Origin of the sequence: Chryseobacterium sp. CH21 (genome assembly GCF_004119445.1) — a bacterium.
In the GTDB taxonomy this organism is placed as follows: Bacteria; Bacteroidota; Bacteroidia; order Flavobacteriales; family Weeksellaceae; genus Chryseobacterium.
Genome location: NZ_QICI01000050.1, coordinates 57672 through 173014, shown reverse-complemented (window position 1 = coordinate 173014; position 115343 = coordinate 57672). Strand labels below are relative to the sequence as shown.

At 35.0% G+C, this 115343-nt stretch carries 100 protein-coding genes, 2 tRNA genes and 4 pseudogenes (1 of these 106 only partly in view); 47 read left to right on the top strand and 59 right to left on the bottom strand.

The window, feature by feature from the left end; translation table 11 throughout:
* Positions 1 to 401: the 3' portion of a PaaI family thioesterase gene (locus BOQ62_RS10685; protein ID WP_079242705.1), read on the top strand. Its footprint begins 28 nt before the window's first position; only the last 401 of its 429 coding nucleotides appear in the window; its start codon lies beyond the left edge, outside the window; the stop codon is at positions 399 to 401.
* Positions 402 to 558: 157 nt separating this feature from the next.
* A complete protein-coding gene (locus BOQ62_RS10680) occupies positions 559 to 1527 on the top strand; it encodes a chorismate-binding protein (protein WP_129039343.1) in 969 nt (322 codons plus the stop codon).
* Between the two features lie 352 nt (positions 1528 to 1879).
* On the opposite strand, the gene BOQ62_RS10675 is transcribed toward BOQ62_RS10680, so the two are convergent.
* The 12 genes and pseudogenes from BOQ62_RS10675 to BOQ62_RS10625 form a co-directional block, all read right to left on the bottom strand.
* Complete coding sequence (locus BOQ62_RS10675) at positions 1880 to 2080, bottom strand: hypothetical protein (protein WP_129039341.1); 201 nt, start codon at positions 2078 to 2080, stop codon at positions 1880 to 1882.
* 5 nt (positions 2081 to 2085) lie between these two features.
* The gene (locus BOQ62_RS10670; RefSeq protein ID WP_129039339.1) at positions 2086 to 2688 is read right to left on the bottom strand and encodes a MarC family protein; all 603 of its coding nucleotides are present in this window, start codon (positions 2686 to 2688) and stop codon (positions 2086 to 2088) included.
* A 44-nt stretch (positions 2689 to 2732) separates the two neighbouring features.
* A complete protein-coding gene (locus BOQ62_RS23165; RefSeq protein WP_228413944.1) occupies positions 2733 to 3125 on the bottom strand; it encodes a hypothetical protein in 393 nt (130 codons plus the stop codon).
* Positions 3104 to 4471 carry a BatD family protein gene (locus BOQ62_RS10665; protein WP_228413942.1) on the bottom strand — a complete coding sequence of 456 codons (1368 nt, stop codon included), beginning with the start codon at positions 4469 to 4471 and terminating at the stop codon, positions 3104 to 3106. Before BOQ62_RS10665 ends, BOQ62_RS23165 begins: the two co-directional genes overlap by 22 nt.
* Entirely contained in the window at positions 4471 to 5214 is a 744-nt protein-coding gene (locus BOQ62_RS10660; RefSeq protein WP_105703258.1) for a tetratricopeptide repeat protein, read from the bottom strand. The genes BOQ62_RS10665 and BOQ62_RS10660 overlap by 1 nt, the downstream gene beginning before the upstream one ends.
* 98 nt (positions 5215 to 5312) lie before the next feature.
* Positions 5313 to 6319, bottom strand: a pseudogene (locus BOQ62_RS10655) (vWA domain-containing protein).
* A complete protein-coding gene (locus tag BOQ62_RS10650) occupies positions 6319 to 7311 on the bottom strand; it encodes a VWA domain-containing protein (RefSeq protein ID WP_129039337.1) in 993 nt (330 codons plus the stop codon). Before BOQ62_RS10650 ends, BOQ62_RS10655 begins: the two are co-directional and overlap by 1 nt.
* A complete protein-coding gene (locus tag BOQ62_RS10645) occupies positions 7304 to 8200 on the bottom strand; it encodes a BatD family protein (protein ID WP_129039335.1) in 897 nt (298 codons plus the stop codon). The genes BOQ62_RS10650 and BOQ62_RS10645 overlap by 8 nt, the downstream gene beginning before the upstream one ends.
* Before the next feature lie 59 nt (positions 8201 to 8259).
* Positions 8260 to 9123, bottom strand: a complete 864-nt coding sequence (locus BOQ62_RS10640) for a DUF58 domain-containing protein (protein ID WP_129039333.1) — start codon at positions 9121 to 9123, stop codon at positions 8260 to 8262.
* 59 nt (positions 9124 to 9182) lie between these two features.
* A complete protein-coding gene (locus BOQ62_RS10635) occupies positions 9183 to 9641 on the bottom strand; it encodes a GNAT family N-acetyltransferase (protein ID WP_129039331.1) in 459 nt (152 codons plus the stop codon).
* Complete coding sequence (locus tag BOQ62_RS10630) at positions 9641 to 10645, bottom strand: AAA family ATPase (RefSeq protein ID WP_129039329.1); 1005 nt, start codon at positions 10643 to 10645, stop codon at positions 9641 to 9643. The genes BOQ62_RS10635 and BOQ62_RS10630 overlap by 1 nt, the downstream gene beginning before the upstream one ends.
* A gap of 285 nt (positions 10646 to 10930) precedes the next feature.
* Positions 10931 to 12238, bottom strand: a complete 1308-nt coding sequence (locus BOQ62_RS10625) for a hypothetical protein (protein WP_129039327.1) — start codon at positions 12236 to 12238, stop codon at positions 10931 to 10933.
* A gap of 238 nt (positions 12239 to 12476) precedes the next feature.
* Here BOQ62_RS10625 and BOQ62_RS10620 point away from each other — a divergent pair, with 238 nt between their 5' ends.
* The 8 genes from BOQ62_RS10620 to BOQ62_RS10585 all read left to right on the top strand — a co-directional run bounded on the left by BOQ62_RS10620 (position 12477) and on the right by BOQ62_RS10585 (position 21809).
* On the top strand, positions 12477 to 13811 hold the full coding sequence (locus BOQ62_RS10620) for a peptide-N-glycosidase F-related protein (RefSeq protein ID WP_129039325.1): 1335 nt from the start codon (positions 12477 to 12479) through the stop codon (positions 13809 to 13811).
* A gap of 247 nt (positions 13812 to 14058) precedes the next feature.
* Positions 14059 to 14532 carry a DinB family protein gene (locus BOQ62_RS10615; RefSeq protein WP_047387497.1) on the top strand — a complete coding sequence of 158 codons (474 nt, stop codon included), beginning with the start codon at positions 14059 to 14061 and terminating at the stop codon, positions 14530 to 14532.
* 103 nt (positions 14533 to 14635) lie between these two features.
* Positions 14636 to 15394, top strand: a complete 759-nt coding sequence (rlmB, locus tag BOQ62_RS10610) for a 23S rRNA (guanosine(2251)-2'-O)-methyltransferase RlmB (RefSeq protein ID WP_105703252.1) — start codon at positions 14636 to 14638, stop codon at positions 15392 to 15394.
* A 3-nt stretch (positions 15395 to 15397) separates the two neighbouring features.
* The gene (locus tag BOQ62_RS10605; protein ID WP_129039323.1) at positions 15398 to 16519 is read left to right on the top strand and encodes a serine hydrolase domain-containing protein; all 1122 of its coding nucleotides are present in this window, start codon (positions 15398 to 15400) and stop codon (positions 16517 to 16519) included.
* A gap of 14 nt (positions 16520 to 16533) precedes the next feature.
* Positions 16534 to 17583 (top strand): DUF6263 family protein, encoded by a 1050-nt coding sequence (locus BOQ62_RS10600; RefSeq protein WP_129039321.1) that lies wholly within the window; start codon positions 16534 to 16536, stop codon positions 17581 to 17583.
* A 58-nt stretch (positions 17584 to 17641) separates the two neighbouring features.
* Positions 17642 to 17872, top strand: coding sequence for a hypothetical protein (locus BOQ62_RS10595; protein ID WP_129039319.1), 231 nt, complete (start codon positions 17642 to 17644; stop codon positions 17870 to 17872).
* 30 nt (positions 17873 to 17902) lie between these two features.
* Positions 17903 to 20443: a YfhO family protein gene (locus BOQ62_RS10590; protein WP_129039317.1), complete on the top strand. Its 2541-nt coding sequence runs from the start codon at positions 17903 to 17905 to the stop codon at positions 20441 to 20443.
* A 73-nt stretch (positions 20444 to 20516) separates the two neighbouring features.
* Positions 20517 to 21809 carry a glycosyltransferase family 4 protein gene (locus tag BOQ62_RS10585; protein WP_129039315.1) on the top strand — a complete coding sequence of 431 codons (1293 nt, stop codon included), beginning with the start codon at positions 20517 to 20519 and terminating at the stop codon, positions 21807 to 21809.
* Between the two features lie 82 nt (positions 21810 to 21891).
* Here BOQ62_RS10585 and BOQ62_RS10580 read toward each other — a convergent pair whose 3' ends face one another.
* Positions 21892 to 22551, bottom strand: coding sequence for a hypothetical protein (locus tag BOQ62_RS10580; RefSeq protein ID WP_129039313.1), 660 nt, complete (start codon positions 22549 to 22551; stop codon positions 21892 to 21894).
* A gap of 119 nt (positions 22552 to 22670) precedes the next feature.
* On the opposite strand from BOQ62_RS10580, the gene BOQ62_RS10575 reads away from it, so the two are divergent.
* Complete coding sequence (locus BOQ62_RS10575) at positions 22671 to 23636, top strand: YpdA family putative bacillithiol disulfide reductase (protein WP_129039311.1); 966 nt, start codon at positions 22671 to 22673, stop codon at positions 23634 to 23636.
* A gap of 94 nt (positions 23637 to 23730) precedes the next feature.
* Here the strand turns inward: BOQ62_RS10575 and BOQ62_RS10570 are convergent.
* Positions 23731 to 24911, bottom strand: a pseudogene (locus tag BOQ62_RS10570) (MFS transporter).
* A gap of 302 nt (positions 24912 to 25213) precedes the next feature.
* Between BOQ62_RS10570 and BOQ62_RS10565 the strand changes: the two are divergent.
* The 3 genes from BOQ62_RS10565 (at position 25214) to BOQ62_RS10555 (ending at position 29248) form a co-directional block, all read left to right on the top strand.
* Positions 25214 to 26092, top strand: coding sequence for a helix-turn-helix domain-containing protein (locus tag BOQ62_RS10565; RefSeq protein ID WP_129039309.1), 879 nt, complete (start codon positions 25214 to 25216; stop codon positions 26090 to 26092).
* An 89-nt stretch (positions 26093 to 26181) separates the two neighbouring features.
* Positions 26182 to 28110, top strand: coding sequence for an oleate hydratase (locus BOQ62_RS10560; RefSeq protein ID WP_129039307.1), 1929 nt, complete (start codon positions 26182 to 26184; stop codon positions 28108 to 28110).
* A gap of 241 nt (positions 28111 to 28351) precedes the next feature.
* On the top strand, positions 28352 to 29248 hold the full coding sequence (locus tag BOQ62_RS10555; RefSeq protein WP_129039305.1) for a 3-hydroxyacyl-CoA dehydrogenase: 897 nt from the start codon (positions 28352 to 28354) through the stop codon (positions 29246 to 29248).
* 345 nt (positions 29249 to 29593) lie between these two features.
* Here BOQ62_RS10555 and BOQ62_RS10550 read toward each other — a convergent pair whose 3' ends face one another.
* Entirely contained in the window at positions 29594 to 31291 is a 1698-nt protein-coding gene (locus BOQ62_RS10550; protein ID WP_129039303.1) for a glutamine--tRNA ligase/YqeY domain fusion protein, read from the bottom strand.
* A gap of 127 nt (positions 31292 to 31418) precedes the next feature.
* On the opposite strand from BOQ62_RS10550, the gene BOQ62_RS10545 reads away from it, so the two are divergent.
* Together BOQ62_RS10545 and BOQ62_RS22470 are read left to right on the top strand one after the other, a co-directional pair.
* Positions 31419 to 32549, top strand: coding sequence for an alpha/beta hydrolase (locus BOQ62_RS10545; protein WP_129039301.1), 1131 nt, complete (start codon positions 31419 to 31421; stop codon positions 32547 to 32549).
* A 509-nt stretch (positions 32550 to 33058) separates the two neighbouring features.
* On the top strand, positions 33059 to 33226 hold the full coding sequence (locus BOQ62_RS22470; protein WP_164976724.1) for a bacteriocin-like protein: 168 nt from the start codon (positions 33059 to 33061) through the stop codon (positions 33224 to 33226).
* Positions 33227 to 33240: 14 nt separating this feature from the next.
* Here BOQ62_RS22470 and BOQ62_RS10540 read toward each other — a convergent pair whose 3' ends face one another.
* Together BOQ62_RS10540 and fbp are read right to left on the bottom strand one after the other, a co-directional pair.
* Complete coding sequence (locus BOQ62_RS10540; protein ID WP_129039299.1) at positions 33241 to 34245, bottom strand: o-succinylbenzoate synthase; 1005 nt, start codon at positions 34243 to 34245, stop codon at positions 33241 to 33243.
* Positions 34246 to 35262, bottom strand: a complete 1017-nt coding sequence (gene fbp, locus BOQ62_RS10535) for a class 1 fructose-bisphosphatase (RefSeq protein ID WP_034695188.1) — start codon at positions 35260 to 35262, stop codon at positions 34246 to 34248.
* Positions 35263 to 35586: 324 nt separating this feature from the next.
* Here fbp and BOQ62_RS10530 point away from each other — a divergent pair.
* The 4 genes and pseudogenes from BOQ62_RS10530 to BOQ62_RS10515 all read left to right on the top strand — a co-directional run bounded on the left by BOQ62_RS10530 (position 35587) and on the right by BOQ62_RS10515 (position 40241).
* Positions 35587 to 36824 (top strand): annotated as a pseudogene (locus BOQ62_RS10530) (aspartate kinase).
* Between the two features lie 22 nt (positions 36825 to 36846).
* Positions 36847 to 38688, top strand: coding sequence for a lysophospholipid acyltransferase family protein (locus BOQ62_RS10525; RefSeq protein ID WP_121488578.1), 1842 nt, complete (start codon positions 36847 to 36849; stop codon positions 38686 to 38688).
* A 109-nt stretch (positions 38689 to 38797) separates the two neighbouring features.
* Positions 38798 to 38870, top strand: a tRNA-Phe gene (locus tag BOQ62_RS10520).
* A 195-nt stretch (positions 38871 to 39065) separates the two neighbouring features.
* Positions 39066 to 40241 (top strand): tyrosine-type recombinase/integrase, encoded by a 1176-nt coding sequence (locus tag BOQ62_RS10515; RefSeq protein ID WP_129039298.1) that lies wholly within the window; start codon positions 39066 to 39068, stop codon positions 40239 to 40241.
* A gap of 343 nt (positions 40242 to 40584) precedes the next feature.
* Here the strand turns inward: BOQ62_RS10515 and BOQ62_RS10510 are convergent, their stop codons facing one another.
* From BOQ62_RS10510 to BOQ62_RS10500, 3 genes are read right to left on the bottom strand one after another with little or no spacing between them, the layout of a single operon-like run.
* Positions 40585 to 41337: a hypothetical protein gene (locus BOQ62_RS10510; RefSeq protein ID WP_129039296.1), complete on the bottom strand. Its 753-nt coding sequence runs from the start codon at positions 41335 to 41337 to the stop codon at positions 40585 to 40587.
* Between the two features lie 26 nt (positions 41338 to 41363).
* Positions 41364 to 41957, bottom strand: coding sequence for a recombinase family protein (locus tag BOQ62_RS10505; protein ID WP_129039294.1), 594 nt, complete (start codon positions 41955 to 41957; stop codon positions 41364 to 41366).
* 59 nt (positions 41958 to 42016) lie between these two features.
* Entirely contained in the window at positions 42017 to 42559 is a 543-nt protein-coding gene (locus tag BOQ62_RS10500; protein WP_129039292.1) for an antirestriction protein ArdA, read from the bottom strand.
* A 402-nt stretch (positions 42560 to 42961) separates the two neighbouring features.
* Here BOQ62_RS10500 and BOQ62_RS10495 point away from each other — a divergent pair, with 402 nt between their 5' ends.
* The 6 genes from BOQ62_RS10495 to BOQ62_RS10470 all read left to right on the top strand — a co-directional run bounded on the left by BOQ62_RS10495 (position 42962) and on the right by BOQ62_RS10470 (position 46000).
* The gene (locus tag BOQ62_RS10495; RefSeq protein ID WP_129039290.1) at positions 42962 to 43780 is read left to right on the top strand and encodes a hypothetical protein; all 819 of its coding nucleotides are present in this window, start codon (positions 42962 to 42964) and stop codon (positions 43778 to 43780) included.
* Between the two features lie 10 nt (positions 43781 to 43790).
* Positions 43791 to 44405 carry a hypothetical protein gene (locus BOQ62_RS10490; RefSeq protein ID WP_129039288.1) on the top strand — a complete coding sequence of 205 codons (615 nt, stop codon included), beginning with the start codon at positions 43791 to 43793 and terminating at the stop codon, positions 44403 to 44405.
* On the top strand, positions 44396 to 44701 hold the full coding sequence (locus tag BOQ62_RS10485; protein WP_129039286.1) for a hypothetical protein: 306 nt from the start codon (positions 44396 to 44398) through the stop codon (positions 44699 to 44701). The genes BOQ62_RS10490 and BOQ62_RS10485 overlap by 10 nt, the downstream gene beginning before the upstream one ends.
* Before the next feature lie 271 nt (positions 44702 to 44972).
* Complete coding sequence (locus BOQ62_RS10480; RefSeq protein WP_129039284.1) at positions 44973 to 45182, top strand: hypothetical protein; 210 nt, start codon at positions 44973 to 44975, stop codon at positions 45180 to 45182.
* Positions 45183 to 45188: 6 nt separating this feature from the next.
* Positions 45189 to 45647: a hypothetical protein gene (locus tag BOQ62_RS10475; protein WP_129039282.1), complete on the top strand. Its 459-nt coding sequence runs from the start codon at positions 45189 to 45191 to the stop codon at positions 45645 to 45647.
* Between the two features lie 32 nt (positions 45648 to 45679).
* Positions 45680 to 46000 (top strand): hypothetical protein, encoded by a 321-nt coding sequence (locus tag BOQ62_RS10470; protein WP_129039280.1) that lies wholly within the window; start codon positions 45680 to 45682, stop codon positions 45998 to 46000.
* Positions 46001 to 46298: 298 nt separating this feature from the next.
* Here the strand turns inward: BOQ62_RS10470 and BOQ62_RS10465 are convergent, their stop codons facing one another.
* The 7 genes from BOQ62_RS10465 to BOQ62_RS10435 form a co-directional block, all read right to left on the bottom strand.
* A complete protein-coding gene (locus tag BOQ62_RS10465; RefSeq protein ID WP_129039278.1) occupies positions 46299 to 46874 on the bottom strand; it encodes a hypothetical protein in 576 nt (191 codons plus the stop codon).
* Positions 46867 to 50322, bottom strand: coding sequence for an RNA-directed DNA polymerase (locus tag BOQ62_RS10460; protein WP_228413957.1), 3456 nt, complete (start codon positions 50320 to 50322; stop codon positions 46867 to 46869). Before BOQ62_RS10460 ends, BOQ62_RS10465 begins: the two co-directional genes overlap by 8 nt.
* 347 nt (positions 50323 to 50669) lie before the next feature.
* Entirely contained in the window at positions 50670 to 51242 is a 573-nt protein-coding gene (locus BOQ62_RS10455) for a hypothetical protein (RefSeq protein WP_129039274.1), read from the bottom strand.
* 11 nt (positions 51243 to 51253) lie between these two features.
* On the bottom strand, positions 51254 to 51889 hold the full coding sequence (locus BOQ62_RS10450) for a TOTE conflict system archaeo-eukaryotic primase domain-containing protein (protein ID WP_129039272.1): 636 nt from the start codon (positions 51887 to 51889) through the stop codon (positions 51254 to 51256).
* A gap of 338 nt (positions 51890 to 52227) precedes the next feature.
* Positions 52228 to 53454: a hypothetical protein gene (locus tag BOQ62_RS10445; protein WP_129039270.1), complete on the bottom strand. Its 1227-nt coding sequence runs from the start codon at positions 53452 to 53454 to the stop codon at positions 52228 to 52230.
* A 177-nt stretch (positions 53455 to 53631) separates the two neighbouring features.
* Positions 53632 to 53931 (bottom strand): helix-turn-helix transcriptional regulator, encoded by a 300-nt coding sequence (locus BOQ62_RS10440; protein ID WP_129039269.1) that lies wholly within the window; start codon positions 53929 to 53931, stop codon positions 53632 to 53634.
* A gap of 98 nt (positions 53932 to 54029) precedes the next feature.
* Entirely contained in the window at positions 54030 to 55151 is a 1122-nt protein-coding gene (locus BOQ62_RS10435; protein WP_129039267.1) for a hypothetical protein, read from the bottom strand.
* 453 nt (positions 55152 to 55604) lie between these two features.
* Here BOQ62_RS10435 and BOQ62_RS10430 point away from each other — a divergent pair, with 453 nt between their 5' ends.
* From BOQ62_RS10430 to BOQ62_RS10390, 9 genes are all read left to right on the top strand, one after another.
* On the top strand, positions 55605 to 56954 hold the full coding sequence (locus tag BOQ62_RS10430) for a DUF3472 domain-containing protein (protein WP_129039265.1): 1350 nt from the start codon (positions 55605 to 55607) through the stop codon (positions 56952 to 56954).
* 385 nt (positions 56955 to 57339) lie between these two features.
* Positions 57340 to 57801 (top strand): T9SS type A sorting domain-containing protein, encoded by a 462-nt coding sequence (locus BOQ62_RS10425; RefSeq protein ID WP_129039263.1) that lies wholly within the window; start codon positions 57340 to 57342, stop codon positions 57799 to 57801.
* A gap of 19 nt (positions 57802 to 57820) precedes the next feature.
* Positions 57821 to 59149 (top strand): SpvB/TcaC N-terminal domain-containing protein, encoded by a 1329-nt coding sequence (locus BOQ62_RS10420; protein ID WP_129039261.1) that lies wholly within the window; start codon positions 57821 to 57823, stop codon positions 59147 to 59149.
* A 128-nt stretch (positions 59150 to 59277) separates the two neighbouring features.
* Complete coding sequence (locus tag BOQ62_RS10415; RefSeq protein ID WP_129039259.1) at positions 59278 to 60987, top strand: FG-GAP repeat domain-containing protein; 1710 nt, start codon at positions 59278 to 59280, stop codon at positions 60985 to 60987.
* A complete protein-coding gene (locus BOQ62_RS10410; RefSeq protein WP_129039257.1) occupies positions 60951 to 61274 on the top strand; it encodes a hypothetical protein in 324 nt (107 codons plus the stop codon). The genes BOQ62_RS10415 and BOQ62_RS10410 overlap by 37 nt, the downstream gene beginning before the upstream one ends.
* A complete protein-coding gene (locus BOQ62_RS10405; protein ID WP_129039254.1) occupies positions 61274 to 62206 on the top strand; it encodes a hypothetical protein in 933 nt (310 codons plus the stop codon). The genes BOQ62_RS10410 and BOQ62_RS10405 overlap by 1 nt, the downstream gene beginning before the upstream one ends.
* Positions 62207 to 62238: 32 nt before the next feature.
* Positions 62239 to 64368 (top strand): RHS repeat-associated core domain-containing protein, encoded by a 2130-nt coding sequence (locus BOQ62_RS10400; RefSeq protein ID WP_129039252.1) that lies wholly within the window; start codon positions 62239 to 62241, stop codon positions 64366 to 64368.
* A 150-nt stretch (positions 64369 to 64518) separates the two neighbouring features.
* Positions 64519 to 64707 (top strand): hypothetical protein, encoded by a 189-nt coding sequence (locus BOQ62_RS10395; protein ID WP_129039250.1) that lies wholly within the window; start codon positions 64519 to 64521, stop codon positions 64705 to 64707.
* 682 nt (positions 64708 to 65389) lie between these two features.
* Positions 65390 to 65462, top strand: a tRNA-Phe gene (locus tag BOQ62_RS10390).
* Positions 65463 to 65744: 282 nt separating this feature from the next.
* Here the strand turns inward: BOQ62_RS10390 and BOQ62_RS23160 are convergent.
* From BOQ62_RS23160 to BOQ62_RS10365, 7 genes are all read right to left on the bottom strand, one after another.
* Positions 65745 to 65966, bottom strand: a complete 222-nt coding sequence (locus BOQ62_RS23160; RefSeq protein WP_228413955.1) for a LytTR family DNA-binding domain-containing protein — start codon at positions 65964 to 65966, stop codon at positions 65745 to 65747.
* Between the two features lie 23 nt (positions 65967 to 65989).
* Positions 65990 to 66505 carry a LytR/AlgR family response regulator transcription factor gene (locus BOQ62_RS10385; protein WP_228413939.1) on the bottom strand — a complete coding sequence of 172 codons (516 nt, stop codon included), beginning with the start codon at positions 66503 to 66505 and terminating at the stop codon, positions 65990 to 65992.
* A 79-nt stretch (positions 66506 to 66584) separates the two neighbouring features.
* The gene (locus BOQ62_RS23155; protein ID WP_228413936.1) at positions 66585 to 66947 is read right to left on the bottom strand and encodes a RagB/SusD family nutrient uptake outer membrane protein; all 363 of its coding nucleotides are present in this window, start codon (positions 66945 to 66947) and stop codon (positions 66585 to 66587) included.
* Positions 66948 to 66955: 8 nt separating this feature from the next.
* Positions 66956 to 67903, bottom strand: coding sequence for a RagB/SusD family nutrient uptake outer membrane protein (locus tag BOQ62_RS10380; protein ID WP_228413934.1), 948 nt, complete (start codon positions 67901 to 67903; stop codon positions 66956 to 66958).
* Between the two features lie 12 nt (positions 67904 to 67915).
* Complete coding sequence (locus BOQ62_RS10375; RefSeq protein ID WP_129039248.1) at positions 67916 to 71245, bottom strand: SusC/RagA family TonB-linked outer membrane protein; 3330 nt, start codon at positions 71243 to 71245, stop codon at positions 67916 to 67918.
* 6 nt (positions 71246 to 71251) lie between these two features.
* Entirely contained in the window at positions 71252 to 73825 is a 2574-nt protein-coding gene (locus tag BOQ62_RS10370) for a zinc-dependent metalloprotease (RefSeq protein ID WP_228413952.1), read from the bottom strand.
* 131 nt (positions 73826 to 73956) lie between these two features.
* Positions 73957 to 75540, bottom strand: coding sequence for a histidine kinase (locus BOQ62_RS10365; protein ID WP_129039244.1), 1584 nt, complete (start codon positions 75538 to 75540; stop codon positions 73957 to 73959).
* A gap of 307 nt (positions 75541 to 75847) precedes the next feature.
* Here BOQ62_RS10365 and BOQ62_RS23150 point away from each other — a divergent pair, with 307 nt between their 5' ends.
* Genes BOQ62_RS23150 through BOQ62_RS10350 form a run of 4 tightly spaced genes read left to right on the top strand, consistent with a single transcriptional unit; the run spans position 75848 to position 77879 of the window.
* Positions 75848 to 76018 (top strand): thioredoxin domain-containing protein, encoded by a 171-nt coding sequence (locus tag BOQ62_RS23150; RefSeq protein ID WP_228413932.1) that lies wholly within the window; start codon positions 75848 to 75850, stop codon positions 76016 to 76018.
* Complete coding sequence (locus BOQ62_RS10360; protein WP_228413930.1) at positions 76015 to 76992, top strand: thioredoxin fold domain-containing protein; 978 nt, start codon at positions 76015 to 76017, stop codon at positions 76990 to 76992. The genes BOQ62_RS23150 and BOQ62_RS10360 overlap by 4 nt, the downstream gene beginning before the upstream one ends.
* A gap of 43 nt (positions 76993 to 77035) precedes the next feature.
* Complete coding sequence (locus BOQ62_RS10355; protein WP_129039242.1) at positions 77036 to 77668, top strand: DUF3575 domain-containing protein; 633 nt, start codon at positions 77036 to 77038, stop codon at positions 77666 to 77668.
* A gap of 4 nt (positions 77669 to 77672) precedes the next feature.
* Positions 77673 to 77879 (top strand): hypothetical protein, encoded by a 207-nt coding sequence (locus BOQ62_RS10350; protein WP_129039240.1) that lies wholly within the window; start codon positions 77673 to 77675, stop codon positions 77877 to 77879.
* Here BOQ62_RS10350 and BOQ62_RS10345 read toward each other — a convergent pair whose 3' ends face one another.
* On the bottom strand, positions 77880 to 79076 hold the full coding sequence (locus BOQ62_RS10345) for an exo-beta-N-acetylmuramidase NamZ domain-containing protein (RefSeq protein ID WP_129039239.1): 1197 nt from the start codon (positions 79074 to 79076) through the stop codon (positions 77880 to 77882). It abuts the gene before it with no gap.
* A 4-nt stretch (positions 79077 to 79080) separates the two neighbouring features.
* Between BOQ62_RS10345 and BOQ62_RS10340 the strand changes: the two genes are divergently transcribed.
* Positions 79081 to 80310: an ABC transporter permease gene (locus BOQ62_RS10340; RefSeq protein WP_129039237.1), complete on the top strand. Its 1230-nt coding sequence runs from the start codon at positions 79081 to 79083 to the stop codon at positions 80308 to 80310.
* A gap of 167 nt (positions 80311 to 80477) precedes the next feature.
* Entirely contained in the window at positions 80478 to 81470 is a 993-nt protein-coding gene (locus tag BOQ62_RS10335) for a PLP-dependent cysteine synthase family protein (RefSeq protein WP_129039235.1), read from the top strand.
* A gap of 58 nt (positions 81471 to 81528) precedes the next feature.
* Here BOQ62_RS10335 and BOQ62_RS10330 read toward each other — a convergent pair whose 3' ends face one another.
* The 3 genes from BOQ62_RS10330 to BOQ62_RS10320 are packed head-to-tail and all read right to left on the bottom strand — an operon-like array spanning position 81529 to position 83320.
* A complete protein-coding gene (locus BOQ62_RS10330; protein WP_129039233.1) occupies positions 81529 to 82062 on the bottom strand; it encodes a YcxB family protein in 534 nt (177 codons plus the stop codon).
* A gap of 37 nt (positions 82063 to 82099) precedes the next feature.
* A complete protein-coding gene (locus tag BOQ62_RS10325) occupies positions 82100 to 82402 on the bottom strand; it encodes a chaperone modulator CbpM (RefSeq protein ID WP_129039231.1) in 303 nt (100 codons plus the stop codon).
* Between the two features lie 3 nt (positions 82403 to 82405).
* Positions 82406 to 83320: a DnaJ C-terminal domain-containing protein gene (locus tag BOQ62_RS10320; RefSeq protein ID WP_129039229.1), complete on the bottom strand. Its 915-nt coding sequence runs from the start codon at positions 83318 to 83320 to the stop codon at positions 82406 to 82408.
* A 93-nt stretch (positions 83321 to 83413) separates the two neighbouring features.
* Between BOQ62_RS10320 and BOQ62_RS10315 the strand changes: the two genes are divergently transcribed.
* Together BOQ62_RS10315 and BOQ62_RS10310 are read left to right on the top strand one after the other, a co-directional pair.
* Complete coding sequence (locus tag BOQ62_RS10315) at positions 83414 to 84613, top strand: dicarboxylate/amino acid:cation symporter (RefSeq protein ID WP_129039227.1); 1200 nt, start codon at positions 83414 to 83416, stop codon at positions 84611 to 84613.
* Between the two features lie 28 nt (positions 84614 to 84641).
* On the top strand, positions 84642 to 85154 hold the full coding sequence (locus tag BOQ62_RS10310) for a hypothetical protein (protein ID WP_129039225.1): 513 nt from the start codon (positions 84642 to 84644) through the stop codon (positions 85152 to 85154).
* Between the two features lie 9 nt (positions 85155 to 85163).
* Here BOQ62_RS10310 and BOQ62_RS10305 read toward each other — a convergent pair whose 3' ends face one another.
* The 3 genes from BOQ62_RS10305 to BOQ62_RS10295 all read right to left on the bottom strand — a co-directional run bounded on the left by BOQ62_RS10305 (position 85164) and on the right by BOQ62_RS10295 (position 88408).
* Positions 85164 to 85547: a DUF779 domain-containing protein gene (locus BOQ62_RS10305; protein ID WP_129039223.1), complete on the bottom strand. Its 384-nt coding sequence runs from the start codon at positions 85545 to 85547 to the stop codon at positions 85164 to 85166.
* Between the two features lie 90 nt (positions 85548 to 85637).
* Positions 85638 to 86672 carry an alcohol dehydrogenase AdhP gene (gene adhP / locus BOQ62_RS10300; RefSeq protein ID WP_129039221.1) on the bottom strand — a complete coding sequence of 345 codons (1035 nt, stop codon included), beginning with the start codon at positions 86670 to 86672 and terminating at the stop codon, positions 85638 to 85640.
* Positions 86673 to 86878: 206 nt separating this feature from the next.
* Entirely contained in the window at positions 86879 to 88408 is a 1530-nt protein-coding gene (locus BOQ62_RS10295; protein ID WP_129039219.1) for an aldehyde dehydrogenase family protein, read from the bottom strand.
* Between the two features lie 182 nt (positions 88409 to 88590).
* Here BOQ62_RS10295 and BOQ62_RS10290 point away from each other — a divergent pair, with 182 nt between their 5' ends.
* The gene (locus BOQ62_RS10290) at positions 88591 to 89514 is read left to right on the top strand and encodes a helix-turn-helix domain-containing protein (RefSeq protein ID WP_129039218.1); all 924 of its coding nucleotides are present in this window, start codon (positions 88591 to 88593) and stop codon (positions 89512 to 89514) included.
* A gap of 61 nt (positions 89515 to 89575) precedes the next feature.
* Here the strand turns inward: BOQ62_RS10290 and BOQ62_RS10285 are convergent, their stop codons facing one another.
* The 15 genes and pseudogenes from BOQ62_RS10285 to BOQ62_RS10220 all read right to left on the bottom strand — a co-directional run bounded on the left by BOQ62_RS10285 (position 89576) and on the right by BOQ62_RS10220 (position 106145).
* Entirely contained in the window at positions 89576 to 91255 is a 1680-nt protein-coding gene (locus tag BOQ62_RS10285; RefSeq protein WP_129039216.1) for a RagB/SusD family nutrient uptake outer membrane protein, read from the bottom strand.
* 12 nt (positions 91256 to 91267) lie between these two features.
* Positions 91268 to 94120, bottom strand: a complete 2853-nt coding sequence (locus BOQ62_RS10280; protein ID WP_129039214.1) for a SusC/RagA family TonB-linked outer membrane protein — start codon at positions 94118 to 94120, stop codon at positions 91268 to 91270.
* 624 nt (positions 94121 to 94744) lie between these two features.
* Complete coding sequence (locus tag BOQ62_RS10275; RefSeq protein WP_129039212.1) at positions 94745 to 96070, bottom strand: hydroxymethylglutaryl-CoA synthase family protein; 1326 nt, start codon at positions 96068 to 96070, stop codon at positions 94745 to 94747.
* 145 nt (positions 96071 to 96215) lie between these two features.
* Positions 96216 to 98724 (bottom strand): annotated as a pseudogene (locus BOQ62_RS10270) (M1 family metallopeptidase).
* Positions 98725 to 98750: 26 nt separating this feature from the next.
* Positions 98751 to 98969, bottom strand: a complete 219-nt coding sequence (locus tag BOQ62_RS10265) for a hypothetical protein (protein WP_062674294.1) — start codon at positions 98967 to 98969, stop codon at positions 98751 to 98753.
* A gap of 157 nt (positions 98970 to 99126) precedes the next feature.
* The gene (locus tag BOQ62_RS22465) at positions 99127 to 99504 is read right to left on the bottom strand and encodes a hypothetical protein (protein ID WP_164976723.1); all 378 of its coding nucleotides are present in this window, start codon (positions 99502 to 99504) and stop codon (positions 99127 to 99129) included.
* Between the two features lie 257 nt (positions 99505 to 99761).
* The gene (locus BOQ62_RS10255) at positions 99762 to 100310 is read right to left on the bottom strand and encodes a hypothetical protein (RefSeq protein ID WP_129039208.1); all 549 of its coding nucleotides are present in this window, start codon (positions 100308 to 100310) and stop codon (positions 99762 to 99764) included.
* Positions 100243 to 100563, bottom strand: a complete 321-nt coding sequence (locus BOQ62_RS10250; RefSeq protein ID WP_129039206.1) for a hypothetical protein — start codon at positions 100561 to 100563, stop codon at positions 100243 to 100245. The genes BOQ62_RS10255 and BOQ62_RS10250 overlap by 68 nt, the downstream gene beginning before the upstream one ends.
* Before the next feature lie 101 nt (positions 100564 to 100664).
* A complete protein-coding gene (locus BOQ62_RS10245) occupies positions 100665 to 101459 on the bottom strand; it encodes a thymidylate synthase (protein WP_129039204.1) in 795 nt (264 codons plus the stop codon).
* A gap of 135 nt (positions 101460 to 101594) precedes the next feature.
* The gene (locus tag BOQ62_RS10240; protein ID WP_129039202.1) at positions 101595 to 102035 is read right to left on the bottom strand and encodes a hypothetical protein; all 441 of its coding nucleotides are present in this window, start codon (positions 102033 to 102035) and stop codon (positions 101595 to 101597) included.
* 122 nt (positions 102036 to 102157) lie between these two features.
* Positions 102158 to 102676 (bottom strand): alpha-glucosidase C-terminal domain-containing protein, encoded by a 519-nt coding sequence (locus BOQ62_RS23145; protein WP_228413928.1) that lies wholly within the window; start codon positions 102674 to 102676, stop codon positions 102158 to 102160.
* Positions 102677 to 102717: 41 nt separating this feature from the next.
* Complete coding sequence (locus BOQ62_RS23140) at positions 102718 to 103506, bottom strand: alpha-amylase family glycosyl hydrolase (RefSeq protein ID WP_228413926.1); 789 nt, start codon at positions 103504 to 103506, stop codon at positions 102718 to 102720.
* Between the two features lie 151 nt (positions 103507 to 103657).
* Positions 103658 to 104257 carry an IS1096 element passenger TnpR family protein gene (locus tag BOQ62_RS10230; protein WP_129039200.1) on the bottom strand — a complete coding sequence of 200 codons (600 nt, stop codon included), beginning with the start codon at positions 104255 to 104257 and terminating at the stop codon, positions 103658 to 103660.
* Positions 104258 to 104390: 133 nt separating this feature from the next.
* The gene (locus tag BOQ62_RS10225) at positions 104391 to 105422 is read right to left on the bottom strand and encodes a sensor histidine kinase (protein WP_121488615.1); all 1032 of its coding nucleotides are present in this window, start codon (positions 105420 to 105422) and stop codon (positions 104391 to 104393) included.
* Positions 105423 to 105470: 48 nt separating this feature from the next.
* Positions 105471 to 106145 (bottom strand): response regulator, encoded by a 675-nt coding sequence (locus BOQ62_RS10220; protein ID WP_002977493.1) that lies wholly within the window; start codon positions 106143 to 106145, stop codon positions 105471 to 105473.
* Between the two features lie 323 nt (positions 106146 to 106468).
* Between BOQ62_RS10220 and BOQ62_RS10215 the strand changes: the two genes are divergently transcribed.
* The 3 genes from BOQ62_RS10215 to BOQ62_RS10205 are packed head-to-tail and all read left to right on the top strand — an operon-like array spanning position 106469 to position 110709.
* Positions 106469 to 108817, top strand: a complete 2349-nt coding sequence (locus tag BOQ62_RS10215) for a carboxypeptidase regulatory-like domain-containing protein (RefSeq protein ID WP_129039198.1) — start codon at positions 106469 to 106471, stop codon at positions 108815 to 108817.
* Entirely contained in the window at positions 108805 to 109257 is a 453-nt protein-coding gene (locus BOQ62_RS10210) for an outer membrane beta-barrel protein (protein WP_129039196.1), read from the top strand. The genes BOQ62_RS10215 and BOQ62_RS10210 overlap by 13 nt, the downstream gene beginning before the upstream one ends.
* A gap of 42 nt (positions 109258 to 109299) precedes the next feature.
* Complete coding sequence (locus tag BOQ62_RS10205) at positions 109300 to 110709, top strand: hypothetical protein (protein WP_129039194.1); 1410 nt, start codon at positions 109300 to 109302, stop codon at positions 110707 to 110709.
* Between the two features lie 527 nt (positions 110710 to 111236).
* Here BOQ62_RS10205 and BOQ62_RS10200 read toward each other — a convergent pair.
* From BOQ62_RS10200 to BOQ62_RS10190, 3 genes are all read right to left on the bottom strand, one after another.
* Positions 111237 to 112475, bottom strand: coding sequence for an amidohydrolase (locus BOQ62_RS10200; protein WP_129039192.1), 1239 nt, complete (start codon positions 112473 to 112475; stop codon positions 111237 to 111239).
* A gap of 79 nt (positions 112476 to 112554) precedes the next feature.
* Entirely contained in the window at positions 112555 to 113400 is an 846-nt protein-coding gene (locus tag BOQ62_RS10195; protein ID WP_129039190.1) for an AraC family transcriptional regulator, read from the bottom strand.
* A gap of 237 nt (positions 113401 to 113637) precedes the next feature.
* Positions 113638 to 114972 carry an amidohydrolase gene (locus BOQ62_RS10190; RefSeq protein ID WP_129039188.1) on the bottom strand — a complete coding sequence of 445 codons (1335 nt, stop codon included), beginning with the start codon at positions 114970 to 114972 and terminating at the stop codon, positions 113638 to 113640.
* Between the last annotated feature and the right edge of the window lie 371 nt (positions 114973 to 115343).

Sequence of the window (115343 nt, the reverse complement as noted above, 5' to 3'; positions counted from 1 at the left end):
TAGCATTCATCAATAACTGGGGAGATGTAACACTTGCCAAAACCCTTGAAATAAAATTCATAGATATTGATCTCGAAAATGAAACCCTTACTGCTACGATGCCTGTTCTTCCAAGAACTCATCAGCCGTTTGGTATTATGCATGGAGGTGCAAGCTGTGTTTTGGCTGAAACGTTAGGGTCAAGCCTGTCTAATATCTTTATTGATGGTGAAAAGTATTACGGAGTAGGAACCAACATCAATTCTAATCATTTAAGAAGCAAAAAAGACGGAATTGTAACTGCTACAGCTCGTTTTATCAGAAAAGGAAAAACAATGCATGTTTCAGAAATTGAAATCCGTGATGAAAAAGGTATTTTGATCAACCATACTACGATGACCAATAATATCATCAATAGATAAGTTACAACAACATAAAAAATGAAGAGCTTAAAAATAAATTTAAGCTCTTTTTATTTTGACATCTTTAAGACTAATAATACCTTTGCAGAAAGGAAAATCACACCCAAAATTAACTCTTCTATTTCTGGTAGTGATTTTCAAAATCCCTTCACAACTCATGATTTATTTCAAACTTCCTTTCGACGAAAGATTACTGTCTGCAGATCAAAAAAGCATAAAAAATGCAGTCAACTTTTTTTCTTATAATGGCTTAAATCAAATCAGCTTCAGCGGAGATATTTTTGAAATAAATCCGGCTGAATTTGACCAAAATTCGATCACCAGTGAGACACTGAATCTTGATACCACAGATTCTTCTGCTGAAACCAAAGAAGAATATTGTGATACATTACAGAAGGTTATTGAAGTAATCAAAGATAATAATCTGCCGAAGCTTGTTTATTCAAGAAGGAAGATCTTTACAGATTTTAATACAATCGATTATAGAGAGAGTTTTAAGAACCTATGTGAATCTTATCCAAATGCTTTCAGATATCTGTTTAATGATGGTCAGAATGCGTGGATGGGGGCTTTCTCCGAAGTTCTGGGAAAGTTTAATAAATCTACTCACGAGTTTGAAACGATGGCTCTTGCAGGAACTCTTCCTGTATCTGAAGAGTGGTCTGAAAAAGAAATTGAAGAACAGAAGCCTGTTACCACCTATATTCAGGATATTCTTAAAAACTATTCTGAGACCATAGATCAGTCAGAAACCTATGATCATATTTCAGGCAATATAAAACATTTGCGCACAGATTTTAAAACGACTATTCAACCGGAAGATCTGGACAGAATTATTCAGGACTTACACCCTACTCCAGCTGTTTGTGGAATTCCAAAAGATTTCTGCAATGAGAATATCCGTAAATATGAGAAATTTCCGCGTGAATTTTATGCCGGCTATATTAAGGTAGAAACCGAAGAAAGCATTTTATATTTTGTGAATTTACGCTGTGCAAGACTTTATAAAGATTCTGTGCATGTTTTTGTAGGAGGCGGAATAACCGCTCAAAGTAATCCGGAAAAAGAGTGGAGAGAAACGGAGCTGAAGTCTGAAGCGATATTGAAAAACCTGGTTATTTCTTAGATCATGTTGTTTTTACGTGTTAATTGGACCACAGATCTCACGGATTTGCACAGATGTTGGCGTATATTTTCTTTGCTGAGTGGAAACACCATTGCGGGCAATTTTACAGCTATTCATTAAAAACCTTTGCGAGCATTGCGCTATTTATAAGTTTTGGCTAAAAGCCAAAGGAACTCTTATCCTTTGCTTGAACGGGATAAATCCCGCTTCTACTGAATGTGAAAAACCAATATTGTATTTAAGACAGGCTAATTTATAATCCCTGCTACCTAATTCCTTTTATCTGCACCTAAAAAAAACAAAAACCTCCTTCAAAATGAAAGAGGCTTATATCTATAATGGAATATTCAATTTATTTCTTTATACCGATTCTGCTCCAGGTATCCATTACAAAAAGTAAGATAAGACCTATTGCAGCAGCTCCGGCTGAGAATGCAAATCTAATGTTATCTTCATCTCCTAAGATATCCGTCGCCTGCCAGTTGATAGCATAAAGATTGATGGCGATAAATACAATAAATAGTACTAAAAATACTTTATAAAACTTCTTCATGACTCTTAAAAATTAATATAATTCTGCACCAACTGGGCAAAATTTGCGGTGAATAATTTAATTGAAATTGCCAAAAGGATGATACCGAAAACTTTCTGCAGGATCATCAAAGTAGCATCTCCAATTTTCCTTTCCAGCCATTTCGCCGATTTCAGCACCAAATATACGAAAATTGTATTAAGAACTATTCCGAAGATAATATTAATATCATGAAATTCAGCTCTGAGAGATAGTGCAGTTGTTAAGGTTCCCGCTCCTGCAACCAAAGGAAATGCGATGGGTACAATAGATGCAGCCTTTGCTTCTGTTGTTTTATTAATTTCAATTCCTAAAATCATTTCCAGGGCTATGACAAAAATCACAAAAGCTCCGGCAATAGCGAAGGAATTTACGTCTACTCCAATAAGCTTAAGAATTTTATTTCCTACGAACAGAAAAACAATCATAATAAGACCGGCAGTGATTGCAGCTTTTCCCGCTTCAATTTTTCCAAATTTCTGCTGAAGGCTTACTATAATAGGTACTGAGCCGATGATATCAATAACGGCGAAAAGAACCATGAAGCTGGTAACGATCTCTTTAATAGAGAAACCATCAAAAATTTCCATCTCTTTGTAATTAAAAATTTCGCAAAAATATGAAAATAAACTGATTATTTGCTAATTTGTGAATATAAATTAACAATTGTTTTCAAAAGTTCTTCAAGAGCATCAGTAGATTTTACAGGATTGTATTTTTCCATTTGAACCTTCTGTTGCAATTTGCTGTATTCTTCTGCTACTGAATATCCTTTATGTTTTTCAAGAAAAGTCTTAAACTCTGCTGCAGAGCCTTGGAAATACTGGCTTCTTACCTCCTGATCCAATTCTTCCAGTGTCGCAAAGAACTTTTCATACTCTCCGTTATCTTTAAGATTTTCCAGATATCCGAAATAATCATTGATATCCGTTTTCAGTAATTCGCGAATCTCTTTTTCTGTTTCAGCCACTGAACCTAAGGGTTTTGCCGGTACGGTTTCCCTAACTAATGTACGTTTTTTTGCCAATTTTTAAATAATAAATACGCAATAAACAAGCTTACTAGAATGGCAATATTAGTTAAAAGGATACTCCAGTGGAATTTGCTTTTTTCTTTTACTTTAAATGAAGTGGTCTTTAAAACCGGAGTATTTACCGTCTCCAAAAGATTATTGGTATACTCATTTACCTTCTCTACAGTAGAACGGGCTTCCAGAATCTGATCATGAGAAAAAGCATTCAAATTAAGTGTTTTTTGTCCTAAATCTACATATTCTTTGTTTTCAGGATCAAAGAAAGCAAACTGTTCTGTTTTAATGGAAATTGCCCCCGATTTATTGGGAATAATCACATAGTTGGCCAAAATTTCACCTTTCATCCCTGTAGCTCCAGGAGAAACCTTTGTTGTGATTTTCGGAGCAAAAATTTCATAATCAGGAGAGGCTGCAATTTTAGGAAGTTCCATATTGGGTAAGTTACCTTCTCCTGAAACTTTGACTACCACATTCAGAGGTTTTTTTGCTTCCGGTTTTTCTTTGGAAGCATTATATACATTGACATTGAAATTTCCAACGGCATTTTTAAAACACTCCGGAGCACCTTCCGGCAGCTTTCTTACATTAATTTTTACTTTATTGGAAACAATTTTTGTTTTATTAGAATAAGTACTTACAGAAGCTGATACTCCCGGAACTTCCACATATCCTGCTTCATTTGGAAATACCATGAACATCGCCAATACCTGTGAAGGCATATTTCCATATCCGGACGGATCTATTTCAGATTTATCAAAATTGATGGGATGCACATTGATATTGTCCTGCTCAGGAAGGTGAATATTTTTTACTTTTCTAAGATTATCCATACTTCTTGAATATACTCTTAGAACAGCAATCGTAGGCTGATCCTGGTAAACATCACGGTCATCAATCTCCATATTCAGATAAACATCACCGGATGTGTTGGCAGCGAGTGATCTTCGGTCTACAATATCACGGATATTGACATCAAAAGGTTCTGTTTTGTAAATTTTATTATTGACGGTAACCAGAACTGAACCGATCTTTATTTTCCCTTTTTTCTTAGGTTCAAGGGCAATTCTGGATACTTTTTGGGTAATTAAAGTATTGGTAGCAGGATCAATCACAGTGTTGGTAACAGATCCACTTCCTATAATATTAAATTTTGAAAGATCCGGAAGCTGGAAACCAGTCTGCTGAACCAGATCAGTTCCGTTCAGTTCAAGAACAATGGTAAGGTTTACAATATCTTTTCCAGCATACTCAGATTTATCAGCATCCAGCGTAAGATTTACCTGTCCGTAAGTAATTACGGATGCGAGGGTAAGCAATATGTAAATCAATTTGTGCTGCATCACCAATCTTTCTCGTTGCTTTCAGGCATCGAATAAGAATTCTTGTTTAAAATTCTTCTGGCGGTTTCTTTTTCTTTTTCGTTTATTTTATCTAAGATCGCATTTTCAAGATTCTTCGGCATTTTGCCTTCATTATTTTGATTTTGCTTTGGATTATCACCCTGGTCACTTTTGCCTTCATTTTGTGGGCCGTTACCTTGATCCTGCTTCTTGTCTTTGTCGCCTTTCTGATCATCACCTTTGTTCTGATCATTTCCGCCGCCACCTTTTCCTGAGTTATTTTGTTCGTTTTTTTGCTGTTGTTTTTCTTTCTCTTTCAGTTTGGCAATCTCATAATTCTTTCTGGTTACCTCACTGTAGGGATCCTGCTTCAAAGCTTTCTTATAATAATCAGCTGCTTTTTCCGGCTGATTCATCTGCATATAAGCATTTCCTAAATTATGATAAGCGGCCGTTTTATCAGGAAGGGTTTGTGAAAGTTTTTCAGCTTTTTCAAACTCGGCCTTTGCTTCTTCATATTTCTTACTTTTATATAGAGCATTCCCCATATTGTAGTGAGCGGTAAAATCTTTATCATTGGATTTTATCGCTTCCATGTATTTTGAGGAGGCTCCATCATAATCTTTACCGTCAAATTTCTGATTGCCTTCATGAACTAAATTCTTATAGCTTTCCTGCCCAAACAAAATGCCTGAGAACGAAATGGCAACAATAAACGATAAAAATATGATTTTAGTATTCATCACTGCAAAATTATTCCTTTATATGTTAAGAAACAGAGTTTTATTTGTTAAAATCGGTTAAAGTACCTGTAGAATTTCTTCTATAAATAAAAGGAAATCTATACATTAAAATCTTTTTTAGGATTAAAAATATAAATTAAAAAGAAAAACAGAATAGATACTGCCAAAAAATATTGATAATAATGATTGGCATTCTGTGATTTCACCATAGTTTCAGCACCTGCAGATTTTTTATTCACTGCATCTACAATTCTGTCCGGAGCCTCATTGATGTTATTACCGTCAATATAAGTTCCATCTGTAGATTCTGCCATTTTCTTTAAAGCCTCTGTCTGTCTTTTTGAAATAACTGTTCCACCGTTGGTATCGGTCTTATAGCCCATCAGCTGTCCGAATACATATTCCGGAACCGGAGCTCCTTCATCAGTACCAACCCCTACAGAAGTAATGCTTATTCCTTCTTTATTAGCCAATCTGATAGCAGCATTGTCATTTCCTTCGTTATCCTCACCGTCACTTAATAAAATTACTTTTCTGGATCCTTTGCTTACATTTTTAAATTTTTCAGCAGCAGCCTGCATACCTTTCAGAAAATCTGTCCCTTGAATCTGCATTGAATTGGTTTCAATTCCACTAATGTAAGTCTCCGCAGAATTATAATCCGTTGTTAAAGGCATAATAGACATCGCATGTCCGGCAAAGATGACAATACCTACTTTATCATTATTCATTTTCTTCATGGCAGCCAGCATCAGATTCTTAGCTTCCGTAAGACGGCTAGGATCTATATCTTCCGCATTCATAGAATTGGATACATCCAGCATGAAGATCACATTATTTAATTTCTGAGTACTTTTCACTTCTTCAGAACCGTTCAAAAGATCAATAATAGAGAATATCAGAAACAATGTTCCTAACAAATATAATGCAGGAAACAACTTTGTAAATCCCGAACTTTTTTCAAATAAATTATCATGAAACTGGCTGCCTGCAAAAATTTCTCTTTTTTATTTCTCCATTTTAAAAAACGAATCATAAATGAAGCTAACAGCGGCAGAAGCAACAGTAAAAATAAATACCAATAATTTCCTAAAGACCAACTCATCAGCTTAAAATTTTATAAAACACCCATCTCAACAATGCATCCAGCACCAACATTCCTAATGCTATCCAAAGGAATATTTTGAAATATTCTTCATAATTGTACAGCTTTGAAACCTTTACATCAGATTTTTCCAGTTGGTTGATTTCATCGTACACTTCTTCCAGACTGCTGTTTGAAGTAGCTCGGAAATACTTTCCTCCAGTAGTCTGTGCAATTTCTCTCAAGGTATTTTCATCAATGGTAACCTCCGTTTCAGTGAAGATCAATTCTCCAAAGATATCTTGCGAAGTCGGCATCAGAGCATAACCATTGGTCCCGATTCCGATTGAATATACCTTTATATTATTATTTTTCGCCAATTCGGCAGCAAGCTGCGGGGGAATAGCATTCTGAATATTGCTTACTCCATCCGTCATCAGGATAACTACTTTACTTTTGGCTTTGCTTTTAATCAAATGATTCACTGCTACAGAAAGACCTTCTCCGATGGCCGTTCCCGGTTCAAGACCGGCAGAATTCAGGTTTTTAATTTCATCAATAACCACCTGATGATCCGAAGTAACGGGAACTTTCGTAAAAGCTTCTGCAGCATACGCTACTACTCCTATCCTATCATTGGGACGTTTCTGAACAAATTTTACGGCAATATCTTTAAGTGCAGTAATTCTGTCCGGACTTAAATCCTTTGCCAGCATACTTAAAGAAACGTCAATAGATAACATAATATCTACTCCTTTTGTATCATCCCTGTCCTGCGAAACCGTAAAAGTTCTCGGTCTTGCCATGGCAATAATCAAAGCTGAAAGAATGATATACTTTGAAATTTTCAGTAAAAAAAGCACCCCCTGGATTCCTCCGCTGTGATCCATATTTTTTATGGTAGGAACTTTTATACCTTTTCTTTTGCGTCTCCCGGCATCCTTAATTAAAAGTGGGATAAACAGCAGAAAAAGCAATAAGAACCACGGACTGTAAAACTCAAAATTAAACATCCTTTCTTAAGTTTTCGAATTCTAAATCTTTGGATGATCTTTTCACAAAATCTCTGATATTGGCAAAATCTCTTTCCATTGTTTCCTGATCAGGGAATGTTTTGGCAAATTTTACCAAATCCCCCCTAAGGAATACATCTTCTATTATTTTTTCATTGTCCTGCGAGATGGTATTATTCTTTTTCATGACATCAATAAGGTCATCAGTAAGAAGTACATCTGCCGGAAGGCGGTATTGCTTTGTAATAAAGGTTCTGGAAATATCAATCAGTTCTACATAGAACGAACGGAAGTTTCCTCCTTCAATATATTTTTTCTTTTTAAGAGAATCCAGTTCTTTCAAAGTCTGATTGGTAGCCACAACCGGAGTACTCTTCGATTTTCTTCCCCATTTTACAAACATAATAATGGCAATAACCAGTGCAATACCAGCCAACGCTGCAAGGATATAAAACTTGTAAAGCTCCCAATAATCTTTGGGTTCAAGTTTCACTTGCTTATTATTCATAATGTCATTGATCTGATCTGCTTTTTGAGCGGTATTAATGACATCTATTTCGTAGGGAATGGTTTTAAGGATCTTATCCCCCACTTTGAATTCCAGTTCCGGAATGGTAAATTTTCCTTCTTCAAAAACAGCAAATTCAATTTTTCTTTCGTAGGAATTGGCAGTCTGCCCAATGCTGTCTTTGGTTTCTTCAAAATGAAAGGGAAGCAGCTCGTTCTTGGCTGCTGAAGTTACCTGCTGCTCATTAAGGTTATCAATCTTTATGGTAAGATGATTGATCTCTCCTAAAGCAATGGTTTTCTTTTCTACGTTAGAGGATAATATCTGTGAAAAAGCATTCGCACAGATCAGAAAAGATAATATTAAAAGTATTTTTCTCAATGTTACAATAATAAAGGCAAACGCCTCCTGTTTTTTTTAGTTACGGGCTGAACCCGATGTTATTTTTTCTGAAAGTAATTATACAATAATTTTGAATAATCTGAGCCGGTATTGATATTCATAAAACTGGCGGAACTATTGGCAAAATCTTCTTCCAGGGCTCTCAATTTTTGTTTTTGTGCTTCTGCAAAAGTATACCGCCATCTTGCGCTGGAAGTATTGGCCCATATTTCTTTTCCGGTTTCCACGTCATACAGGCGGGCATATCCTACATCAGGAATTTCATTGTCTTTTTCATCATAAATCCTCATTCCCAGCAGCTGATGTTTCTTTGAAGCTACTCTCAACATTTTAGAATCATATTCATCTTCAAAATCCGAAAACAGAAATACCAGAGATTTCCTTTTAAAAATTCCCATCATATATTCCATTGCTTTGTCTATTTTAGATTCTGCCGGAACATAATCTGCAGTCAGAATATTACTGATGATGGAAAGAATATGTTTTCTTCCTTTCTGAGGAGGAATTACTTTATACACTTTATCAGCAAAAAGAATCAGTCCTACTTTATCATTATTTCCGGCTGCTGAAAATCCTAAACTAGCTGCAATTTCGGCTACATATTCTCTTTTCAGCTGAACTTTTGTACCATAATCCATGGAAGCAGAAATATCAACAAGAATCATCATCGTCAGCTCCCTTTCTTCTTCCATTACTTTTACGAACGGCTCACGAAAACGTGCGGTTTTATTCCAGTCGATTCTTCTTATTTCATCTCCAAACTGATACGGACGCACTTCCGAGAAAGTCATCCCCTGCCCTTTAAAAGCACTGTGATATTGCCCCATCAAAGCAGCCTCCGTTTTTTTTCTGGTACGGATTTCAATCTGCTTTACTTTTTTTACAATATCTTTTATCTGCATAGACGAATTCAAAATTCAAGGTTTAAAATTCAAAGTTTAATATTGGGTCGGGTTCAGAGTTAATCTTTAAACTCAATGGAAACATTCGACCACTCGTTATCAAACTTTGTATTGTATTTTTTATAAAAATTAATTGCTGGTTCATTCCAATTTAATACCTGGAAGACCATTCCGCTGTAATCATTGGTTTTACCATATTCCAGCGTAGCATCAAATAATTTCTTTCCTATTTGTTTTCCTCTGAGTTTTTCCGTCACGACAAGATCTTCAAGGTATAACCTTCTTCCCTTCCATGTTGAATATCTGTCATAATACAATGATATTCCAACGATCTCTCCTTCATATTCTGCCACAAAAGCACCCCATACAGGAGAAGTTCCGAAGCCGTCCTTTATAAAATCATCCAGCGTTACTGTTACTTCATGCAGTGCTTTTTCATATTCTGCCAGTTCTCTGATTAAATTCAACATGGGAGTACAGTCCTCACGAACTGCTTTTCTTATTATAACCTCACTCATTACGGTGCCTGGATTTTTGCTAAAATTCTGTTAATAATCTCTTCTGTTGTCACTTCTTCCGCTTCAGCCTCGAAAGTTAGGCCCATTCTGTGTCTTAATACATCTTTTGCAAGTGCTTTTACATCTTCAGGAATTACAAACGCTCTTCCTTTCAGGAATGCATAAGCTCTTGACGCGATAGCAAGGTTAATGGAAGCTCTTGGAGAGGCTCCGAAACTGATGTAGTTTTTAAGTTCAGAAAGACCATAATTTTCTGGATAACGTGTTGCGAAAACCATATCCAGAATATATTTTTCAATTTTCTCGTCCAGATAAATCTGGTTAATCAATTCTTTTGCATCAACAATATCCTGAAGGGCAATCACAGGTTTCACTGTTGGCTGATGGGATGTTGAAACCATTCTCATGACCTGTCTTTCATCTTCAAAAGCCGGATAATCAATAGTACACTTCAGCATGAAACGGTCACTTTGTGCCTCAGGCAGCAAGTAAGTCCCTTCCTGATCAATCGGGTTCTGCGTTGCCAATACCAAAAACGGTTTTGGAAGCTTCATGGTTTCATCACCAATTGTCACCTGTTTTTCCTGCATCACCTCCAAGAGAGCTGACTGTACTTTTGCCGGTGCACGGTTGATCTCATCCGCCAATACAAAGTTGGCAAATACAGGTCCTTTTTTTATGGAAAAATCATTGTCTTTGATATTAAAAATCATGGTTCCCACTACATCCGCAGGAAGTAAATCCGGTGTAAACTGGATCCTTGAAAACTCACCATGAACAGCTTCAGCCAATGTCTTTATCGCAAGAGTTTTGGCCAGCCCCGGTACTCCTTCCAAAAGAACGTGACCATTCCCAAGAAGTCCTACCAAAAGTCGGTCTATCATGTATTCCTGTCCAATAATAACTTTGTTGATTTCCTGTCTCAGAAGAGAAAATAAGTAGTTTTTTTCCTTTACTTTTTCCGTCAATTGGCGGATATCTTCAGCTTGATATATCTCTGACATAGCTTGATTTAAAATAAGTGGTAAATTTCTGATAAATACTTGCATTAATCAACACAATAAATGCTATTTTTGAGTTAAAGTTTGTTAAAAATCCGGGATTAGCGAGATATTTAAAGCTATAAGGCTGAATTTCTTATGTATAAACAAATTCAAAAATTTAAATTATTCTCATCAAATCATCTTTCTGTTTTTTGATATTACTCATAAAAAATGTCACAAAATCTCTTTTGTAACATTTTAAATTTATCATTTTATTTTTTAATCAAAACCTTAATTCTGAATGTTTTAAAGTTTGGTTATTGTAATAGTAAAGATATTTTCAGGTGCATCTGTAGCATCATCATAGGCTCCAACATTTATAAAATAATCTGTTCCTGATACTGATGTAATTGTAAGTGTTTCAGCAGTACCTCCTCCACCGTCGTCTACAGTTCCTGTACATGACAGGTTACTGCAGCTTCCGCTATAGACACCTATCTGCGGATCAAAACTACTACCGGAAGGCATGGTCACCTTAATGGTATACTGAGCGCCATCACCTGTAAGCTTAAACCATGTACCATCATTCATTCCAGTATCTCCATTACTTGTACAAACACTTATATTTCCAGTATTGTTAGTTGTAGATACAGCATCATTCTGAGTATAAGTGTAAGGAAATATTGATGCCGGCAATGCTCCCGTACATGCATCATTTACAGGTATAGGAGGAACTGTTTTAAAAATAAATTCTGAACATCCTGAAGACTGAAGACTTCCTGAAACTGAAGTTACTTTTAAATAATAAGTCGTTCCCGCAACAAGTGCATTGGCAGGCGAAAAACTATTTCCTGATACTGTTTGCTGATTAATAATATCAGTACTTCCGGAACTTGTTCCCAGTGAAATTTTATAGGAAGTAGCACCAGAAACGGGAAGCCAGCTGAAATTGGGAGTTAAAGAAATATTCTGAGCATTATTTACAGGATAAACAACGAAAGGACAGGCTGGGCTGGCACTAGGAGTAAGTCCTGAAATTGTTACAGATGATTTGTAATCCGCTCTTATTCCTCCGGGAGGAGACGCAATATCTACCACTCCGCGGTCTCCTTTATAATACAGCGTTGAATAAGGAACATGAGGATAAACATGAAAAGCTTCATCAAAATTATTAATATCGATATTCGGAGAGTTTTCTTTTGCAGCAACCACCAGATTATCAACATTATTATAACTAAACGGAGTAGTAAAAACAACGTCAACCTTATTATTATTTTTAGTTACAGCTCCTGTGAACACCTGCGTTAGCTGTGCAGCAGGAATCCAGTCTGTACCGGAAGAAAAAGAGGTTTTTGATGTATGCCCAAGATACACCGTCCAGTTTGAAGATTCAATAATTGTTGAGGAGGGATCTATATAAAATGTGAGCCCTGTAATATTACCATCTGCATTGGCATTTAATTCCTGTTTAGGATATATCTGCTGTACATAGGAATAGGAAAAAAAACTGCTTACAGGAGCTACACCAACATTTGAGCTCCCAATGTTGAGATTGATCTGAGCGCTCACTCCTGTAACAATAAAAAACAAAGCTAAAAGTAAAATTCTTTTCATTATTAATAACATTGATCTGGAATACCATGCTAATTTAACAATAAAAACCTTGATTATAACAAATAAAAAAATATTTCATCATTTAATCCGATAAAAACAAGCAAATATTCCAGAAAAACATACCTTAAATTCAAAAACAATAAGCATTTAACAATAAAAATACACAAAGTTCAAAAACAAAAGAAAATAAAATTAATTTTGATACACATTTCATATATTTACACTAAACATCAATAACATGTATAAAAGACTATTCTTTTTCAGTATTTTCATTACCCATCTGGTTTCATCCCAAACGACGATGACAAATTTAATTTCAGATGCCGTCTATTATGATGGCTATGCAGCTACTGTATCTAATCCTGTACCCACTGGTTTGATCAGGCTGAATAATGCCAGATATACAAGAAAACTTACTGATACAGAATTAGATTCTTTCAAAGCTAAAATCGCTATGCGTGTCACAATAGGTGCATTGTGTGATAATTATGACCGTCTTGGTGAAGTTTTTTTAGCTATGGTTCCTAAAAATCAATCTACTTATACCATCAATGATCCTAATGTTAAAAGAATTGAAGTTGGCAGATATATCACTCCTTTCATGAATAAAAACAGAACACCTTCAGAAGTTCCTTATACTTATGACGTGAGTAATTTATACAACATATTTCATGATATTGCCTTACGAAACGCGTATGATCTGTATATGGAATTGGATGTTTTTGGTGTTCCTTATGCTGCTCAAACCCAGGTTTCAGGCTGCTCTGGCAGAATTGATGTTTTTTCAGGAACACTTACTTTTTTTTCAACAGATACAGGTGCTACTCCTACCGACAGCAATAGCCTTGTGCCTATATTAAGTTATAACAGACTCAATAATTACAACAGCACCGATGTCACCGGAGAAACGGTTAGAATTGTTACTTTTAATCTTCCGAACTCTGTTACTAATGCCCGTTTTTTTGTAATTTCTACTCCTCATGGCGCTAATAGCGGTGGTGAAGAATACATCAGAAGACAAAACTATACCTATATAGATGATGTACAGGTTCTCACCTATACACCCGGAGGTATTTCGTGTGAACCCTACCGTGTATACAATACTCAAGGAAACGGAATTTACGGGGCTTCTCCTAAAAGTTTTGCAGACTGGACTTCATGGAACAACTGGTGTCCTGGAAATTCTGTACCTATCAGAGAATTTACATTACCAAGCTTAACTGCGGGTAACCATACTTTGAAACACACAATTCCAACAGCAGTCTTCAATCAACAGCAGGGTGATGTTATGCTATCAGTTTATATGCAGGGAAAAAGCAATGCAACATTGAATGTAAAAGATATTAAAACAGTGGATGTAAATATATATCCCAACCCCACTTCTGACTTTGTGAATTTACAATCTAAAGTAGAAATCAAGTCAATAAGTCTATTCAATATAGAAGGCAGAAAACTTTCTGAAACTTATAATGAGAGCAGAATAGATCTTTCCCAATACAGCACAGGAGTTTATTTTCTAAGCATTGTTTTAAAAGACGGAACCTCCTTTAAACATAAAATCATAAAAAAATAACCGGCTTACAGAGCCTGAAATAAAATAACAAAACCCTCTGTGAAATTTCCTCAGAAGGGTTTTTATATTTATCAAACTATAAAAATAAACGTAAAAACACTCTGATACCAACAAAAATCCGTCAAAAAAACAACCTTAGTTTAATCTTTTTCCGAATAGTTAAAAAATTTTAACTTTAATCCTCTACCCAAAAAAATTGTCATTTCCAGTTTATTAAACTATTTTTGGTGATTAAAAATTTTGCAAAATGAATTATCATTTTCAAGCGCACAGACAGGTAAGAAAGAATCTTTTAGACGTCCTTCAGAATACCTCTCATGAAGATCTGATTCTGATTCCGGACGGTTTCAACAACAATATCTACTGGAATATTGCACATACTGTTGCTACACAGCAGCTTCTGCATTATTACCTGAGTGGAAACCCTTTCCGTATTGATAAATACTGGATTGAAACCTATAAAAAAGGGACTTTACCCAACTTAAATGTTCAGAAATCTGAAGTAGAAGATCTGGAATTTTTACTAACGGAAACTTCGAAGATTTTAATGAAGGATTATGACAGTGATTTCTTCTCAGACTACACTCCATATACTACAAGTTTTGGGATGGATCTGAAAAGTATTCAGGATGCCATTATCTTCAACAATATGCATGAAAGTCTTCACTATGGATATGTGATGGCTCAGAAAAGGGCAATTTTAGGGGAAAAAGGGAGATAGTGAATTTTGCTGTGCAAGTCAATGGTCAAATGTGAATACGCATCGGCCAGATCGACTTACGAAGAAAATTCACATTTTACAACTCACTATTTAAAATAATAAGATGACAGATAAAAAAGACGATTTTATTTTCGGGCTGCGTCCCGTGATTGAAGCCATTGAAGCAGGAAAAACTATTGACAAGATCTTTGTGCAGAATGCACTTCAGGGTCCTATTTATGCTGAATTAAAGGCAATTTTAGCTAAAAATAAAATCCGTCCCAATTATGTTCCGGTTGAAAAATTAAACCGTTTTACAAGAAAAAACCACCAGGGTGTGGTTGCTTTTATCTCGGATGTACCGTTTCATAAGGTGGAGGATATTGTTCCGCAATTATTTGAACAGGGGAAAACTCCTTTTCTTTTGATTCTGGACAGACTTACAGATGTAAGAAACTTCGGAGCAATCTGCAGAACAGCAGAATGTGTAGGAATTGATGCCGTTATCATTCCTGAAAAAGGGGCAGCACCTATCAACTCTGATGCTATAAAAACTTCTGCAGGAGGTATTTATAATATCAAAATATGCAAAGAAAACAATTTGGCACACACTGTAGATTTTCTTCAGCAAAGCGGAATTTCGGTATATGCTGCCAGCGAAAAAGCTCAGAAATTAATCTATGATGTGAACTTCACAGAACCATGTGCTATTGTGATGGGAAATGAAGAAACAGGTATTTCTAAAGAAGTTCTGCATCATGCTGACGAAAAAATAAAACTTCCTATTGAAGGAAAAACTCAATCTCTGAATGTTTCAGTAGCATGTGGAGCGATTTTGTATGAAGCGGTAAGACAGAAAATGACCGTAATACCCAATCCTTAAATCATGAATATAAAAACACTTTTACCATTATTTTTTGCTCCATTCGTTTTGAATGCACAGACAAAAAATACAGCCACAGATAACCGTCTTGTGACAGAACTTGATAAGATGGTTCAGAAAGAAGCACTTGCTTATATGCAAAATCCTGCCCGCGTAGGAATTTCAATAGGTATTATTAGAGATGGTAAAAGTTATTTTTATAATTATGGAACCACAGAAATCGGAAAATCTGAACTTCCGACTTCACAAAGTCTATATGAAATTGCATCTATCACCAAAACATTTACCGGAACCCTTCTGGCACATGCTTCAGTAGATGGTAAAATTAAAATGGATGATGATATCCGGAAATATTTAAAAGAAAATTATCCTAACCTTGAATTTGAAAAGCATCCGATAACGATTGCTAATCTTACCAATCATTCATCAGGATTGCCACAGTTTTTACCGGATCAGTCGGAAACCTTCAAAAAACCGATGGACTCTGTTGCTATGGCACTGGCAGATTTTTATAAAAACTATTCAAAAAAGAAGTTTTATGAAGATCTACATCATGCTAAAATAGATTTTGTACCGGGAACGCAATATAAGTATTCCAATGTAGGAACACAGATTGTGGGAGATATTCTGGAAAATGTATATCATAAAAGCTATGGAGAACTGCTTTCAGAGCACATTACAAAACCTCTGAAAATGACTCACACCATTGTTGGTACGAATTCTACACAGCTATTGACTTGCTATAACGAAAAAGGGAAGGTAATGCCCAGAAATTTCACAACCATTTTTGCTCCGGCAGGGGGAATTCAATCCACTACAGGAGATCTGGTGAAATACATGCAATACCATTTGAATGACAGCGACAAGTATGTAAAAGCTTCACATACTCCTCTTGTGAAGAGTGAAGAGGATAGAATTGGGCTGTACTGGAGAATACATACTTATGAAGACGGAACGCAAACCATTTATCATACTGGAGGTACATTTGGTTTTTCAAGCATCCTTCAGATCTATCCTTCAAAAAATATGGGAGTGGTAGTGTTGTCTAATGAATCGGATGGTGAATCTCAGGGGATATTACAGGATATTGCCGATAATATATTAAGAAATAGTAGTAAAAAATAAAGTTAAAAAATCAAATGAAGAACATTGCAGCGCTTGCGCTTATATCATCAATAGCTCTTGTATCTTGTAAAAAAGAAACAGCAAAAATAACGAAAGTAGATCCTAAAACCGGAAAAACAGTAACGGTAGAAGTTCCTGCTGATTCTGTAGCGAAAGTGGCAGAAAACCCTGCAATAAAAGATTCTGCAGGTGTTATTACACAAACTTTCAAGCTTGAAAAAGGAAAGGCTTACCCTCTTACTACGTATCAGAGAGATGTAAAAACAATGACAGATCCTCAGGGGAAATCTATGACTGCAACCAGCGAGTCTACAGATGAAATGAACTTTGTCGTGAATGACATTAAAGGGAACGTATACGAAATGACCCTTAATCTTGTTGCGAAAAGAAACTCTCAGTCTGCACAAGGAAAAACAGTTGTGGTAGATACAAAATTACCTATTCCTAAAGAAGATGATCTTAAAATGATCTGGAATGTAAACAAAGCGCTTACCGGAAATAAACTAGCCATGAAAATGGATACAAAAGGTAATGTAATTTCCATCACAGGTTTTGATGCTGTTTATACTAAAGTAGCAACGGCTGTAGGTACTCTTATCAAAGATGCCAATCAAAAAGAAAGCGTAGTAGCAAGCCTTAAACAATCGTTCAATGAAAAAGTATTAAAAGATCAGTTCCATAAAAACCTGATGATTATTCCTAAAAAAGGAGTGAAAATTGGTGAGAAATGGTCAACTTCTGAAAATGCTGATCCAAGCGGAAACGTAAAAGTAACATCCAATTATGTAATGAAAAGCTTAGGAAACGGAGCTGCAGAAATTGCAGTAACCGGAGGTATTCCTAAGAAAACCGAAAAGAAAGCTCAGGGACCAATCACCCACAGTCTGAGCAGTGAACTGGTTCAGAACGGAACCATTAAGTTTGACGAAAGCACAGGATGGATTACCAACCAGAATATTACCGTAAAAACGACACAGATAGAAACTATTTCTGATGGAAAACAATCTCAGTCCATGAAAAGCGTTTCTAATTCTTCTGTAATGGTAAACCCATCTGCTAAATAACTGAATTAAATGTATTCAGGGTTTAAACTTTAAGCCCTGAACTTTAAATTTTAAAATTATGAAGTACATTCTTGAGTTAGTACTCACTGCCATTATTATTTTCTTTGTCTGGAACATTCTGAAAAGAATTTTCTTTAAGACGTTTTATAGTTACCGTTTTAATAACCACAATCAAAACAACGGACAGCAGGACATACACAACTCGAATAAGAATAACAAACAGAACCTCAATTGGGATGCAGAAACTGTAGACTTTGAAGAGGTGAAAGAGAGTAAGGACAAAAGGTAAAATTCCAAGAAATAAAAGATAATAACCAGCATGGCAAAAAATAAAAACTTAATTTATATTGCAGCTTCATTAGTAGTATTTATAGTTTTAGCATTTTTATATTCTACTCCTGTATTTACAGGAAAACAGCTTTTCCAGCACGATATTGTGCAGTACAGAGGAGGAGCAAAAGAACTGCTCGACTATAGAGCGAATACAGGAAATGAAACCTATTGGAGCGACTCTATGTTTGGGGGAATGCCGACTTATCAGATGGGAAGCCAGTTCAAAGGTGACATCATCAAAAAAATCGACAGCAATCTGAATTTCCTGCCAAGGCCGGTCAATTATCTTTTTCTGCTTTTCGCAGGATTTTTCCTTTTGGGAATGGTAGTGGTCAGAAACTGGAAGTATGCACTCTTAGGAGCCACTTTCTTCGGGCTTTCGACCTATTTTTACATTATTATTGCGGCCGGACATAATGGTAAAGTAAACACCATTGAATATTTTGCCCCGCTATTAGCTGGAATTTTACTCGTTTATATCAGAAAACAATACATCTGGGGATTCATCGTCACAACCCTCTTTATGGGGTTACAGATTGCAGCCAATCACCCACAGATGACCTATTATCTTTTCCTTGCACTAGGATTCTTATTCTTGTCTGAGCTCATCAGAGCCATTCAGAAAAAGACACCAATGAAGCACTTCCTGATCTCATCAGGAATTATCGCCGCATCATGTATTATTGGAGTTGGAATGAATTCACAAAGAATCATGGCCAATTCTGAATATGTAAAAGAAACCGTACGTGGAAAACAGATTTTAGATAACGACAGTCATATTTCAGGGAAATCCGGAATGGATAAAGAAAGTATGCTGATGTGGAGCTATGGACAGCTTGAAACCTTAAACCTTTTCATCCCAAGATTAATGGGTGGAGGAAGCCAGGAACCGGAAGGGAAAGAGATGATGAACAAAGTTCAGGAACTGGTTCAGGAAAATGTAGGTTCACAGGCAGAAATGGACAGAATCTCCAAAGGTTTCGGCGGAATGACGTATTGGGGAGATCAGCCGGGAACTTCAGGACCTGCTTATCAGGGAGCTATTGTTTGTTTCCTTGCTCTATTAGGATTTTTCTTTGCATCAAAAAAATACCGTTACTGGATTTTAGGAGCCTCCATCCTGACAATTTTACTGGCTTGGGGAAGCAACTTTATGCCTTTATCGGACTTCTTTATTGATTATGTACCGTTCTATAATAAATTCAGAGCACCATCTTCTATTTTAGTGGTTGTAGAGCTATTATTCCCTCTGATTGCTATTCTGGGATTATACAGATTCTTTACAGACGAAAAATTGACTGAGGAATACAAACAGAAAATTCTTCTTTATGTAGGGGGTGGAACTTTAGGATTGTTATTGATTCTTTTAATCTTTGGAAAATCATTATTAGGGTTTTCAACAGAAGGCGAAAAGACTTATTTTCCTCCTTTCCTACTCGATTATCTTGTAGATGAAAGATATAAATTATTCAGAATAGATGCTATAAAAGCATTTATCTATGTAGCCATTACAGCTGCAGCATTATTCTTAACTTTAAAGAAAAAGCTTAATCAGAATATTGCATTGGTAGTAATCGGAGTCGTGAGTTTATTTGATCTTTGGACTGTAAACAAGCGCTATTTAAACGATGAAAACTATGTAGATAAAATCTTTGCAGAAAATCCTTTCCAGACAGAAAGTTCAGATCTTTTGGCTGAAAAAGTTCAGGAAAATCCAAATCTGGAATCTATTTTAGCCAATGTGAACATCAATAAAACATTGGAGACTATCGCTGAAAAAGATAAAACTCACTACAGAATTTACAACCAGACTTTGGGAGTAACAAGTGAAACCAATACCTCTTATTTTAAAGCTTCAATTGGTGGTTATCACGCTGTAAAATTAAGAAGATATGATGATGTTCTGAATGAATACATCAATAGTATCGACAGCGTAAAAACCCCTAATGTATTAAACTTATTAAATGCTAAATATCTGGTTTTCGGAGGTCCTGATCAGCCACAGGTTGTTCCTAACCCAAAAGCCAATGGTAATGCATGGTTTGTAAGTGACCTGAAGTTCGTAGATAGTCCTAATCAGGAAATTAAATCTATCGGAACTATCGACAACAAAAAGACAGCAGTTATTGCTTCATCTGATAAAGCCTATTTTTCAGACAAACCTATTCAGGCAGATTCTACCGCATTTATCAATCTGACGAAATATCAGCCAAACGAACTTGAATTTAAATCTCAGTCGAAAACTCCTCAATTAGCAGTATTCTCTGAAGTGTATTATCCTCACGGATGGAAAGTGCTGGTAGATGAAAAAGAAGTTCCATACATCAAAGCAGATTATTTACTTCGTGCAGTACATGTTCCGGCGGGAAATCACCATATCAGAATGGTTTTCGAACCGGAAGTGATTGAAAAAGGGAAATGGGTTTCTCTTCTTTCATTCGGATTATTTATACTATTATCTGCCTTTGGAATTTTCTGGATGAATAAGAACAAGAAAAAAGAGATTGCAGCTGAACAAAAAGCTTAATGAAGAGATAGAGTAAGATTCTTCACTGCGCTCCGCTTCGTTCAGAATGACAAAGACCATTTAAGCTAAGAAAATGGAACAAAAGAAAATATTGATTATCACCTATTACTGGCCTCCTGCGGGAGGTCCTGGTGTTCAAAGATGGCTCAAGTTTGCAAAATATCTGCCAGACTTCGGCTGGAAACCCATTATTTACACTCCGGAAAATCCAAGTTATCCATTGCTGGATGAAACGCTGATGAAAGATGTTCCGGAAAACATTGAGATGGTAAGAACCAAAATCTGGGAACCTTATCAACTGGCTGAAAAACTGAATAAAAGCAATAAGAAATTTAAGGCCGGACAATTTGATGTAGGAAAAAATCAAAGCTGGAAATCTAAACTTTCAATTTGGGTAAGAGGTAATTTTTTCATTCCTGATGCCAGAGTTTTTTGGGTAAAACCTTCCGTTACATTTCTGGAAAAATACCTGAAAGAAAATAAAATAGATACCATTGTTACTTCCGGTCCACCCCACTCACTTCATCTGATTGGTTTGGGACTTAAAAGTAAAATGCCGGATCTGAAATGGATTGCTGATTTTCGTGATCCATGGACAGAGATTTCCTATTACAAACATCTGAAATTAACCAAAAGCTCAGATAAAAAACACCGTCAGCTTGAAAGTGCTGTATTTAAGAATGCAGACATCACGCTGGCAACAAGTTATACTGATGCTGAAAACTTTAGAAAAGCAGGAGCTAATGCCGTTTGCATTACGAATGGGTTTGATGAAAGTGATTCGGACGAAAAAGCGAAAGGGAAAAAGGCTGAAAATAAATTCACACTTAGTTACATCGGAGTTTTGGAACAGCTCAGAAATCCGGAAAATCTATGGAAAGCTCTTGATGAATTGATTAAGGAAAATATTGAATTTGCAGAAAATTTTAGATTGAAATTCGTAGGAAGAATAGATGATAAAATCCTTCATACAATAGAAAATTCGAGTTTAAAAAATCATATTTTGAATCTTGGATATCTGGCCCATGGCAAAGCAGTGGAAGAAATGCAGCATTCTGATATGCTTCTTATCACCAATTTCCCGAATGAATCATCAAAGGGAATCATCCCCGGAAAAATATTTGAGTATCTGGCTTCAGGAAAACAGATTCTTTCCTTTGGACCTGAACAAGCAGATGTAGCAAAAATTTTGGAAGAAACACAGGCAGGAAAACACTTTAATTATCAGGATACAGAAACTGTAAAAAAGTTTATTCTTGAAAAATTTGAGCTTTGGAAAAACGGCAGTCTTCTCAAAAACACTCAAAATATTGAACAGTTTTCAAGAAAAAACCTTACCCGTCAATTGACTGAAGTTTTGAAATAAAAAAGGAATGGAAGTTAGAGGCCGGGAGCTGGAAGTTATTCCGTCTATCCGCTTCTAACTTCTAACTTCTAACTTCTAACTTCTATATCGTCCACTGGTCATTCAAAACAGCAACCAGGTAATATTTACCCTGAAATTCTTCAAAAACAAAACGAACTGTTTTCCAATCCATATTTCCGTATTTTTCGGTTCCTTTAATATAGTTTTCGGTGAAGTCGTCTTTAGGATAAATTTCCTTTAAATTATTCAGTGAATTACCACCACCTATGAACTTATTCAATGAATATTGTGCGGTGGTAAAATCTTTAGAAAATACCCATTTACTAAGATAATCATTGATCGTCGCTTTATAAGGATCTCCGGAACCATCGTGTGCTCCCCAGGTAAATAATGTTTTGGTAGGCAGATATTTTTCAAAATCTGCTTTAGAAAAATGCTTATCTTCTTTTACATCCACATAAGCATACATTGAAAAACGCACTCCTTTTTCAGGGTGAATCAAAGAGGCAAATGTGGTATAATCTTTATCCTTTAAAGCTTTTAAAACCTCATCATTGGCCTGTTTTAAAACAGCTTCTTTATTAACGTTATTTTGAACGGTTCCAGCACTGTCTACTTTATTTTGTGCAATGGAATCAATTTGATTGGGAACAGGTTTGCCAGCCTCTTTTTTACAGGCTGTAGCAACACTGAGAACTAATACTGTACTCATAGCTAATAGGGGAATAAATCTCTTTTTCATATGATAAGATTTTTGGTGGATAAAAAGAGTACCAAAACTGATGCCAACCGTTATAATGGAGAATTGATAATTGATGATTGATAATTCATAGTTTATAATTTCAGTTGTACCTTTGTTCTATGGAAATTTTGGACATTCTCATTATCAGAGCTGGCCCCATCGGTCTAAATTGTGCTATTGAAGCTCAAAAAAACAATCTCAGTCATTTAATTATAGAAAAAGGAACCATTGTCAACTCACTGTACAATTATCCTTTATACATGCGTTTTTTCTCTACGGCTGAGAAGCTGGAAATAGACGAAATTCCATTTATTTCTGCTGCTCCCAAACCGGGAAGACAGGAAGCTTTGGAATACTATCAGGGAATTGCCAGACAGAAAAAGATCAACATCCACCTCTATGAAAAGGTGTTGAATGTTTCAAAAAATGCTGAAATATTTGAGATCAAAACGACCAAATCAATCTATTTTGCTAAGAATGTAGTAATTGCTACCGGATTTTATGATATTCCTAATCTTATGAATATTCCAGGGGAAAATCTTCCGAAGGTCAAGCATTACTACACCGAACCTTATCCATATGCAAGGCAGAAAATAGTGGTAGTTGGTTCAAGCAACTCTTCGGTAGATGCAGCACTGGAAACTTATAGAAAAGGAGCTGAAGTAACGATGATTGTCCGCCACTCTGAGATTTCCAAAAGTGTAAAATATTGGGTAAAACCGGATATTGAAAACAGAATTGCAGAAGGAAGTATTAAAGTCCATTTTAATGCAGAAATGATCGAAATCAAAGAAAACACAGTCATTTTCAAGGATGAAAAAGGAGAAATTCATGAAATTGACAATGATTTTGTATTGGCCATGACAGGCTATCTTCCGGATTTTGATTTCCTTAAAAATTCAGGAATTGAGCTTAATGGAGACTGTCTAAAACCATTTTATAATCCTGAAACCATGGAAACCAATATTTCCAATCTCTATCTGGCAGGAGTGGTATGTGGAGGAAAAGATACGCATCTTTGGTTCATTGAAAACTCGAGAATTCATGCGAATATGATTATCAATACAGTTCTTTCCAAAGCTTAATAATAAACATTCATCTATATTAAAAAGCTTCGGGCAATTTCTACGAAATTGCCCGAAGCTTTTTTAAATTGATAAGTCAAAAGCATGATATCTCTTATATCACATCTTCTTCCACTTTATTTTTATCTTTAAGCATCCATGGAATGATAAAGTAAAAACCTACAGCGATAGCCACTGCCAATACTCCTGTTCCAATCCACAATATACTGAAGCCTAACTTTTCTGCAATCAACGTCCCTATATAAGGGGTAACGATGAATGCTATAGAAAAAGAAATTCCATTCAATCCCATATAAGCACCTTTATTATTTTCTCCGGAACGTAATGCTGTGATGGTTGACATAAAGGGAAGTGTCCATATTTCTCCTACACAAAGTAAGGTCATAGACAGTACAAGGGTAATGATGCTGTAATCAAAAGCCAGCATTGCATAGGAAACTCCACAGAGGAAAGTTCCGAACAGCATTGTAAAAGCTAAAGTAAAATACTTCTCAGCTACCTGTACCAGTCCCATTTCCAGCAATACAATCAGAAAACCGCTGTATCCCAAGATATATCCAATGTTTTGCTGACTCAAATGTGCGGTATCCTTATAAAATATGGTCAACGTACTGAACAATTGGAAGAAACATATGGCAAAAAACATACAGAACGCACAATAAATCAAAAACTTACCGTCACGATACGGGGAACTTTCTTTTTTAACTACAATGACTTCTTTTACCGTTTTAGCTTTCTCTTTTGCTACTCGTGCACGATCTTTAAAGAACCAGATATACATCAACCCAGCCAGCAAAGCAGCCAATGCATTGCTGAAAAAGAGAAACTCATAAGAAATAGCAGAAAGAATACCTCCCAAGGCCGGCCCGATAGAAAATCCCAGATTGACAGCCATACGATTCAACGAAAAAGCTCTGGTAATATTTTCTGGCTTTGCATATTTAGTGATTGCCACTGAGTTGGCCGGACGGAAAGTTTCACTTACAATACTTTGGGCTAAAATAATTCCCGCCAAACCAGTTTCTGTTGTGAAAAGGGGAATCATACAGAATAAAGGAACACTGAGAAATAAACTCAGACTCTGTACCCTGTACTCTCCTATTTTATCAGTGATCATCCCTCCCAGCCATGATCCAAGAACCGAACCTATTCCAAAAAAACTCAGTACAATTCCGGAATTTCAATACTGAAATGTAAATGATTCGTCATATAAACTCCCAGAAACGGAAGTACCATAGAACCGGCCCTGTTGATGAGCATTACCAACGCCAGCATCCAACTCTCCTGCGAGAGTCCTTTGAAAGAACTCGTATATACGTTAATTAATCTCACAATAATATTTTGGGGAAATTTGAAAGTGCAAAATTAGATAAAAATAACCCAAAAGCCCCTATTTAAACCTGTTTTTTATAAATAACATCAAGAAAACTGACCCATTGGCTCTATTTTGGAAAAAATGGATCTTTTTGCTATTTAAAGTCTAAAGACTTTTATAAAAATCGTAAATTGCAGTAATAACTATGTTTTTAAGCTGAAAAAACTTGAAAACACAATAAAAATTTAACCAATACGTAAGAATGGTAACCTACGAAAATTTACATGATACATTATCTTTTTACAGTATTGACTGCCGGCAATCCTACTACATTTCTTCCGGAAAACCCATTTTCGAATTTCCTAAAGCTCCCTTTAGAATGGATTACTATGCCCTGTGCATTTGTACCTCAGGAGAAATAAATATTGAGATAGACCGACAGAAATACAAGGTAAATGCTCACAGTTTTTTGATGGCTGCTCCTTCTACTATTGTAAAGTTTGTAAAAACCAGTCATGATTTTACAATGAAGCTGTTGTTCTTCGACAAGAACTTTCTGATTAAAAATATTTCCAATCCGTTTATCATCGAGAAAATGAATCTTTTTTCCAAAGGTTCATACAGCATTGTAAAAACCTCAGCAAAGAATTCTTTGTTACTGCAAAATCTTCTGGATGATCTTGATAAAAAATCAAAGAAGCAGAGGAAGTTTACAGACGAAATTATCCGCACCATTATTTTTCATATTCTACTGGAAACTGCAGAGATTATGGAACAGCAAAATTCGACAAATCCTGAAAAAGAAGAGGGTAAAAAAGATCTTTATCTGAAATTCAGTAAACTGATCAGAGAAAATATTACCCGGGAGCGAACGGTTCAGTTTTATGCAGATCAGCTTCATGTTTCCAATAAATATCTCATCGAAATTATTAAAAAAGCAAGCGGAAAAACACCTCATGAAGTTATTGATGAAGCCTTATTGAAGGAAGCTTATGTTATGCTTGGAAATCCTGATCTCATCATTTCTGAAATTGCTTTTGAACTTCAGTTTAATTCCGCATCGGCATTTGGCCGATTTTTCAAAAAACATACTACACTTTCTCCTTCAGAGTACAGAATTAAAGAAAATATTCAGTCTTAAGAATTTGGGGATAATAATTCTGAACTTGGGGATATATATCGCTTTGTGAATAAAGGTACCTTTATACTGTTAATTAAAAACAATACAAAATGAGTACGATCAATTCAAAATTCGACAAAGTTTTAAATGCCTCTGACGAGTTCGGGAAAGTAAATCACGAACCGGATTCAAGTAAAGAAGTTCAGATTAACACTCCTGAAAAAACAATGCCTTTCTCCGATCAGATCGGAAACTATCAGCGTAATAAAGGAATTCCTTTACAATCTTACGAAAACAGTAAAATCTATATTGTAGGAAGCGGAATTGCAGGGATGTCTGCCGCTTATTATTTCATCCGTGACGGCCATGTTCCCGGCAAAAACATTATTTTCCTTGACCAATTGAATGTTGAAGGCGGATCTCTGGATGGCGCCGGTAATGCTAAAGACGGTTACATCATCCGTGGAGGAAGGGAAATGGATATGACCTATGAGAATTTATGGGATATGTTCCAGGATATTCCTGCCTTAGAATTGCCTGCCCCATACAGTGTATTGGATGAATACCGACTCGTTAATGATAATGACCCGAATTACTCTAAAGCAAGACTAATACATAATCAGGGACAGATCAAGGATTTCAGTAAATTCGGACTTGAGAAAAAAGATCAGCTGGCGATTGTAAAATTGCTGTTAAAGAAAAAAGAAGAGCTTGACGATTTAACGATTGAAGATTATTTTTCTCAATCTTTCCTCGACAGTAATTTCTGGTTCTTCTGGCGTTCTATGTTTGCCTTCGAGAACTGGCACAGCTTACTGGAACTGAAACTGTATATGCACAGATTCCTCCATGCTATTGATGGAATGAAAGACTTCTCATGTCTTGTTTTCCCAAAATACAACCAGTATGATACCTATGTAACTCCATTGAAAAACTTTCTGGTAGAAAAAGGGGTACAAATCCAGTTTAATACTTTGGTAAAAGATCTTGACATCCATATCAATACCGAAGGAAAAACAGTAGAAGGAATCATCACGGAACAGAACGGAGAAGAAGTAAGAATACCAATCGGTAAAGATGACTATGTTATCGTAACTACCGGATCTATGACAGAAAGTACATTCTACGGAGACAATAATACCGTTCCTGAAGTTACGATTGACAACAGCAGTGCCGGACAAAGCGCAGGATGGAAACTTTGGAAAAATCTTGCCGCAAAATCTGAAGTGTTCGGGAAACCGGAAAAATTCTGTAGCCATATTGAAAAATCTTCATGGGAATCTGCTACATTAACTTGTCGTCCTTCCGCTTTCACAGAGAAACTGAAAGAATTGTGTGTGAATGATCCTTACTCAGGAAGAACAGCTACCGGAGGTATTATTACCATTACAGACTCTAATTGGGTGATGAGCTTTACCTGCAACAGACAGCCACACTTCCCTACACAACCGGATGACATCCTTGTAGTATGGGTATACGCCTTATTGATGGATAAAGAAGGTAATTACATTAAAAAACCGATGCCTCAGTGTACCGGAAATGAAATTCTTGCCGAATTATGTTACCATCTAGGAATGACTGATCAACTGGATAACGTTATAGAAAATACAATTGTACGCACAGCTTTCATGCCTTACATCACTTCTATGTTTATGCCAAGAGCAACGGGAGACCGTCCAAGAGTGGTTCCTGAAGGATGTACCAATTTAGGTCTTGTAGGACAGTTTGTAGAAACTAATAATGATGTTGTATTCACCATGGAAAGTTCTGTGAGAACGGCAAGAATAGCGGTTTACAATCTGTTGAATCTTAACAAACAGGTTCCGGATATCAATCCGTTACAGTATGATATCAGACATTTATTAAAAGCGACTCAGGCTCTTAATGATTATAAACCTTTCTTAGGAGAAGGAATCTTAAGAAAAATACTAAAAGGAACTTATTTTGAACATATTCTGGTCAACCGCCCTGAAGAAAAAGAAGAACATGAATCTTTCTTAACCAGATTTCAGGAATGGGTAAAAGGAGTAAAAGATTAAAACAAAAAATAGTTTTAAAGCAGCATATTCTTTATTCTTAACGCAAGGGTTTATAAAAGTTTATCACTATTTTAAGTGAGCAAAGGCAGATAAATCTGCTCCACCAAGCAATACGCTTCATCAAATCAACTTGTTGATTCTCTTCTTTGCTTCCTTTAATAAATCATTATTATTCTAAGCCTTTGCGTCAAAGACAAAGTATCATCTACTTTAAAAACATTTTTAATTAAAAATAAATCTCATGGATTTTAAAAATATAACGATAGCAGGAAGTGGTGTATTAGGATATCAGATCGCCTTCCAGACTGCCTATCACGGTTTCAACGTAACCGTATATGATATTAATGATGAAGTATTGGAAAAAGCCAAAGGTAAATTCACCACTTTAAGTGAAGCTTACCAAAAGGATTTGAATGCAACACAGACACAACTTGATGCCACATTTAAAAATATCAGCTATTCATCAGATCTTGCCGAAGCAGTAAAGGATGCAGATCTTCTGATAGAAGCAGTTCCTGAAGATCCAGCCATTAAAATAGAATTCTACCATAAGCTGGCTCAGGTAGCTCCGGAAAAAACAGTATTTGCAACAAACTCTTCTACCCTTCTACCCAGCCAGTTTGCTGAAGATACAGGAAGACCGGAGAAATTTGTAGCCCTCCATTTTGCTAATGAAATCTGGAAACATAATACCGGAGAGGTAATGCGCCATCCAGGAACTTCGCAGGAAGTATTTGATTCAGTAATCCAATTTGCAAAAGATATTGGAATGGTGGCATTACCCATTAACAAAGAACAGCCGGGATATATTGTCAATTCATTATTAGTTCCATTGCTTGGCGCTGCAGTTAACCTTTGGATTGATGAAGTATCGGATATTGAAACCATTGACAAAACATGGATGGTAGCCACCGGAGCACCAGCAGGACCATTCGGTATTTTGGATGTTGTAGGAATTACAACAGCTTATAATATTAATAAAATGGAAGCTGAAGAAACAGAAAATCCATTGAAGATTAAAGCTGTTCAAAAATTAAAAGAAGAGTATATTGATAAAGGAAAACTGGGAGTCTTGACAGGTGAAGGGTTTTATAAATATCCTAATCCTACATACCGAGATAAAGACTTTTTGAAATAGAATCTTAAACTATTAAATAAAAGCAAGACTTGTATGAAGTCTTGCTTTTTTGTTTTTTATGATTATGGTTTATATGAATCTGTTGGAAAACGCAAGGGCGCAAGATTATTCCTTTCTATATAATATAAGGCGCAAGGATTTTATCTCCGATAAAATTGAACACTGTTGACTTTGAGAACTAAGAATATTAATTGATTAAGTATTACATTTGCCGGAAATCTTCGATTTCCTTGCGCCTTAAAATATTCACAAAGTATAAACTTCTTAGCGCCTTCGCGTATTCCAACAAAAAAAACAGAACTTCAATGAAGTCCTGCTTTATGTATTTTATATATTTCCGAAAAATTATTCAGGTTTAAAAGAATCTTTTAACGTTACTGTACGGTTAAATACCAAAGCATCGTCTGTAGAATCCTGATCTTTTGTAAAATACCCGATTCTTTGGAACTGTAATGGTTCACCAACAGCAACCTCTTTCAGGCTTGGCTCAGCAAACCCTTTTACCGTTGCTACAGACTCAGGATTGATGAAGTTTAAGAAGTCTACATCTTTTTCCGCATCAGGCTGCTCTACTGTAAACAGGTGATTGTAAGTTCTCACTTCTACAGGAAGAGCATGTTTTGCAGATACCCAATGTAAAGTTCCTTTTACTTTTCTTAAACTTTCCTCTGTTCCGCTTCCGGATTTACTCTTATCATCATACGTAGCGTAGATGGTAGTGATCTCTCCATTTTCGTCCTTCTCTACTCTTTCAGCTTTGATGATATAGGCAGATTTTAAACGAACTTCTCCACCTAATTTAAGTCTGAAGAATTTATTGTTAGCTTCTTCTTTAAAGTCTTCACGTTCAATATACAGCTCTCTTGAGAATGGAACTTCTCTTGTTCCTGCATTTTCCTGCTCAGGATTGTTCTCAGTCTCTAACCATTCTTCCTTGTCTTCAGGATAGTTTTCAATCACCAATTTTACAGGATCTACTACTGCCATTACACGCTTAGCTACCTTGTTCAGGTCTTCACGTACACAGAAATCAAGCAATTGGATTTCGATAAGGTTTTCTCTTTTTGCTACCCCTACTTTATCAATAAAGTTTCTGATAGAAGTTGGAGTATATCCTTTTCTTCTCATCCCTGAAATAGTAGGCATTCTTGGATCATCCCATCCGGTTACCACCCCTTCAGCGACCAGTCTCTGAAGCTTTCTTTTGGAAGTAATCATATAGGAAACATTCATCCTAGCAAATTCTCTCTGCTTGTTTTTAACCCTTCCATCTTCGTAAACCTGATCCAAATACCAGTTGTACAAAGGTCTGTGGTTTTCAAACTCTAAAGAACAAAGTGAGTGCGAAATTTGCTCGATATAATCAGATTCCCCATGAGCCCAGTCGTACATCGGATAAATTTTCCAGGCTGTACCTGTTCTGTGGTGAGGTTTATTCAAAATTCTGTACATAACAGGGTCACGCATATTCATATTAGGCGAAACCATATCGATTTTTGCACGAAGAGACATTGAACCACTTTCAAATTCTCCGTTTTTCATCCTTTCGAATAAATCTAATGATTCTTCAACAGGACGGTTTCTGTAAGGAGATTCAATTCCCGGTTCTGCAGGATTCTTTCTTTGTTCCGTAATTACTTCAGATGGCTGCTCATCTACATAAGCTTTTCCTTCTTTAATTAACTGAACTGCCCAATCGTAAAGCTGCTGGAAGTAATCGGATGCGTACAATACTTTATCCCATTTGAAACCTAACCATTCAACATCTTTCATGATAGAATCTACGAATTCCTGCTCTTCTTTTTCAGGGTTCGTATCGTCGAAACGAAGGTTTACAGGAGCATTGTATTTTTCACCAAGACCGAAATTGATGCAGATCGCTTTTGTGTGTCCTACATGCAGATAACCATTCGGTTCAGGTGGAAAACGGAAACGGATCTGATCTCTTTTCAAACCGTTTGCCAGATCCTCTTCAATAATTTGCTCAATAAAATTGAGTGATTTTTTTCTTCTTCCATTAAAGTAGCTTTTATTTTTTAGCAAAAAAAGTTTCACAAAGTTACGGAAAAATAAGCGTTTCTAAAAGTGATAATTTAAAAGCCTTATCCATTGTATTTCAGGAATTTTCACTAATTTAGGAAAGCTAAAACCATTGTAACCTTTTACCATCATGGGCGTTTATATCTTAAGCAACCGGAAAATCATTCGTCATAAAGGTGAAAAAGTAGACTCTTTTTCCAATGACGAATATTCAATTCCTAATTTCAGAATTGCCAAATGTGATTTTGACAATTATCAGGAACCTACTCCACAAGCCAAAAAAAAGAAAGACTATACCAACAGGAATATCTTAAATTATAAGCTGTTCTCTGAACCGGAGAAACAGGGCTATGAAGAAGTTTTAGAAGTTTTGTTGAGTGAAAAAGGGATTAAAAATTCCTCACTTACGGCCAATAATCTTGGCGGAACCCAAAGGATGTTCTACGAACTGTACAAAAATATGTCTTCCACGAAGGACAGAAGTGATGTTCTGATATTCATCCACGGTTATTTGTATGATTTTGATGATGAACTAAAGGCTATTCTTGATCTTAAGAAAATATTTATTGATAATCCAGCATCCCCTGTAGAACATATATTATTCGTAAGCTGGCCAGCCTCAGGAAGTATGATTCCTTTAAGTTATTTTGATGATAAGGCTTCCAGTATTAATTCCGGGGCATCTCTTATGAGAATGTTTTATTTCTATACCCAGTTTTTAAAAGATATTTTTTCTAACCGTGATCTTAAACCGTGTAACCAGAGAATTCATATCATGGCTCATTCTTTGGGAAACAGAGTGCTTCAAAGCATGCTTTACAGTCTTAAAAGAGAGAATATACTGCGTGTTATCGACCAGGTTTTGTTGTTGAATGCGGATGTAAGCTATAAAGTATTTGAAGATTCTGAAGATTCATATAATAAACTGCCATTATTAGCTAACCGAATTTCCATTTATCTGAACAGACAAGATCTCATTCTGGGAGCTTCTCAGTTTACGAAAAACATCCTCACCCCAAGACTTGGTAAAAACGGGCCAAGTGATATTGATCAATTCAAAGATATTGTGTCTATTATCGACTGTACATTTGTAAAAGATGATCTGCTTAACAGCCTTAAATATGAAGTAGGAAATCATTGGGGATATCTTTCCAGCTCACAGGTACAGAATGACATCTTTCAGAATTTAAATGGGATAGACCGAAATCTCATTACCAACAGATCAAAAGATAATGAAAATATTTTCACAATTATTTCTTAACAAATAATTAAAATAATCCTTAAAAAATGAACTATACGTTAAAATTAATTCGCTGATATAGAATGGCATAAAGATTGCCAATTCAAACTATAGGGAATTACAATTTTTTATTATGGAACAGATTAAAAAAAGGTTTTCTTATATCTTAAACTATATAAAGAAAGCGATCTTCGTAAAAGATGTGATTTAACTGAATAAAAACCTTTAAAAACAAAAAAAACTATCCGACCCAACAACTACTTTATCCTTTAGACAAAGCCGATTTATGAATATTATTCCTACAGATCAGATGCAGGAATGTTTTTCATGCTTACATCCTTGAAATAATTCTTATGCCATTACTCAATTAATATACTGATTCCAATAGGCTTTTCTCCGACCTGTTTATTATTATTTGACATAATGTAAAATTTTCATAAATAAGTTAAATAATGCAAAATAACTCACCACATGTTGTATAATTGAAAAAAGTTTTCGACATTTACTTATCAATCAAATAAAATTAATACATGAAAAATCTAAAAAAAATCAACAGAGGAGAATTAAAGACGATCAAAGGAGGAAGACCACCTCTTGGATGTAATAGCTGGAATCCGGTTGCCATGTGCTGCAGATCTTGGGGACCAGACTACTGTGGTCAGACTACATGTCCGGATTCCCCTCCACCATTATGCTAATTAATTTTCAATCATTATTTTTTGAACCATAACAACTCATTCTTGAGTTCTAAATCGGATTCAAAATTATTGACAAATAAAGCTCCAGTGCCTAAACCTTGAGGCATTGGATTTTTTTTGGTAAATGTATACTGAGCAATGGCATTCAATCCGATATTGCTTTCCAGTGCTGACGTAATCCACCAACCGATATTTTGATTTTCAGCCAGAGAAATCCATTCATCCAAACCTGAAAAACCTCCTATTAATGCAGGCTTCAGAATAATATACTGAGGATTTATTGTTTCTAAAAGCTGTTCCTTTTTTTCAGGATCAATAATTCCGATAAGTTCTTCATCCAAAGCAATCGGAGTGGGTGTTTGGGCACATAATTCGGCCATATCATTCCAGTTTCCGGCTTTAATAGGTTGTTCAATAGAGTGAATATTAAGATCTGCTAATTGCTGCAAAACTATAACCGCTTCTTCTTTGCTAAATCCCCCGTTCGCATCCACACGAAGCTCAAGCTGATCTTTGGAAAATTTTTCTCTTAATTTTTGTAGAATAATATGTTCGGATTCCCAATCGACCCCGATTTTTAATTTAATGCAGTGAAATCCTTTTTCCAGCTTCTCCTGAATCTGTTCTTCCATATATCCTGCATCGCCCATCCATATCAGACCGTTAATCGTAATAGCAGATTTTCCTTTGGTAAATTCACTTGGAAAATAAAGACGATCTCCATATTTCAGATTCTGAACAGCCTGTTCATATCCAAACCAGATGGACGGAAATTCTTTCAGTTCTTCTTTCAAAAAAGCAGCATCCTGATTGATATTTTCGCACAGCCATTTTAATTTATTTTCATAATCAGGTCTGTCATCAAAACTGAGTCCTCTGAAAATAGCACATTCCCCTACTCCTTCTTTTCCATTTTCTGAAATAGTGAGGATATAGGTTTCCTTATCAAGCAAAACGCCGCGAGATGTTCCACTCGGGCGTTTGAATTGTAATAAATATTGTAAATAATTTGCTTCCATTTATTTTACGCTGTCGATACGCATAAATTCTTCAGCTTTTTCTACCATTTCAATACTTCCGCAGAAGAATGGAATTCTCTGGTGAAGTTCTGTAGGTTCTATTTCAAGAATTCTTCTGAATCCATCGGTTGCTTTTGCTCCTGCCTGTTCTGCAAGGAATGCCATAGGATTACATTCGTATAAAAGTCTTAATTTACCATTTGGAGCCTGTGAGTAAGAAGGATAAATATAAATTCCTCCTTTCAGCATGTTTCTGTGGAAATCTGCTACCAGAGAACCGATATATCTTGAAGTATATGGACGGTCTCCTTCTTCCATCTGGCAATATTTAAGGTAATTTTTAACTCCCTGAGGGAATTTGATATAATTTCCTTCATTGATGGAATAGATTTTCCCTGTTTTTGGGAAAGTCATATTCGGGTGAGAAAGATAATATGTTCCTAAAGATGGATCTAATGTAAACCCATTTACCCCATTTCCTGTAGTATACACAATCATGGTAGATGAACCATAAATAACATATCCTGCTGCAATCTGATTAATCCCTTTCTGCAAAAAGTCTTCCAGCTGTACCGGAGTTCCTGGTTCAGTAACTCTTCTGTAGATTGAGAAAATAGTTCCTACGGAAACATTTACGTCAATATTGGAAGATCCGTCCAAAGGATCAATCAGTACTACATATTTGCTTAAATGACCATTTTCACCGCATTTAATATCGATAAAATCATCATTTTCCTCAGAAGCAATACCACAAACAACCTCTCTTTGAGACAAAGCCGTAATAAAAATTTCGTTAGCGATTACATCCAGTTTTTGCTGCTCTTCTCCCTGAACGTTTTGGTTTCCGGCAGCACCTGTAATATCTACAATTCCGGCTTTATTTACTTCTCTGTTTACCACTTTCGAAGCCAATCTTATTGCACTTAGAAGACGAGAAAATTCACCTGTAGAATACTGAAAATCGTCCTGTTTATCTATAAGAAATTCTCCTAAAGTCTGTAATGGTTGATTTGACATATTTTTCTTTTTACGTTTTGCCCAAATTTCGGAAAATTTATCGCATTAAGAAAATTTAATTAAAAAAGAGACTACCAACTGTATTTCAACAACATACAAACACAAAACAACATAACATCTTCTCTTCACTAAAAATTATGTCTCCAAATTTGTTACATAAGACTCAAGAAAAATTAAGATTATTTCATTATTTGTTGATTTTAAGGAAATCTTAATTCTATCTCTGCACTAGGCTATTTCATATCTCGTTGTAAATTTATAATTTTGACGTCCGTAAAAAACTCATGTAATTTTTTATCTAACAATTTTATTTTTAACAATTTAATGAAAATTTTCAAGTTTGGTGGAGCATCAGTAAAAGATGCTGAAAGTGTAAAAAACGTGTCTATGGTTCTAAAAAGCCAGGGATTTGCCAAATGCTTGCTGGTCATTTCAGCAATGGGCAAAACGACAAACGAGTTGGAAAAAGTTGTAGAACTTTATTTCAAAAAGGATAACTATCAAACTGAGATTGAAAAGATAAAACGAAAACACATTGAGATTGCGGAAGGCCTTTTCCCTGAAAATCATGCGGTTTTCTCTGAAATCAATCTCTTTTTTGATGACATCGATTCTTTTTTAAGAAGAAATAAATCTCCCAACTACAACTTCGTGTATGATCAGGTAGTAAGCTGTGGGGAAATGATTTCTACTAAAATCGTAAGTGAGTATCTGAATGAAATCCAATTTACCAATCAATGGTTAGATGCCAGAGATTATGTTAAAACAGATAATTCATATAGAGAAGGTACGGTAGACTGGACAAGAACAGAAGAATTTATCTCCAATCTTAATCCTGAGATCTGTTATGTAACCCAGGGATTCATTGGTTCTGACGACAATAATTTTACGGTGACGTTAGGAAGAGAGGGTTCTGACTACTCTGCTGCTATTTTTGCTTACTGCTTAAATGCTGACGCCATGACGATCTGGAAAGATGTACCCGGAGTAATGACCGGAGATCCAAGAAAGTTCAATGATGTAGCTCTTCTTTCTAATATTTCTTATGAAGAAGCGATTGAAATGGCGTATTACGGAGCAAGTGTTATTCACCCGAAGACATTGCAGCCGCTACAGCAAAAAAACATTCCTTTTTATGTAAAATCTTTCGTAGATCCTACCAAAGAAGGAACAAAAGTAGGTGCTTCCGACAAAAACCAACAGGAGGAATCTTATATTTTAAAAGAGAACCAGGATCTTCTGAAAATCTCAACAAGAGACTTCTCTTTCATTGCAGAAGATCATATGAGCTTAATTTTCGGATTTTTATCCAAATATAAGATCAAAGTTTCTCTGATGCAGAATTCTGCAATCTCTCTGGCATTGTGCCTTGAGGATAAGTTTAATCATATTGACGAGCTCAACGAAGAGCTTCAAAAAATTTTTAAAACCGAAGCAATTAAAAATGTATCTTTATTCACAGTAAGAAATGCGAAGATGGATCACATTGATAAATTTTACCATGAAAAAATGTATTATTGGAACAAATTTCCAAGAATACACTTCAAATGGTAACACAATAATATTAATTGCGACTAAACACACATGAGTTTAATTTCGAAAAACGATCTGATCAAAGCTTCCGGCTTAAATAAAATTGGGTTTCTCAAGAACCCGGTAGCATCTGCTGTGATGAGCATTGCTAAAATAAATGAAGTAAACAGACTATACGACAAACTAAAAGACAAGGAAGGCAAAGACTTTTTCGACTCATTTGTGAGAGAAAGAAACCTAAGCTATGTAGCTTTTGAAGAGGATCTGGCAAAGATTCCGAAAACGGGACCGTTTATTCTGGTTTCCAACCACCCACTGGGTGCTATTGACGGAATTCTGATGTGCAAGGTCTTATCAGAGGTTCGTCCGGATTTCAAGGTAATGGGAAATTTCCTTTTGGAAAAAATAAAGCCTATGGAACCGTATGTAATCGCTGTAAATCCTTTTGAAAACAGAAAAGAAGCTTACAGCAGCTCTTCAGGAATGCGTGAAACACTCAAGCATTTGCAAAACGGAGGCTGTGTAGGTATTTTCCCGGCAGGAGAAGTTTCCAACAAAAACAATCCTTACGGAGAAATTTTAGATAAGGAATGGGAAAAAACGGCACTTAAGCTTATCAGAATGGCTAAAGTGCCGGTAGTTCCTATGTATTTTCATGCAAAGAACAGCCGACTTTTTTATCAGGTGGCTAAACTTCATCCGAATTTACAGACTCTGATGCTTCCCGCAGAAATGATGAATGACAGAGAAAAACCTATCAGAATCAGAATCGGGCGTCCTATTACTGTAAAAGCAATGGATGAAATGGAAACGATTGAGGAATTGGGAGAGTTTCTTAAACGTAAGGTCTATATGATGAAATCTTACTATGAAAAGAGAAAATCCCTTGCTCAAAGCATCAACCTTCAGAATTTATCGGTAAAGTTTCCTTTGCTGAAGGAAGAAAATATTGTTCAGAATATCATTGACGAAACTCCTGTGGAAGACATCATAAAAGATGTCGACAAGCTGAGAGGAACTGACAAAATGTTGTTCAGCAACGGAAATTATGAAATCTACTTCACAACTTATGAAGAAATTCCTTCTATTATGAGGGAGATCGGGCGCCAGAGAGAGCTTACTTTCCGTGCGGTAGGTGAAGGAAGTAATCTTCCGTTTGACCTTGATGAATATGACAAACATTACCACCACCTGTTCCTTTGGGATAACGGTGAGAAAAAGCTGGCTGGTGCTTACAGAATGGCATTGGGTAGAGAGGTAATGAAAAAATATGGTATCAAAGGTTTCTATACAAGCTCTTTATTTGAGTTTGAGCAGGACATCCATCCTTTCTTCAAAAAGGTGATAGAAATGGGCCGCGCCTACATCTGTCAGGAATATCAGCAGAAACCGCTTCCACTTTTCCTTTTATGGAGAGGAATTGTACATGTATGCCTAAGAAATCCTGATCATAAGTTCCTTATGGGTGGTGTGAGTATTTCCAACAAATTCTCGGAATTCTCAAAATCACTAATGATCGAATTTATGCGTTCCAATTATTTTGATTCCGCAGTAGCTCAATATATCACTCCAAGAAATGAATATAAGGTAAAGCTTCGTGACAGGGATAAGAACATTTTCTTTGAGGAAATGGAATCTGACCTTAACAAGCTTGACAAAATCATTGATGACCTTGAACCTGAATTGAGACTTCCTGTTCTGATCAAAAAATACATCAAGCAAAATGCTAAAGTAATCGCTTTCAATGTGGATCCCAACTTCAATGATGCGATTGACGGATTGATGTATATCCGAATCAGTGATCTTCCGGAAAATACGATCAAACCTGTATTGGAAGAGATGAGTGAACAGATCAGAAAAGAACAGGAAAATAATCCGGCTGATAATCAGTAGGTTTTTAATTTTATTCAAAAAAAGTACGATGAACACTTGCTTTGTATACTAAAACTTACTACTTTTGCATCACTTTAAAACAACGAAGTAAGTCAAACAAAAATATAATGGTTTCTTAGCTCAGTTGGTAGAGCAATGGATTGAAAATCCATGTGTCCCTGGTTCGATTCCTGGAGAAACCACAGAAGTTAAACACAACTTAACTTACTCAATCAAGAAAATCCCTTTTAAACAATGTTTAGAAGGGATTTTTGTTTTAATGATGTTTAATAGCGTTTCATCAAATTTAGTCCTTTTTTGTCCCTATACTGTCCCTGAGGACAATTTAAAAAGATTTTCAGTTGTATCACAGACTAATTTTGAAACAAAAAAATAGAATGAACATTGCATTTTTCTTAAAAGAGCCTAAAAAGGCAACCGAAACAATGGTATATGTTTCAGCAACCGTAAAAGGTCAGAGACTGAAACGCTCCACAGGGGTAAAAGTAAAACCCTCACAATGGGCGGGGACAAAAGTGAGACAACTTGCTCCCGAATCAGCCACTAAAAATCTGAAAATCGAAAACACTGTCAAAATCTTAAAAGAGATTGAAAGGGAGTATTTATTAAAGGATCAACCTTTATCTAAAGAAATTTTGGAAAAAGAGTTTGAACACAAGATTACACCCGTCAACACAGCAACTGCTAGGAAAAAAGGCATATTAAGCGTTTTTGATGAGTTTATTGATGTTAGAAAACAACACGTATCAGAAAATACCATTAAGACCTATAAAACGTGTAAAAACCATCTTCAAACGTTTTCAGCTGAAATGAAATTTGATATGTCATTTCAAAACATTACGCTTAATTTCTATGATGAGTTATTGGCATATTTCATTGAAAAGAATTACTACAACTCTACTATTGGAAAATATGTAACAATATTTAAAACGTTCATGAATTGGGCAGGAGAAAGACGATTTCATAATAATATGGAATTTAAAAAATTCTTAGTTTTCAAAGATGATTCTGAAAAAATAAAACTTACTCCTGAAATTGTAGAAAGATTGAGAATAACTGATTTTGAAGATGATTACAGTAATATCGTGAGGGATATTTTCATTTTTAGCTCATATACAGGTTTGAGATTTGTTGACATACAAAATATGAGACCAGAGGACGTTACAGAAGACTTTTTACGTTTACATATCAAAAAAGCTAAAGAAATGGTTGATATACCTTTATTAGATGTACCAAAAGAAATAATTAAAGCTCACACGGAACGCTATGGTAGGTTAAAAGTACCCACTAACCAATTTTGCAATAGAGAAATTAAAAAACTTTTTGAAACGATTGGTTTTGATGATAAGATAAGGTTTGTAAAGTATTCAGGTAAAAATGAGATTACAGTAGAAAAAAATGCTCACGATTATTTAACAATGCATTATGGAAGGGTGTTTTTCATTACTAACTCATTGATTAATGGAATGAATGAAGAGTTTATCCGAGAAATTACAGGTCATAAAGATTACAAGTCTTTCAAAAAATATGTTCAGTTTTCCCGTGAATGGTAGCTGATAGTTTACATTCTGCGTGGAAAAAATAAAATCCTATCTTATTGATAAATTCTTAATTTATTCAAAAATAGAATAACAAGAATATTCATATAGATATTTTAAGAGCCTGACTATTACAATTCCGTAAATCAGGCTCTTTTTCATAGATTATCCATATAGCTAAAAATTGTGGAATTTTATTATTTTGAAAAAACTAAATAAAGTACCATTTAACCATATAGAATTTTAAAAGGAATATATTTCAAATCTTGCTTAAAATAGTAGCTTTTCAGTTACTTCCAGACGTGTCGATAGTGGTAATTTTATTTTCGTTGAGTGGTCTACCCTCGTTATTTTTCATTTAATAAGTATCTTCATCCTGAACAGTACAATTTCTTTCTCTCTCTTCCAAAATATAATCTAATGCTAAAGAGTAGTTTTGCATATTGGTATAATTTCTTTTTTTATCTTTAAAACTATCTCTTACTCTAGATATAATTATCAAGAAAATAGGACTCATCAAAATAATAGATAAAATAATGATTTTACTTTGCTCCTGCCCTTTAATTCCAAAAGCAACGAAAATAAATCCTATCAAAGGTACAAGGGTTGTAGCAAGAAAACTTAATAATGGAACATTAATTGAAAACTTAGGCTCAACGCATATCTCTAATTCTTTATTGATGAATAATTTATAAGACTTCAATTCATTATTTGTTATTAACCTATATTTTGAAGCCAATTCTTCAAACCAAAAATACTTAAGTACAATTGAGTTCCAGCTTATCCCAAATAAAATTACACTCAGTCTATTTTGATTCAAATGACCTGCTTTATCACGAATATGTTCATACTGTCTTGTTCTTTCTATAATCAAGAGTATATAAACCGATAATAAACAAGTAATCATTAAGTAAAAAGACCAAGTATCAAATACTTTAAAAAAACTCTTTTCAGTCTTAGAAACAGTAGTTGAAAAGCATAATAAGCTAAAAGATGCAACAATAAATATCCCAATCAAAATACTATTAATAACCTTACTTTGCCCAACTCCTATGGTCTTATAAATATTATCTTCTCCTAAAAAACGACTATAATGTTCATGGAATTTCATCTTTGATTTTTTTGCAAAAATAATAATTACATAGAAATTGCATTTTTCACTTTCTGAACAGTTCCAATACTGACGTTACAAATTTTTGCCGTATCTCTGATCGAATTTCCTTTCTTTAAGTTCTTAATAACCTCTTTATACTTGAATAGGAAATCTTCTATACTTTCAGTAGAACCTTTCTCACGCCCTTTGTAAGTTCCTCGAGCCTTTGCAAGTGCAATGCCCTCCCGTTGACGCTCTAAAATGGCATCACGTTCCATCTCGGCTATGTTAGCCATAACAGAAATAATAAGTTTGAACGCTTGATTCTCTTTTCCTTTAATTAGGCTTTCTATTCCAAGATTATCAACTTTAAGAATAACACCTTTTTCTTTGAAAAATTCTAAAGTTGTAAGAATGTCGTAGAGGTTACGCCCTAACCTGTCAATTGAGCTCACAGAAACATAATGGATTTCATTGTTATTAACTGCTTTTATCAGTTCCTTTCCCTGTTCTCTATCCTTAAAGGGAGTAAAACCGCTAACAATGTCAATAAATATTCTTTCTCCCCGTGCCTGTTTCTCTTCCTGTCTTGCGGTGTTCTGCGCTCCTGTTGAAACTCTTATATATCTTGCTTTCATTTTTAAAATAGTTATAAAGCACCCTGCATTTAAGCAAGGTGCAAAGATTGTTATTGTTGTTAGTTTCGGAAATAATACCCGTTAGAACTCATATAATCATACATTAAATGTCTGGCGGTTGCTTCCCAATCAATGTAAATGTAAGAAGGTAGGTTTTCAGGAATTGAGCCGTCCTGCTCTAAAGTACACTGCGCAAAATCTTCATCCGAACTGTACTCGCCATAATAAGAATCTGAAAGGCTCTCTAATAGGTCACTTACGTCCTCATGATAATAACTCATACACTCTGCATAGGCTTCTATAACCTCTAAATTATAATCTGAATTATTGATTTGTTCGGCTATTTCATAAATGTTTACTGAAAGATGGCATTCGCTGATTAGCTTTTGTTTGATAAAGAACTCTGAACATTCATAATCCTGAAATATATATTCGGGGTCGTCTTCGTCTTGGTGAAGTTCCTGCATAGCCTGTAAAAGATCGTCATAATTTGAATAATCTGAAAGTTCAAGCCATGCACCGTAGATGCTTCCTGAATTGTACTTGCCATAAGTACCGACATAGATTTGGAAGTCCTCCAAACAATTTTGTAACTTTGTCATTGTAGATAAGTTTTAATTAGCGTTAGAATTTTTTACACTTCCCCATTCAATATTAGTAGTATTGATGGGGTTTTTCGTTGGTTTATAGTAGTCGAAAACTGTGCCAAATGTGCAAATTTTAGGGTACTTTTGAATGAAACAGAAGAAATATTTTAAACCTGTACAAAATTCTCTCAAACCTGTTCTAAATCTGGATTGTAGTCTAAAAATGTTCAAAAAAAGGCTGAAGTTTTTATCACCTCTCCAAAACTTTTGCCCGGCTTTCTAAAGGTGGGGGTACTACCAAAAACTTGCCCTATGGTGGGGTGTTTTTGTTTAGATACCTTATACATTGATATATATAAATGATTTTTAAATTCTTTAACTTTAACAATTAAACAAATAACTGCAATAGAAAAACACATGTATAGTGAAAATTTTAAAGCTCTTTTAGCCGAAGCACAGTTTGTTAGTGATATTTTAGGAACAGGGCTAACACACTTAGGAAGAGTTAATTATGCAAAAAGAGGTTACTACTTTACTGCATTAACAACTTTATCAACAGGTATCGAAAGAATCGGAAAAATCTGTTATCTTATTGATTTTTATTTAAATCATGACTTTACATTCCCCGATTCTAGAACATTGAGAAACGATATCGGACATGATATTGAAAAGTTGTATGATTTTTCCAAGGAAATTGTAACAAGGAATAATGTTAAATTTAGCTATCTAGAAAATTTAGATACAGGTATTTACCCGAAAATTTTAAAAATCCTTTCGAAATTTGCTAAGGGAGATAGATATACAAATATTGACTTCTTAACAAATGATAGATACCAAAGTTCACCAATTGCGGATTGGTATAATGAGATCGAAGTTTATATCTTTCAAAATAATGTTTCAGAAAAGAAAAAAGAAAAAATCCAAAGAGATGCGGACCTTGCCAAACTACTTTTAGGGAATTCCAGCAGTACTTTTTATATTGATGAAACTGGAACACCACTCGAAGATATTGGAATAAGCTCATTTAGAACAGGAATGGCAGAAGTAAATACTATTTATAGACAATTATATATGGCTCAAATTATTAGATATTGGGTTGAAATTTTATCAGAATTACAAAATAAAGCACATTCTGAAAAGAATCGGGATATTCCCTTTTTAAGCGAAGTGTTTACTCTTTATTATAATGATGATAATTATTTGAAAACAAGAAGAAATTTTGAAAAAATCCGCTAAAAATAAAAACATGAAATTAGAAATCGAAATTAGTGAGTTTCAATCAACTGTTGGAACTTTTATAAGTCAGGGAGAAAATCTAAAAAACACATATAGGGATCTTAGTTATGATGTATTAAGTGAAAATTTCACTGAGTGGAAATCCGTCGTAATATCTTATTTAGACAATACTTTAAATGAGCCTAATAACATGTTTACTAAAGGGTTTAAACAAGCCAAGCCTATTTCTTATATGATTCAAAATTTGACAAAGGTTGACAGCAATGAAGAGCTTAAAAAGTCAATGTATAATGAAGTATTAGAAAAGATTTCAATATTAAAGTATTTTAATAAACTCATTAAAATTTCAGATGCTGTTACAATTCCTGAATCAACAAAAGTAAAAGAAAGAGTGAATTATACTACAAAGCAAAAACTAGATTTAATTTTAGAGAAACTTTATGATTTAAATGGTAATAGGCACTATCCTATTGAATTGATTTTAGAGCTTAATGGAATTATACTACAATATCAGGGAGAAGGTATGGAATTGGCGAAAGCTTTGAAAAATATGGGATTGATTGATGTTATTTACAGTAGAAATCAATCTGATGGCAAAATTAATTTAATGGTAAAATGTATGTAGAAGAAAAAAGGGAAGCTACAACTGAAAATTATGATAATATAAGTTCAAATCAACAAGAAATAAATGAAAAAATAAATGAAGTTTTGGAGCATCTTAAAAAATTAGGCTATGGTCAAGAAATAATTTTTGAAGAAATTGAAGAACTAAAATCGCTTCATACAAAATTAAGTAAGAAAAATTGGGGACAAGTTTTGAAAGGAAAGCTATTAGACCTTGCGTTATCCAAATTAGTTGAAAATGATACAATAAGTTATGTTTATGAACATCTTACTAATAATCATTTGAGACTTCCTTAAGCTTTCTTTATTATTAGGCACAAAATTTGTAGTTTTGTGCAAATATTTCAACGAAAAAAGAAAAGTGTAACAACGTTTGTCTTTTGTTCTGTGAATCGGCAAAATTTATAAGAACCACAAAATGCAAACAGTTTAACACACTTGTCATACCTATGGCAAGTGGTTATCCTGTTTTTATGTGGTACAGGCTTTGCCGAGCCTTCAGAACTGAAAGCATGTGAGAATCCACTTGCTTTTTTTGTTGCCCAAAATCAAATAAAATTTATAAGATATGAGCAACACAAATGACAGCGGATGTTTACCTGTATTCGCGTTTATTCTTTACGCAGTCGTTATTATTGGTTCGGGGGTTCTCTCTTGGAATTGGGTTGAACCGAAATCTTTTGTCGGAGCAATCGGATTTATGATTCTTTGGGGGATTCTTTCCTACATCGGACATTTTATTCTCATTGGAATTATCGCATTATTATCTGAAAAATAAGTCATTATGAAAAAGATTTATTTATTAGTAGCTTTTTGCGCAGTTGTTAGCTGTAAAAAGCGTGATACATCGGATGATATTTATTTGAACTCCGATTCTATTAGTACTGACACCACTTATCAGGCTTCTATACCTGTTTTTAATGATTCTACAAGCATTATTCAAGACACAGTATCAACTCTGCCTGAAAAACCCAAATACGCAATTATATGGGCTATAATAGCACCCAACAGTGATTCTGTACTTACTAAAGAGAATATGTCTCGCTATCAGAGTATCGGAAGTGATGTTATTGAAATGACGGACGTAAGCGAAGATGCCAGGTACAAAAAAATGGACGAGTTCGAGAAAACACTCTATAAGGACGGTGCTGTTCCCACAGGAATGAATATCAGGAAAAGAAAAATACTTGTATTTGACAGTTACGCTGAAGCCTCAAAACAAAGAGAAGAATTTATCAAATAGACATACATTATTAACAATTCAAAATAATTACAATGAAAAAATTAATTTTTACTTTAATGTTCGCATTACCAACATTTTATTTCGCACAGGAAGAAAAGGCAAAAGAATCACAAACCGCTAAAGAATGTGATTTACCAAAAGATTTTAAAGAGCCAATCAAAAATAACAGATTAAGGAAATTTGTTGCCATTGACAATGGAGTTGATGAAAAAGAGGTAATCATAATCAGAGCGCAAAATGGCTTTGGAAGGGGGATTTATACAGCCTGTGTGAAGGGGCAACCAATCCAATATCAAAAAATAGGGACTGTGTTTATGCGCGAAGGAAAAGATCCTTTTAATAACGCAAAATGATACTACAATTACAAGCGCAAACAACTTGTTTTCCAGCAATTGAATTTAAACCATACAGTATTTGGGATGATGTATCGCTTATTTTGATGCTCACTGCATACCTCATTTTGTATATTTTGGGTGCTTATTTCTTTATGCGAAGTTTGAAACTCACAATTAATATATTGAAAAAGTATTCCAAGAAAGAAAAATGTTAAATACTCCAAAACCTGTTTTAATAGACAGGTTTTGGAGTTAATCAAATTCTCTTTTCAAAAGAAACATATATTTAAAAATAACTAGATATGCTGAATTTTAATTATCCCCAATTACGTATAAAATCTAATAACGGCTTACCCTTTGTTGGTTGCAATGAAAATAATTTTATATGTTTTGCTGGTAAGGAGTTAATTCTTAAAACAACATTATTATCTTTCAAATCTTCAATACTTTTTTCGTAATAAACTTTATCTTGTTCATTTAAAACAAATAATTTATTAATTAAAACCAAGTCTTTTACCAAAACTTCAAATAATTCTTTATGATTATTACTATAATTTATTCCATCATAAATAAATTCATTACCAATAAAATTAGTATATGTTAAGAAGTCAATTTTTTCATTTGTATCAGCTAAATTTACTTTTACTTTTTCTTTGTATAGCTCGGTCATAATTGACGAAACAAAAACAATATGTTCACACTTATTTAAATTATCATTAAACATTGATATTTTATCAATATCATCAAATAAAAAATATCTTTCTTTTTTGGGAGACTTTGAATTAATTTGAGCATTATTATATTCCCTTAATAATTCGTTACTATCATGTGATTTCCTGTAATAATTAAAAGCTTTGATAGTTTGAGTACCAGAAAGAGCAATATCAGTCACAAAAACGATTTTTTATACACTTTTTTTCTAAACATAATTTGTCAAAATTCTTCTCCCAGTCAATTTTGCGATCTAGTAAATTACATTTTTCCAGTAATCTTTTTAACCCGTTTTCATCATTTATAGGATTTTTAATAGAAAGGATAATTGTATCCTCATTTTCATTTTCAGATAGGAGCTCTTCGACCTTTTCTTTTATAAAAGTAATCCTATCATCGGAAATAAATAGATGTTTATCAAGGACCATAAGGATACTTTTATGGAGATCAGGGACCCCAAAACCTTTTTGCTGCATAAATACCTGCAAATCACTCCCTTCTATACTTTGCTCATTTAGATTTGACAGCCAGTTGATAATTCTACTTTCTATATCAGTCGTAATTTTGTAATGTGATTTAAGTTTTTGTAATAAACTTATCCTTGTAGTGAAATTATCGTATGTATGTTTTATAGAATTATAATTTTTATTATTAGGATAAAGGGGTTTCAAAATCTCAATATTGATTGTTTGACTGGAAACATCAACTGTGTTGAAAATTTTATCGTATAAATCTTTTCTCTTTTGTATTCTATTAAAACATTTTAAAAGCTCATTTTCTAAAGTATAAATAAAAATATCTTCATTGTCAATTAAGATAAAGTTTCCCCCATTACTTCTTATCAACCCCTTCAAATCATTTATATCTCTTAAATGAAATTTTTTTGATACATGATTAAAAAAATAAATCTCGTTAAATTCTTTAATCTCACCTTCTATATTTAATTTATAGACAGGTTCATTCGTAAAAATATCACGAGGATTATCTACTGTAATATTTATTTTTTTTAAATCTGCTAAATTTATCTTCTTATTAGTCCCATCAATTTCTATCTCATTTAAATAATCATTAGCAAAAACGTCTTCAAAATTAATATCTTTAATTTGCACTTGGTTCTGAAAGATATTTACTGAAGTAGTAATCGTCAAATAAAAATCCTGCAGATTAGAGTCATTAATTTTAAAGCTATCATCAATTGAGAAAAACAAGTCCATTCTATCATCTTCTTCAAAATGTTTAAAATGAACATCTAAATAACTAATTAAAGTACTAACATCTGTGCCTAATTTTTCACATTGCTTAAAAACAGTTTTTGACCAAGAATATTGATATTCAAAAATTGAAAAATTTTCTAAATTAATATTTTCTCTAAACTCTTCAATAAAATTTAATTTATCTTCTTCTCTTGAAATTATTGAAGAACCTAACTTAGGAAAAAATCTCTTATCAAGTTCGGTTATATTAAAGTTAAATATTGATTCTTCTGATGACAATTTAATATTTTCATTATTATCGATATTTTTAATTAATTCTTTTATTGTCTCCCAATAACTTGACTTTTCAATTTTAATCACATTGCCATTATAATCTATAACTTCATTCTGATCAGAATAATAAGGAACAATAGGTAATGAATTATAACTATTAAAAGGTTTGTAAAAAACAGGAAATTTTGTAGAGTGATCTTTGGAAAAAGACTTGTGGATTTCTATTAAATCACTTATTTTAATTATAAAATCTTTCAAATCTTTAACTTCCAATATTGAAGATAGCCTTTCATTGGGTATAGAATATTCTAATTCTTCCGTATTTCCATTCTCTAATTCTATATTAAGATAACCATACTTTTTAAAGTTAATGCTAGAGTTAATATCTTTAATGAATACTTTTTCAGCGTCTTTAAGAACAATAATTCCATTAAGACCTATATTTTTAAGTCCAATACCGTCAAACTCTGGATATAAACTTGCTCCTGGTTTTTTTATCCATTTTATGAAAAGAGATTCCTCTTTAATATTTACTAATATATCGTCATTAAATCTAGAATAATGGTTTATTTCATCTTTTGAAAACAATAACATGATAACTAAATTTCTATACTGCTTCAAAAATTCATTTTTACAACTAATTTCACTAAGATCAGTCCCTGATTTATCAGATAGAATTAAAGTATACATATTATTAGAAAAATCCTCGTATTTAAAATTTTCTAATTTACTGATCCATAAAAATTGATGATGTTTATTTGATATATCTCCAAACTCTTGAGATTTATTCAATAATAATCTCCAAGACTCGATAATGACTGCATTTTTAGGTGATATTTCAAAAAGAGTTAAAAAGCACAATGCTTGATAATATAACTTTAAAGTGCTTTCATCTTTTAAAAATGATGTTTCTTGTTTTTCCTCCCATAAAGAGAAACGACTAAATGAATATGTTGCAAGTTCATTTAAGAATTCCTTCGTATAAGTATTTTCATTTATAATTCTATTAAGTTCTTTTAAAAAAGAAATTGATTCTGTTTTATCTTGTAATGCTCGGTTTTGTAAGTCCCAATTCTCAATTGACAATTCAAAATCTGGAACTTTGATTGCTGAATACATAATTTTCTCTGAAAAGTTTAGTTTGACTTGGTTATTTGTTTTTAATGCTAATGAAATTACTAATAATTGATCTGCATCTGAAAGATTACTTCTTAAATGCACCTTTTCGATAATATCATTAATATTTTCTTTATTATACTTTATGATATCTTCGTTTAATAAAATTGTATTAAGAAAGTGAGTCAATGACAGTCCCTGTATTTTGTCTACGTCTTGTTTTAAATTCCAAAATTCGTTAGGAAAATTTGAAATAAGATTATTATAAAAAATAAAATACAAAGTACCTCTACCATCATTTGTAAATGGTAATTTTTTTGCTAAACTTTTTTTTAGAAAATCTAATCTTTTATCATCTTTAAAATTACTATAGAAAAATCGAAGATTATCTTTTAGTCCAAACTTAAACTCTTCCGTTAGGTTTTCTAATTTAAATAATGCTTCTTGAACATCACTTTCTGGTAAAACAGATTTATTTTTGTTAGCAAAGTTTATATCATATTTAATATTGTCTTTGAATTTATTGTACTCACCCGATTCAGCATATTTTTTAACATTAATAATTTTTGTCTTTTGAGTATTAAATTCTAAATCATTAATTACTAACCAGTCTTTAATTTTTGAAAAAAGATTATTTGCTCTTTCCTCCGATTCTACAAATATGAATATGTCATCTACAAATCGATTATAATATTCTCGTTTTTGATCCTGAATAAATCTATTTTCAATTAGTCCGTCTAATCCAATTAAATAAAGTTCAGCTAAGTATCTCGCATAAGCTGGCCCTTGAGGCAATCCTTTTAAATCATCTCCTGTTGTAGTCTTCGACAAATCAATTAAGTAATCTAAAATATTTTTATACTTAATTATATCTTGTTCTGATAATTCTGATAATTTTTCTTTAATTGATGTAGGAGCTTCTTCGAAAAGTCTAATCTTTAATCTATTAAGATTAATTTTATCATAAAAGTTTTTTATATCAAGTTTTATTAGGAAATAATCTTCATATTCAGAGTTAAAAAGAATAGTTTCAATTTTCCGTGTATACTTTGCCCAGTTTATAAACCAATTATTAAAAATATTATTTTTATAGAAACTACTTGAAAATTCATATCCATATGAATTACCTGAAATTTCACTGAAAAAAATTGAATTTAAAATAAATGTGAAATAAATTGATACAAAATTATCAAGAGGATCAATATTATAAAGTCTTCTTATTTTTGTTGTCTCATTTCTATCAAAACTAAAACTTTCTCTATTTTCAAAACTAAAATTCCCATTATATATGCATGAAACAAATTCCTTAATATTTTCAAAGTTTATATTTTGTATAATTTTTAATTGATTAAATAAGGGTACTTCATCATTTTTTAAAGAATACTGATATAATGATTTTTTATTTTATCAAAAACATATTCATCAATATTTTGAATATGGTAGTCAGGTAATTTTTCAAACTTAACCCCTTCTATTAATTCGATAGGTGAAACAATAGAACATTCTTTACAAACCGTACATTTTCCTAAACTTTTACAACTAATTGGCTTAAGATACTTTAATGTATCTATTTTTTTTAATGTAATCTCTTCGTTAAAATCTTTAATTTTAGAAAATATTTCTATCAATAGATCTCTTCCAAAATTATCATTATCTTTAGTTTTAAGCTGTCCTAAAAGTCCAACAAGAATACTTCTTTCTTTATTACTTAATCCTTGTTCATAATTATCAAGGATTTCATTTAAGTTATCACATTTTTTTAGAGAATTCATTACAGAATCTAAATCTATTTGATTTGTTAAATGAGAAGTTATTCTTCTATTTTTGATATATGAAATTGAATTCCTATAAGTATCGGCATATTCATTAATATATTGTGAAACTAACTTATAAGAGATTGGTTTAAAATTTGATAATATTTCAAACTGTTTTTTAAGAAAGGCCATATTAGGACTTTTCAGCCATTTATCTTGTTCAAATTCAAAAGATTCATTTTTTTCAAGAAAAAAGATAATTTATTACTGACCTTATTCTGAGATAATGGAAGTTTAACTCCGTAACCTATACCTTTAGATCTTTTGTTTACATATGGAGTTTTAGGAAATAGATCAGCTGTGATATTTTTCTCAAATTTATCTCTTGTATTTTTATAAATATAGTTAATAAGATTATAGCCTTCTTCTTTAGTAATATTTCGTTCAAATACAATCCAAATATGAAATCCTCTTCTTCCAGAAAATTCTACCAAATGTGGAATATTTATGCTATCAAGATAATCTGATAATAAATCTGTGGTTTTTTTTACAGCTCTTAAATTTTCACTATTAACTTCATTTGTATCAATTTCTGATTTAATAATGTCAAGATCAATACATATCCATTTAATAAAAGCATTATCAACAATATGTAATTCTTGATATGTTAGTAAGCTTTTCTGATGTTTCAGCATATCTTCAACCGTTACTGGTGAAATTTTTTGCTTAATTAACTTATAGCTACCATTATCCTGTTGTATCCCATATTTATGAGAATCAACATAAAAAATATTGAATAATTTATCTGAGATTTTTTTATAAAGATCATCAATATTCATACACTAATTATTTCTTTCTCCAAAGATATAAAGTTCCCTAATTTTTATTAATTATTTGTAAGTAAATATTGAGATTCATCCATTTGAAATATTTTTAATAGGATTTAAATTTCCATTTGTGAATTCTTAAAAAGAATTTCATTTGAATCATAGTTAGAAATCTACTTAAAATAAATTGCTCCTCACATCTTTTTGTAATAATAAATAAAAAACATGAATATTCATTCAGTATTTTCACTGTACTTAATATTCTAAAATATCTCAGCAAAAAATTCTTATAAATAGCTTATTTAAATCTAATTATTTATAAAAATTAAACACAATAAAGTAGAAGAATATTATTCTCCTACTTTATTTTTTAAGCTATCAGCCTTTAATCTTTTGGCTGTATTAAGGACGTTACGGTAGTATTTTTCAACTGTTTTTTTATTTTTGTCCGATACCTCTATTAATGATTTTTGAGTGATTTTTGGATGCTTTTCATAATCCCAATTCATTACACAATCTATTAGTTCTTTGACGGTTTTTTCAGACCTATCATTTCCTAAAACCCTACCGTTAATCTTTTGTTTTTCAGATAAAGTTTTTATTTCATCACTATATATAACTCTTCTTTTAGCATTATTTCTCGGTTCGACATTTCCTCTCTGATTATAGATTTTAGTAGCTATTTCGTCTATTTCTTCCCATTCAAGAGGTGGATTACAAGATTTAGAGTTATATTTTTGTAAATAACGTTTAAAGTTAGTAAACCTTGCATCAGGATTAATTGAAATAAGACAATAAGCGTAAGAACTTACTCGCTGATTCCTTAATCCTTCAGGAACAATTTTACGTGGGACAAAACATTTACAATATTCCACTTTTTCTTTTCCAAAATCATAATATCCATCTTTATTAAATTCAAAATCTTTTTCTTCCAATATGTCAGATAAATTATTAAATCTAATATTACCCCCATTGAGAGAGTAACCTAAATTTTTATTTTTATTACTATTAAAATGGGGGAGTTTTTTAACAGCATGTATAATAGTTGTATTGAATTCTGATAAATCAATTTCAACAGCATTTTCATTGTAGTGTGCTTCTGTATCAAAACTGATAATGTTCACACGACTACAATCATTGCATGATTTATCATAAGGGATACCCAATATATCTACTATATGCTCATAGCTTTCCTTGAAATTCTCCTTTACAAGGTTTCTTACTTTTACTAATAACCCAAAACCATTTCCTCCAACACTTTTCCATAATGCTGTGATATAAGTTGTATCATAGTTAAAGTCTTTTTCTCCGTCTATATCAAAATACAAAAATCCCGTTGATTCATCTGCATTTTCAGAATTAACGTAGTTATTCTTAAAAGTGTAATTAAAACAAATTGAGGGTAATATTATTTTTATTGCCTGATATTCTTTACTTTTTTTATCTATTTCTCGTAATTTTAATATTTGGGAGACTTCTACCCTTTTTGCATCTTTAAGATGTTCAACAAACCCAGCTACAGAGTTTATTTGTCCGATAATATTTCGGTTTTTTACGTTTTGTATAATTGAAAACATAAGTTTTTTTAATTTTTAGGCAATGGAAAACCATGCAAAGGAATTTCCACTGCGGATTAATACTTGTTTGATAAAATTTGTTTTTTAAAAGTCTTTAGGAAATAAGACTTTGATATAAGATAAACAGCGCTGTTTAGAAAGTAATTTTACTTGAAAAAGTTATTCAGTTTGTTATTTTTAAGAATTATAAATATAATTCAAAACATCACTTCTTCTGTAAATAGGGCTTTTACCAGATTTACCAATAGGCTTTAATAAACCTTTTTTGTTCCAAAGCCAAATAGTTGTTCTCTTTTTTTTGGTAAGCTCACAGACCTCAGAAATCAAAATATGTTCGTCTTGCTCTGGTTTGTGAGAATCATTTTCTTTACTTTCTAATTTTGAAAGTAATAAGTCTAATTTCTCGTCTGTTTCATTTTCTGACGGAAAGGCACTCACTAATTGAGTGATAATCTCTAAGAATTTTTTTTGTTGCATGATATTGTTGTTTAAAATTATGTTACAAAAATACTTCATACGATTATCCTCAATCAATGCCTGTACTTAAATAGGGACAAAAAAGGGACTCAAAAAAATTAAATTAGATATTTAACCTCTCTTTTGGGAGGCTTACAATCTCTCATTAAAGTTTTTTGAATAGTATCTTTTTTAAACTTTTTGTAATCCTCTTCATCGTAAAACATAAAATTTTTAATTATCCACTCCGATATCTGCTCTTTGCTATCAGCAATTAGATGACCACCGTCATAAAGTTGTTTGAAAAAATAGACAAGCATATTAGAACTCCCCCTAAAAGTAATTTCCTTATCTACATTATTTTTTTCACCAAAGATTAGTTTTCTCAAGGGTTCGATAAATTCTTCATGAATATATGGCGAAAGTGAATCAAAAACATTTTCTGGATGAAGAAATTTTATAGTTTCTTGGCTTTTAACAGCTTTCTTTACAAACGTATCTTTACTACGTAAATAATCAGGATATTCAAATCTCAGATTCAATGCTAATTTTGTAATATTCTCTTTGTAGTTTACAAGTTCTTCTAATTTAGAATAATATTTATCTGCTACCTTTTCAATTTTTCCATTTATATCCCCATTTTCCAAAGATTTAAATTTAGTTATTTTAAGGACGAAATCATTTTTTGCGTAGATATATTTTACGTAATTCTCTACCATATCAAAATGAAACGAAAAATAATTTCTAATTTTTAATGTAGCATTGTCATTATCTAAATCAGGAATTTTTTCACTATAATCATTTAAAAATCCTACTATAATTTGTTTTTTTTCACCTCGACTTTCATTTTTTCTACCATAATACCAATAGTAGATACGAGAAACATAGGCAAAATAATTATAGGACAGCAATTTGCTATAATAGAATAGGTCTTGAAATTCTGTAGGCAATTCAGAATTTCGGAAATACTGATAATCTAATTCTATAAACTGTTCGTAATTGTAGTAAGATTCTTTGAGTTTATCCCAAAATATCAGTTCCATTTTATCGGGATTTTCTGTATACAAGTCCTCAAATGCTGTCTTAATATCAAATGGAAATTGCTGTTTATTATTTGAATAAATAGATTCTAATAATAAAATTTCATCATCATAGCTTTCAGGTTTTGACTTTAAAATTCGTTGAAAGGTGTATCGAAATTCATTGAGAAGATTGTAAAAATTGTTTATCTTTGCTTTCATAGTCTACTAAACAGAGTTAAACAAATATCGGCAAAAAACATTTCATTTATTATTTTTTGTCTCTACTTTGTCCCTCTCGAAAGTAAACAAAGTTTTAAATCATTGAAAATCAGAATAAAGGGATATTCCTGGAGAAACCACTTTAAAACCTCTAATTCATTTTAGAGGTTTTTTTGTTTTTACATATCGTACTTTCTTTTGGAATCTTTCTCTTATTTAACGCAAAGAAATAATTTTCTTATCCTAACATTTAAAGAGGCAAAGAAGAGCGACTCTTTCGCTGAATAACCTCTGTGATGATGCATTCGCTTAAAAAGGATATAAAAGTAATATGCATTTTTAAGTAGTGTATTTGTTTAAAAATAAAAAAATTAATCAAAATTATGGGAATTAATTTTTTATTTAATAGCTAAGACTTAATTTAGTAGAACAAATCACCTTACAAATACTATTATGAGATTAAAATTATTAGCCGATACTTTTCTGGGTATTGCCGCATTACTTGTTTTTCAGTCATGTGCAGAAAACACTATGGCAACAGAAGATACTGTTGCTGCACAGAAAAATACCTCAGTATTAAAGAAAGCATCGTCTTTCAGTGTTCCGGTTGCCGGGAATTCTTTTTTAACAGTAAAACCTTCGGGTGCCAGCGAGGTCATAACCTCCACTAATCTAGGTAACTGGACGAACTCCAATACCATGATCAGCACTTATTTCAGAGTAAGCAATACAGGAACGTTAAACATTGGATTAAAAGCTTCCGTTCCTTCAGGCACAAGTGTTGTAAAAGTAACCGTAGGTGGTACTTCCAAAAATGTTACATTAACCGGATCAGGTTATAAAGATTATACCGTTGGAGATTTTACCGTTTCCACTCCAGGGTATGTAAAAGTAGATCTTCAGGGTATTTCCAAAACCGGGGGATACTTTGCAGATGTTACAGCTGTCACTTTTAGCGGAGCAGCTTCTACAGGAACCAATGTTTACAGTAATGATCCTTCTTACTATTACTGGGCACGCAGAGGGCCTTCCTGCCACCTGAATTATGTAATTCCAACTACTAGCAATGTAAGTTATTATTACAACGAGGTAACAGTACCTGCGGGAGAAGATAAGATTGGCTCTTATTTTATGGCTAATGGCTTCAGTGCGGGCTATTTTGGAATGCAGGTGAACTCTGCTACGGAAAGAAGAATTTTATTCTCTGTATGGAGTCCGTTTGAAACCGATGATCCGAATAATATTCCACCTGATCACAAAATTATTCTGAACAGAGCCGGTACCGGAGTAACGATTGGAGAATTTGGTAACGAAGGTTCTGGCGGGCAAAGTTATTATAAGTATAACTGGGTTGCAGGGCAAACCTATAAATTCTTATTAAAAGGCGAACCGGATGGCACCGGAAAAACAGATTTCACAGCCTGGTTTCTCTCACCGGATGCTACAACATGGAAACTGATAGCCAGCTGGAAAAGACCTCAAACCAGTACTTATCTTAAAAGCTTCTACAGCTTTGTTGAAAACTTTAATCCCGAAAATGGATATCAGGGCAGAAAAGCGGAATTCAAAAATCAATGGGTAAGAACTTCTGATGGCAACTGGTTGGCTGTTTCAGGGGCTAAATTCAGTGTGGATAATACCTATAATGCACAACAAAGAATAGATGCAATGGGCGGAACAAGTGGTAATGCTTTCTTTTTACAAAACGGAGGATTCTTTAATACAATTGTTGCTCCCGGTACACCGTTCTCTGTAACTGCACCTACGCAGACCCCGAACATCGATTTTTCAACGCTTCCTTAAAATTATAATTTAAGAAAAAATAGGCAGTTACTTTATTGTAAAGTAACTGCTTTTTTTGTCTTACCTGAAAAAATTAATTAAAAAATGGATTAATTACATGCTCTGAGTTAAAAAATATGCTGCATTTTACTCTCTTTCACTTCTTCTTTGCTTCTGTTTTATCAAAACAGCATAAGAATTTCTTTCCGGTTTCAATTGTCTTCAACAATATTTATTATGATTTACAAATGAACCTTTTTTAAGCAACACAATTGCGTTTCACTTCAGGTTATTTTATCATTTTTCAATAAATCCACCATAATACATGTAAAAAATCATACTTATCAACCCAATAAAAGATATTTTTTTGCTAAATTCGCAAATGAAAACAAATAACTTATTCTAAATGAAAATAAAATTATTCTCTTTATTTTCTCTATTCATAGGATTTTTGGGATTTTCTCAGACTGAGGTATATTTCAAATATGATGAAGCAGGAAATCAAAGATACAGGGGAACAAATGCAAATGGCAAAACGACGCCTAAAGATTTATTAAAAGAAACGACAGCGGTATCCAAAACTTCTCAGACAATGGATGAAAAAGCATTCTGGAAACAGATAAGGCTTTACCCCGTTCCTGTTAATGATTTTCTTACAATAGACTGGACGGATGAAACAGATGCCCTTATAGAATCTATCTCTCTTTACCAGCACAGTACTGTCCACTGGAAATTTCAGCAGCAAAACAGCACAGCTCTTAATAAGCAACTTAAAATCAACATGTCGGGTTATGAATGGGGAGTGTATGTCATTAGGTTTACACTAAAAGACGGAAGGATCTTCAGTAAAAACATTACCAAACGATAACCTTTTATAAACTAATAACATGAAAATTCTTTCAACACTGATACTCTCGTTTGGATCAGTTTTTCTCTTTTCACAAGGTATAAAAGAAAAAAACAGAACGTCAGATACAGAGCAAAATTCATCGTCACTTATAGTTAAAAGTAAAAGTGGCATTTCAGCCCCGCTTACCTCTAAAAAAGATCCTCCTGTCAATTCAGGTGGTCCAACAGATTCTCAGGCTGGCGCTGACAATATCCCGAAAACCATAGAAACAGCTAATAATAAATACCATGATACTCGTGGCGATATTGATGTGAGCGGTTCCGGGCAGTTAAGCTTCAATCTTCCTATTGCTCTTCCTCCGGGCGTGAAAAATGCAGGACCTCAAATTAATTTAATCTATAACAGTGGGTCCGGAAATGGAATCGCAGGTTACGGATGGAATATTTCCGGGGTTACTTCTATTTCCAGAACGGGAAGAAATATTGACAGAGACGGAAAAATAAAAGGCATCAAATTAGATTATTCTGACTATTATAGTTTTAATGGTCAAAGACTTATTCTGAAATCCGGAGAATACGGAAAAGATGGTGCCCAATATGTCACTGAAAATTATTCCAATATAAAAATAAAATCAGTCGGAACAATTGCTGGTCAAACATGGAAAGGGCCGGAATATTGGGAAGTAACAATGGAAGATGGTTCTCAATTATGGTACGGAGCAACAGCACCGGGAAATAGTGCAGCAAGAACCCCTATGGAATATAACATTGTAAAATGGAGGGACATAAATGGAAATTATATACAGTATAACTATCTACAAAATAAAAACGTAGCGGTACTTTCATCTGTGCAATGGGGAGGAAATGATATTTTGAACAAAAATCATTTCAATACAATCACATTTAATTATAATACTACTACAGCCCGTGATATTAAAGAATCCTTTTATGTAGAATCAGTAAATTTTCTGCAGGAAAAAATCCTCAGCAGTATTACGGTTTTATCTAACGGAAACCCCTTTAAATCATATGAAATTGTTTACAAAAAAAATGGATCCAACTACCAGCAGATAGATACCATCACAGAAAAAAATGCTGCCGGAGATACTGCCAACCCTATTTATTTTAATTATGAAAATTCAACGGTAACCGGGAGTAAAGAATACCAAGCAGAACGTTTTGATGACCTGTATGATAATAGAGGGGATATCGTTGGCGGAGACTTCAATGGAGATAAAAAAATTGACTTCGTTTATAAAACAACATTGGTTTCGGATCGGTATAGCAGCCAGGTGAAATATCAGATCCCGAATGTTGTTGGGAAAAATCATCAGCCGGAAAGGCCACCTATAACAATGTTTTCTTAGATTATGATGTTTTAAATACCCTTGAAGTAAATGATATCCATACCAATCAGGATACATACGCAACTAAGTTTAGACAATATGACCTGTCCCAGCCTACTCCGAACCTGATCAGGGAGTCTATCATACCAATGGGTGTGGTTCCGGCTATATTATCCAATGATCCCAATTTATTAATCTACCCAAGTCAGATATTTTCTACCACTACACAGGTTAATGATAGTGATTTTACAGGAAGCGGAACTACACAAATGCTTTTCAAATTAAGCTTATCACAATATTCCCCTTATCTTACCAATACAAAAGTTGAGGTTTTTAATTCTTATTTCTATTATAATCCTGAAAACAATCAGACATTAATCCTTTACAACAGAATACAGAGACATTCTATCGTAAAGGTAGCAGACTTTGATGGAGACGGGGTATCTGAAATATTCGAATACCGTCAGGATGGTACCTATCACATATGGAAACTGGGAGAGCAACAGTTTGAAGAAATCAGATCGGGAAATAATGTCCGAATTACAGACCATACTATTTCCGGTGATTTTAATGGTGATAAAAAATTAGATTTTCTCACCCCTGATGGTTCAGAAAGCAGTGGGTGGAATTTATACCTGTCCGATGGTGTTGGATTCAAAAACTTCTACTATGATAACCTGGTATGGTTTGAACCCAGCAAAGTAGGACCTCCAAGAAAAAAGAGACAGACAAATAAAAGTTATATTGCATTAGACTCCAACAATGACGGTAAGTCTGATGTCATGATATTTGAATCACAGCTATGGGCTAGAGATGGTATTTTTGACTGGAATAATCCTGATTCAAGTTTTGGAATCAGCAGACTGATCAGTGATGGTGTGGATGCTGACGGGAAAGTAATCTTTAGATCTGTTACAGATTATACCCCTGTTGAACTGAACCAAAATATTGAAACCTTAAATTTTTCCAGATATGGGGAGCATTACATACCTATCGTAGGAAACCATATTTTGCAGAATAAAATTTATATCACTCATAAAACTAAATTAATTTCTATTGTTTTTGAAGATGTTACAAAGTCTTCACTTATCAACAGAATTTATCAGGCTGGATTCAATACTGATATAAAATACAGCCAGTTAGACGACTCTTCACAGACCGCTCCATCTGGTTTACTGTATCCTTATTTTCAGTTGAAAATGAATCCTAATTATTACATGGTTGACAGAATCTCTCAGGATGGAAGAAAAAATGATTTTAAATACAAAAAATTCATTGGCCATCTTCTGGGGAAAGGAATGATAGGGTTTTATCAAACAGCCCGTTCCACAGTATTTGCAGATGGATTTGAAGATTCCAAGATATGGAACGGAACGGAAACAGACCCGCTTAATGATGGAAATATCAGTAAGCAATGGTCTATCAGAACAAATAATGATAACCTAGTATTTCCGGCAGATATTTCTGAAAATAATACCCAGCTGCTTAGTTTTAAATCTACAGGATACCTATCTGACAAGCTTCTTGACGGGCAAGTTGTAACTTCAGTATCTGATACCGACAAACCTAAAATCGTAAAAGCTGTATTACCTAATTATACAAAATCAAAAGATTTTTTAACAAACACCATTACAGAAAATACGTTCACTTTTGGACAGTATTATCTGCCTACTCAAAGTGTGATTAAGGTTAATGGAGGTTTCGGTATTACCACAACCAAGTTCGGGTATCTAAATAACCTCAGTGGGATTGGAAAAGATTATTATGTAGGCCGTATGTCTGCCAGAATTCAGGAAAAAAGGCCTATTCTGATACTCACATCATGGCTGAGCATTACGCCTATGAAAATAACAGACTAAAAACAAGTACGATCATTGCCGGGACAGATTTTGGGGATGCAGTAACTGAGGAATATACCTATGATGATTTTGGAAATGTTACTCAAAAGAAATCCATGACAGGATATGATGACAAAACTCTTGTAGAAAAAGCACAGTATGATGATCAGGGCAAATTTGTCATCAAAAAACAGATAATATCGGTCTGGAAACTCATATTACTTATAATGACTGGGGGCAGGTTCTCACAGAAAAAGATCCCTATAATAATCTCACGACCAATACCTATGATAAGTGGGGAAAATTGATGACTTCTAAAACGAATCTTGAAGGAACCACAACTTATCAGTATGAGAAATTAGATGGCGGAAGAGGAACTAAGGTTTCGGAGTTATCATCAGATGGGGACCAGACAGTAACTTACACAGGAATATGGGGGCAGATATATAAAGTCTCTACCAAGCATCTAAAACAAAATTTCTATTCGCATGTACTAACCAATTATGATAAGCTTGGAAGAAAAATACGTATCTCAGAACCTTACCTATTACCACTTATTGAAGATATAGAGCCTATAGAGCCGGTGAAATGGAATATCATTAAGTATGATGATACCGTATTTCCTGCAAAAGCTACAGCGATTTCTTCTAACGGAAAATCTACAGAAACGGTAGTAACAGGAAATATTACAACAGTAAAAGAAACCCATACAGAAGATTATGGCAGGATCACAACTAAAATCACCGATGCTTTAGGAAATGTTACTTCTTCTACCGACAAAGGAGGGACTATTCAGTTTTCTTACAATGCAGCAGGAAAGCAAACCAAGGCACAGTATGCACAAAACACTGTAACTACGTCTTATGATCCCTGGGGCAGAAAATCAGAATTCAATGATCCTTCCAATGGAATTTATAAGTATGAATATACCGGGTTTGGCCAGATTAGAAAGATTACAAGTCCGAAAGGAACCAAAGAATATACATTTAATGCTTTAGGGCAGGTAATTACACAAAGAGAAATTTCTACTGTTGATAATGGGCAGGCTACAGATAAAACAATTTCTTTTACCTATGATTCTAAAGGAAGGCTGGCAACAAGATCCGGAACTTCTAAAGGAAATGTATACACTTCAGGAGTAACATATGATGCCCAAGGAAGATTGCTTTCCTCATATGAGACAAGCAATGGAAAAACTTTATTAAAAAGGGAATCACATACGATGATAAGGCGAGAGTAATTTCATATGAAAAACAACTCCATTCTTCCGGAATGCTGACAAAAGTCACCATAGAAAATGTATATAGCAGCTGGAATGGGGAGCTATATCAAATCAAAGATAAAAATACAGGCAAAATTCTTTGGCAATTAAATGAAGCAGATGCTAAAGGGCAAGTAGTGAATGCCAAACTAGGTGAATCTACTATTGTTAACAGTTATGACGCTAATGGATTCCTATCCCGCACCCAGCATTCGTCCCAAATAAAACCAGGTATTTTAGATATTAAATATACTTTCAATGCTATTAAAAATGAGCTGACAGACAGAACCACATTAGGAGATTTCAATATTCTTGAAAAATTTACTTATGATGACAACAATCGTTTAGTAAGCTGGACAGATCCTGTAACAGGAATAAAGCCTTTAAACAGAAATGTATATGATGCAAAAGGAAGAATACTGGAAAATGACCAGATAGGTGTTATAAAATATGAAAATACCGCCAAAGTCTATCAATCTACAGGAATGACTCTTAATGCTTCAGGAATGCAGGCGTACAACAATGACCTCATCCAGTCTGTTAATTATAATGAGAATAATGATCCCGTATTTATAGACGGAGAAAAGGGAGATGTAGCTTTCCAGTACGGATTAACAAGTATGAGACAGAGAGTGACGTATGGTGGCAATTTCAGTACAGACGGAGATGGAAAGTTCACTAAAATTTATAGTGAAAACGGAAGTTTCGAAGTAGTAAAGGACAATACAAACAATAAAGAGAAACATATCATTTATATTGCAGGAACTCCTTATGAAAGCGATATCATCTACATGAAGAATTTTGATGATGATACGGCATCTTTTAAGTTCTTGCATAAAGATTATTTAGGAAGTATTCTAGCCATCAGTGATGAAGCAGGGAATAAACTTGAACAGAGACATTTCGATGCCTGGGGGAATTTCACTCATCTTCAGCTAGGAAACGGAGCAATTATTACAGATAAAAATACTATAGCCAATACTCCGTTACTCATAGACAGAGGCTACACCAGCCACGAACATTTTGCAGAAGTGGGAATTATCCATATGAACGGAAGATTGTATGATCCGCTACTGAGGAGATTTTTAAATGCGGATGAAAATATTCAGGATCCATACAATACCCAAAGCTATAACAAATATGGCTATGTATTGAATAATCCTTTGATGTATAATGATCCTTCAGGTGAATTTATATGGTGGGTACCTGCTGTTATTGCTGTTGTATCTCATGCCATACAAAGCTATTATATGAACCAGCCAATGACATTGGAAGGTTTAGCACAGTCTTTAATTATATCATATGCCAGCGCTGTAATATCATATGGTATTGGAGAAGCTTTTCAGGCCGCAGGAGTCATCAGCAGTTTAGGTAAATTTGCAGGAGTTGTAAAACATATTGCACATGGTCTGTCAGGAGCCTTACAGTCTGCTGTTCAGGGTGAAAGTTTTGGAAGTGGATTTCTAAGCGGATTCTTAGGGAGTATGGCCGGTAGTGCCTCTTTAAAATATTTAGGAGGAAGTTTAGGAGCTTATATGACAACAGGATTTGTAATGGGAGGTATTGGCGCAGAATTAGCTGGAGGTAATTTCTGGGTAGGTGCAGCCATAGGCCTTAGTGCAAGTGTATTTAACCATTATGAGCATCAGATCAAGGAAAATAATATGATCAGATCTAAAGTTAAAAACCCTGATGCAGTACCCGAAAAAAATATGACCACTGTAAACGGGATAAAAAAACAGGTTAAAGTATTATTCACGGCAGACATGAATAAAGCAGATAGTGATCCTTTGGTAACAGAAAGTATCTCTAATCTTAATGCAAAAGAGGCCGGAACCACTTCAACAAGAGTGAATGAAAGTAATGGAGCCGTTACAGCGAAAATTGAAATAAAATATCACAATAAGGCTTTCTTATCCAATTATGCACTGGCAAAAACAATACTTCATGAGTTCTTTCACGCTGCAGATTATTTATCAAACAGATGGTCTACACAGTATTATGATTCTAAAGTAAATAAAAAAATGAGCGGGACTGTTTTAAAAAATTCAATGACGGACTGGGCAGAAAAGCGCGCCTACAAATTTATATTCAAGATGGGAGTTCCTGAAAGTATCTATAATAAAAAAGATTATTATTAATGATAAAAAAAATTTTAATACTAATAGGCTGTTGTTTCTTCTATTGCTTTTTTGCACAATCCAACGCTGTTTCTTTTTCAATGAAACAAATTGACACTGAAAAATAGAATTGACGATAAAGAATAACAGCCTGCAAAAAAGGTACTGTATATGGATACCTCGAATCTGAGAATTACAGACACTCAGGATTTTGATTTAGAATATGAAATGTTTCTAAGCAATGTTCTGATATATAAAAAAATGGAACCTATGCAGTTCCCTTTACCAGATATTTTTCAACTTATCAGGATTGCCATGAATTTGGAAAAAACAGATCATCCGATATTCTGGAATATATGAAATCAAATACACTGGAACTGAAGGGAAAAGAAAGTAAAAAAATTCTGTACGACTTATCAGAACAAGAAAATATTCATTTTTCAAGTTCTGAACCTGTCAAAAAAATAAATTTTAAGGTAAATATTGTCTATAAAGGAAAAAATATTGAACGATATCTGAAGAATAAAAAATGTTTCACTTCGAAAAAAGATCTTGAAAATATTACATTTGAAAATATCAGTTCCAATACGATAATGATGAAACTAAATGTTCAAAAAATTATCCCGCCAAAATAGATTGCCTACTATAAACAAAAAACTTCTGCATCATGTGGAAGTTTTTTGTTTTTATTATTCTTTGAGATTTTTGAAACACAACTTTCTTGTTGTTAAAATCAGTAAAATATTCAAGATGATCTTTTATATGATCCCAGATAAACCTGTTTTCTGATGGATCAGCAGGAAGATATAGTTTTTGAAGAACTTTAAAAGTATTGGAGTGAAGCTGTTAAAAATAATCTTTTCAAAAAAAATTTAAAAAAACACTGTATATCAAACTACTGATGAACAGAGCTTTGAAATCAAAAACAAGCTATACCAACATATTCTTTCAAAAAAATAAATCAAAAAACTTGCGCGGTATTATAAAATGTTATACTTTTGCATCACTTTAAAACAACGAAGTAATAAACAAAAACATAAATGGTTTCTTAGCTCAGTTGGTAGAGCAATGGATTGAAAATCCATGTGTCCCTGGTTCGATTCCTGGAGAAACCACTTTAAAACCTCTAATTCATTTTAGAGGTTTTTTTGTTATTGTATTTTGAGATTATTCTTAAGATACAAAATTTAACGCAAAGGTTTACTTATATAAACTAAAATGTTGAGAAAGCAAAGCAGGAAATCAACTTAATGGATTCTTTTTAAGTGACAATATAAAATCATAAGCCTCATCATCGACTTGTCACTTTCTTAGCACACTTAGAAATAAGATCTTCTAAAATAAACCTTGTATTTATATAATGACGGAGAAGTAGAATGGTTATTTTTAAGGCCTAATTACTTGTTCAGCCAGTTCAGGCATTCTGCAATTTGCATTTTACTGATAAAAACCTCAGCATTCACTTCCGGTTCCGGAAAAAGCTTAATCTCTACTTTCTGACTGGAATGCTTGATAATCTCAGTAACCGCTTCTTTATTAACGATAAACTTACGGTTTATTTTAAAGAAAATCTCAGGATTCAGCTTCTGAATAATGTCTTTAATGGTATCATCATAAATATAGGTCTGATGATCTTTAGTTGTCAGGAAAAGGTATTTTCCTGAGGCAAAAAATAAGCGGTATTATGTTCGTCTATTGATTTGAGTTTATTCCCTTCTCTTACCATAAAACGTTTCATCACCTCGTCGTCAGCCTGGCGCAATGTGGAAATGGATTTAAGAACCGGTTCGGGATCAAAATTATTTCTTATAGAGATAAATTTCTGTAAAGCCTTATGTAAATCCTCTTCTTCAAAAGGTTTCAGAAGATAATCAATGGTAAAATGCCTGAAGACTCTCATGGCATATTCGTCAAATGCCGTAATGAAAATAATCGGGGTAAAAAGTTCTACATGCTCGAATATTTCAAGACTCATTCCATCACCAAGATGGATATCCATAAAAATAAGATCTGCAGAATCTTTTTCAAAAAAATCAATTGCCTGTTTTTTGGAACGAAGAATAACCGTCTCTGTAACAGGGACAATGCTTTGTGCATCTAAAAGATTTTTCAGATAATTCACAGCCAGCAGCTCATCTTCTATAATGGCAATTTTCATAACGCTGCAAAAGTACAAAAAAACCGCTAAAACAATTAAGTTCAAGCGGTTTCCTCTGTATTGAATTTGATATGAAGTTTTATAAATTAGGGTTATTCTTCTTCGCACTCATTGGATATTCAATGGTATATCGCGGATCATTCTGCTGAAGAATATACTCTTTGCCACTAATTGTATGGCTTATTTTTTTCTGATTTGCTCTTCTTAAGTCGAACCATCTTTGTCCTTCCAAAGCAAATTCTCTGAATCTTTCATCCAGAATAAAGTTCATAAATGCTGTAGAGTCCATTGGAGCCACTGCATTTTGTACTGAAGTATATCCATCCGGAGTATATCTGTTTTTTAAAACTTTCAGCAGTGTTTCTTTAGCTTCTGCCAGTTTATTCAACTTTAATAATGCCTCAGACTTTATAAAGTACTGCTCTGCTGTTCTGAAAGACACTTTAAATTCTAAACTTCCTCCTTTGGTGACTTTATACTTACTACCATTTTTTCAAAATACATGCCAAACCTTTTATCTGCGGTAACATTATATGAAGAAATGAGCTCCGGAGATGCAAAAGATAGGTTTTTTATGGAATTATCCCATGTATTATCCAAAGCCATGATAGATTCCGGGGAAGCATAATGGTTAGGTACAGTATTGGTGGTATTCAAATTGCTCAAATCACCTTTTACAGCCAATACCTGATCTGCAAAATTTAAAGCTTTATTCCAGTCTCCTTCATAAAGCGCTGTTCTTGCTTCAAATGCCAGCAATGCTGTTTTTGAAAATCTATAATTGACTCCTAGCGCCTGCTTCTGCTCTACCATCAGATCCTCAGCCTTTTTAAGGTCTGCGTGAACCTGTGTATACACTTCCTGTACAGAAGATGGTTTCAATACTTGCTCAAGATCAATTTCCAGATTGATCGGAACTCCTCTGTCAGTAGAAGCTGTAGCACTGTTGTACGGTTTTCCATATAAATTTACCATATCAAAATACAGATAAGCACGAAGAGCGTATGCTTCTGCTAAAATCTGATTTTTCTCAGGAGAGTCCTGCATGGTCTTACTTCCTTCGTTGATAATCTGATTCAGATAGAAGTTCACAGTATAAAAACTTAACCAAGGAAGTTCTGTAGATGTAGCATCATAGTTCGAATCCTTCCACATCGCGATCTCACGATAAGAAATAAAATCTACTCCATTGTCATCAAGATTTGTCTCATCAGTACGAAGAGCTACCAGCGACTTGTGAACAGGATATTTTGAATAAGCTGATGTAAGTACTTTTCGGTAATCTTCAGCAGTAACAGGAATAATCTTTCCTTCTGGCTGAATATCTAAAAATCTGTCACATCCTATATTGATAAAGCTGATGGCTGCAAGGGCTATGATTGTTGTAATTTTTCTCATTGTTCTCAAGTTTTAAAAAGAAACATTAAATCCTACGGTCACCGACTTGGTGATAGGCTGTGCATAAATATTACCATACGTTTCAGGATCGAAATATCCTTTGTATCCGTTACTGAAGACAAAAAGGTTACGTCCTTCAACACTCAGTCTCAGACTGGAAATTCCCATAGGATTTGTAAATTCTTTTGGAAGTGTATAGCCTAAACGGATGCTGCTGATTCTGATATAACTGATCTCTTTTGCCCATACATCAAGTAGGTTGTATGCGCTTGAGCGGTTTCCGGCAAACCATTTATTCGCCATCCATCCGTCCGGATTAGCATCCATATCAGGACTTGTAATTCCCGGAAGGGAACCTCCTGCTTCATAGATATCTCTTGTATAGTTTCTTCCTCTGTCCAGCTCCATACCACGGTAAGATGGCGTTCTCATTACGGTCTGCTTCAGGTTGAATGTTGCAGAGATGGTAAGATCGAAATTACTTACCTTAAATGTGTTGATAATACCTCCGGTAAACTTCGGATCTCTGTCTCCTACATAGGTAAACAGACTTCTCAATTCAGCGTTAGAAAGTTTCGTATCTACAAGCTGCCCCGGAAGGAAATCTGCATATACATCATATAACTTAAAGAATTCTGCTGCTGAAATCTTTTGATCTCCTTTCCAGAAAAGAGGATTTCCATGCTCATCCATTCCTGCAGTTTTCAAAGCAAAAACAGCATTCACAGGCAGCCCTTCTCTGGAAGGAAGGAAAGCATTCTCACGGGGCTGCTCGCTCAATACTCTACTCTTGTTGTGTGCAAAGTTGATCGTAGTTGTCCATTTGAAATTATCATGATTGATGTTTCTGGTAGATATGGCTAATTCAAAACCTTTATTGGTCAAACTTCCCCAGTTCATCATTGTATATTCAAACCCTGTTTCAAGAGGGGTTTCTCTCATACTGATCATATCTGTTCCTTTTCTACTGTACACATCAGCGGTAAGGCTCACACGATTATTGAATAACCCTAAATCAAGACCCAAGTTGGTATTGGTTGTTTTTTCCCATCTCAATTTATCGTTCGGAGGGCTGATAACATTGATAACTCCTTCTTTTATTCCCGGAAGAATCGTTGTATCATTGTATTCGCCAATAAAGAATGGCGATGTATTTCTGTCAATATTTCCCTGAAGACCATAAGAAGCTCTCAATCTAAGGTTAGATACCGCAGCAATATTTTTCATGAATTCTTCTTTCGTTACCAGCCATGATCCTGAAACTGCCCATATTGGAAGATATTTATATTTTTTATTCACCCCGAAAAGGTTGGTTCCATCATATCTTACACTTCCGAAGAATGTATATTTCTTATCGTAGGTGTAAGACGCTGTGGCAAACATAGAAGCATAAGCATTCTCTATAGGAGCTGCTTCACGGTATGTTTCATATCTTTTGTCCGCTGCAAAACTTGAATTTGGGAAAACAATTGCCGTAGCTCTTCTCGTTTTTGAGTCATACCCGAAAGCTCTTGTAATAGTGGTGTTATCCTCTGTTTTACGGATTTCTGTACCTGCCATCAAATCAATTTCATGCTTATTGATCTTTGTACTATACGCCGCCTGCAATTTCCAGTTGTACTGGAAGAAATCATTATCCCAGTTTTGTTTCACCGCACCAGCCGGTAGAAAGTAATTGTATTTACCGTCTTTGTAATAACGGGTATTTTCTTTCATTTTTCTGGTAAAGTACGTATTCTCTTCAGCAAACTTCTCTGTTTTGTTGGTATCATACTGAAGGCCTAACTGAGAGGTAAACCTTAAACTTTTTGAAGCTTTGTATTCTAAATCTAAAATAGCTTTCAAAGAGTTATTTTTCAGTGAATAGTTTGTATTTTCTCTTTCTTCAAGGAAGTTGAAAGGAATATAACGGTCTTCAAAACCATCCATATCTTTATCATAATTGTAGCTTCCGTCTGCATTGAAAGGCTTTAGATAAGGATTGGCATTTCTTGAATAATTAACAGGGTTTATTGAAGCATCAGCATCCGTTACAAAAGATGTACGTTCGCTTTGCGTTCCGAAAATAGAGATTCCTGCATTTAACTTATCGCTTAATTTATAGTTGTTTTTTAAAGTCAGGTTATAACGTTTAAAACCTGTCCCGATAGTTGTTCCTTCTTCATCATAGTATCCTAGGGAGAAATAATAATCTGCACGATCACTTCCTCCGGAAACACTTAATCCGTATTGTTTGTTAATAGCATTTCTGTACAACAGTTTACCCCAGTCTGTATTATTATTTCTTAAACCGTTAATCTGCTGGCGCGTCAATGAGTTCAATGCATCAAAACCGCCGTTTCTGAAAGCATCAAGCTGGCTGTTCTGGGTCAGAATTCTCATAACTTCTCCTTTATCTGCACGGTAGGTAAGATCTGCACGCTTTGCAAGCATCAATTCCAGGTCAACTTTTTCGGAAGCGTTTAAAAGGTTCAGTTTATCAAAATCAGGACGGGATGTCACGAAAGTATCTGCTGAGAAGTTCAGTTTCAGACTTCCTTTTTTTCCTTTTTTGGTTGTAATAGAGATCACTCCGTTTGCTGCTCTTGCTCCATAAATAGCTGTTGCAGCCGCATCTTTAAGGATGGTAATATCTTCAATATCATTAGGGTTAAGCCCTGCAATAGAGAAGTTCTGAAGCTGGTCAATATTATCTTTATCGGTAAAGTTCGGAACATCATTTCCTTCTAACGGAAGACCGTCAATTACCCATAGCGGATCCTGAGGACCGGAAAGAGAAGCTGTACCTCTGATTCTGATCTTCGCAGGGCTACCAGGAGCACCGGTTTCGGGAGTTACTGCCACACCAGCAATCTGCCCTGCCAGCATTTGGTCCACACTGGCAACACCAGCCTGGCTGATGTTGTCCATTTTTACTGTAGAAACCGCTGAAGTCTGCTTACGCTTTTCAATTTTCTGGTAACCGGTGATGATGACTTCCTGGATTTTATTTTTATCTGTTACCTCAGAAGTTAGCCTGATGGTATAGTTGGTCTGTCCTTCATTAAGCTGAATTACTCTGGATTCATAACCTGGGTAACTTACCAATACAGTTTTTGTATCGGCAGGAATTTCCAATATAAATTTCCCGTCCTTATCAGTTACTGTACCTACGGATACACTTTCGATAATTCCTTCTAATTCTGTTTTTGTAGAGACCGACTGAGTTTCGATTTTTATAGAAGCACCGATGATGATATGAGAAGTATTTGCATCTTCAATTTTTCCGGTGATGGTTTTCTTTTGCTGGGCCATTGCAATATTAGCAGCCAAAAGAGGTAAAAGTATTAGAGTTTTTTTCATTGCTGTTTATTTGTTTAAAGCCTCTTGTATACGAATAATTAAATCTGTGTAATGCGCTCTGGAAGCATCATCACCTCTGTATCTTGTTCCGTTCAGTAAGTCCAGAACCTTCTGAAGTTCTGCCCTCTTGTAAGTAGTGACTTCAGATACTCTTTTCATGGATGAATAATTGATATTCCTCAACCCGTGATCTTCTTCATGGAAATTACAGATGGTCGGGATATTCAGATTACCCTCTGTCATCAATCCTTTCACTGCTGTTTTTTCAAATAATTTGTTCACTGAAACAATTAAAGCATCCACATAATTCTTCTGAGTCATTTTCTCAAGCATTGTAAGGCTTCCTTTTTTATTGAAAATCGCCTTTCTTACCTGATCAAATAAATTTTCAACGGTGTAGATTTCTTCTTTCGATCCTGAAACCTGATGTTTCATCTCGTTTTCAAGTAACCTCAATAATCTGTCATCCATCAATAGGGAATAGATAGTCCCATACTGCATTCCTCTTGCCAGGGTATACGGTGTCTGCTCGAATGGCCCCATTGGCGAATCTTTAACCGGATATGTTTTTTCTGTAATCGGATTAAAGAATAACCACTCCGGAATATTGATTGCATTTTTAACCAGATAATCAACAGCTCTTCTCTGAATCTCTGCAGGTACTGCTTCATATGCCTTCTTCTTATTACCAAAAACCGTGTTGTTCAGGTAAATTCCTCCTACATTTGCCATCACATGACCTGTATAAAGATCCCACTGCCCGATAACTCCCAAATACAGTTTTCCGGCATCCGTGTATTCTTTACCATCTTCATAGGTCCATTTTAAGAGATTATTGATGACAACTTTAAGGTTTTTTATTCCATATTCGCTGGCTTTCATCGCATCATCACCTAAATCTTCAGACTGCGAACGAGGGTCAATGGTTTCCAGGTAGCTTTGCTGCTCACCGTAGAAATACATTGGGTCATCTTCATGTTTTTCAATTAGGTTTTTCAACGCTTTTTTCTCTACGAACTCATCCGGATACCAACGGTAGCCCCATTCTATAGCATATTTGTCGTAAAGACCAATTTTCGGAGTGATTGCTGTAACGCCATCTTCCGGCTGAGCTACGTAATTGTAACGTGCATAATCCATAATGGAAGGTGCCGTACCACCCATTTTGTCTGTAAATTCTTTGGAACGAAGCGACTCTACAGGGAATGCAAAGGATGCTCCCATATTGTGCTTCAATCCGAAAGTGTGTCCTACTTCATGAGATGAAACAAAACGGATGGCTTCACCCATATGTTCATCACTGAATCTATTTCCTCTTGCTTTAGGGTCTATTGGTCCTGTCTGAATTCTCATCCAGTCATGAAGAGAAGTCATTACATTATGCCACCAGATAATATCTGCTTCGATAATTTCCCCACTTCTAGGATCTACCACAGAGGGTCCCATAGCATTTGACTTTGGCGATGCGGCGTAAGTAATCACAGAATATCTTACATCATCAATATCAAAATCTTCATCTTTTTCCTCAGGCATTTTCGCAATCACTGCATTTTTAAATCCTGCTTGCTCAAACGCCGCCTGCCAGTCATGTACTCCGGCAATGATTTTCTCACGCCATTGTTTTGGAGTTGCCGGATCGATATAATAAACAATCGGTTTCTTAGGCTCTACCAGCTCTCCTCTTAAATATTTTTCTTTATCTTCATCTTTGGGTTCAAGATTCCATTTGGTAATGAAAAACTTTTCATCCATTTTTTGCTGATTGTCATTAAACGACCAGTGTTTTTCAGAGAAAAACCCTACTCTTGAATCCGCTACTCTTGGTTTCATCGGTATTTTAGAAAGCAGAACCAGGTTGGTTGTAACGCCTAATGTTACCGGAAGATCTACACCACCTTCATTCACAGAAGTAGACAATTGAGATTTCACCACAAGATTCTTAGGAAATGTTTTCACTCCTTCTATATAAGAAAGGCTTGATTTTACAGATCCTCCTAAACCTACATTCGCCAACACATCGTTAAAGCTCTTTTGATTTCCATCAAAAACTTTATTAACTTTAATGGCTACCGCTGTAGAATCACTGTTTTGTGCTTCAATATCAAAAACTTCAATAACAGATTCTGAAAAGTTGTCTTTTACAGATTTTGTAATGGCATCATTTTTTGGGGATGACACTTTAGGAACCACCGTCTTTACCCATACTTTTTTAGCTACGGGATCACGGTGGAAAGAGATGACTTTATTTTCATAGTTCATTCCCTTATTCAAGCCAGCCTCATTCACCTGCATCGGCACCTGAGATAGCTTGTTGACCACCAAAAACTGGCGTCCCATCAAGCTGTCAGGAATTTCAAAATAAATGTCCGTCTTTACCTGAATGGTATTAAAAAGTCCCTTTTTATAAGTTCCTTTTTTGATCAGATCTTCAATTTTTTTTGTTTTCTTTGAGGAAGATGTCTCTGTCTTATCCGTTTTTTCTTTGTTGACCTTTACTGTATCTTTATCTTTTTTCTGTGCTACTGCCATTGGTGAAGCCATAGCAAGACCGAGATACAGAGCCAGCCTGTAATTCTTCATTAAAATAGTCCGATTCATTCCAAATAGTAAATATCTTAGTTTCAGTAAGCAAAGCTATAAGTATCGTGAATCATATAAATAATATTAGGGAGTGAATGGTGCTAATTCGGGAGTGAATGGATTTTTTATTTTCACTTCATTAATGGCAAAAAACATATGAAATATTCACCATCTACAGAAATATGAAGAAGATTATTCTTAAAATACCCATAAACCTGGTTCAAATAATCAATTCCGAATTTCTCCCCCTGTACCGGTTCCGTTTTAGGCTGCCAGGTGTTCTTTACTGTGATACCTTCCCCATCCACAATAATGATAATTTCCAAAGGTTGGTCTATCGTTGCAATATTGTGTTTTACAGCATTCTCAGTGACAATTTGAAGGGATAAATATGGAATTCGTTTATCCAGGCTTTTAGGATCATTAATTATGATTTCAAACTTTATCTCTTCGTCAAACCTGCTTTTCAGAAGCTCCATATAATGCTGTATAAATTTGATCTCCTGAGAAACCTGAACAATATTTTCTTTCGGAGGCACGATCAGATACCTGTAGATCTTGGAAAGATTCATGGTAAACTTCTGCGCATTTTCTTTACTGATCCCGATCAGCATATAAAGGGAATTCAATGAATTGAAAAGAAAATGCGGATTGATATTATTTTTAAGCTGCTGAAGCTGATTGATGACTTCGGCTTTATGCATCTTTTCATTCTCTATCAGCAATAAATTCTTCTCAGACTGTATCTTTTCTTTTTCCTGATACGCCAGATTGGTTGCCCTTTGAAACAATATAAAAACTGTTACAATAAGAAACAGGGCTGCAAGAAAAATATAAACAGTATAGGTTTTTATCTTGCTGATGTTTTCATCGATGATAAAATTCACATGATTGACAACTGTATATCCGTCAAAATTATCAGTCTTCAATGGTTTAATGAAACGTGTCACTTCCACTCCAAGATATTCTGAAACTGCTGTTCCTTTGGTATATCCCGCCTCGGTTTTGCTGGTCAGGGTATCATTAGCTTTAATATCTGTAAAGTCAAAAATATTCTTTCCGATGTATTTTTTTTCAGGATGGGTAATGCAGATTCCTTCTTTGGTAAAAACATAGGCGTAGGTATTGGAGCTTTTATCGACATTGATAAAGTACTGATGAAGATCATCCAGACTCACGGTAGAGCCATAGTACAATTTATTTTTATCTGGCAGGACCAAAGAATCATAACTTATCCAGTACATACTGTCTTTCTTGGTAATCAAAAGGTCTTTGAAATGACCCGGACCGTTATTTCTTATGACAATAGATCCCTTTTTATTATCTGTCTTTTTAAAAATATCGGATAAAGGATTGTTGCTCTCCGACTTTCCTGAAACGCTGTTTTCATAATAATACCAACTGTAAGGGAGCAGATTTCTTTTTTTGTTTAAATCATTTAAAACTAAAGAATAATCCTTATAATTCTTCAACCCATCCTTCTGAATCAGCGCCCGAAGCAGATATTGATAATCTTCAATATTTCTGAATTCATGTTCTATAGATTCATATTTTCGGAAGAATGTTTTCTTTGCAAAATCATCAGTATTTTTCCGGCTGTCTTCTGTAATCAGAAGACTCAAAACAGCAAATGCTGCCACAGCAATCAGGCAGGCAGATAAGGCAGTAATATAAATGGACTTTTTGGATAAAGCGTGTTTAAAATTAATAATCAAATTCTCTAAATTATGGTTTCCTCTACATATAAATTATTCGTTTGCAAAGATATAACAAAGATTTCAGGACTGAAAAGTGAATTAAATTTAGATTTTTGTTTTTTTGAAAAACTACCAGACAGCGCACATTTATGAATTAAAAATGATATTCAAAATCTTGTTAAATTCATCACTTATTAACAAAAAAAGTATAAAGCATAAAAACAGGTATAAGTCTTAAAGTTCGTTAATATCGTCATTCATACAACAGATACAGCACTCTATATTTTGAAAATTAATTATCTTCGCCTACAAATCTTATTTGAAAATGAAGAAGATCATCTCCGGGATATCTATTTTTTGTGCCATCGTTATTTCAGCTCAGGAAGCGATCCAATTTCAGGAACTGCCTTTCAAAGATATTATTGCAAAAGCCAAGAAGGAAAAGAAATTGGTTTTTATTGATGCTTATGCATCATGGTGCGGCCCATGCAAATGATGGAGAAAAATGTTTTCACACAGAAATCAGTGAGTGATTATTACAATACCAACTTCATTAATGCAAGATTTGATATGGAAAAAGGAGAAGGTAGAGAGATTGCTTCTAAATTTGGGGTACGTTCCTATCCTACTTATCTTTTCCTGAATGGCGAAGGTGAAATTGTTTCCAGAAATACAGGGTATATGGAAGAAAGTATGTTTGTAGCAATGGCTCAGGACATCAATTCACCCGGGAACAAAAAAGGGTCTTTTAAAGATCGCTTTGCCAATGGTGAAAAAGATCCTGAATTTCTGGTCAACATCATGAAGCTAAATGCCAACACAGATTATGACTTCGCCAAAAAAGCTTCCGAAAGATATTTCCAAAATAAAAAGAAAACTGAAGAATTAACCAAAGATGAGATAGGATTTCTACTCTATTTTGTAAAATCATCAGAAGATGCCAATTATAATGTCTTTGCCTCCAGAAAAACAGAGATCGTTAAATTTCTTCCAGAAGAGACATACAACGAATTTGATGCACAGCTGAAATTAGGTAAAATAGTAGAACAGTCTATTGATGATAAAAATAAAAAAATCAATGATAACTATTTTCTAAAAACGGCTGAACCATTGGTAGGAAAAGACGCAGCACTTAAAAAATTGAATCAGACTAAACTGAGTTACTATGAGCAAAACAGCAATTTTCCAGAGTATGAGAAAGCTGCTTTAGATTATTATAAAAACTCGGACACATTTGACCCTAATGAACTTTTAAGAGCAGCATGGGTATTTGCAGATCATGTAAAAAACCCTGCTTCATTAAAAAAAGCTACAGAATGGGCAGAAAAATCTGTCATGAGAAGTGAAACTTCAGAAAACACTTATATTCTAGCTAAACTCTATCACCTTACAGGAAATAAAGAGATGGCAAAAACTATGCTGAAATGTCTAAAAATATGGCAGTTCAGGGCAATAAGGATTCTCAACTAGCAGATGAATTATTAAAGCAAATAAAATAAACATTATATACCGGATGAAATATAAATTATTAGCAGCAGGCATTTTAGCTTTCCTGTCAGTAAGTACATTGACTGCTCAGGAACAGGAACAAGGAGGACAGGATAAAAGTTTATACATTAAAGGAAATGCTTTATTTGCTCCGATAGGAATTTTAAACCTTGGAATTGAAAAACAGATAAGCCCTAAATATACCCTTCAGGGAGATGTTTTCATTTCACCATGGAAGTCTTTCGCAGGACACAAATTACAGTTCTATTCCGTTTCTGCAGAAGGAAGATATTATTTTAATGAAGCTTTTAAGCATTGGTATGTTGGAGCTAACCTTTCTGTTGCTGCTTACAATGCGTCAAAATGGAACTATTGGTCAGACGCGCCAATGACAGATGAGCGTGGACAAACCTTTATACAATCTAATCTTTACCAAAAAGGATATTCAATTATGCTTGGTATTACTGGTGGTTATCAATTTCAGTTATCTGAACACTGGAATCTTGACATTTATGCAACAGTGGGAACTGCTCAGAGTTTTTATAAAGGATATGACAAATCAACTGGGCAGCGATATGATTTTGCTGAAAAATTTAACAAAAGTGGTGAAATCATACCATACAGAGGGGGGGTAATGATTTCTTACAAATTAAAATAACACTATGAAGCCATTTGGAAGAAATCATATCATTATATCAGTGATCACCTTTGTGATTCTTTTTTTGATGAATTATGTCGGCAACGACCTGCCAGATAAATTACAAAGAGCCTTAATGACTGCTTTTGCAGGAGTTGTCGGGCTTACTGTCGGCCTGTTTGTCTTAAACAAAGGCAAAAATGATAAAAATCCACCTCAAAATTTTGATTAATTAATCTTCATATACCACATATCGGGTTCTGATCTTTTCGAAACTTTCCAGATCTTTTTTCCACGAAGCTTTAATTTCCGGAATTGACTTTCCATCAATGATCTGTTTTCTGAATTCATCAGTCCCGGATAAGGTATCGAACCAAAGATTTTTCAGGAAGAAATCCTGTTGAGAATTTTTATAATTCTGATAGGCTTTGATGACCCATTCTAAATTCAGTTCTCTTAAGTCATTAGGATAACTTGAAAGGTTTTCACCATAACATAATTTTCCGTTCAGAAAAGGATCTTTAGCACCATAGCTCGGCTTTGGCGTAAACTGATAGGGAAGATTTTCTGTCCAGGGAGAACCATAAATCTGGAAAGGAAGATCGGTACCTCTTCCTACAGAAACCTGAGTGCCTTCAAAAAAGCACAGACTTGGATATAAATTGATTGCTTTATCATTAGGTAAATTAGGAGAAGGCTTATCAAGCATCGGGTAACGTTGTTTTTTATGATAATTCTTCATCGGAATAAGGGTATATTTGGCCTGAACACCATTTTTCAGCCATTTCTCGCCATTCACCATTTTTCCATACTCACCTATCGTCAATCCATATACTACAGGAACTTCATGTAACCCTACAAAACTTACCCATTTTTTTCTCAAAACAGGTCCGTCAGTATATCCGTCGTGTGGATTAGGGCGATCTAATACCATCACCTCAACATTATTTTCAGCACCTGCTTCCATCAGGTAAGACAATGTAGAAATATAAGTATAGAACCTCACTCCCACATCCTGAATATCAAAAACGATGATATCAATTCCTGAGAGTTGTTCTGGTTTGGGTTTTTTATTATTTCCATACAGAGAAACAATGGGAATTCCGGTTTTTATATCTACCCCATTTTTTACTTTTGCACCGGCATCAGCATCTCCTCGGAAACCATGTTCAGGAGCAAAAATCGACTTGATCTTAATCCCGTTTTTTACCAGAAAATCTACCAAATAAGTTTTATCACTCATCAAACCCGTTTGATTGGTTACCACCCCAATTGTTTTGCCTTTTAACAATGGTAAATAAATTTCAGGTTGATCTGCTCCGGTTTTAAAATCCGATTGAACTTGAGTCTGAGAATAATATTGGTTGAATACTCCTAAAAAAATTAGGCAAATCAGAAGTAAATTTTTAATTTTGAAATCTAAATTCATAAGCTTGAAATTTCCTTTATATTTCTCTAGAAAAATAGCATTTTCCAAAGATAACAAAAATAACCTTTCTAGGGTTATCATCTTCATTGGCAGGCTTTCCGTAGCATTAGGAATTATCGTTTCCTTAATTACCGTAGCCACTGGTTTTGGTTCCAAAAAAGCTATCAAAGAGAGGCTGGCAGATTTCAGCGGACATATAACAGTAAGATCTACCCGATCGAATTCTTCCTATAATACCTCTGTACTTGATAATCAGGGACTGAATATTGCCAAAATAAAAGAGCTTCCCGATGTGGAAAGCACCCAAAAATATGTAACGGTTACCGGAATTATGCGTAATGAACACAATTTCGCAGGAATTATATTTAAAGGGATCGGAAAAGATTTCGACAGTTTAAGATTCAAAAAGTTTCTTATTGCCGGAACGACACCGAAAGTAACGGAAAAAGGATACAACAATGATGTTGCTATTTCACAAAAAGTAGCAAAAGACCTCCATCTTAAGCTCAATGACAGTATTGTTACTGTATTTTTAAAAGCAGATCAAAAACCGCTTTACCGTAAATTCAGAGTTATTGGAATCTACAGAACAGATATTAAATTGATTGACGAGCAGTTTGTTATCGGTGGGATTAATCATGCAAGAAAAATTCAGGATATGAAGCCTGATGAAATTGGCGGCATTGATATTTTCCTTAAAAATGTAAATGATATTGATAAAGATTTTCCAGATATTGAAAAACTCATCGGCTATAAAAACTATGCTGAAAAAGCTACTGAAAAATTCCCTCAGATTACGGACTGGATCAGTATTTTTGATACCAATATTGCCCTGATCATTATCATCATGCTGATTGTAGTAGTAATCAATATCATTATGGTTCTACTCATTCTTATTATTGAAAGAACCAATTCTATTGGGCTTCTAAAAACATTAGGAGCAAGCAATTCACAGATAAGAGCCACCTTCATCAATTATACCCTGATTATTATGATTCCGGGGCTTTTGTATGGAAATGCGATCGGTTTAGGACTTATTTTGATTCAGAAATTCTTTGGAGTAATCAAACTTAATCCGGAAAACTACTATGTAAGTACAGTTCCTGTAGACCTTAATCCAATTGCCATTGTTTCTATTTCGGTAGGAATCCTTATTATCTCAGGATTGGCTTTGATTATTCCCAGCTACCTGATCAGTAAGATTTCTCCGGTGAAAGTCATTAAGTACAATTAATCCGATAATTGATAATTGATAATTGATAATTGATAATTGATAATTGATAATTGAAAGTTACAGCTTGTATTTGAGATGATTTCACAGTTATCAACAACTTATCAACATGTTATCCACAGCGCAGATAATTTTAAAAGCCTTATCTTTGCGCTGCTTATAAAACATTTATGAAATACGCAAAAAATATCCTTGAAACGATAGGTAACACACCGCTGGTAAAGCTTAACAAAGTATTAGGTGAAGATTTCCCGGCATTAGTATTAGCAAAAGTAGAGACTTTCAATCCCGGAAACTCCGTAAAGGACAGAATGGCTCTTAAAATGATAGAAGATGCCGAAAAAGACGGCAGATTAAAACCTGGAGGAACCATTATTGAAGGAACTTCGGGAAATACAGGAATGGGATTAGCATTGGCTGCTATCATCAAAGGGTACAAATGTATCTTTGTGACCAATTCAAAACAGTCTAAAGAAAAATGTGATATTCTTCGTGCTGTAGGGGCTGAAGTAATTGTTTGCCCTACTGATGTAAAACCTACCGATCCACGTTCTTATTACTCAGTTTCCAAAAGACTGGCAAAAGAAACGGAGAACGGATGGTATGTAAACCAATATGACAATTTATCCAACAGAGCGGCTCATTACGAGTCTACCGCTCCGGAAATCTGGGAACAAACTGAAGGAAAACTGACTCATTTTGTAGTAGGAGCCGGAACAGGAGGTACGATCACAGGATGTGGAACATTCTTCAAAGAAAAAAATGCTGACATCAAAGTAATTGGGGTTGATACTTACGGTTCTATCCTGAAAGAATTTCATGAAACAGGTGAATTGCATTACGATCATGCTTACACTTATATTACAGAAGGTATCGGGGAAGATATTATTCCTGAAAACTATAACATGTCTGTAATTGATCACTTCGAAAAAGTAACGGATAAAGATGGTGCCATTTATGCTAGAAAACTGGCTAAAGAAGAAGGAATTTTCTGCGGATACTCTGCCGGAAGTGCCATTGCATCTTTGATTCAGATGAAAGATCAGTTCACGAAAGATGATGTAATCGTAGTTTTACTTCATGACCATGGTTCAAGATATGTAGGAAAAATCTACAATGACGAGTGGATGAAGGAAATGGGCTGGCTGGAAGAAAACAAATAAGCTAACTTGTAAATAATAAAAAAAACGGAGCAAAATTATTTTGCTCCGTTTTTTGTTTTTACTGATCGATTTTTACTTTCTCTTTCAATATATTCTTAAGAAAGCTATATTCTTTCTCACTCATTGCTTTTCTGGGAAACATATAGCTGTATTTTCCTTCAAGAGAAATAAATTCATGAGTGCTGTCGAAGTATTCAAAATCTTTCCATTCGTTTGTTTCTTTTTCGCCATCAATATTGACTGTGAAAAAGTTATTATCAAATCTGACTTCGTATATTTTACATTTTTCAAGCCTATTCAGATAATGATTCACCTGTTTTTTCCATCTTGAAACTTTATTAACGCTTACGGATAAAAAAACAGCACAAAGCAACAATATAAAACTCAGGAAGTATAAAACTCCTGCATTTTCTTTACTCAAAAGGTCTTTTAAAAGAAAAACAATGAAAACAATTAATGCAGCAACTACGGTAACGATAGTTTTACTTTTCGTAGTAGGTGAAAAAAGCAGACTTCCCTGATTACCGCTAAAATAAATATCTTCAAAAATCTTTCTGTCCGGTTTTAGTGTAATCACCTTTTCTTCATTCATAATTATAGAGTTTGCTTTAAAAAGCTACAAAACTAAACTAAATATCTTCATATTGATCACTTATTGCGGAAAGTTTATGCATCAGTTCTCTGTTTCTGCGGTTCAGAGCATCCAGTTTTTTCAGCATATTATGAATCACTTCAAGACCTGGAAGATTAATTTCAAGATCATAATGCCAGTTGGCAAATTTTTCCAAATCAGGCAGATCTTCGTACATCAGATAATGGATGTTATTTTCAATATGAATATTCAATAGCCCATAATCTACAAGATCATCAAAAAAAGTAATTTCTATATTATAGATTTTTACGAGTTCTTCCCGTGATATTCTTTCACTCATAGCTTAGGAATTTTTTAGTTGTTCAAAAAGTTCTTTCTGCTTTTCAGTAAGGTTGGTTGGCAGTTTCACTTCATAGGTTACAAAAAGATCACCGTGTTCTCCTTCTTTTTTATAGACAGGAAAACCCTTTCCTTTGAGTCTTACCGTCATTCCGGTTTGGGTTTCCGGTTTTACTTTAAGGTTTACACTTCCATTTAAAGTATGTACTTTTACTTCTCCCCCTAAAACAGCAGTATACAGATCAAGCACTACTTTGGTTTTAAGATCATCTCCGATTCTTTCAAAATCCGGATCAGCCGGAATATTGAAGGTAATATACAAATCTCCGCTTGGACCTCCGTTTGCTCCGGGATTTCCATGACCTTTTAACTTGATCTGCTGTCCGTCATATACTCCTGCCGGAATGGTGATTCGTACTTTTTTACCGTTAATTTCAAAGGTTTGAGGGTGAGTTGTTGCAGCGTCCCTTAAATTCAGATTTAATTCAGCCTTTATATCCTGACCTTTGAATTTACCGGAAGCTCTTCCTCTCGAACTTTTACCGAATCCACCCCCTGCTCCACCGAACATATTCTGGAAGAAGTCTGAAAAATCTTCTCCTTCACCGAAATCGGCTCCGGAATATCCTCCGTTGTAATTCTGCTGTTGATACTGTCTTTGTTGTTGCTGTTGGGCTTTTTCGTATTCTTCGCCGTGTTTCCAGTTTTCTCCGTATTCGTCATATTTTGACCTGTTTTCCGGATTACTGAGCACTTCATTGGCTTCATTCAGCTCTTTGAATTTCTTTTCTGCTTCTTTGTCTCCGGGATTGAGATCGGGATGATGTTTTCTTGCCTGTTTTCGGTAGGCTTTTTTAATATCATCCTGTGTTGCGCTTTTATCTACGCCTAAAATCTTATAGTAATCTATATAAGCCATAGAAATGAGGTTTACCCAAATTTATGAATTTTAGGTCTGAAAATTGTATAACAAAATGTTAAAAATAAACCTATCTTTGATAAAAAGCACCACATGAAAGAGGTACTGAAAAACTACTCCGGAATCATATTTTTACTTTTGGGAATCACTATTGGAAGCATCATTGGAATTGTTGCCCCAGGTATTGTGGAATACATTAAGCCTTTGGGTGATATTTTTCTGAATCTTCTTTTTGTGAGTGTAGTTCCTTTGGTATTTTTTGCCGTTTCCAATTCTATTGCTTCCCTGGAGCAGCAGTCTAAATTTGGTAAAATCATTCTTGTGATGGCACTTACCTTTTTGTTCTTTATTCTTACGGCAGCAGTCTTTACAATCTGTGCAGTATATCTTTTCCCGGTTTCCGGGGTCTCTGGAAGTTCTGAGATCATTTCCGAAGCAGCTAATGAGGACAGCTGGGGCAACAGAATTGTAAGTTTCTTTACCGTAGGAGAATTTGCTGAGCTTTTTTCAAGAAGAAATATGCTGGCACTTTTGGTATTCGCTTTTCTGACAGGGTTTGCAGCCAGAAAAACGGGTGAACAGGGACAGCCTTTCAGGGTTTTTATTGCTTCAGGATATGAAGTGATGAAAGAACTTCTTTTGCTGGTTATGAAACTAGCACCGATTGGTTTGGGAGCGTACTTTGCGTATCAGGTAGCGACTTTAGGGCCACAGCTTTTTGGATTTTATGCTAAACCTTTGGGGCTTTATTATATTGCAGGAGTTATCTATTTTCTTATATTCTTTTCTATTTATGCTTTTATGGCGAATGGACAGAAAGGAGTTAAAAGCTTCTGGACGAATGCTATCTATCCTACTTTAACAGCAATAAGTACTTGCAGCAGTTTTGCAACGATGCCCGCCAATTTACAGGCAGCTTCAAAAATCGGAATTCCGAATTCTATTGCCAATCTGGTGATTCCTATTGGTACAACACTGCATAAAAATGGATCTTCCATGTCTTCTATTATTAAGATCTATGTAGCATTCTTAATCATTGGAAAAGATTTTTTTGATCCTGCCAACCTGCTTTTAGCTTTGGGAATTACCGTCTTTGTGAGTATTGTGGCTGGTGGTATTCCTAATGGTGGTTATATTGGTGAAATGCTGATGATCTCTGTTTATAAACTCCCTCAGGAAGCAATTCCTGCGGTGATGATCATTGGAACTTTGGTAGATCCTTTGGCTACCGTTCTGAATGCTGTGGGAGATGTAGTCGCCGCCATGTTTGTCAACCGATTTGTGAAGGTCTGACCATATTTAACTATTTTTCTTTTAACCCATGAACTCATTTTTGAAAAGCATTGGCTTATATAACAGTCTCAGTATTGATCTCCATATCAGCAGTGTAGAACTTGTACAGAGATTAATGAAAGTTACCTATAAAACCAATACAACTTTCATATCCTTGGAAAGAGATTCTGCAATTCCTACGCGGTTTGAATATCGGGGAATGATTGAGGAAAACAGCTTTACAATCAAAAGGAGGGCAAGATTATTTGATATGAATAGAAACAGTCCTGTATTTCAAGGAACGATCTCTGACAGAAATGGAAAATCATCTGTGGATATAGAGTTTTTCCCATCATGGTTCCAGATCATTAACTGGATTCTCGTTTTGTGTTTTTGTTTAATTATGATCTTGGTCAATATAAGAGATGATCAACAGAACTTTATTGTTGCAGTAGTCGCTTTAATAATTGCTGTCACTCAATATTTTATCTTAAAAAGAGGAATTTCGAGAGGGAAATATGAGTTTGAAAGAGAGCTTATTTATATTGCTCAAAAGCCTTAGTATGAAGTCCTATTCACTACGCTTCACAGGTTCCAAATTCTCATACTCTTCAGGAGTGAAAAGTCTGTAATGAACTTTAAACGTTTTTCCCAAAGGAGTTTCCAGTGAGAAACCACCAGGACCAAAACCGTCTGTAACATCGAGGGTAAAATGAGAATATTTCCAGTATTCAAAAAGATCGCGGTCTATCCAGAACTCATATCCGTTAATGGTACCAATCATGGCATCATTCATTCTGGGAAAGAATCCTCCTTTTTCAAAACATTGCGGCTGGGTTCCTTCACAGCATCCTCCTGCCTGATAAAACATCAAAGGGCCGTATTGTTCTTCCAGCTTTTGGATTACTTCAAGTGCCTGCTCCGTTGCGGAAAGTCTTGATATTTTTGTTTCCATTGTTTATCATTTTAGCTTAAAACAAACTTTATGTTGATAAAAAATCCCGGTAAAATAAATTCTAACCGGGATCCCACAACACATCATCAATTAATTTGAACCGGCAATATCTAAAACGATTCTGCCATCAATTTGACCTTTTTTCATTTTATCAAAAACATCATTGATGTCTTCTAATTTTGCGGAAGTGACTGTAGCTTTTACCAATCCTTCATTGGCAAAATCCAACGCTTCCTGCATATCTTTTCTTGTTCCTACAATGGAACCTCTCACGGTGATTCTTTTCAATACGGTTTCAAAAATAGGAAGTTCAAAAGATCCGGGAGGAAGCCCATTCAGAGCGATAGTTCCCTTTCTTCTCAACACATCTATTCCCTGTTTGAAAGCAATAGGTGAAACGGCAGTAATCAATGCGCCGTGCATTCCGCCCACTTCTTTATGTAAATATTCTCCAGGATCTGTGTTCTTTGCATTCACTACAAGGTCTGCTCCTAATTTTTTCGCCAGTTCAAGCTTATCATCTGCTACATCAATGGCTGCTACATGCATACCCATTGCTTTAGCATATTGAACAGCTACATGTCCCAATCCTCCGATTCCAGAAATGGCTACCCATTCTCCAGGTTTAGTTTCTGTTTCTTTCAATCCTTTGTAAACGGTTACTCCGGCACATAAAATAGGGGCAATTTCAAGAAAGTTAACATCAGATTTCAAATGTCCTACATATCTTGAATCTGCAATAACATATTCTGCAAATCCTCCATCTACACTGTAACCTCCATTTTTCTGGGCTTCACAAAGGGTTTCCCATCCTGTAATACAATAATCGCAGCATCCACAAGCACTGTACAGCCACGGAACTCCTACGGCGTCTCCTTCTTTTACAAAAGCTTCGGGTCCACAGGCTACTACGATACCTACTCCTTCATGTCCGGGGATAAGAGGCATCTTGGGTTTTGCAGGCCAGTCGCCATCTACCGCATGCAAGTCTGTATGACAAACTCCGCAGGCGATTACTTTAACAAGGACTTCATATCTTCCGGGTTCTCTTACAGGTACTTCTTCTATTTTCAAAGGTTGGCCGTAGCCCTGAACTACTGCCGCTTTCATTGTTTTTGGAATCATATTTTATTTTTTGGATTGAGTTATTTTGGGTACTAGTTTTTATCTCCAGGTTTGAACAGAGAATTCCTCTGCGTGAGGGATAGTAATGGCGGCGAGGAACGAGCCGGTGCGGAATGCAATGGAGCACCGAAACGAAGTGCAGCCCTGGATAGCCCGACCGTACTGCCCTGGAAAAGCCAAGGCAATCGGGCACGTCCTAAATAATATTAAAAGAAACCTAACTTATTCTTATTGTAAGAAATCAGCATGTTTTTGGTTTGACGGTAATGATCAAGCATCATTTTATGATTTTCTCTTCCGATTCCTGACTGTTTGTAGCCTCCGAAAGGTGCTCCAGCCGGATAAGAGTGATATTGGTTTACCCATACTCTTCCTGCTTCAATCTGGCGTGGAATATTATACAGCTGATGAGCATCTCTTGTCCACACTCCTGCCCCAAGTCCGTAAATGGTATCATTGGCAATTTTTATGGCATCCTCTTCATCTTTGAAAGTGGTAAATGCCAGCACGGGACCGAAAATTTCTTCCTGGAAAATTCTCATTCTGTTGTTTCCTTTGAAGATGGTAGGCTGGATGTAGTACCCTTCTTCAAGATCTTCTCCCAAATGGTTTACTTCTCCTCCTACAAGCACTTCTGCCCCTTCTTCTTTCCCAAGCTGAATGTAAGAAAGGATTTTATCTTTTTGAATCTTTGAAGCTTGTGCTCCCATCATCACAGTTTTGTCCAAGGGATTTCCAACTTTGATGGCTTTTACTCTTTTGACTACTCTTTCGATAAAGGCATCTGCAATGTCTTCCTGAACAAGAAGTCTTGAAGGACATGTACAAATCTCTCCCTGATTCAGGGCAAAAAGAACGGCTCCTTCTATGGCTTTATCTAAAAATTCGTCATCTGCATCCATCACTGAATTGAAGAACACATTAGGAGACTTTCCTCCCAGCTCCAATGTCACCGGAATAATGTTTTCTGTAGCATACTGCATTACGAGACGTCCTGTAGCGGTAGAACCGGTAAAGGCTGCTTTGGCTACTTTCGGATTGGTCACCAAAGCTCTTCCAAGTTCTGCTCCGAATCCGTTGACAATATTAATAACTCCTGCCGGTAAAAGGTCACCGATCAATTCCATTAAAACCATAATGGAAACAGGAGTACTTTCTGCCGGTTTTAACACGACACAATTTCCTGCAGCTAATGCCGGAGCCAGTTTCCAGACAGCCATTAATATCGGGAAGTTCCAAGGAATGATCTGTGCGATAACACCAAGAGGTTCGTGAACAATCAGAGATACGGTATCTTTGTCCAGTTCGTTGTGTGATCCTTCATCAGCACGGATTACGGAAGCAAAGTATCTGAAATGATCGATGGCTAAAGGTAAGTCTGCTGCCAGTGTTTCTCTTACCGCCTTTCCGTTATCTATTGTTTCTACGATGGCAAGATATTCTAAATTCTGTTCTATTCTGTCTGCAATTTTATTCAGAATGATGCTTCTTTCTGTAGAAGAAGTGTTTTTCCATGTCTGAAAAGCTTTTTCTGCCGCATCTACAGCAAGTTCCAAATCTTCTTTGGAAGAATGTGCTACTTGGGTAAAGTTTTTCCCATCAACCGGAGAAACTACGTCAAAATATTGTCCTTTAACGGGTGGAGTGAATTTTCCATCAATATAGTTGTCATATTTGCTTTTGAACTCCGGACGCTGTAAAAGCGTTGTTGATCTTGGTTCTGTAATAGTGCTCATATTAGTCTTGTTTTAATTTTTCGATATTGCCAAATTACACTGAGAAGCCAAAAAGAGTATAGCACAATCCTATAAAAAAAGTGTAAAATAGTGCAGAGGGTTCAATTTTAGTATTTTATTAACAGCAACGTAGTCTCAAATTTTCTATATTTGAGTTACTTCCGATTCAAAAAATTTTAGAAATGAATAACAATAGTAAGATATTATTAAATACTCCTGAATTACGTAAGGAAAACCAACTATTGAGTCTTGTTGAAAATCAGACGAAATTCAATCTAAACAATTGTGAATTTAGCATTTATGAGACCCATAAGGCTGCTTTTGATGTAAAACTTCATTTTGAAAATATTGCATTTACAGCCATGCTGAGAGGAAAAAAACACATGAAACTGGATAAGAAGACCAATTACTTTGATTATTATCCGGGAGAAAGTATCCTTGTTGCGCCGGGAGAAACGATGGTGATTGATTTTCCTGAAGCGGATGAAACGCCTACACAATGTATTTCTTTAAGCCTTAATCCGGATTTTATTGAGGATTCTCTTAATTACCTCAACTATAATCTTCCTAAGGTAGATGAAACGTCTCAATGGAATATTCAGCTGGATGAGTATTTTCTGTTCAATAATAAAGCGCTTGCTTCTGCTACCAACAATATTATGAGAATTGCCATGGATGATAATTCTCAAAAGGACATCATGGCAGATTTTGCATTGAAGGAGCTTCTGATCAGATTAATGCAGACCCAGGCCAGAAGTATGGTGGAAAAGAATATTGTTAAAAATAAATCCAGGATAGGTTTTGTAGTGGATTATATTAAAAGAAATCTGCATCAGAAATTGTCTATTGACAGTATTGCAAAGCTTGCATATGTAAGCAAATCAAATTTCTTTAAAATGTTCAAAGACGAACTGGGAACTTCCCCGAATGATTTTATTCTGCAGGAAAGAATTAACAGAGCAAAAGAATTGCTTTCCAGCCAGATCAGCATCAAGGAAACAGCTTTTCAGACAGGGTTTTCAGATACGAACTATTTCACAAGGGTATTCAAACAATTGGAAGGCGTGACTCCTAAAAGTTATCAGGACAGAACATTTATTCGATAAAAAATTACAAAAAAGAGCCCCATTTCTGGGACTCTTCTTAAAAATATATTAAAATTAAATCTTAATACTTGTCATTCTGCTTAACGTTCGGGTTAGCAGAGATCTCTCTGATTGGAATAGGTAATGTATATCTGTAATCACCATTTGGAAGATTTTTCACTGCGATGATATCATCTGTATCATTTCTGTCCATACTCACATTAGCTGATACCGCAAGTCTCTTAAGGTCTAGGAAACGGTGTCCTTCAAGCGCTAATTCAACTCTACGTTCTTTCAGGATATCAGCATAAGCTACCTGTGTATTTGAATAAGCAGGCGTTGTAGCTACACCCTGGAAGTTTCTTGCTACTCTTATCTGCTGAATTTTATCCTGAGCCGCTGCAAGATTTCCTGCTGCTACCTCAGCTTCTGCTATAATGAAGTACATTTCTGACAATCTGAAAACTTTTACATCATTTCTTGTAGCTGTACTTATTTTACCAGGATATTTATCAATCACTAATCCGTCCGTTCTGGTATTTCCTGCTGTTGCAGTAGCATAGTTTGGATTCGGTTTTGAAGAAGGGTCTACATAAGCATATTTTCTGATATCTCCAGGAGTATTTTTAAATATGTTGTATAGGTTTCTTCCCCAGAACCACATTGGTGCTCCACTAATGTTAGACTGGTTTGTATTCCATTTCCCTCCAATAGCTGCACCAGCTCCTAAAGGTAGTCTGTTCAGAGAGAAAATAGCTTCACCGTTTTCAGTATCAGCCCACATTCTTCTGTATGGGTTGAAAGATCCTCCTGCAATACCATTTCCATTGCTCTCATCAATTCCTCCGTAGAATGCGATATTCCATTTACTTGTAGGGGTGTCAGTGAAAGGTCCGGATTGGAAAACAGAACCATCAGCTTCTGTAACAGGAACTGCGGCATTGGTACCGGTGATTGGCGTTGCCACTGTAAGAGACAGACCAGATCCACTGATTACCAATTCTGCATTTTGTTTAGCTAATGCCATTTCGCCTCTGTAAAGGTTGAAACGAGCTGCAACAGCGTTTACAAAATTCTTATCCACTTTATATCTTCTTGGAGTGGTAGAGTTTCCTAAGATTCCTCTTGCATATTCTAAATCAGCATTAATGAAATCATAAACATCCTGATTTTTAACTCTTGGCAATTTCGCTTCTGTAGAAGGAACATCGGTAAGAAGAATAACTCCCAAAGCATTAGGATCTTTCATATCAGCAGAGAAATAAGCCTCTAACTGTACATAGCAATATGCTCTGATAGCTCTTGCCTGTGCAAGAATAGCATTGTATGTATTTTTCTCCTCAACAGTAGTAGGTGTAACGTTCTTTGCTCCTTCAAGAAGTCTGTTTACCCTGTTGATTACTCTATAATTGTTTAACCAGATTCCATCACTGGCAACTGTACCTACAGTACCTCCGGTAATAATAGGACTAGACGGATCAAGGAAATGTCTGTGAAGTGTATATTCCTGTCCTCCACTACCAGATCCTGGCTTTACTTCGTCTGTAAATACCGCTGTGAAGTAGATCTCGTCAATTGGATCTAACTGAGCGTATACAGATCCGTTTAAAACTTCATTAAGGTTAGCAACACTTGTATACAGGTCTTCTCCTTCTAATTGTCCTGCTTGCTTTATATCAAGTGCATCCTGGCAGCTATTCAGCATAAATCCTGCAGATGATAGGGTTGCTACAACTAATATTGTGTTTATAATTCTTTTCATAATTCTTCTCTATTAAAAATCAACATTTAAACCTACAGATACGGTTTTTGGGTTAGGATAAACATTTAGTGAATACGAAGTAATTGGCTCAGGATCAAATCCTTTCCAATCTGTCCAGGTATAAAGGTTTTCTGCCTGAACAAATACTTTGATTCCTTTTACCGGCAGTTTACCTAACTGGCTTTTGCTGAAGTTATATCCTACAGAAATATTCTTAAGTCTGATAAAGTCTGATTTGTGTAAGAATCTGTCTGAAGAACCTAAGCTAAGATTGCTCGCTTTTAATGCAGGCACATCAGTATCTCTGTTATCAGGAGTCCATGCATTCAATAAATCCGCTGAAAGGTTTCTTGTTGCGGCTGCATTTGGATCCATAATCCATGATTGTAAGTTATCATAGATCCATCCTCCTTGTTGGAAAGAGAATAATGTATCAAGGAACCATCCTTTATGTTGCACATTGAATCCGAAACCTCCTGTAAACTTAGCATATCTGGATTTTCCAGTCAATACTCTGTCTGCAGATGTTGGTGCTTCAGTAATGTTTCCGTTTTTGTCAAGGAACTGTAAGTTTCCGTTGTCACGGTTTACCCCAACGTATGAATATAGCTGATACTGACCAGCAGGTCCACCGATAGCATTTACCACATCTCCTGCAAGGTTTTCACTGTTCATAGAAACAATCTTGTTCGAGTTGTATGCACCGTTCACAAAAACAGATACTTTTGTATTTTCGTTTCTGATCACGTTGTACTTGATCATCCCTTCAATACCTTTGTTGTCAAGAACACCGTCGTTACCTCTGATTGAGTAATATCCTGTAGCAGATGATTTTTGAATGTCATTGAACATTCTTGATGTTCTTTTCTGATAGTAATCAACACTACCTTCAACCAATCCTTTATAGTTAAAGTCTAATCCAATGTTACTTTGTTTTACCTGCTCCCACTCTAGAGAAGGGTTTGATAAGTTTACAAAGTTATATCCCAATAAATTCTGGTAACCTGAGACACCATTATAAAGATTAAGGAAGTTATTTGGAAGAAGTGCTAATGGGTTTTGGTTATCACTGGCAATTCCTAAGTTCTGGTTACCTGTAGTACCGATTGAAGCTCTTAGCTTAAGCAATCTGAATCCGGAATTAGCCATAAATTCTTCTTTGTCGATATTCCATCTTGCTGCAACTGACCAAAACGTCTCCCATCTGTTGGTAGGAAGGAAACGGTAAGAACCATCTCTTCTTACAACTCCACTTACTCCATATTTATCTTTGTAATCATAATCTACAGTTCCAAAGTAAGCTAAGGTACCAGCTGTTACTTTTGTAGCACTGTTAGAAGGTCTGTAAATGTTTGGTGTATCCGGGTTAAATGGAATATAACCAGTTCCTGCACCAAATTCCCACTGTAATGGGTTCAGACCATTTTGTCTTTGAGTATTTGTAGTTACATGAGCTTTAATATAGTCCATGTATGCACCAGCACTAATGGTATGATCTCCAAAAGATTTATTGAATGTAATATTCGTAATACTGTTGAACGTAAGATCTTTTATTGTAGAAAAATCTTCAAATCCTCCATATGTAGATCCGTCTCCTTTTGCTACACTGATAGCCAGATATCCAAGTGGTGATCTTGCGAAAGTTCTGTCGTATTGCTTATACTCTATACCTGTTCTGTTTCCAACGCTTAAATAATCTGTAATTTTGTAGTTTACATTAGCATTGGCAGAGATACTTAATTCAGTAAATCTGTTTCTGATTCCCCCATTGATGTTATCCTGAAGAATCCAGTGTCTGTTATTGGTAGCATCTCCTTTGATAGCATTATAGAGCTCAAGCCCGTTAGCATATGGAGAAGGTGTTGCATATGGTAATGAAAGCACACTTCCGAATAAAGGGTTCTGAAGTGTATTGTTAGAAATACCTGTGTTTGTTTCATCATCCAGCTGGTTTCTTCTGGAATATCCTAACCCCATAATAGCCCCGAAAGTTAATTTTCCGTTTTTAGACTTACCATTAAGGTTATTTCTCATTGTAAATCTCTTGAAGTCTGTAGATTTTACAGTACCTTCACTATCAAGATATCCTAGAGATAAAAAGTTATTGATGTTTTCCCCACCTCCTGTAATGGAAAGGTTGTGTTGCTGAGAAATACCTATACGGGTAAATTGCTTACTCCAGTCTGTATTAGTACCCCAGTTATTGATCTGATCCTGTGTTAAGGTATTACCTTTACCAGTTGCTAAATTCTTTTGAATTTGTAAAAGTTGTCTACCGTCTGACATGTTATAGTCAGAAGTAGGTAGTTTGCTGAACGAAGTTAATGCATCGTAAGATACCTTCATTCCAGAGTTGAATTTTCCACCTTTAGTTGTAATTACTACAACTCCGTTCGCCGCTCTGTTACCATAGATAGCAGTTGCCTGAGCATCTTTCAGGATACTGAACGTATCAATGTCATAAGAGTTCAGGTTTCTAAACTGAGAACCGGAAGTAATTACTCCATCCACAACGTATAGAGGATCTGTAGAACCATTAAGGGAACTTGCACCTCTGATCAAAATATTGAATTTTCCAGAACCTGGAGATCCAGATGCTGAATTTACTACGATCCCGGGAGCTGTACCCTGGATAGAGCTCAGTACCGAGATATTAGGTCTGTTTTCTAAGGTTTCAGAACCAACAGTAACCGAAGATGTAGTTGTTTTCGCTTTAGTAGCAGTCTTGCTATACCCTAAAACAACAACTTCCTCAAGTTTTGTCTCCTTGTCCTTACTGTTCTTAGAGTCCTTTTCCTGAGCTAATACAGTCTGTCCTGTAAAAAACAGAACACCGACTGTCAAAACGCTTAATTTCACATTCATATTAACAGATTTTAATATATTCAAGGGACAAATATGTCGATAAATATCTATACCATCAATTCATCAAACGCTGAAAACAGGCTTCCAGAAAGGAGAGATTCACATCCATACTTAAAAAATGATGTAGAATCATTTTAATTGTATTTAAAAAATTAACGAAAAATAAGCCAATTTAAACATTAACGGAATTTTAATAAATTTTAAAATTAAAATCAAATTACATTAATTTAAAATATTTAATTAAAAAAATTAACCAAAAAATACATTTTAAATGAAATAAATAAATAACTTGAATTGTTAATTTTGATAAAAATGGAGAAAAAAACGATGAATTTCCTTAAATTTTATATAAAAAACACACTTTAAAAGCCGGATACCCTCTATTTTAAGGCAGTCTCGTTCAGATTAAAATTAAAAAACAGTTAATACACCATATTCATCATTAGGTTAATGCTAGTAAATTCACCATTCATATTCGCTGTATTTTTTTAACCATTTTATCATTTAAATTAAAAATAATTCAACTGTAGAAACAATAAAATTTTGCTTCACTTTTACATTGATAAAAAAGTAAAGCACCCCAAAATATGGGATGCTTTATATTTTACATTTAAAATAGTTTTACTATTGATACCTGTAATATCTGGCTCCAATCAAAACCGGATTTTCAGTTTCAATGGAAACAAGTCCAAAGCATTTGTATTGGTTGTTTACAGATTCCTTTAACTGTTTTCTGTGAAGCTTCTCATAGGTTTCGAAGTCGACAGCAGTTCTTTGGTTTAAACTTTCAAATAAATTCCATTTCTCTACTACTCTTTTCCAGTTTCCAGAAACTTTTCCGGCAAATACCTTTGATTTCGAGCCGCTTCCATACCCTACAAATCCTATTTCCTCTCCTGAAAGTTCTTCATTTTCGTCAAAAGATGTTTGTAATGCAGAAAGAAATGCCATAAAAACAGAAGCTGTATACATATTCCCTATCTCAGAAGAAGCTCTTTGCGTCTTTTCTATCTTATCGTTGATTAATTTCAGATAGTTTTCAGATTTTGCAACCGCCTTCTGTTCATCTGCTGTTTCATAGGAAAGATCATTTTCAAGACTATAAATTTCTGTAAACACTCTTTTTCCATGGAAAGCATATGGAAGGTGGAAGATAATATATTTCCAGTTTTCATAAGGTTTTTCCTGCCTAGTGATTTCTTTATAATGATAATAAGCTTCTTTTATTCTATCCTGATAACATTGGTTAGAATATTGTCCGTCAAAAACAGGTTCATCTGTAAAAATTTCAATTTTTTCGGGATAATTCTCCGGAGCGTCCTTCAAATCTTCTTTAAGGTATGATCTTCTAGGTTTAAAAAAATCAAAAACACTTTCTGAAGCAACGCCCCAGTTATTCTCGATTTCAAGAAGATCAGGTTTTGATGAAACCAAAAGAGCTACAGCTCCACCTCCCTGCGTATATTCTCCTGAAGAAGCCAATTCATATTTTGCATAATCACTGGCAATCACCACAGCCTTTTTATCAGGATTTACTCTTACAAAATCCAAAGCGTTATGTAATGCATCCACTGCTCCTACACAGGCAAAAGTCATATCAAGTACATCACAATTTTTGAAACATCGTGTTCCAAATTCTTCTTCCAATACCTTCTCCACCATTTGTACAGCATAAGAAGCTGTAGGTTTTGCCGCATCCACAGCACTTTCTGTTCCCAGATAGACTCTTGCTATTTCCTTAGGATTGATATCATAATCTTTTATAAGCTTCAGTAATGCTTCTGCTGCAAAAGTAGCAGCGTCTTCGTGAACATCAGAAAGTCCCATTTTATGAAGACCTAAGCCTTTTTCCAATTTTGCTGGTTCTATTCCTCTTTTTTCTGCTAAATCCTTAATCTCCAAATATAAACCAGGCACATAATAGCCCGCTGCTTCAATTCCAAAACTCATAATTGTCTAAATTTTAAACGAATTTATGAAAGATAATGCAAAAAACGATGGTTAAAAGTGCTGATTTTTGCAACATCATTAAAAATCAATGTATTTTATAATATAGGGAATAAAAAAAGCCGACAAATCTGCCGGCTCTATCTGTTTACTTGTAGTTTTCAATTGCTTTATTAATGACATCAATCTGCTTATTGATACTTGCTGCATTTTGTGGATTCTGCTTGAGCAGTTCCATTTTTTTACTCAAGCCGTCTTTCAGCATTTGAACCATCATCATTTTAGCCTGTGGATTGTCTGCCATCTGGTTTTTGGCGTATCCTGTTATTTTCGTGATACTTTCTGTTGCTTTCAGATTATCAGAAGTCATAATCCAGTTGAAACCATCTTCTGCGGCTTTTCCTAACTCCGGATTCTGGAATTTAATAAAAGGATAAAAGGCTGCCAAAGGAGCAATGTTTTCTATCTGGGATGCGATCTTATTCTTTACAATAATTGGGAGTAGTTGTGCCTGCAGTGCATCTGAAGCTCCTTTCATATCAATTTTATCTGCCAGGTTATTGGCTCTCGACGGATCAACAGAAAGAATTGCTCCCATTGAACTTCCTTTCACAGCATTAGAAACTGCACTTACCCCTTTTTCAAATAAAGGAAGGTATTTTTTGTCTTTTGTTTTTCCTAAAGCTGCAATAGCAGCAGCCTGAGTTAATGTTTTAGGATCATTGGAAGCTAACTTTTCAACTTCAGCACCTAATGCCTTCATTTGTTCAGGGTTGGTAAGATCTATTAGATTCAAAGCTTTTATTCTTACTCTGAAGAAAGGATCTTTCAATGCAGCAGCCAATAATTTTACTACAGCAGGGCTTTTTCCAGTCTGATCTTTGATTCCGTTTAAAGCCAGATATCTGCTTTTGAACTCCTTAGAGTTGGTAAACTGCATTAGGTTTTGCTCCGGAGTTTTGGTATCTGTAATTTCTGCCAATAAAACTCCGTCTGCATTGATGTTTACCAGATCCGGAGCTTTAGAAACATCAAAACTGAATGTATTTTTGGCTTCTGCATTTACCCAGACGTTGTACCTTTTAGGTTTCCCGTTGTCATATACATCTAAAGCCAGAGGAAATTCAAATGGCTTTTCCTGAGTTTGATTAATGGTTACCGTCACCTGCTTTTTCACAGGTTCAAATGTAAATGAGTAGTTTATTTTCGGATTTCCGTTTCCAAAATACCATTGATTAAAGAACCAGTTTAAGTCTTTACCGGATACTTTTTCAAACGACAGTCTTAGCTGGTGTGCTTCTGCGTTCTGATATTCGTTGGTTTTCAATAATCATTTATTCCGGCAAAGAATGCATCATCTCCCAGATAGTTTCTCAGCATGTTTAAAATTCCACCTCCTTTCTGATACGTTACCAGATCAAAAACATCTTCGCGGGATTCATAATTGAACCTCACCAGATTTTTATTAAAGTCGGATGGATTGTGAATATATTGATTCACATCGGTCATCAGGTGATAATCTGCCTGGTCTTTTCCATATTTATATTCATTCCAAAGGTATTCGGAATAGTTGGCAAAAGATTCGTTAACGGTAAGATTGCTCCAGCTTTCTGCTGTTACCAGATCTCCAAACCAATGGTGAAATAATTCGTGAGCGATGGTATCTTCCCATGTATTTTCATCAATAAGCTGTCCTGGTTTCTGAAGAATATCACTTCCGTGAAGGGTTGCAGTGGTATTTTCCATTGCTCCGCTTACGTAATCTCTTCCGGAGATCTGAGCATATTTCGCCCAGGGGTAGTCATAGTTTAGTTTTTTGGAAAAAAGTCAATCATTTCCGGAGTATTTCCGTAAATCTGCTTCGCATAAGGTTCGTATTCTTTTTCAATGTAATAATCAACCGGAATATTTTTCCATTTGTCTTTCACAATGGCATACTCTCCTACTCCCATAAAGAAAAGGTAAGTAGAATGTCTCTTATCCATCACCCAATGATCGGTTCTAAGTCCGTTGGATTCTTTTTTAGATTCTTTCAGAAGGCCGTTGGAAAGGGTAACATATTTATCAGGAACCGTCATATAGATTTCCTGTGTCGTTTTTTGGTTGGGTTTATCAATAGTAGGAAACCATGCAGATGAAGATTCTGTTTCCCCTTGTGTCCAGATTTGTGTCGGCTTATCCGATTCTGTGCCCTGAGGATTGATGAAATACAGTCCTTTCGCATCGTTAATTGCCATACTTCCCTGCTGTTTCACTTCATTTGGGCGTGATGTATATTTGATATACACGGTATAATCCTGATTTTTCTGGTAGGTTTTATCCAGGCTAATTTTCAGGATATCATTTTTGTAATCGTATTTTAAAGGAGATTTTTTACCGTTATTATCAAGAGCTACTTCATGAATCAGCATTCCTTTTGCATCAAGCGTCAGTTCATTGGAAGCATAAAAATAAGGTGAGGCAGTAAGCCATTCTTCCCCATTCATCTGTTCTTTCTGATAATCAAAATTTACTTTCAGCTTGGTATGTTTAAGTTCTGTTACTTTGGTTGGGGTAGCTCTGTATACTTTATCCCTTCCTGAAGTTTCAGTTTGTGCCGATACGTTTGCGGAAAATAAAATCCCGAGTATAGCAATTGACAAAATGGCCTTTCTCATTGGTCTGCTTTATTATTTTTTTAGAATTATTTTTTAATGATGATATCAAAAATATCATTGACTAAGGTTTCATAATCACCTGTTTTAAGCTGTTCTTTGGTTTTGGCAAAGGCTTTTTTCAATTCACTTTCAGGGTTTTCATCATCTACTATTTCTGCTGAGGCTACACCTTTTAACTGAAGTACTGCATTTTTCAGGGCTTCAATGTCTGCATTTTCTTCGATATTGATTTTTAAATACTTCATGATTTATTTTTAAACATTTGAACTTTATCATATACACCTTCCCATCTGTTCCTTTTCTAAGGCTTCAAGGAGTTGAAGTTGTTCTTTCAAATGTAAGAAACAATTACCAAAAGAAAGTGTACTGAAGAATTTATCTCCGTATAATTTGTAATCAGAACTATTTTGCACGGGTCATTCTCCCGTTTTTATAATGAAATATTATCTCACAACTCACCTTTCTATCCTTATTGTAAACATGAATTTTTTTGGGATCAATTCCGTTCATTTCACTTAGTAAAGGGGCTTCCCAGTCATTATAAAAAAGAGGTTCTCTCAATATAAGATTGGGGTTGGATTTAAGTTCATCAGACATATCATATTCCAGACAGATATTACCATTCTCAATATTATTTTCTTTGATCGCGGTATTCAGTTTGCTGAATAATTCGTTATTAAACTTAGTTGCATAGATCCATGAATCTTTTACACTGATATTGGTAATCACAAGAAAAAAAGTGATTACCGATAGAAATATACTGATTGTTTTCTGTTTCAATTTTAGTTTTATTGAAAGCCAAATGACTCCTGAAATAATAAACAGGGAATAAAAAAGCCGTATGGCTCCAAGATTCCTGTTATCAAATCCGAAAAGAGTTGGAACATAGGATGAAAAAAGGAAGATACTCAATCCTAATACTATTGATATAAAAGAAATTAAGCTCAGCTTTTTTAAGTTTGTCACTCTGCTTTTAAAGTCATAATTACAAAATACTTTATACACTATTGAAGGAATGATAAATGATAATACAATTTCTAAAACATGCATTTTTTCATATTCAACACTCCTTTATAGATCACCATAAAAATATCTTTAAAGAATAGTTTCAGATCAAAAATCACCACAAGCGCAACCCTCTTTAATTCAAAGATTTTACCAACAAACTCTCTCTCATAAGAATTTACAAATAGGCCGGGCTGGATAATCTTTCTGAAAATAACAATGAATCCTGTAGTAAGAATTGCAAACAGAATACGTTTTTTATTTTCTTTAATAAGAAAAAGATTGAGCAGTATTAAAGGAAGAAATATTTCATAACTCAATACCGAGGCAATGAAAAACAAGGAACTGGGTACAATTTTGTCCCGAACATAGGCATAATAAATGCTCAAAGCAAAGAAAATTGTTGCCAGATTGGAATTAAGCATAAGAGGAGAAAACTGAATACTTGTACCAATCACGGAGCACGAATACAATAAAGTAATCAAGCTGGCCAATTCTTTTGATACTATATTTTTAGCTACCCAATAAACAACCGCTAATGAAAGTGGAAAAAAAGGAGTCCCAAAAATAGACAGATTCATTATTTTTTGCCAGATAAAACAGAGATCCCGTCACTAATCCTGAAACTGGTCTGGCTGCCATGGTCACAGAATCCAGAAAGGAATGGATATAATTGAAATATGATCCTGAAATGGTTCTTAATTCATATACCCTTGCCAAATCATCCGTTAGTATTACTTTTTCTTTAAAAATGGACAGACCGATATAAAGATTATAAACAATGATTAAAACATTCAAAAATGTCAGATAATGATTGTTTATTTTTTCCTTCATATTATTTTTTAAAATTACAATAAGATAATATTTTTATTAATGTTAAAAATAACAGACTTATATTAATAAAAAAAAGGATATCAGGTTAATATGACAAGATCTTAAATTGCTACAGGGGCTTTAATCCCAGGATGCGGATCATAGTTTTCTAAGGTAAAGTCTTCAAAATCAAAATCGAAAATGTTTTTTACCTCTGGATTCAGCTTCATAGTAGGAAGTGATCTAGGTTCTCTTCCAAGCTGTCTGTTCACCTGCTCAAAGTGGTTATTGTAAATATGAACATCTCCAAAACTGTGAACATAATCTCCAACTTCCAGATCACAAACCTGTGCTACCATCATCAAGAGTAAAGCATAACTTGCAATATTGAATGGTACTCCAAGGAATACGTCTGCACTTCTCTGATATAACTGTAAGGATAATTTACCATCTGCTACATAAAACTGAAACAAAGCGTGACAAGGCGCCAAAGCCATATTAGGAATTTCCGCAACATTCCACGCTGATACAATGAGTCTTCGGGAATCCGGGTTCTTCTTAATCTGATCAATTACTTCTGTAATCTGATCCACTACTTTTCCGTCTGCACCACTCCAACTTCTCCATTGTGCTCCGTAAACCGGCCCAAGATCTCCATTTTCATTGGCCCATTCATCCCAGATGCTTACTCCGTTATCTTTAAGGTATTTGATATTGGTATCTCCTTTCAGAAACCAAAGCAGCTCATAAACAATAGATTTCAAATGCACTTTTTTGGTAGTTACCAAAGGAAATCCTTTTGACAGATCATATCTTAACTGATATCCGAACACACTTCTTGTTCCAGTGCCTGTTCTATCGGTTTTATCAGTTCCGTTATCTAAAATATGCTGTAAAAGGTCCAGGTAGTTTTGCATTTTGAATGAGATTTTAAGTTTCAAATTTAGTAAAAACCAACAAAAAAAGCACTCACTTTTATGAATGCTTTTTATGGGAATGATGTCTATTTTCTATTAAACAACTGGATATCTGCTATCTAACAGATATTAATTTTACCATATATTTTCAATGGTCTGATGAATGGTATTAACAGTAAATGTTTCTCCGGCTTTTTTACTATACATCACTTTTACCAAAGGAGATTCTGCAGAAACAGTCATGATTTTATGGTTCTCAAAAGTAATTTCTCCCATTGAAACAGCGACATAAAACAATCCTTTATTGGTTTTTACCAGCGCGCCATTCTGAACTTTTTCAGAAGGATCAGAAGTTATTTTCTGTAAAACAGCCTGCTGGTTCAACACTTCATTGAGCTGTCTCTGAAGATTATTTATTTCCTGCTGAAGCATTTCTCTTCCGGTTTCATACTTATCACCCATTGAGCTTTTCGTATCATTGTTGGAAGCTCTTGTTTCTGTGATGAGATTTTCAAAATACTGGATTTTTTCAGCCGCTTTTGTTTTAATGATATTGATTATTTCCTGTTTGTTCATTGGATGATCGTTGTTTTATGTGAGTGTTAAAAACCACCCCATCAAAATCATAGATTTTGAAATCCCTCCGCAGGAGGGGAATTGAGTACCTTTAAAGACCAGTCGTTAAGATTTACTACTACTTATTTTTCAAATACTGCATAATCCGAAACTTTGAAGCTGAAGTCTTTTCCATTGCTGAAATCTCTTTTCGTTTTATCAAAAATATTTTTGAATGTTCCAGACACGTGTTCGTCTTCTATTGAAAAGCTAACGGGTTCTTTCGACATATTCAGCACTACCAATACTTCATCTTTCCCATTTTTTCTTACATAAGCCAAAATTTTGTCGTTTGCCGTTGTATTCAGCAGGTATGTAGTCACATTAGGATCTCCTCCTTTTAAAGCAGGATTGGAAGATTTTAAATCTAATAATGTTTTATAGAAACCTGCCAGCTGATAAGTATTCGTCCATTTGATGACATCTTTCTCGAAAAACTCAAGTCTTTTCATATTTGGAAGCTCCTGTCCGGAGTATAATAGTGGAACTCCATTCCATGTGGCAGAAAATACGGCCATTGGTTTGGTAATCACTCCGTATTTTTCATATTCGGTTCCATTCCATGAATTTTCGTCGTGGTTTGCGGTAAACCAGGCCCTCATAGAAGTATCTCCGATATTGGAATACTGTCTCAGAAGGTCTTTTAATTCCTGAAGAGGTTCATTTTTTTGTAATAGTCAGCCGTTTTATGCATCCATTTCCAGGAATAGCTGGCATCGAAAACTTTTCCGTACTCGGGACTTTCCAATTCGTCAAATTCTCCCAGCCAGAAAAGCGGCTTCACTTTTTCTACTTCGGGACGTGCCTGCTCCCAGAAATCTACTTCTACCCATGAAGCAAGGTCGCATCGGAAACCATCAATATTGGTTTCTTTCACCCAGAATTTCATAGCATCTATCATTGCTAGACGCATTTCCTGGTTTTTATAATCCAACTCAATAATATCGTCCATCCCGGAAGCAATATGGAATTTACCGTCCGGATCTTTCAGATAAAACTCCGGATGTGTTTTTGTCCATACATGATCCCATCCTGTATGATTGGCTACCCAGTCTATGATTACTTTAAATCCTAATCTGTGTGCTTCATTCACCATATCTTTAAAATCCTGCAGCGTCCCGAATTCGGGGTTAATGGATGTATAATCTGCTGCTGCATAAGGACTGCCCATGCTTCCTTTTTTATTCTGCTGGGCAATTGGAGTAATGGGCATAAACCAGAGTGTTTTTACGCCCATAGATTTCAGGCGGGGCATTTCTTTGGCAAATGCTTTGAAGGTTCCTTCCTGAGTATATTGTCTTACGTTTACTTCATAAATATTTGTGGTGTGTTTCCAATCTTTTGGCAGTTCTGTCATCTTCTTTGTATTTTTTTGAGTGGTACAGGAAACAATTCCCAGACCAATTACAGCTAATAAAATTAATTTTTTCATCAATCTATTTTTAACAAAAGTAAGGAATGTTTTTTGGGTGGAAAGGGGAAATAACAAAATCAGGATATTTGTAAATTCTCTTTTTGTTATTTTATCATTTTGCCATAAAAAAGCCCCGGATCAAAATCCAGGGCTGATATATTTTTGTTGACTATCTTTCGTCATCATTGTCATCTTCATCATCAAAGACATCGTCATTGTAGTCTTCTTCTTCCTCATCATCGAAGCTGTCATCATCTTCATCTGAAAAATTACCTCCTGCCCCAAAATCGTCATCAAAACCAAACTCGTCATCTGCCAAAGGCATTGCTGATTTCTTTTTAGATCCTCCTGCACTTCCGTTTTTGCTAGGAGCCTTCAATGGAACATTTCCAAATCGGTATACTGTAATAGGATAATTAACTCCTTTTGTCTCTTCAATTACTTCTATAAGCTCACAGAAGAATTCCCAAAGATCAAGAAGTCCGTACTGGAACTGTGCTTTGTCGCCTACATTTGCAAAAGCTTCATCAATGTAAACATCTGACATAATCTCACCATCACCATCATCACTCATATCTTCCAATGGGACACTTTTTACGATTGTTCCGTCATCTTCTAACAGATTAAAAGTAGAAAGCTCATCTCCCTGCAGACTGAATGCACTTTTAATTCCTAAATGTAAGTTCCATAACGTTTGTTTTCCCTTAACTTCGACATCACGGAAAATATCCTCTTTCGCATCTAATATTACGCGGATTTTGTAAACCATATCAGTTTCTTAAATTACTTTTTTGCCTTTATAATTATGATAAATCTCTGTTGCAAATATATAATAAATGACATGTGACAAAAAATATTTCAGGATTTTTTAAAATATTTTTTTTTCTTACATTTTGCCGGAATTATTTACTTTTTTCAAGCATAAAACTGAACTTTGTACCTTCAAGGTAGACACTTTCTACGGTAATATTTTCGTTATGTGCTTCCAGTATGTGCTTTACGATCGCCAAACCAAGCCCGGAACCTCCTTCTCTTCGGCTTCTGCTGGTTTCTACGCGGTAAAATCTTTCGAAGATTCTTGGAAGTATTTCAGATTTGATTCCCATTCCGTTGTCTATCACTTCAATCAGCACCTTATTTTTCAGGACACTGGTTTTTACGATTACTTTTGCTTCCTGCCTGTTAGCATAATGAATCGCATTGGAAATAAGATTAATGAAAACCTGGGAAATCTTTTGTTTATCAGCTTCCACAAAGATCTGCGGATGAAGGGTCTGAATCTGTAATGTTGTATTTCGTTTTTCAGCTTCGAGATCAAGAAGATCAAAAATTTCTTTAATCAGAAGATTAACATCAAATTTTGAAACGGTAAGATTAATTTCTCCGGCTTCAAGTCTGTTGATCATATCCAGATCTTTCACAATAGCAATCAATCTTTCCACAGATATGTCTATCCTTTCCAAATATTTATCTCTGATGGTAAGATTGTCTACTCCACCATCTCTTAAAGTTTCCACATATCCCTGGATAGAAAACAGAGGAGTTTTCAGCTCATGGGAAACATTTCCGATGTATTCTTTACGGTAGCTTTCCATCTCTTTCATCATATCAATTTCTGATACCTGCTGCTGATTGAGATCTGAAAATCTTTCTCCTAATTCTTTGATGGTGATATTTTCGTCATGATTCTGTACTATTTCCTGGGGAAGAAAGCCGGAAAGCCCTTTTACCTGTTTTCTGCTGTAGTAATTGAAAAGAAGCTCCAATACCACACAGTTGATCAGAAAGATCAGGACAATACAGATGAAAAGACCCGTTTTAAACAAAGGGGTCTCATAATAGATATCTTTCAGTGAGTCGAATACGACTACCAAAAGGAACATTACCAGTGTCAGCAGACAGGAGGCAACGAGGGTAAGTCTGTAAAATTTCAATTTTACAACGTTTTAATGATTGAACGTAAAGTTAAGATTTTTAGCGAATTAAACGATCAGTTTATACCCAATCCCTTTTAATGTCTGAATCGTATTGATTCCCAGCTTTTCTCTCAGCCTTCTGATATGAACATCAATGGTTCTCTCTCCTACAATCACATCATTACCCCAAACTTTTTCCAGAATTTCTTCTCTCTTGAAAACTTTTTCAGTATTGGAAGCCAAAAGGTAAAGCAAATCAAATTCTTTTTTGGGAAGTAGAAATTGCTGTCCGCTTTTGGACACTCTGAAATTATCTTTGTCGATAACCAGGTCTCCGATTTCGATTAGTTTAGCATTGTCAGATACCTGAGAGGTAAGCTGTAATAATGCATTCACTTTAGAGATAAGGATTTTCGGTTTGATCAGTTTTACGATGTAATCATTGGCACCCGCCTGAAAACCTGCTAATTGAGAAAATTCTTCGCTTCTTGCAGAAAGGAACACAATAAGTGTTTTTTGAAGTTCTTTCACTTTACGAAGTTCCTGACAGGTTTCTATACCATCTTTCTCAGGCATCATGACATCTAATAAGATAAGGTCCGGAACAATTTCCTTTGCTTTTTCTATACCTTCGTTACCATTGGTAGCGGTATAGATATCATACCCTTCCTTTTCCAAATTGTAAGACAGAATCTCTAAAATGTCCAGTTCATCGTCTATTAAAAGAATTTTTTTGCTCATCTTCTAGTTTAAGAATTCCCACAAAATTAATTATTTCAATTGATTTCATCTATCCGTCAAATGTTAACTAATTATTAAAAAACTACATTTTGACTTAAAATTACAAAATCAATAAAAAATCAACAAATAAATACACACAAATCAAATATAAGGAATAAATTCTAAAATTAAAACAAAAATTATAATTATATAAATAAAACATCAATAACTATAAAATCTTCTCATTCGTTAATACAAATTTCACAATTAATTAAGATTATCCTAAAGTTTTCCTAAAAACTTAGCCTTTATTTTGCCCTTGAAAAAGAAGTAAAAGAAGTAAAATGAAAAAACAACTCCACAAGAGCATTATGCTACTTGCCTTGTTTTCTGCTGGCTATGCTTTTGCACAAAGCCAAATTTTGGAAGGTAGGGTATTGGACGAGAAAGATAACACTCCTATAGAAGGGGTAAAAGTAAAAGTAAATGGGCAGGAGGTAACTACTGACATTTCCGGATACTACTCTATCAACCTTTCCCCTGGTACCAATTACGTTGTAACGGTAAGCTCCAATGGGTATAACAGAAAAGAGATCAGCGAGGTTATCATCAAAAACGAAGGTAATACTCATCTTGATATCGTAATGGACAAGCCATCTACTAAAGAAAAAGAAATTGAGGGAGTTGTCATAAAATCAAACGCAAGAAAAGAAACCATAGCCTCTACGATCGGTTTACAAAAGAACGCTGGTGTAGTTTCTCAGGTGATTGGTGTTGAAGCTATTAAAAGAAGTCCGGACAGAAACACGGGTGAAGTTCTGAAAAGAGTTTCCGGAGTGAGTTTATCTGAAGGAAAATATATCGTAGTAAGAGGTTTATCAGACCGTTACAACCAAGCGATGTTAAATGGTATTCAGTTATCCAGTACGGAGCCTGACAGAAAGACTTTCTCTTTCGACCTTTTCCCTGCTAACGTTATCGAAACGCTTGTTATCAACAAAACTTTCATTCCTGAATATACCGGAGAATGGGGAGGGGCTTTGATTCAGGTAAATACTAAGGATATTCCTAATAAGAATTTCTTCAATGTACAAGTGGGTGTAGGAGGAAATACAGCTACTATGGGACAGGAGTTCCATATGCAGAAAGGCGGAAAATGGGACTTTTTAGGAATTGATGACGGTTACAGAAAGCTTCCTACCAATATGCCTGCGAAAAATGCTTTCAGTATTCTGACTGAAGCTCAGAAAACAGAGATTGGTAAAGGATATACAAAGAATTTGGGATACAACAGTATCGGTTATCCTGAAAACATCAGTTTACAGTTAGACGGTGGATTTAATACCAAAGTATTCGGAAAAGATTTAGGGGTAATTGCAGTTTTAAACTACAGTAACAACAAAAGAAGAACTGAGTCTACCAACCGTTTCTTTACCATCAACGACCAGCTTGCAGATACTAACTTCGATTACTATACAGAAAAATACAGCAATGATATTATTTTAGGAGGAATGTTGAACTTAGCTTTAAAGCTGAACAGCAACAATAAAATTTCCCTAAAGAATATCATCACGAATAATACAGTGAACCACATGTCCTTCAGAACAGGAAAGGACTTTGAATTTGATCCGATCAACGGAACAAACATTATGGCAAGGGAAATCGGATTTAAAGAAACTACTTTCTATAACTCTACCCTTACCGGTAACCATAAAATTGATGTTCTTGGCGGACTTACCGTAAACTGGTACGGAAGCTTCGGAATCCTTGATCAGTATATTCCTTTATTGCAGCGTTTGCAGTATAACCAATATACCAACATGACAGGAAGTCCTTATTTAGCATTGATTTCTAATGGTCTTTCTCAAAAATCAGGAAGTGTATTCTACTCTACTTTAAGTGATTATCTATACAATGCAGGAGGTGATATCTCCAAGACATTTACCATGTTTGGTCAAAAACAAACGATCAAAGGAGGTTATTTATTCCAGGTAAAAGACAGAATATACAACTCAAGACCTTTCTCAGTAAGACTTGAAAATTTCAACCAGGGATTACTTTCCCAGCCTTTTGAAACTATTTTCAATCCTGAAAATTTCGGAGGTAATGGTGGATTTACATTTGATGAAATTGCAGGAAACCAGTACAGATATATTGCCAACACCATCCTTAACGCAGGATATTTACAGTTTGACAATAACTTTACACCATGGTTAAGAGCTGTTTGGGGATTAAGAGTTGAAAACTTTGACCAATTGGTAGGAAGCACGAAGAAAAGTGATGACCGTTTTGTCAATACCCGTGTTACAGACTTTTTACCAGCCGTTAACTTGACATTCAAGGTAAATCCTAAAATGAATATCCGTGTTGCCGGTTCACAAACTGTTGTAAGACCAGAATTCAGAGAGGTTTCTCCTTTAGCATATTATGATTTTGACCTTGGAGCTACGGTAATCGGTAATAAATCTATTGAAAGAACTAAAATCACGAGTGCCGATGTTCGTTGGGAATATTACCCAAGAAACGGAGAAATTATATCCGTGGCAGGTTTCTATAAAAACTTTAAAAAACCTATCGAATTATACTTCAACCAGTCTGGGGTAGGAACCAGTAATACCTTCAACTACCTTAACGTAGATAAAGCTGATGCTTACGGGGTAGAATTTGAAGTAAGAAAAAACTGGATTTTGTAAGTGCTCTTAAAAACTTTACGCTGGGTGGAAACGTTGCTTTAATTAAAAACAAAGTAACAGACGAGGCTACTAAGATTGACAGACCAATGCAGGGACAATCTCCATACACTGTTAACGTAAGCCTACAGTATGATACTGAAAAATCAGGATGGTCTTCTACAGTATTATTCAACATGATTGGAAGAAGAATCCTTTATGTAGGAAACGATCAGGTACCACCCATCTGGGAAGCACCAAGACCTCTTCTTGACTTCCAGGTTGCTAAAAAGATCTGGAGCAACAAAGGAGAGATCAAGCTGAATGTTTCAGATATTCTGAACCGTCGTGCTAAGTTCTACCATGACCTGAACGACAACGGTAAATATGACAGCAAAGATGCTCTTGCTATTGAAAGACTTTCAGGAACCAATATCAGTTTAACACTGGGATACAATTTTTAATTCACTCAAAATAATCTAATAAATAATTTAATTCTTTATAACATGAAAAAGTTCGTTTTATATTCTTTAATGCTTGGCGCTCTAGTATCAACTACCGCATGTAGAAATATAGAAGAAGATGGACCTACCATTATTCAAAATGGAGGTAACGGAAACGGAGATACTGAAAACCTTATTCTTTCAGGAAAAATCACTTCCAGCCTTACGCTTAAAGCCAATAAAATCTATAAGCTAAGAGGACTAGTATACGTAACTAACGGAGCTACTTTAACTATCGAGCCAGGTACAAAGATTGTAGGTGAAGCTGATAAAAACGGAGCTTTGATCATTACAAAAGGAAGTAAAATCATGGCAGAAGGTACTGCTGCTAACCCAATTATCTTCACTTCTGAAAAACCAAGTCCTAAAAGAGGAGACTGGGCAGGTGTAGTAATCTTAGGAAATGCTCCTACTAATGCTTCTTTCGGTGGAGCAAACGGAGTTGGAGAGATTGAAGGAGGTATCAACAACTCTGAAGGTCTTGGACTTTACGGTGGAAACAATGCTGCTGACAACAGTGGTGTATTAAAATATGTAAGAATAGAATATGCAGGATATGCATTCTTACCGGATAAAGAGATCAACGGACTTACATTCGGTGGTGTAGGTAGCGGAACTACTGTAGATTATGTAGAAGTTGCTTATGCTAATGATGACAGTTTTGAATGGTTCGGAGGAACAGTAAACTGTTCTCACCTTATTTCTTACAAAGGTCTTGATGATGATTTCGATACAGATAACGGTTTCTCAGGAAATGTACAGTTTGGTATTGCAGTAAGAGATTCTCAGGTTGCTGACGTTTCAGGTTCTAACGCATTTGAATCTGATAATGATGCTAACGGTTCTACTTTGACACCTCAGACATCCGCTACATTCTCTAACATGACGATCATCGGGCCAATCAACTCTGCGGCTCCGGGATCAATCAACGCATTATTCCAGAATGCATTACAGATCAGAAGAAACTCTTCTATCTCTGTATTCAACTCTGTATTCACAGGATTCCCTGTAGGTTTATTCATTGATGCTACGAAAGGAGCTCCAACGGATAACAATATTGTAGGGAATAAATTATTCTTTGAAAACAACGTTTTAGCAGGAAATACAACTCCTTTAAAATTCGGGCCATCTACATCTACTCCTACAACTTATACATTAAACGATCTTACAACTTGGTTTAATGCGAAAGGAAATACAATCCTTGCTTCTACTGCTGATGTAAAACTTGCTGGTGCATGGGCTCCTGCAGGAACTACACCAAACTTCACTCCTTCAGCAGGTTCTCCATTATTAACTGGAGGAGCATTTACGAATCCTAAATTAGCGACTTGGTTTACACAGGTTACTTACAAAGGTGCTGTAAAGGATGCCAACGATACTTGGTATGCAGGATGGACAAACTTCAACCTATAATATATAGTACTTAGATTTAATTTCAAATAGAAGGCCTTCGGAAGTATTTTCCGGGGGCTTTTTTTAATGGTTATTATTGAATATGGCTGTTATCTCCCGAAATTAATATTAAGCGATGTTCACATTGTGAAAATTAAAAACTGTAATTTGAACCACTATTTCTTTTGTTCGACCACAGATTTTCACAGATTAGCACGGATTTTTTAATAGATTTCGGCTAAAGCCGGAGGAATTTTTATTAGGTTTAAACGGGCTCCCTTCGACTATGCTCAGGATAATAGCCCGTTCCTATTGAATATAAGAAATCATAAAATTGATATTATAGTATCACAAATTCCCAAATCACGTATCTCGAAACCCGAATCCCCAATCAAAAAATAAACACCCAGATCACGAATCTCGAAACCTCGAATCCCGTACCCCGAAACCTCATCATTCATCATTCATCATTCAAAAAAAAAGCCACCTGAAAAACATCAGATGGCGATTACAAAAAACAAGTGTATAAAAAATATATATACTTCAAATTAATTTCTCCAAAATAAGTTCCCGTGATTCATCAGGGCTTTTATTTCAGACATTCTGGAAACAGCTTCTGCGGAACATGAAGCGTCTGTCAGAACAATAGCAGCTTCATCACCAGCTTTAGGCCACTGCTGTTTTCCTTTTTCATCCAAAGGGATAATACTTTGAGTGGCGAACTGTAAAGCTCTTGACAATGCATATTCTGTGACATACCCGTACAATTCTGCAATCAGATTGGCTTTCTGCAGCATACTTCCGGATCCGAAAGTACTCCAGTAATCCTGCACATTATCATTTCCGATTAGTACATTCACTCCGTATTTTTTCAGGGTTGGAATGGGCATTACCTTTCCTTTAAAAGGTACAGAAGAAGCGATTCCTACTTTTCCTGCTGCCAGTCTTTCTGCAATCTGCTCTGTTTCTTTAGGAGAAAGATGAGCTAAAGCAAATGCATGGCTTACAAATGTTTTTCCCTGAAGTGTCGGATTTTCGATTGCTTTATCAATCAGATAATTGATAGTTTTCATTCCGGAATCTCCTGTTTCATGCAGGTGGATATCAATTCCTTTATTGTGATCTAAGGCCAGCTGAACCGTAAAATCCATTACTTTTTCAATACTTCCGTCAATATTTAATGGATCCAGCCCACCAATAAATCCTACACTTTTCAATTGGGCTGCTTCTTTCATCAAAGGAGCCGATTCTGTGTAATATACTCCATGCTGTGGAAAAGCAACCAGTTCGGCTTTAAAAGAATCTTTTTTATTTTCAAGAGCCTGTTCAAGATGCTCCAATGATTTTAATCCTGATGTAGGATCAATATTAAAATGGGTTCTCGCAAAATGAGTTCCGTAATGCTGCTGCAGGCTGATCAACTGCTCCGCCCTGCTTACAGAAGTTTTCAGCAGTTCCGGGATGATTTCCTGTTCATAAGCAATCATATCTTTCACCGTTCTTCTTTTCGGAGAAAGTGCCTGCCATGTAAGGCCATATAATGTTTTATCCAGGTGGATGTGCATATCTCTGAAAGCCGGAAGCATCAGATATCCTTTAGCATCTATCGCTTTGGAAGCAGGATCATTGGCTTTGACTGTTTTTATTTTTCCGTCTTCAATTTCAATACTGAAAAGATCAGTTTTTGTTCCGATAACCTCTTCATTTTCGTATTCAAAACCTGTTTCCAGGCGGACATTTTTAAGGGAATATGCTCCTTTTGCAGTTAATTGATAGGGAAATTGCATGATTTTAAATTTAACAATACAAAATTAACCCGGCTTTATGGTAAAACCGGTGTATCAATCATGTCTTGTTTTGTACAGATTATTCTTTGAACTGGGAAGGTGTCATTCCCGTCTGGGCTTTAAAAAATTTTGAAAAGCTGGCATGATCATAGAATCCGAGATCATATACGATATCTTTTACAGACATTTCGGAAACTTTCAACAGCCTTTTGGCTTCCAGTAAAATACGGTCCTGAATAAGAGATGAAGCTGAAGCATTGAGGCTTTTCTTGCAGACAATATTCAGATAATTGGCGGAAATATTCAGTTTATCGGCATAAAAAGAAACGGATCTTTCTGTTTTGAAATGTTCGTCTATGAGATGCAGGAATTTCGAAATAATAGGATTCGAATTATAAATTTCAAAATCTTTGAAAGCGCCTTCTACAGATTTACTTACCAGCAAACCAATCAATTCACTTCTTTTCTGAATCAATTCCCAAAATATCTTTTCATTGTTCAGCTCTTTTCTGATTTCCTGAAATTCATAGCGAAAAGTTTCAAAAATTTCTTTGGAAAGATTGATCACGGGATGATTTTGATAATAAGATGCAGAAAACCTTAACGACGGCAGAAAACTTTCAAACCAATCTCTGCTGATCATCAGCTGATAGCCGATAGTTTCTTTTTCAATCACCCATTGGTGCACCTGGTCTGGAAAAACAAGGTGAATCTGATAGTCTTTCACCTGATATTCTATAAAATCTATGGTATGAGAGCCAGCTCCATGCTCAAAAAGATTGATAATAAAAAAATCATGTTTGTGAGGAACATCAATGGAACGTGCTCCGGAAAGATCATTGAACAGCAAATTACAGCCGTTTAACTGGTTTTCGCTAAATTCCTGAATTCCTAAAATAGGAAAATGATCTGTATGGTAAGCCACTCTGCCTGATTTTCTCCTAAAATTACTAAAATTTGTAAGAGAAAAACTAAAATAACCACAAAAGGAACAAAAGTTTTATCTCAACCACTCTATCTTCTGCTTCTATCTGCATTCTGTGGCTGTCTCCGAAAATCTTAATAAATTCTCAGGTTTTCCCCCGTAAAACTTTTACCCCCTTTGCGGTTACAAAAAACACAACTAAAATATATAAATTTATTTATCACTTTATATGCTTGATTAAAAAACAATGTTTCCATCATGTACCAATGATTCTACGTCTGAAATTCTTGATACTGCTTCTGCTGAACAGCTTGCATTCATCAATACAAAATCTGCTTTATCCCCGGATTTTGGCCATTGTTGAGTACCTTTATCATCTAACGGCAGCACATTTCCTGTTGCCAATTTTAAACTTCTTGACAATAAAAACTCTGTTGAATATCCATACAATTGGGCCATTAAGTTGGCTTTCTGAAGGACGCTTCCTGTTCCAAAAGTATTCCAGTGATCAACAATACTGTCATTTCCGGTGAGTACAGTTACATTATGTTTATAAAGAGTGGGAATAGGCATAATCAGTCTGCCGAAAGGGATTGTGGAGACAATTCCGATCTGTGCTTCACCCAGTTTCTCAGCGATCTCCTCCTGTTTCGCAACTTCTAATTTTCCGAGTACAAAACAGTGGCTTACGTAAGTTTTTCCTTTAAGTGTAGGATTTTCATTTACTTTTTTAATCAGATATTCTACCGTTTTTAATCCGGAATCTCCGGTTTCATGTAAGTGAATATCTATTCCTTTTTTATTATCTAAAGCAAGCTGAACCGTAAAATCCACCACTTTTTCAATGTCTCCATCTACGTTGAACGGATCTACTCCACCGATGAAATCAATATCCATCTTCGCTGCTTCTTTCAGATACGATACAGAATCTGTATAGAATACTCCATGCTGTGGAAAGGCAACCAATTCCGCTCCAAAGGTTTTCTTTTTATTTTCTAAAGCTTTCTGCAGGTTTTTTAATGACTGAAGTTTTGAAGTGGGTTCAATATTCACGTGGCTTCTAGCGTAGGAAGTTCCTTTTGATTGCAACAGCTCGATCAGTTTTTCAGCTTTGAAGGTTGAGTTCTTCAGCATTTCAGGAAGCATTTTCTGCTCCAGCTCTATCATTCCTTTGACACCTCCGGTCCTTTTTCGGACAGCCTGCCACTTATCTCCATAAAATGTTTTATCAAGATGAATATGCATATCTTTAAAGGCAGGAAGCATTAATAATCCTTTTGCGTCTACAGCTTTTGCATTCGGTTGATTGGCTGCAATCTTTGTAATTTTTCCGTTTTCAACTTCCACATAAAACAGATCAGTTTTGGTAGAGGCAACTTCCCCATCCTGATATTCAAAACCTGTTTCCAGGCGAACATTTTTAAGGTTCATTTTTCCTTTTGCGGAAGTATTATCTTTATCAAACAAAGGAGATGCATTCATCATATTAGGTATTAAAGTAAGTCCTGCTACAGCCAAAGCTGAATGTCGGATAAAGTCTTTACGTGAGATGTCATTGCCTGAGGTCTTCATTTCCAATCTATTTAATACAAAATTAAAAAGAAGTGCTCTGACCGAGGTGTATGGTTTATTACAAAATCTGTATGATTTATGCTTTGTGCTGATTATTTGGGAGAATAATTCATCATTTCCGTAAATTACCTTTTCTATACTATAATAAAGAAAATATCCACAACGTTTGTCATTCCGCAGGAACCCAGATTATGCTGTTTTATGCTACTGAGACTCCTACGGAGTGACAAAAAGACTGCCTTACTTTACGTACAAACTGTAACTGACAATTACAACTGGTATAAAAATGATACACACAGTTTGTCATACCTTAGGAATCAAGATGATGCTGTATTTATATGTCGCTGAGACTCCTATGGAGTGACAAAGGC

Bases quoted from the DNA above. Each gene is read 5' to 3' on its own strand.
- BOQ62_RS10680 (WP_129039343.1), top strand. From the start codon at position 559: ATGATTTATTTCAAACTTCCTTTCGACGAAAGATTACTGTCTGCAGAT.
- BOQ62_RS10675 (WP_129039341.1), bottom strand. From the start codon at position 2,080: ATGAAGAAGTTTTATAAAGTATTTTTAGTACTATTTATTGTATTTATC.
- BOQ62_RS10670 (WP_129039339.1), bottom strand. From the start codon at position 2,688: ATGGAAATTTTTGATGGTTTCTCTATTAAAGAGATCGTTACCAGCTTC.
- BOQ62_RS10665 (WP_228413942.1), bottom strand. From the start codon at position 4,471: ATGCAGCACAAATTGATTTACATATTGCTTACCCTCGCATCCGTAATT.
- BOQ62_RS10660 (WP_105703258.1), bottom strand. From the start codon at position 5,214: ATGAATACTAAAATCATATTTTTATCGTTTATTGTTGCCATTTCGTTC.
- BOQ62_RS10650 (WP_129039337.1), bottom strand. From the start codon at position 7,311: ATGTTTAATTTTGAGTTTTACAGTCCGTGGTTCTTATTGCTTTTTCTG.
- BOQ62_RS10640 (WP_129039333.1), bottom strand. From the start codon at position 9,123: ATGCAGATAAAAGATATTGTAAAAAAAGTAAAGCAGATTGAAATCCGT.
- BOQ62_RS10635 (WP_129039331.1), bottom strand. From the start codon at position 9,641: ATGAGTGAGGTTATAATAAGAAAAGCAGTTCGTGAGGACTGTACTCCC.
- BOQ62_RS10630 (WP_129039329.1), bottom strand. From the start codon at position 10,645: ATGTCAGAGATATATCAAGCTGAAGATATCCGCCAATTGACGGAAAAA.
- BOQ62_RS10625 (WP_129039327.1), bottom strand. From the start codon at position 12,238: ATGAAAAGAATTTTACTTTTAGCTTTGTTTTTTATTGTTACAGGAGTG.
- BOQ62_RS10620 (WP_129039325.1), top strand. From the start codon at position 12,477: ATGTATAAAAGACTATTCTTTTTCAGTATTTTCATTACCCATCTGGTT.
- BOQ62_RS10615 (WP_047387497.1), top strand. From the start codon at position 14,059: ATGAATTATCATTTTCAAGCGCACAGACAGGTAAGAAAGAATCTTTTA.
- rlmB (WP_105703252.1), top strand. From the start codon at position 14,636: ATGACAGATAAAAAAGACGATTTTATTTTCGGGCTGCGTCCCGTGATT.
- BOQ62_RS10605 (WP_129039323.1), top strand. From the start codon at position 15,398: ATGAATATAAAAACACTTTTACCATTATTTTTTGCTCCATTCGTTTTG.
- BOQ62_RS10600 (WP_129039321.1), top strand. From the start codon at position 16,534: ATGAAGAACATTGCAGCGCTTGCGCTTATATCATCAATAGCTCTTGTA.
- BOQ62_RS10595 (WP_129039319.1), top strand. From the start codon at position 17,642: ATGAAGTACATTCTTGAGTTAGTACTCACTGCCATTATTATTTTCTTT.
- BOQ62_RS10590 (WP_129039317.1), top strand. From the start codon at position 17,903: ATGGCAAAAAATAAAAACTTAATTTATATTGCAGCTTCATTAGTAGTA.
- BOQ62_RS10585 (WP_129039315.1), top strand. From the start codon at position 20,517: ATGGAACAAAAGAAAATATTGATTATCACCTATTACTGGCCTCCTGCG.
- BOQ62_RS10580 (WP_129039313.1), bottom strand. From the start codon at position 22,551: ATGAAAAAGAGATTTATTCCCCTATTAGCTATGAGTACAGTATTAGTT.
- BOQ62_RS10575 (WP_129039311.1), top strand. From the start codon at position 22,671: ATGGAAATTTTGGACATTCTCATTATCAGAGCTGGCCCCATCGGTCTA.
- BOQ62_RS10565 (WP_129039309.1), top strand. From the start codon at position 25,214: ATGGTAACCTACGAAAATTTACATGATACATTATCTTTTTACAGTATT.
- BOQ62_RS10560 (WP_129039307.1), top strand. From the start codon at position 26,182: ATGAGTACGATCAATTCAAAATTCGACAAAGTTTTAAATGCCTCTGAC.
- BOQ62_RS10555 (WP_129039305.1), top strand. From the start codon at position 28,352: ATGGATTTTAAAAATATAACGATAGCAGGAAGTGGTGTATTAGGATAT.
- BOQ62_RS10545 (WP_129039301.1), top strand. From the start codon at position 31,419: ATGGGCGTTTATATCTTAAGCAACCGGAAAATCATTCGTCATAAAGGT.
- BOQ62_RS22470 (WP_164976724.1), top strand. From the start codon at position 33,059: ATGAAAAATCTAAAAAAAATCAACAGAGGAGAATTAAAGACGATCAAA.
- BOQ62_RS10540 (WP_129039299.1), bottom strand. From the start codon at position 34,245: ATGGAAGCAAATTATTTACAATATTTATTACAATTCAAACGCCCGAGT.
- fbp (WP_034695188.1), bottom strand. From the start codon at position 35,262: ATGTCAAATCAACCATTACAGACTTTAGGAGAATTTCTTATAGATAAA.
- BOQ62_RS10525 (WP_121488578.1), top strand. From the start codon at position 36,847: ATGAGTTTAATTTCGAAAAACGATCTGATCAAAGCTTCCGGCTTAAAT.
- BOQ62_RS10515 (WP_129039298.1), top strand. From the start codon at position 39,066: ATGAACATTGCATTTTTCTTAAAAGAGCCTAAAAAGGCAACCGAAACA.
- BOQ62_RS10510 (WP_129039296.1), bottom strand. From the start codon at position 41,337: ATGAAATTCCATGAACATTATAGTCGTTTTTTAGGAGAAGATAATATT.
- BOQ62_RS10505 (WP_129039294.1), bottom strand. From the start codon at position 41,957: ATGAAAGCAAGATATATAAGAGTTTCAACAGGAGCGCAGAACACCGCA.
- BOQ62_RS10500 (WP_129039292.1), bottom strand. From the start codon at position 42,559: ATGACAAAGTTACAAAATTGTTTGGAGGACTTCCAAATCTATGTCGGT.
- BOQ62_RS10495 (WP_129039290.1), top strand. From the start codon at position 42,962: ATGTATAGTGAAAATTTTAAAGCTCTTTTAGCCGAAGCACAGTTTGTT.
- BOQ62_RS10490 (WP_129039288.1), top strand. From the start codon at position 43,791: ATGAAATTAGAAATCGAAATTAGTGAGTTTCAATCAACTGTTGGAACT.
- BOQ62_RS10485 (WP_129039286.1), top strand. From the start codon at position 44,396: ATGTATGTAGAAGAAAAAAGGGAAGCTACAACTGAAAATTATGATAAT.
- BOQ62_RS10480 (WP_129039284.1), top strand. From the start codon at position 44,973: ATGAGCAACACAAATGACAGCGGATGTTTACCTGTATTCGCGTTTATT.
- BOQ62_RS10475 (WP_129039282.1), top strand. From the start codon at position 45,189: ATGAAAAAGATTTATTTATTAGTAGCTTTTTGCGCAGTTGTTAGCTGT.
- BOQ62_RS10470 (WP_129039280.1), top strand. From the start codon at position 45,680: ATGAAAAAATTAATTTTTACTTTAATGTTCGCATTACCAACATTTTAT.
- BOQ62_RS10455 (WP_129039274.1), bottom strand. From the start codon at position 51,242: ATGGCCTTTCTTAAAAAACAGTTTGAAATATTATCAAATTTTAAACCA.
- BOQ62_RS10450 (WP_129039272.1), bottom strand. From the start codon at position 51,889: ATGAATATTGATGATCTTTATAAAAAAATCTCAGATAAATTATTCAAT.
- BOQ62_RS10445 (WP_129039270.1), bottom strand. From the start codon at position 53,454: ATGTTTTCAATTATACAAAACGTAAAAAACCGAAATATTATCGGACAA.
- BOQ62_RS10440 (WP_129039269.1), bottom strand. From the start codon at position 53,931: ATGCAACAAAAAAAATTCTTAGAGATTATCACTCAATTAGTGAGTGCC.
- BOQ62_RS10435 (WP_129039267.1), bottom strand. From the start codon at position 55,151: ATGAAAGCAAAGATAAACAATTTTTACAATCTTCTCAATGAATTTCGA.
- BOQ62_RS10430 (WP_129039265.1), top strand. From the start codon at position 55,605: ATGAGATTAAAATTATTAGCCGATACTTTTCTGGGTATTGCCGCATTA.
- BOQ62_RS10425 (WP_129039263.1), top strand. From the start codon at position 57,340: ATGAAAATAAAATTATTCTCTTTATTTTCTCTATTCATAGGATTTTTG.
- BOQ62_RS10420 (WP_129039261.1), top strand. From the start codon at position 57,821: ATGAAAATTCTTTCAACACTGATACTCTCGTTTGGATCAGTTTTTCTC.
- BOQ62_RS10415 (WP_129039259.1), top strand. From the start codon at position 59,278: ATGGGTGTGGTTCCGGCTATATTATCCAATGATCCCAATTTATTAATC.
- BOQ62_RS10410 (WP_129039257.1), top strand. From the start codon at position 60,951: ATGGCTGAGCATTACGCCTATGAAAATAACAGACTAAAAACAAGTACG.
- BOQ62_RS10405 (WP_129039254.1), top strand. From the start codon at position 61,274: ATGACTTCTAAAACGAATCTTGAAGGAACCACAACTTATCAGTATGAG.
- BOQ62_RS10400 (WP_129039252.1), top strand. From the start codon at position 62,239: ATGCTGACAAAAGTCACCATAGAAAATGTATATAGCAGCTGGAATGGG.
- BOQ62_RS10395 (WP_129039250.1), top strand. From the start codon at position 64,519: ATGGATACCTCGAATCTGAGAATTACAGACACTCAGGATTTTGATTTA.
- BOQ62_RS10385 (WP_228413939.1), bottom strand. From the start codon at position 66,505: ATGAAAATTGCCATTATAGAAGATGAGCTGCTGGCTGTGAATTATCTG.
- BOQ62_RS10380 (WP_228413934.1), bottom strand. From the start codon at position 67,903: ATGAGAAAAATTACAACAATCATAGCCCTTGCAGCCATCAGCTTTATC.
- BOQ62_RS10375 (WP_129039248.1), bottom strand. From the start codon at position 71,245: ATGAAAAAAACTCTAATACTTTTACCTCTTTTGGCTGCTAATATTGCA.
- BOQ62_RS10370 (WP_228413952.1), bottom strand. From the start codon at position 73,825: ATGAAGAATTACAGGCTGGCTCTGTATCTCGGTCTTGCTATGGCTTCA.
- BOQ62_RS23150 (WP_228413932.1), top strand. From the start codon at position 75,848: ATGAAGAAGATCATCTCCGGGATATCTATTTTTTGTGCCATCGTTATT.
- BOQ62_RS10360 (WP_228413930.1), top strand. From the start codon at position 76,015: ATGATGGAGAAAAATGTTTTCACACAGAAATCAGTGAGTGATTATTAC.
- BOQ62_RS10355 (WP_129039242.1), top strand. From the start codon at position 77,036: ATGAAATATAAATTATTAGCAGCAGGCATTTTAGCTTTCCTGTCAGTA.
- BOQ62_RS10350 (WP_129039240.1), top strand. From the start codon at position 77,673: ATGAAGCCATTTGGAAGAAATCATATCATTATATCAGTGATCACCTTT.
- BOQ62_RS10345 (WP_129039239.1), bottom strand. From the start codon at position 79,076: ATGAATTTAGATTTCAAAATTAAAAATTTACTTCTGATTTGCCTAATT.
- BOQ62_RS10335 (WP_129039235.1), top strand. From the start codon at position 80,478: ATGAAATACGCAAAAAATATCCTTGAAACGATAGGTAACACACCGCTG.
- BOQ62_RS10330 (WP_129039233.1), bottom strand. From the start codon at position 82,062: ATGAATGAAGAAAAGGTGATTACACTAAAACCGGACAGAAAGATTTTT.
- BOQ62_RS10325 (WP_129039231.1), bottom strand. From the start codon at position 82,402: ATGAGTGAAAGAATATCACGGGAAGAACTCGTAAAAATCTATAATATA.
- BOQ62_RS10320 (WP_129039229.1), bottom strand. From the start codon at position 83,320: ATGGCTTATATAGATTACTATAAGATTTTAGGCGTAGATAAAAGCGCA.
- BOQ62_RS10315 (WP_129039227.1), top strand. From the start codon at position 83,414: ATGAAAGAGGTACTGAAAAACTACTCCGGAATCATATTTTTACTTTTG.
- BOQ62_RS10310 (WP_129039225.1), top strand. From the start codon at position 84,642: ATGAACTCATTTTTGAAAAGCATTGGCTTATATAACAGTCTCAGTATT.
- BOQ62_RS10305 (WP_129039223.1), bottom strand. From the start codon at position 85,547: ATGGAAACAAAAATATCAAGACTTTCCGCAACGGAGCAGGCACTTGAA.
- adhP (WP_129039221.1), bottom strand. From the start codon at position 86,672: ATGATTCCAAAAACAATGAAAGCGGCAGTAGTTCAGGGCTACGGCCAA.
- BOQ62_RS10295 (WP_129039219.1), bottom strand. From the start codon at position 88,408: ATGAGCACTATTACAGAACCAAGATCAACAACGCTTTTACAGCGTCCG.
- BOQ62_RS10290 (WP_129039218.1), top strand. From the start codon at position 88,591: ATGAATAACAATAGTAAGATATTATTAAATACTCCTGAATTACGTAAG.
- BOQ62_RS10285 (WP_129039216.1), bottom strand. From the start codon at position 91,255: ATGAAAAGAATTATAAACACAATATTAGTTGTAGCAACCCTATCATCT.
- BOQ62_RS10280 (WP_129039214.1), bottom strand. From the start codon at position 94,120: ATGAATGTGAAATTAAGCGTTTTGACAGTCGGTGTTCTGTTTTTTACA.
- BOQ62_RS10275 (WP_129039212.1), bottom strand. From the start codon at position 96,070: ATGAGTTTTGGAATTGAAGCAGCGGGCTATTATGTGCCTGGTTTATAT.
- BOQ62_RS10265 (WP_062674294.1), bottom strand. From the start codon at position 98,969: ATGAAGTATTTAAAAATCAATATCGAAGAAAATGCAGACATTGAAGCC.
- BOQ62_RS10255 (WP_129039208.1), bottom strand. From the start codon at position 100,310: ATGAATCTGTCTATTTTTGGGACTCCTTTTTTTCCACTTTCATTAGCG.
- BOQ62_RS10250 (WP_129039206.1), bottom strand. From the start codon at position 100,563: ATGAAGGAAAAAATAAACAATCATTATCTGACATTTTTGAATGTTTTA.
- BOQ62_RS10245 (WP_129039204.1), bottom strand. From the start codon at position 101,459: ATGCAAAACTACCTGGACCTTTTACAGCATATTTTAGATAACGGAACT.
- BOQ62_RS10240 (WP_129039202.1), bottom strand. From the start codon at position 102,035: ATGAACAAACAGGAAATAATCAATATCATTAAAACAAAAGCGGCTGAA.
- BOQ62_RS23145 (WP_228413928.1), bottom strand. From the start codon at position 102,676: ATGAGGGCCTGGTTTACCGCAAACCACGACGAAAATTCATGGAATGGA.
- BOQ62_RS23140 (WP_228413926.1), bottom strand. From the start codon at position 103,506: ATGAAAAAATTAATTTTATTAGCTGTAATTGGTCTGGGAATTGTTTCC.
- BOQ62_RS10230 (WP_129039200.1), bottom strand. From the start codon at position 104,257: ATGGTTTACAAAATCCGCGTAATATTAGATGCGAAAGAGGATATTTTC.
- BOQ62_RS10220 (WP_002977493.1), bottom strand. From the start codon at position 106,145: ATGAGCAAAAAAATTCTTTTAATAGACGATGAACTGGACATTTTAGAG.
- BOQ62_RS10215 (WP_129039198.1), top strand. From the start codon at position 106,469: ATGAAAAAACAACTCCACAAGAGCATTATGCTACTTGCCTTGTTTTCT.
- BOQ62_RS10205 (WP_129039194.1), top strand. From the start codon at position 109,300: ATGAAAAAGTTCGTTTTATATTCTTTAATGCTTGGCGCTCTAGTATCA.
- BOQ62_RS10200 (WP_129039192.1), bottom strand. From the start codon at position 112,475: ATGCAATTTCCCTATCAATTAACTGCAAAAGGAGCATATTCCCTTAAA.
- BOQ62_RS10190 (WP_129039188.1), bottom strand. From the start codon at position 114,972: ATGAAGACCTCAGGCAATGACATCTCACGTAAAGACTTTATCCGACAT.